At 74.9% G+C, this 112,087-nt stretch carries 109 protein-coding genes, 1 tRNA gene and 2 pseudogenes (2 of these 112 only partly in view); 65 read left to right on the top strand and 47 right to left on the bottom strand.

Annotation, left to right across the window (positions count from 1 at the left end):
- Positions 1 to 902: the 5' portion of an aminoglycoside phosphotransferase family protein gene (locus OOK41_RS28240; protein WP_266267317.1), read on the bottom strand. 7 nt of this gene lie to the left of the window's left edge; only the first 902 of its 909 coding nucleotides appear in the window; its start codon is at positions 900 to 902; the stop codon falls past the left edge of the window.
- 2 nt (positions 903 to 904) lie between these two features.
- On the bottom strand, positions 905 to 2,371 hold the full coding sequence (locus OOK41_RS28235; protein WP_117666897.1) for a helix-turn-helix domain-containing protein: 1,467 nt from the start codon (positions 2,369 to 2,371) through the stop codon (positions 905 to 907).
- 419 nt (positions 2,372 to 2,790) lie between these two features.
- Between OOK41_RS28235 and OOK41_RS28230 the strand changes: the two genes are divergently transcribed.
- From OOK41_RS28230 to OOK41_RS28220, 3 genes are all read left to right on the top strand, one after another.
- The gene (locus OOK41_RS28230) at positions 2,791 to 3,141 is read left to right on the top strand and encodes a hypothetical protein (RefSeq protein WP_266267316.1); all 351 of its coding nucleotides are present in this window, start codon (positions 2,791 to 2,793) and stop codon (positions 3,139 to 3,141) included.
- Positions 3,138 to 4,223 (top strand): FAD-binding oxidoreductase, encoded by a 1,086-nt coding sequence (locus OOK41_RS28225; protein ID WP_266267315.1) that lies wholly within the window; start codon positions 3,138 to 3,140, stop codon positions 4,221 to 4,223. Before OOK41_RS28230 ends, OOK41_RS28225 begins: the two co-directional genes overlap by 4 nt.
- A gap of 153 nt (positions 4,224 to 4,376) precedes the next feature.
- Entirely contained in the window at positions 4,377 to 5,222 is an 846-nt protein-coding gene (locus tag OOK41_RS28220) for an SAM-dependent methyltransferase (RefSeq protein WP_266267314.1), read from the top strand.
- Between the two features lie 71 nt (positions 5,223 to 5,293).
- Here OOK41_RS28220 and OOK41_RS28215 read toward each other — a convergent pair whose 3' ends face one another.
- The 3 genes from OOK41_RS28215 to OOK41_RS28205 all read right to left on the bottom strand — a co-directional run bounded on the left by OOK41_RS28215 (position 5,294) and on the right by OOK41_RS28205 (position 8,586).
- The gene (locus tag OOK41_RS28215) at positions 5,294 to 6,598 is read right to left on the bottom strand and encodes a hypothetical protein (protein ID WP_266267313.1); all 1,305 of its coding nucleotides are present in this window, start codon (positions 6,596 to 6,598) and stop codon (positions 5,294 to 5,296) included.
- 312 nt (positions 6,599 to 6,910) lie between these two features.
- Positions 6,911 to 7,591, bottom strand: a complete 681-nt coding sequence (locus OOK41_RS28210) for an SMI1/KNR4 family protein (RefSeq protein WP_266267312.1) — start codon at positions 7,589 to 7,591, stop codon at positions 6,911 to 6,913.
- A gap of 143 nt (positions 7,592 to 7,734) precedes the next feature.
- Positions 7,735 to 8,586, bottom strand: coding sequence for an aldo/keto reductase (locus tag OOK41_RS28205; RefSeq protein ID WP_266267311.1), 852 nt, complete (start codon positions 8,584 to 8,586; stop codon positions 7,735 to 7,737).
- Between the two features lie 40 nt (positions 8,587 to 8,626).
- Here OOK41_RS28205 and OOK41_RS28200 point away from each other — a divergent pair, with 40 nt between their 5' ends.
- Positions 8,627 to 9,097, top strand: a complete 471-nt coding sequence (locus OOK41_RS28200; RefSeq protein WP_266267310.1) for a hypothetical protein — start codon at positions 8,627 to 8,629, stop codon at positions 9,095 to 9,097.
- Here the strand turns inward: OOK41_RS28200 and OOK41_RS28195 are convergent.
- Entirely contained in the window at positions 9,057 to 10,256 is a 1,200-nt protein-coding gene (locus OOK41_RS28195; RefSeq protein WP_266267309.1) for an endonuclease, read from the bottom strand. The genes OOK41_RS28200 and OOK41_RS28195 overlap by 41 nt on opposite strands.
- Positions 10,257 to 10,520: 264 nt before the next feature.
- Here OOK41_RS28195 and OOK41_RS28190 point away from each other — a divergent pair, with 264 nt between their 5' ends.
- From OOK41_RS28190 to OOK41_RS28170, 5 genes are all read left to right on the top strand, one after another.
- Positions 10,521 to 12,152 carry an AAA family ATPase gene (locus tag OOK41_RS28190; RefSeq protein ID WP_266267308.1) on the top strand — a complete coding sequence of 544 codons (1,632 nt, stop codon included), beginning with the start codon at positions 10,521 to 10,523 and terminating at the stop codon, positions 12,150 to 12,152.
- Between the two features lie 43 nt (positions 12,153 to 12,195).
- A complete protein-coding gene (locus OOK41_RS28185; RefSeq protein WP_117665948.1) occupies positions 12,196 to 12,651 on the top strand; it encodes a hypothetical protein in 456 nt (151 codons plus the stop codon).
- Positions 12,648 to 12,854, top strand: coding sequence for a DUF2997 domain-containing protein (locus OOK41_RS28180; protein WP_117665950.1), 207 nt, complete (start codon positions 12,648 to 12,650; stop codon positions 12,852 to 12,854). The genes OOK41_RS28185 and OOK41_RS28180 overlap by 4 nt, the downstream gene beginning before the upstream one ends.
- Positions 12,855 to 12,981: 127 nt before the next feature.
- Positions 12,982 to 13,872, top strand: a complete 891-nt coding sequence (locus OOK41_RS28175) for a helix-hairpin-helix domain-containing protein (RefSeq protein ID WP_266267307.1) — start codon at positions 12,982 to 12,984, stop codon at positions 13,870 to 13,872.
- A gap of 10 nt (positions 13,873 to 13,882) precedes the next feature.
- A complete protein-coding gene (locus OOK41_RS28170; RefSeq protein WP_266267306.1) occupies positions 13,883 to 14,545 on the top strand; it encodes a 4Fe-4S single cluster domain-containing protein in 663 nt (220 codons plus the stop codon).
- 2 nt (positions 14,546 to 14,547) lie between these two features.
- Here OOK41_RS28170 and OOK41_RS28165 read toward each other — a convergent pair whose 3' ends face one another.
- The 3 genes from OOK41_RS28165 to OOK41_RS28155 are packed head-to-tail and all read right to left on the bottom strand — an operon-like array spanning position 14,548 to position 16,951.
- Complete coding sequence (locus OOK41_RS28165) at positions 14,548 to 15,246, bottom strand: hypothetical protein (protein ID WP_266267305.1); 699 nt, start codon at positions 15,244 to 15,246, stop codon at positions 14,548 to 14,550.
- 2 nt (positions 15,247 to 15,248) lie between these two features.
- Positions 15,249 to 16,043, bottom strand: coding sequence for an ABC transporter permease (locus OOK41_RS28160; protein WP_266267304.1), 795 nt, complete (start codon positions 16,041 to 16,043; stop codon positions 15,249 to 15,251).
- Entirely contained in the window at positions 16,040 to 16,951 is a 912-nt protein-coding gene (locus OOK41_RS28155) for an ATP-binding cassette domain-containing protein (RefSeq protein WP_266267303.1), read from the bottom strand. Before OOK41_RS28155 ends, OOK41_RS28160 begins: the two co-directional genes overlap by 4 nt.
- Positions 16,952 to 17,082: 131 nt before the next feature.
- On the opposite strand from OOK41_RS28155, the gene OOK41_RS28150 reads away from it, so the two are divergent.
- Together OOK41_RS28150 and OOK41_RS28145 are read left to right on the top strand one after the other, a co-directional pair.
- Complete coding sequence (locus OOK41_RS28150) at positions 17,083 to 18,447, top strand: sensor histidine kinase (protein ID WP_266267302.1); 1,365 nt, start codon at positions 17,083 to 17,085, stop codon at positions 18,445 to 18,447.
- Positions 18,444 to 19,157 (top strand): response regulator transcription factor, encoded by a 714-nt coding sequence (locus tag OOK41_RS28145; protein ID WP_266267301.1) that lies wholly within the window; start codon positions 18,444 to 18,446, stop codon positions 19,155 to 19,157. The genes OOK41_RS28150 and OOK41_RS28145 overlap by 4 nt, the downstream gene beginning before the upstream one ends.
- A 179-nt stretch (positions 19,158 to 19,336) precedes the next feature.
- Here OOK41_RS28145 and OOK41_RS28140 read toward each other — a convergent pair whose 3' ends face one another.
- Positions 19,337 to 20,125 (bottom strand): D-Ala-D-Ala carboxypeptidase family metallohydrolase, encoded by a 789-nt coding sequence (locus tag OOK41_RS28140; protein WP_117665962.1) that lies wholly within the window; start codon positions 20,123 to 20,125, stop codon positions 19,337 to 19,339.
- Positions 20,126 to 20,440: 315 nt separating this feature from the next.
- Here OOK41_RS28140 and OOK41_RS28135 point away from each other — a divergent pair, with 315 nt between their 5' ends.
- Positions 20,441 to 21,103: a hypothetical protein gene (locus tag OOK41_RS28135; protein ID WP_117665964.1), complete on the top strand. Its 663-nt coding sequence runs from the start codon at positions 20,441 to 20,443 to the stop codon at positions 21,101 to 21,103.
- A complete protein-coding gene (locus tag OOK41_RS28130) occupies positions 21,103 to 21,567 on the top strand; it encodes a PPOX class F420-dependent oxidoreductase (RefSeq protein WP_117665966.1) in 465 nt (154 codons plus the stop codon). Before OOK41_RS28135 ends, OOK41_RS28130 begins: the two co-directional genes overlap by 1 nt.
- 24 nt (positions 21,568 to 21,591) lie before the next feature.
- Here OOK41_RS28130 and OOK41_RS28125 read toward each other — a convergent pair whose 3' ends face one another.
- Entirely contained in the window at positions 21,592 to 22,233 is a 642-nt protein-coding gene (locus OOK41_RS28125) for an NAD(P)-dependent oxidoreductase (RefSeq protein ID WP_266267300.1), read from the bottom strand.
- A gap of 742 nt (positions 22,234 to 22,975) precedes the next feature.
- Here OOK41_RS28125 and OOK41_RS28120 point away from each other — a divergent pair.
- Complete coding sequence (locus tag OOK41_RS28120) at positions 22,976 to 24,034, top strand: hypothetical protein (RefSeq protein WP_128763518.1); 1,059 nt, start codon at positions 22,976 to 22,978, stop codon at positions 24,032 to 24,034.
- Between the two features lie 41 nt (positions 24,035 to 24,075).
- Here the strand turns inward: OOK41_RS28120 and OOK41_RS28115 are convergent, their stop codons facing one another.
- The gene (locus tag OOK41_RS28115) at positions 24,076 to 25,308 is read right to left on the bottom strand and encodes a serine hydrolase (protein ID WP_117665973.1); all 1,233 of its coding nucleotides are present in this window, start codon (positions 25,306 to 25,308) and stop codon (positions 24,076 to 24,078) included.
- 65 nt (positions 25,309 to 25,373) lie between these two features.
- Between OOK41_RS28115 and OOK41_RS28110 the strand changes: the two genes are divergently transcribed.
- Both OOK41_RS28110 and OOK41_RS28105 read left to right on the top strand, forming a co-directional pair.
- Positions 25,374 to 25,967, top strand: coding sequence for a pentapeptide repeat-containing protein (locus tag OOK41_RS28110; RefSeq protein ID WP_117665975.1), 594 nt, complete (start codon positions 25,374 to 25,376; stop codon positions 25,965 to 25,967).
- Between the two features lie 156 nt (positions 25,968 to 26,123).
- A complete protein-coding gene (locus OOK41_RS28105; RefSeq protein ID WP_207892616.1) occupies positions 26,124 to 26,453 on the top strand; it encodes a hypothetical protein in 330 nt (109 codons plus the stop codon).
- 77 nt (positions 26,454 to 26,530) lie between these two features.
- Here OOK41_RS28105 and OOK41_RS28100 read toward each other — a convergent pair whose 3' ends face one another.
- Positions 26,531 to 26,722, bottom strand: a complete 192-nt coding sequence (locus OOK41_RS28100) for a hypothetical protein (RefSeq protein WP_117665976.1) — start codon at positions 26,720 to 26,722, stop codon at positions 26,531 to 26,533.
- Positions 26,723 to 27,192: 470 nt separating this feature from the next.
- On the opposite strand from OOK41_RS28100, the gene OOK41_RS28095 reads away from it, so the two are divergent.
- Positions 27,193 to 27,474, top strand: a complete 282-nt coding sequence (locus tag OOK41_RS28095) for an adhesin (RefSeq protein ID WP_117665978.1) — start codon at positions 27,193 to 27,195, stop codon at positions 27,472 to 27,474.
- A 94-nt stretch (positions 27,475 to 27,568) separates the two neighbouring features.
- Here OOK41_RS28095 and OOK41_RS28090 read toward each other — a convergent pair whose 3' ends face one another.
- Positions 27,569 to 28,717, bottom strand: a complete 1,149-nt coding sequence (locus tag OOK41_RS28090; RefSeq protein WP_266267297.1) for a hypothetical protein — start codon at positions 28,715 to 28,717, stop codon at positions 27,569 to 27,571.
- 86 nt (positions 28,718 to 28,803) lie between these two features.
- On the opposite strand from OOK41_RS28090, the gene OOK41_RS28085 reads away from it, so the two are divergent.
- The 3 genes from OOK41_RS28085 to OOK41_RS28075 all read left to right on the top strand — a co-directional run bounded on the left by OOK41_RS28085 (position 28,804) and on the right by OOK41_RS28075 (position 32,235).
- On the top strand, positions 28,804 to 29,697 hold the full coding sequence (locus tag OOK41_RS28085) for a sulfotransferase domain-containing protein (RefSeq protein ID WP_117665982.1): 894 nt from the start codon (positions 28,804 to 28,806) through the stop codon (positions 29,695 to 29,697).
- 287 nt (positions 29,698 to 29,984) lie between these two features.
- Positions 29,985 to 30,377: a cupin domain-containing protein gene (locus OOK41_RS28080; protein WP_117666907.1), complete on the top strand. Its 393-nt coding sequence runs from the start codon at positions 29,985 to 29,987 to the stop codon at positions 30,375 to 30,377.
- Between the two features lie 73 nt (positions 30,378 to 30,450).
- Positions 30,451 to 32,235, top strand: coding sequence for a glycoside hydrolase family 15 protein (locus OOK41_RS28075; RefSeq protein ID WP_266267295.1), 1,785 nt, complete (start codon positions 30,451 to 30,453; stop codon positions 32,233 to 32,235).
- Between the two features lie 64 nt (positions 32,236 to 32,299).
- Here OOK41_RS28075 and OOK41_RS28070 read toward each other — a convergent pair whose 3' ends face one another.
- On the bottom strand, positions 32,300 to 33,490 hold the full coding sequence (locus OOK41_RS28070; RefSeq protein WP_117665986.1) for a threonine synthase: 1,191 nt from the start codon (positions 33,488 to 33,490) through the stop codon (positions 32,300 to 32,302).
- 85 nt (positions 33,491 to 33,575) lie between these two features.
- On the bottom strand, positions 33,576 to 34,622 hold the full coding sequence (locus OOK41_RS28065) for a DNA polymerase ligase N-terminal domain-containing protein (RefSeq protein ID WP_266267293.1): 1,047 nt from the start codon (positions 34,620 to 34,622) through the stop codon (positions 33,576 to 33,578).
- Between the two features lie 180 nt (positions 34,623 to 34,802).
- Here OOK41_RS28065 and OOK41_RS28060 point away from each other — a divergent pair, with 180 nt between their 5' ends.
- The 3 genes from OOK41_RS28060 (at position 34,803) to ctaD (ending at position 38,914) form a co-directional block, all read left to right on the top strand.
- Positions 34,803 to 35,588 (top strand): aldo/keto reductase, encoded by a 786-nt coding sequence (locus tag OOK41_RS28060; protein ID WP_266267292.1) that lies wholly within the window; start codon positions 34,803 to 34,805, stop codon positions 35,586 to 35,588.
- A 321-nt stretch (positions 35,589 to 35,909) separates the two neighbouring features.
- The gene (locus OOK41_RS28055) at positions 35,910 to 37,016 is read left to right on the top strand and encodes an FAD-dependent monooxygenase (protein ID WP_266267291.1); all 1,107 of its coding nucleotides are present in this window, start codon (positions 35,910 to 35,912) and stop codon (positions 37,014 to 37,016) included.
- 140 nt (positions 37,017 to 37,156) lie between these two features.
- Positions 37,157 to 38,914 carry a cytochrome c oxidase subunit I gene (ctaD, locus tag OOK41_RS28050; RefSeq protein WP_117665992.1) on the top strand — a complete coding sequence of 586 codons (1,758 nt, stop codon included), beginning with the start codon at positions 37,157 to 37,159 and terminating at the stop codon, positions 38,912 to 38,914.
- A gap of 90 nt (positions 38,915 to 39,004) precedes the next feature.
- Here the strand turns inward: ctaD and OOK41_RS28045 are convergent, their stop codons facing one another.
- The 4 genes from OOK41_RS28045 to OOK41_RS28030 form a co-directional block, all read right to left on the bottom strand.
- A complete protein-coding gene (locus OOK41_RS28045; RefSeq protein WP_266267289.1) occupies positions 39,005 to 40,291 on the bottom strand; it encodes an MFS transporter in 1,287 nt (428 codons plus the stop codon).
- Positions 40,292 to 40,356: 65 nt separating this feature from the next.
- Complete coding sequence (locus OOK41_RS28040; protein ID WP_117665994.1) at positions 40,357 to 40,938, bottom strand: isochorismatase family protein; 582 nt, start codon at positions 40,936 to 40,938, stop codon at positions 40,357 to 40,359.
- Between the two features lie 46 nt (positions 40,939 to 40,984).
- Positions 40,985 to 42,271, bottom strand: coding sequence for a nicotinate phosphoribosyltransferase (locus tag OOK41_RS28035; RefSeq protein WP_117665996.1), 1,287 nt, complete (start codon positions 42,269 to 42,271; stop codon positions 40,985 to 40,987).
- Positions 42,272 to 42,287: 16 nt separating this feature from the next.
- On the bottom strand, positions 42,288 to 44,963 hold the full coding sequence (locus tag OOK41_RS28030; protein WP_266267286.1) for a LuxR C-terminal-related transcriptional regulator: 2,676 nt from the start codon (positions 44,961 to 44,963) through the stop codon (positions 42,288 to 42,290).
- A 298-nt stretch (positions 44,964 to 45,261) separates the two neighbouring features.
- On the opposite strand from OOK41_RS28030, the gene OOK41_RS28025 reads away from it, so the two are divergent.
- From OOK41_RS28025 to OOK41_RS27980, 10 genes are all read left to right on the top strand, one after another.
- On the top strand, positions 45,262 to 46,878 hold the full coding sequence (locus OOK41_RS28025) for a hypothetical protein (protein ID WP_266267285.1): 1,617 nt from the start codon (positions 45,262 to 45,264) through the stop codon (positions 46,876 to 46,878).
- Between the two features lie 148 nt (positions 46,879 to 47,026).
- On the top strand, positions 47,027 to 47,317 hold the full coding sequence (clpS, locus tag OOK41_RS28020) for an ATP-dependent Clp protease adapter ClpS (protein WP_117666000.1): 291 nt from the start codon (positions 47,027 to 47,029) through the stop codon (positions 47,315 to 47,317).
- A 2-nt stretch (positions 47,318 to 47,319) separates the two neighbouring features.
- Positions 47,320 to 47,814, top strand: coding sequence for a DUF2017 domain-containing protein (locus OOK41_RS28015; RefSeq protein WP_207892632.1), 495 nt, complete (start codon positions 47,320 to 47,322; stop codon positions 47,812 to 47,814).
- A gap of 53 nt (positions 47,815 to 47,867) precedes the next feature.
- Positions 47,868 to 48,356 (top strand): M67 family metallopeptidase, encoded by a 489-nt coding sequence (locus OOK41_RS28010; RefSeq protein ID WP_266267284.1) that lies wholly within the window; start codon positions 47,868 to 47,870, stop codon positions 48,354 to 48,356.
- 73 nt (positions 48,357 to 48,429) lie between these two features.
- Positions 48,430 to 48,774, top strand: a complete 345-nt coding sequence (locus OOK41_RS28005; protein WP_266267283.1) for a MoaD/ThiS family protein — start codon at positions 48,430 to 48,432, stop codon at positions 48,772 to 48,774.
- A gap of 12 nt (positions 48,775 to 48,786) precedes the next feature.
- Positions 48,787 to 49,752, top strand: a complete 966-nt coding sequence (locus OOK41_RS28000) for a PLP-dependent cysteine synthase family protein (RefSeq protein WP_117666004.1) — start codon at positions 48,787 to 48,789, stop codon at positions 49,750 to 49,752.
- 233 nt (positions 49,753 to 49,985) lie between these two features.
- On the top strand, positions 49,986 to 50,732 hold the full coding sequence (locus OOK41_RS27995) for an MBL fold metallo-hydrolase (RefSeq protein ID WP_117666006.1): 747 nt from the start codon (positions 49,986 to 49,988) through the stop codon (positions 50,730 to 50,732).
- Positions 50,733 to 50,810: 78 nt separating this feature from the next.
- On the top strand, positions 50,811 to 51,536 hold the full coding sequence (rph, locus tag OOK41_RS27990; protein WP_117666008.1) for a ribonuclease PH: 726 nt from the start codon (positions 50,811 to 50,813) through the stop codon (positions 51,534 to 51,536).
- Entirely contained in the window at positions 51,533 to 52,150 is a 618-nt protein-coding gene (rdgB, locus tag OOK41_RS27985; protein ID WP_117666009.1) for an RdgB/HAM1 family non-canonical purine NTP pyrophosphatase, read from the top strand. Before rph ends, rdgB begins: the two co-directional genes overlap by 4 nt.
- Before the next feature lie 30 nt (positions 52,151 to 52,180).
- On the top strand, positions 52,181 to 53,101 hold the full coding sequence (locus tag OOK41_RS27980) for an AEC family transporter (protein ID WP_266267282.1): 921 nt from the start codon (positions 52,181 to 52,183) through the stop codon (positions 53,099 to 53,101).
- Between the two features lie 43 nt (positions 53,102 to 53,144).
- On the opposite strand, the gene hutH is transcribed toward OOK41_RS27980, so the two are convergent.
- From hutH to OOK41_RS27950, 6 genes are all read right to left on the bottom strand, one after another.
- Positions 53,145 to 54,683 carry a histidine ammonia-lyase gene (gene hutH / locus OOK41_RS27975; protein ID WP_266267281.1) on the bottom strand — a complete coding sequence of 513 codons (1,539 nt, stop codon included), beginning with the start codon at positions 54,681 to 54,683 and terminating at the stop codon, positions 53,145 to 53,147.
- On the bottom strand, positions 54,671 to 55,873 hold the full coding sequence (hutI, locus tag OOK41_RS27970; protein ID WP_266267280.1) for an imidazolonepropionase: 1,203 nt from the start codon (positions 55,871 to 55,873) through the stop codon (positions 54,671 to 54,673). The genes hutH and hutI overlap by 13 nt, the downstream gene beginning before the upstream one ends.
- Positions 55,870 to 57,225, bottom strand: coding sequence for a formimidoylglutamate deiminase (locus tag OOK41_RS27965; protein WP_266267279.1), 1,356 nt, complete (start codon positions 57,223 to 57,225; stop codon positions 55,870 to 55,872). Before OOK41_RS27965 ends, hutI begins: the two co-directional genes overlap by 4 nt.
- Positions 57,226 to 57,493: 268 nt before the next feature.
- The gene (locus OOK41_RS27960) at positions 57,494 to 58,684 is read right to left on the bottom strand and encodes an allantoate amidohydrolase (protein WP_117666913.1); all 1,191 of its coding nucleotides are present in this window, start codon (positions 58,682 to 58,684) and stop codon (positions 57,494 to 57,496) included.
- A gap of 44 nt (positions 58,685 to 58,728) precedes the next feature.
- Positions 58,729 to 60,384, bottom strand: coding sequence for a urocanate hydratase (gene hutU, locus OOK41_RS27955; RefSeq protein WP_266267277.1), 1,656 nt, complete (start codon positions 60,382 to 60,384; stop codon positions 58,729 to 58,731).
- A gap of 13 nt (positions 60,385 to 60,397) precedes the next feature.
- Entirely contained in the window at positions 60,398 to 61,252 is an 855-nt protein-coding gene (locus tag OOK41_RS27950; protein ID WP_117666020.1) for a MurR/RpiR family transcriptional regulator, read from the bottom strand.
- 106 nt (positions 61,253 to 61,358) lie between these two features.
- On the opposite strand from OOK41_RS27950, the gene OOK41_RS27945 reads away from it, so the two are divergent.
- The 6 genes from OOK41_RS27945 (at position 61,359) to OOK41_RS27920 (ending at position 68,932) form a co-directional block, all read left to right on the top strand.
- Positions 61,359 to 62,630 (top strand): hypothetical protein, encoded by a 1,272-nt coding sequence (locus OOK41_RS27945; protein ID WP_266267274.1) that lies wholly within the window; start codon positions 61,359 to 61,361, stop codon positions 62,628 to 62,630.
- Positions 62,631 to 62,787: 157 nt separating this feature from the next.
- On the top strand, positions 62,788 to 63,930 hold the full coding sequence (locus tag OOK41_RS27940; RefSeq protein WP_266267273.1) for a glycosyltransferase: 1,143 nt from the start codon (positions 62,788 to 62,790) through the stop codon (positions 63,928 to 63,930).
- A complete protein-coding gene (locus tag OOK41_RS27935; RefSeq protein ID WP_266267272.1) occupies positions 63,917 to 65,032 on the top strand; it encodes a glycosyltransferase in 1,116 nt (371 codons plus the stop codon). Before OOK41_RS27940 ends, OOK41_RS27935 begins: the two co-directional genes overlap by 14 nt.
- A gap of 5 nt (positions 65,033 to 65,037) precedes the next feature.
- Positions 65,038 to 66,210 carry a glycosyltransferase family 4 protein gene (locus tag OOK41_RS27930; RefSeq protein ID WP_266267271.1) on the top strand — a complete coding sequence of 391 codons (1,173 nt, stop codon included), beginning with the start codon at positions 65,038 to 65,040 and terminating at the stop codon, positions 66,208 to 66,210.
- Complete coding sequence (locus OOK41_RS27925) at positions 66,207 to 67,694, top strand: hypothetical protein (RefSeq protein WP_266267270.1); 1,488 nt, start codon at positions 66,207 to 66,209, stop codon at positions 67,692 to 67,694. Before OOK41_RS27930 ends, OOK41_RS27925 begins: the two co-directional genes overlap by 4 nt.
- 2 nt (positions 67,695 to 67,696) lie before the next feature.
- Positions 67,697 to 68,932 (top strand): hypothetical protein, encoded by a 1,236-nt coding sequence (locus OOK41_RS27920; RefSeq protein ID WP_117666031.1) that lies wholly within the window; start codon positions 67,697 to 67,699, stop codon positions 68,930 to 68,932.
- Between the two features lie 39 nt (positions 68,933 to 68,971).
- Here OOK41_RS27920 and OOK41_RS27915 read toward each other — a convergent pair whose 3' ends face one another.
- The 3 genes from OOK41_RS27915 to OOK41_RS27905 all read right to left on the bottom strand — a co-directional run bounded on the left by OOK41_RS27915 (position 68,972) and on the right by OOK41_RS27905 (position 73,200).
- Positions 68,972 to 70,357, bottom strand: a complete 1,386-nt coding sequence (locus tag OOK41_RS27915; protein WP_266267268.1) for a glycosyl hydrolase family 28-related protein — start codon at positions 70,355 to 70,357, stop codon at positions 68,972 to 68,974.
- Between the two features lie 98 nt (positions 70,358 to 70,455).
- Positions 70,456 to 71,760: a sugar transferase gene (locus tag OOK41_RS27910; protein ID WP_323136271.1), complete on the bottom strand. Its 1,305-nt coding sequence runs from the start codon at positions 71,758 to 71,760 to the stop codon at positions 70,456 to 70,458.
- A gap of 360 nt (positions 71,761 to 72,120) precedes the next feature.
- Positions 72,121 to 73,200 carry an LCP family protein gene (locus OOK41_RS27905; RefSeq protein ID WP_266267266.1) on the bottom strand — a complete coding sequence of 360 codons (1,080 nt, stop codon included), beginning with the start codon at positions 73,198 to 73,200 and terminating at the stop codon, positions 72,121 to 72,123.
- Positions 73,201 to 73,320: 120 nt separating this feature from the next.
- Here OOK41_RS27905 and OOK41_RS27900 point away from each other — a divergent pair, with 120 nt between their 5' ends.
- Together OOK41_RS27900 and OOK41_RS27895 are read left to right on the top strand one after the other, a co-directional pair.
- Positions 73,321 to 74,154: a class I SAM-dependent methyltransferase gene (locus OOK41_RS27900; RefSeq protein ID WP_266267265.1), complete on the top strand. Its 834-nt coding sequence runs from the start codon at positions 73,321 to 73,323 to the stop codon at positions 74,152 to 74,154.
- On the top strand, positions 74,151 to 74,966 hold the full coding sequence (locus OOK41_RS27895; protein WP_266267263.1) for an MOSC domain-containing protein: 816 nt from the start codon (positions 74,151 to 74,153) through the stop codon (positions 74,964 to 74,966). Before OOK41_RS27900 ends, OOK41_RS27895 begins: the two co-directional genes overlap by 4 nt.
- A gap of 280 nt (positions 74,967 to 75,246) precedes the next feature.
- Here the strand turns inward: OOK41_RS27895 and OOK41_RS27890 are convergent, their stop codons facing one another.
- The 3 genes from OOK41_RS27890 to bcp form a co-directional block, all read right to left on the bottom strand.
- Entirely contained in the window at positions 75,247 to 75,777 is a 531-nt protein-coding gene (locus OOK41_RS27890) for a GNAT family N-acetyltransferase (protein WP_266267261.1), read from the bottom strand.
- A 102-nt stretch (positions 75,778 to 75,879) separates the two neighbouring features.
- A tRNA-Leu gene (locus tag OOK41_RS27885) sits at positions 75,880 to 75,963 on the bottom strand.
- 921 nt (positions 75,964 to 76,884) lie between these two features.
- Positions 76,885 to 77,361, bottom strand: a complete 477-nt coding sequence (bcp, locus tag OOK41_RS27880) for a thioredoxin-dependent thiol peroxidase (RefSeq protein ID WP_266267259.1) — start codon at positions 77,359 to 77,361, stop codon at positions 76,885 to 76,887.
- Between the two features lie 163 nt (positions 77,362 to 77,524).
- Here bcp and OOK41_RS27875 point away from each other — a divergent pair, with 163 nt between their 5' ends.
- From OOK41_RS27875 to OOK41_RS27860, 4 genes are read left to right on the top strand one after another with little or no spacing between them, the layout of a single operon-like run.
- The gene (locus OOK41_RS27875) at positions 77,525 to 78,244 is read left to right on the top strand and encodes an energy-coupling factor ABC transporter permease (protein ID WP_266267257.1); all 720 of its coding nucleotides are present in this window, start codon (positions 77,525 to 77,527) and stop codon (positions 78,242 to 78,244) included.
- Complete coding sequence (locus OOK41_RS27870) at positions 78,241 to 78,702, top strand: PDGLE domain-containing protein (RefSeq protein WP_243639204.1); 462 nt, start codon at positions 78,241 to 78,243, stop codon at positions 78,700 to 78,702. Before OOK41_RS27875 ends, OOK41_RS27870 begins: the two co-directional genes overlap by 4 nt.
- A gap of 12 nt (positions 78,703 to 78,714) precedes the next feature.
- On the top strand, positions 78,715 to 79,485 hold the full coding sequence (gene cbiQ, locus OOK41_RS27865; RefSeq protein WP_266267254.1) for a cobalt ECF transporter T component CbiQ: 771 nt from the start codon (positions 78,715 to 78,717) through the stop codon (positions 79,483 to 79,485).
- Positions 79,482 to 80,255 carry an energy-coupling factor ABC transporter ATP-binding protein gene (locus tag OOK41_RS27860; RefSeq protein WP_117666050.1) on the top strand — a complete coding sequence of 258 codons (774 nt, stop codon included), beginning with the start codon at positions 79,482 to 79,484 and terminating at the stop codon, positions 80,253 to 80,255. Before cbiQ ends, OOK41_RS27860 begins: the two co-directional genes overlap by 4 nt.
- Before the next feature lie 56 nt (positions 80,256 to 80,311).
- Here OOK41_RS27860 and OOK41_RS27855 read toward each other — a convergent pair whose 3' ends face one another.
- The 4 genes from OOK41_RS27855 to OOK41_RS27840 are packed head-to-tail and all read right to left on the bottom strand — an operon-like array spanning position 80,312 to position 83,189.
- Positions 80,312 to 81,427, bottom strand: a complete 1,116-nt coding sequence (locus tag OOK41_RS27855; RefSeq protein ID WP_266267252.1) for a hypothetical protein — start codon at positions 81,425 to 81,427, stop codon at positions 80,312 to 80,314.
- A complete protein-coding gene (locus OOK41_RS27850; protein ID WP_117666054.1) occupies positions 81,424 to 82,140 on the bottom strand; it encodes a thioredoxin domain-containing protein in 717 nt (238 codons plus the stop codon). The genes OOK41_RS27855 and OOK41_RS27850 overlap by 4 nt, the downstream gene beginning before the upstream one ends.
- Positions 82,133 to 82,654: a MauE/DoxX family redox-associated membrane protein gene (locus OOK41_RS27845; RefSeq protein ID WP_266267251.1), complete on the bottom strand. Its 522-nt coding sequence runs from the start codon at positions 82,652 to 82,654 to the stop codon at positions 82,133 to 82,135. The genes OOK41_RS27850 and OOK41_RS27845 overlap by 8 nt, the downstream gene beginning before the upstream one ends.
- A gap of 31 nt (positions 82,655 to 82,685) precedes the next feature.
- On the bottom strand, positions 82,686 to 83,189 hold the full coding sequence (locus OOK41_RS27840; RefSeq protein ID WP_117666917.1) for a sigma-70 family RNA polymerase sigma factor: 504 nt from the start codon (positions 83,187 to 83,189) through the stop codon (positions 82,686 to 82,688).
- 448 nt (positions 83,190 to 83,637) lie between these two features.
- Here OOK41_RS27840 and OOK41_RS27835 point away from each other — a divergent pair, with 448 nt between their 5' ends.
- From OOK41_RS27835 to OOK41_RS27825, 3 genes are all read left to right on the top strand, one after another.
- Positions 83,638 to 85,305 (top strand): copper resistance CopC/CopD family protein, encoded by a 1,668-nt coding sequence (locus OOK41_RS27835; RefSeq protein WP_117666058.1) that lies wholly within the window; start codon positions 83,638 to 83,640, stop codon positions 85,303 to 85,305.
- A 15-nt stretch (positions 85,306 to 85,320) separates the two neighbouring features.
- Entirely contained in the window at positions 85,321 to 86,061 is a 741-nt protein-coding gene (locus OOK41_RS27830) for a YcnI family protein (protein ID WP_117666060.1), read from the top strand.
- Positions 86,062 to 86,214: 153 nt separating this feature from the next.
- Complete coding sequence (locus tag OOK41_RS27825) at positions 86,215 to 86,814, top strand: hypothetical protein (RefSeq protein WP_117666062.1); 600 nt, start codon at positions 86,215 to 86,217, stop codon at positions 86,812 to 86,814.
- Between the two features lie 112 nt (positions 86,815 to 86,926).
- Here the strand turns inward: OOK41_RS27825 and OOK41_RS27820 are convergent, their stop codons facing one another.
- On the bottom strand, positions 86,927 to 88,216 hold the full coding sequence (locus tag OOK41_RS27820) for a glycosyltransferase family 87 protein (protein WP_117666064.1): 1,290 nt from the start codon (positions 88,214 to 88,216) through the stop codon (positions 86,927 to 86,929).
- A 67-nt stretch (positions 88,217 to 88,283) separates the two neighbouring features.
- Here OOK41_RS27820 and orn point away from each other — a divergent pair, with 67 nt between their 5' ends.
- Positions 88,284 to 88,880, top strand: coding sequence for an oligoribonuclease (orn, locus tag OOK41_RS27815; RefSeq protein WP_117666066.1), 597 nt, complete (start codon positions 88,284 to 88,286; stop codon positions 88,878 to 88,880).
- A gap of 17 nt (positions 88,881 to 88,897) precedes the next feature.
- Here orn and OOK41_RS27810 read toward each other — a convergent pair whose 3' ends face one another.
- On the bottom strand, positions 88,898 to 89,095 hold the full coding sequence (locus OOK41_RS27810) for a DNA repair protein (RefSeq protein ID WP_117666919.1): 198 nt from the start codon (positions 89,093 to 89,095) through the stop codon (positions 88,898 to 88,900).
- Between the two features lie 148 nt (positions 89,096 to 89,243).
- Here OOK41_RS27810 and OOK41_RS27805 point away from each other — a divergent pair, with 148 nt between their 5' ends.
- Complete coding sequence (locus OOK41_RS27805; RefSeq protein WP_266267247.1) at positions 89,244 to 90,323, top strand: NAD(P)-dependent oxidoreductase; 1,080 nt, start codon at positions 89,244 to 89,246, stop codon at positions 90,321 to 90,323.
- Here OOK41_RS27805 and OOK41_RS27800 read toward each other — a convergent pair.
- Complete coding sequence (locus tag OOK41_RS27800; RefSeq protein ID WP_266267246.1) at positions 90,295 to 91,716, bottom strand: hypothetical protein; 1,422 nt, start codon at positions 91,714 to 91,716, stop codon at positions 90,295 to 90,297. The genes OOK41_RS27805 and OOK41_RS27800 overlap by 29 nt on opposite strands.
- A gap of 147 nt (positions 91,717 to 91,863) precedes the next feature.
- On the opposite strand from OOK41_RS27800, the pseudogene OOK41_RS27795 reads away from it, so the two are divergent.
- The 5 genes and pseudogenes from OOK41_RS27795 to OOK41_RS27775 all read left to right on the top strand — a co-directional run.
- Positions 91,864 to 92,414 (top strand): annotated as a pseudogene (locus OOK41_RS27795) (glycosyltransferase); the annotation flags it as partial.
- A 65-nt stretch (positions 92,415 to 92,479) separates the two neighbouring features.
- Positions 92,480 to 93,091 (top strand): annotated as a pseudogene (locus OOK41_RS27790) (DUF2064 domain-containing protein); the annotation flags it as partial.
- A 260-nt stretch (positions 93,092 to 93,351) separates the two neighbouring features.
- A complete protein-coding gene (locus OOK41_RS27785) occupies positions 93,352 to 94,086 on the top strand; it encodes a methyltransferase domain-containing protein (RefSeq protein ID WP_266268024.1) in 735 nt (244 codons plus the stop codon).
- 92 nt (positions 94,087 to 94,178) lie between these two features.
- Entirely contained in the window at positions 94,179 to 94,715 is a 537-nt protein-coding gene (locus OOK41_RS27780; RefSeq protein WP_266267242.1) for a DUF4396 domain-containing protein, read from the top strand.
- Positions 94,716 to 95,058: 343 nt separating this feature from the next.
- A complete protein-coding gene (locus tag OOK41_RS27775) occupies positions 95,059 to 95,721 on the top strand; it encodes a GNAT family N-acetyltransferase (protein WP_266267241.1) in 663 nt (220 codons plus the stop codon).
- Positions 95,722 to 96,080: 359 nt separating this feature from the next.
- On the opposite strand, the gene OOK41_RS27770 is transcribed toward OOK41_RS27775, so the two are convergent.
- Positions 96,081 to 97,532, bottom strand: a complete 1,452-nt coding sequence (locus tag OOK41_RS27770) for a glycoside hydrolase family 3 N-terminal domain-containing protein (RefSeq protein ID WP_266267239.1) — start codon at positions 97,530 to 97,532, stop codon at positions 96,081 to 96,083.
- Between the two features lie 177 nt (positions 97,533 to 97,709).
- Here OOK41_RS27770 and OOK41_RS27765 point away from each other — a divergent pair, with 177 nt between their 5' ends.
- The gene (locus OOK41_RS27765) at positions 97,710 to 98,879 is read left to right on the top strand and encodes an ROK family transcriptional regulator (RefSeq protein WP_117666082.1); all 1,170 of its coding nucleotides are present in this window, start codon (positions 97,710 to 97,712) and stop codon (positions 98,877 to 98,879) included.
- A 77-nt stretch (positions 98,880 to 98,956) separates the two neighbouring features.
- Here the strand turns inward: OOK41_RS27765 and OOK41_RS27760 are convergent, their stop codons facing one another.
- Together OOK41_RS27760 and OOK41_RS27755 are read right to left on the bottom strand one after the other, a co-directional pair.
- Positions 98,957 to 99,964, bottom strand: coding sequence for an ABC transporter permease (locus OOK41_RS27760; RefSeq protein WP_266267237.1), 1,008 nt, complete (start codon positions 99,962 to 99,964; stop codon positions 98,957 to 98,959).
- The gene (locus tag OOK41_RS27755; protein ID WP_266267235.1) at positions 99,961 to 100,986 is read right to left on the bottom strand and encodes an ABC transporter ATP-binding protein; all 1,026 of its coding nucleotides are present in this window, start codon (positions 100,984 to 100,986) and stop codon (positions 99,961 to 99,963) included. The genes OOK41_RS27760 and OOK41_RS27755 overlap by 4 nt, the downstream gene beginning before the upstream one ends.
- 128 nt (positions 100,987 to 101,114) lie before the next feature.
- Here OOK41_RS27755 and OOK41_RS27750 point away from each other — a divergent pair, with 128 nt between their 5' ends.
- Together OOK41_RS27750 and OOK41_RS27745 are read left to right on the top strand one after the other, a co-directional pair.
- Positions 101,115 to 101,957, top strand: coding sequence for an ABC transporter ATP-binding protein (locus OOK41_RS27750; RefSeq protein WP_266267234.1), 843 nt, complete (start codon positions 101,115 to 101,117; stop codon positions 101,955 to 101,957).
- Between the two features lie 19 nt (positions 101,958 to 101,976).
- Entirely contained in the window at positions 101,977 to 102,876 is a 900-nt protein-coding gene (locus OOK41_RS27745; RefSeq protein WP_266267233.1) for a ribokinase, read from the top strand.
- Between the two features lie 76 nt (positions 102,877 to 102,952).
- On the opposite strand, the gene OOK41_RS27740 is transcribed toward OOK41_RS27745, so the two are convergent.
- Together OOK41_RS27740 and OOK41_RS27735 are read right to left on the bottom strand one after the other, a co-directional pair.
- The gene (locus tag OOK41_RS27740) at positions 102,953 to 103,435 is read right to left on the bottom strand and encodes a DUF6232 family protein (RefSeq protein ID WP_117666093.1); all 483 of its coding nucleotides are present in this window, start codon (positions 103,433 to 103,435) and stop codon (positions 102,953 to 102,955) included.
- Positions 103,436 to 103,842: 407 nt separating this feature from the next.
- A complete protein-coding gene (locus tag OOK41_RS27735) occupies positions 103,843 to 104,379 on the bottom strand; it encodes a DUF6232 family protein (protein WP_266267232.1) in 537 nt (178 codons plus the stop codon).
- A 97-nt stretch (positions 104,380 to 104,476) separates the two neighbouring features.
- Here OOK41_RS27735 and OOK41_RS27730 point away from each other — a divergent pair, with 97 nt between their 5' ends.
- The 4 genes from OOK41_RS27730 to OOK41_RS27715 all read left to right on the top strand — a co-directional run bounded on the left by OOK41_RS27730 (position 104,477) and on the right by OOK41_RS27715 (position 108,879).
- Positions 104,477 to 105,250, top strand: a complete 774-nt coding sequence (locus OOK41_RS27730; RefSeq protein ID WP_117666097.1) for an enoyl-CoA hydratase-related protein — start codon at positions 104,477 to 104,479, stop codon at positions 105,248 to 105,250.
- Between the two features lie 70 nt (positions 105,251 to 105,320).
- Positions 105,321 to 106,943 carry an acetolactate synthase gene (locus tag OOK41_RS27725; protein WP_266267231.1) on the top strand — a complete coding sequence of 541 codons (1,623 nt, stop codon included), beginning with the start codon at positions 105,321 to 105,323 and terminating at the stop codon, positions 106,941 to 106,943.
- Between the two features lie 149 nt (positions 106,944 to 107,092).
- Positions 107,093 to 108,067 carry an ATP-binding cassette domain-containing protein gene (locus OOK41_RS27720; RefSeq protein ID WP_117666101.1) on the top strand — a complete coding sequence of 325 codons (975 nt, stop codon included), beginning with the start codon at positions 107,093 to 107,095 and terminating at the stop codon, positions 108,065 to 108,067.
- Complete coding sequence (locus OOK41_RS27715) at positions 108,064 to 108,879, top strand: ABC transporter permease (RefSeq protein ID WP_117666103.1); 816 nt, start codon at positions 108,064 to 108,066, stop codon at positions 108,877 to 108,879. The genes OOK41_RS27720 and OOK41_RS27715 overlap by 4 nt, the downstream gene beginning before the upstream one ends.
- A gap of 33 nt (positions 108,880 to 108,912) precedes the next feature.
- Here OOK41_RS27715 and OOK41_RS27710 read toward each other — a convergent pair whose 3' ends face one another.
- Genes OOK41_RS27710 through OOK41_RS27700 form a run of 3 tightly spaced genes read right to left on the bottom strand, consistent with a single transcriptional unit; the run spans position 108,913 to position 110,043 of the window.
- Entirely contained in the window at positions 108,913 to 109,326 is a 414-nt protein-coding gene (locus OOK41_RS27710; protein WP_266267230.1) for a PLD nuclease N-terminal domain-containing protein, read from the bottom strand.
- A gap of 28 nt (positions 109,327 to 109,354) precedes the next feature.
- On the bottom strand, positions 109,355 to 109,654 hold the full coding sequence (locus OOK41_RS27705) for a DUF202 domain-containing protein (RefSeq protein ID WP_266267229.1): 300 nt from the start codon (positions 109,652 to 109,654) through the stop codon (positions 109,355 to 109,357).
- Entirely contained in the window at positions 109,651 to 110,043 is a 393-nt protein-coding gene (locus tag OOK41_RS27700) for a YidH family protein (RefSeq protein WP_266267228.1), read from the bottom strand. The genes OOK41_RS27705 and OOK41_RS27700 overlap by 4 nt, the downstream gene beginning before the upstream one ends.
- Before the next feature lie 41 nt (positions 110,044 to 110,084).
- Between OOK41_RS27700 and OOK41_RS27695 the strand changes: the two genes are divergently transcribed.
- From OOK41_RS27695 to OOK41_RS27685, 3 genes are all read left to right on the top strand, one after another.
- Positions 110,085 to 110,882: a GNAT family N-acetyltransferase gene (locus OOK41_RS27695; RefSeq protein WP_266267227.1), complete on the top strand. Its 798-nt coding sequence runs from the start codon at positions 110,085 to 110,087 to the stop codon at positions 110,880 to 110,882.
- A 2-nt stretch (positions 110,883 to 110,884) separates the two neighbouring features.
- Positions 110,885 to 111,292 (top strand): hypothetical protein, encoded by a 408-nt coding sequence (locus OOK41_RS27690; RefSeq protein WP_117666923.1) that lies wholly within the window; start codon positions 110,885 to 110,887, stop codon positions 111,290 to 111,292.
- Between the two features lie 234 nt (positions 111,293 to 111,526).
- Positions 111,527 to 112,087: the 5' portion of an electron transfer flavoprotein subunit beta/FixA family protein gene (locus OOK41_RS27685; protein WP_117666113.1), read on the top strand. It continues 219 nt past the right edge of the window; 561 of the gene's 780 nt are visible here — the first part of the coding sequence; its start codon is at positions 111,527 to 111,529; its stop codon lies off the right edge, out of view.

Raw genomic sequence — 112,087 nt, 5'->3', positions numbered from 1 at the left:
ATCAGGTTGGCGAACGGCGTCCAGCGCGCCTGGTGGTTGCCCTCTATCACGGAACGAAGCCTGGTGGTGAACTCCCGGACGATGCTGGCGGAACTCGCCAGCAGCGGAACGGCTGCAACGATCATCTTCAGCTCGCGGGCCTCCCGCAACAGGGGCCAGCGCGGGTCGGTGGTGACGTCGTATCCATAGGTGTCCGCCAGCGACCGATAGGAGCCGACCCCACCGAACCGGGCTTCGCCGACAGCAACTGCTACCAGGTCAACCTGCCGAGGCCCTACGCATGTCGCGTCGAAGTCGCACAGCACAACCCGGCCTGACGGCTCGCGGAGCAGGTTGCCGACATGGGCGTCCCCGTGGATCAGTTGTCCCTCCGTGTCCCGGCGCAGCGCTGCCAGCCGAGGTTCCAGCCGGTCGCACCAGTCCACCAGGAAGTCGCGAGCGTGATCGTCGAGTCCTTCGGCATCGTCCAGCCTCCGGCGCGCGTCGCCAATTGGATCCCACATGGGCAGAGGAAACGGCGGAACGCCAGGCGTGTGGAACTCCCGTAGGGCTCGACCGAGGTCTTCGGCTGTCGGTGCCGGCAAGGTCGGCGGGACGTACTTCCAGACGGAGGCCAGCAGGCGGCCGACCTGCACTGGCTGCTCGACATCCGCCGCCAGCTGGATGGCCGGCGCGTCGACGTGAGCGAACCACTGCGCGAGCCGGACAACCTTGTTCACCCGGTCGTAGAGCTGGTGGGTGCGGGCGATTCGGATCACGATCGCGGCGCTGGGCAGCGCGAAGACAGCGTTGTTGGTCAGGCGCAGCAGTTGCGCATCCCTGGTGGGCACTCCCAGACCGGCGGCAACCTGGTGCATGGCCGCTGTCATTGCCTTCTCGGTGAACCGCCCTGTTTCAGCCATGCTCAGCCTGCTGTTGGGTGGATCGTCGCCAGGCTCAGGCTGTGCTCGAACTCAGCGACCTCAGGTACCTTGCGGTGCCGCGCCAGATCGCGTCGCAGGTTGCCGACCCGGTCGATCACCCGCCTTGAACTCATGGATCGGGCCTGGTTCAGGACGCGCGTGCCGACCGTCAGCGCCTGCTCGGGCTGATCGGCGAGGAACAGCGCGCTACACAGGCCGACCTCGTTGAGCAGCGTGCTGCGAACGTTCGCCGGACCGAATGCGGCAATGGCGCTTTCCACCCAGCGCACCGCCTCAGGGGCGTGCGTCTCGTCCCGGCGCGCCAGGTCTCGGTAGACGCGGCCGTACTGGGCGAGCAACTCGCCACGATCGTAGAAACTCATCCACTCCGGTTCGCGGCCACCGTCGATGCGGTCGAACTCGTCGCTGGCCTTGCCGAGCGTGGTCACCGCCTCCCGGTGAGCACCGAGCGCGGCGAGCGACGCGGCCTCCGCGCCCAGGAGCAGAGCTTTGACCGCTGGTGTGGCCTGCACCCCGACGTGGGCGCGGGCAAGCTGCAACGTCGCGAGCGCGTCCCGGTTGTGGCGGAGATGCTGTAGCTGCTTGGCCTGGGAATAGCGGATCATCGCGGCCAGAGGTGCATCGTCCGCAGCGAGTGCGGCTCGTTCGGCTGCGACGAAATGACGGTGGGCGTCGCTGTGCTTGCCCGCGTCGAGAGCCGTCCAACCGGCCAACTGCCGAGCTGCCGCCACCGACGCAACGAGGCTGGAGGTCAACGCCTGCGTGTGCGACCAGTCGAGCATGCCGTACACCGACTCCGCGAAATGAGCCACCTCCCGGTACAGCAGGCCGCCTCCGCTCTCGTAGTCCACTGACCGGTACAGCTCCAGAACCGCGTTGAGGCGAGCGACATCCCTGGCGCCGATGCGACGCGGTTGGGTGACGCCCGTCGTCGCAATCAGCCCGGCCCCCGCAGCCACGGCTGCGATACCGGCCAGCAACGCCCGTCGGCCTCCGTGGGGCGGCTCCGAGGAAGGCTGGTCCTGAGCAGGCGCAGACAGCAGACCTCTACTTACCCTGCCGTTCGTCTCGGGAAGCGCGAACCACAGGTGCTCGCCGGGGATGCGGAGTACCTGCGCCCAGTGGGTGAGGCGGTCAAGGTGGACGATCGGAGAGCCGTTCTCGACCCGGCTGAGCTGTGCCTGGGTGATGCCCAGCCAGCCGGCGACCGCGCTCTGTGGCAGTGGGTTCCGCCCGTGGTACGGGTGGCAGCGGAATGCCCGGATCACCCGCCCGAGGTGCCGCTCCGCCAGCGCCCGCCGTACCGGCTCGTGTTCCCAGAAGTTGGCCGGCACAATCGGTGGCCGGCTCAGTCGGTCGCGCTCGGCGGCCTGGCACGGGGTGCACCGGCCACTGTCGTTGTCGCGGGCCAGCCGGCCACCACACCGGGGGCAGTTCGCGTGTGTCACGGGAAACCTCGCCATTCGCGGGTGGCTCCGTCCGTAGCGCCTCGTCGAGCCTATCCATTCAAATCCGCTCCGTGGAGGGCCGGTATACGTACCGCGCATACCGGCGAGGGCCCTTGCTGGCATCGTGCCGCTGCTGACCCCCTCAGGCATCGCGTCGGTGAGGGACCTTTGCGCCACTGCTCCTGAGTAGTCAGGGGAATACGCACCGAACATGTCGGTGAGTTGATCGCCGTCATGGCACGTCCGGCCACGCCCGGCAGGCTGCTTCACATGGCCCGGGGCGGGTGCCGGCTCCGGGGATGCGTCTTCCCCCGATGTGTCCCCGCCCCCGCCCGCCCCGGTGCCACTTCACCCATCAACCGGGCCCGTCCTCTACCGAACCCGTCGACGAGGGCCCTTCCAAAGCAGGGAGCGTGAGCGTGGCGTACTCGGACGAGGTCGTGCGGGAGGCCGTGTGGCGGTGGTTGCGGCTGGTGGCGGCGGACGCGGAGCTGGAGCCGTACCTGGTCGGGGTCGATCTGGGCCGGTTCGCCGACCACCTGGCGGCGACCCTCGGCGCGGCGCTCGACGGGCGCGCGGCGGCGGAGGTTTGGCCGGGGCTCGGGCTGGGGGAGGAGCAGCACCGGCGGCTGGTCGACTACCTCGCCGGGGTGCTCTGGGCGCTCGACATGCCGCAGGCCGCGATCGCCGCCGCCCGCGCCGCCTTCGCCGGGGAGGCACGCCCAACCGGGGCCGCCGGGAAGGCACATCCAACCGGAGCCGGCCGGTGAGGGGCGTCGACCTCGCCGCCACCTGGGCGGTCACCGTCGCCGGCATCGACCGGGCCGCCGACCACTTCTGGTGCGCCCTCGCCGACCGGATGCCCACCCTCCTGCCCGAGCGGGACGCGCCCCTGTTCCTCGCCGCCCTCGGCCGGCTCGCCACCGGCGACGACGACCGCGCCGGCCGTGCCGCGCTGCTGACCGTTCTCGGTCGGGCCTGGCGCGACTGTCACCTCGGCCCGCACCACCAGGCGCTGGTCGGCGACGCGCTGGTCGCCACCGTCGCCCGGCATACCCGTCCACGGTGGACGTCAGCGTTGGCCGCCGGCTGGGACAGCGCCGCCCGCCGCGCGCTGACCGCCGTCCGGCAGGCCGCCGAACGGGTGGGCGACGGCCATGCCTGGTGGCCGGTCGAGGTGCTCGACCACGACCGGCCTGCCGAGGGCGTCGCCATCCTCACCGTACGTCCCTGGCGGCGGCTGCCGTTCCGCCCCGGCCAGGCGGTGCCGGTCAGCGTGCCCGGTCTGCCCGGCCGCTGGCGCTGGTACTCGCCCGCCAACGCGCCCCGCGCCGACGGCACCATCGAGCTGCACGTCCGCGCCGCCGGTGCCGTCTCCCGCGTCCTCGTCGAGCGGGTACGCCCCGGCGGGCGGCTCTGCCTCGGCCCGCCCCGGGGCGCCGGCCTCACCCTCGCCCCCGACTCGTCCGCCGACCTGCTTCTCGCCGCCGGCGGCACCGGGCTCGCCCCGCTGCGCGCCCTGGTCGAACAGGTCGCCGCCGCGCCGGCCGGCCGGCGGGTGACCCTGGTCAGCGGCGTCCGTGCCTTCGCCGACCTGTACGACCCGGTCAGCCTCGACAAGCTCCAGGTCGCCCACGACTGGCTGACCGTCGTGCCCGCGTTCTCCCACGACGCGTACGCCGAGGCCGCCGAGCGGGGCGACGCCCTCGCCGTCGCCCTCCGGCACCATCGGCCCGGCCAGCACGTCTACGCCTGCGGTCCGCCCGCGATGATGGTCGGCGCGCGGCTGCGGCTGCTCGCCGCCGGGGTGCCCGCCGCCCACATCCACCTGCCCGACGGCTGCGAGCGCTGACCGCACCCACCCTCGCCGCGGGAGACACGCAGCGATGACCGGCGGGTCAGCGGCCCGGCGGTCGGACGCATACGCTGTGCGGGGGCGCCGGCCGATCGGGAAACCTCCGGCTGACCGGGGCCTTTCCTGGCCGTACGAACGATGAGGATTCCCGTGGGTTCCGCAACCCCTCAGGACGACCACACCGCTCGGCTCTCCGACCGATTCGACACCAGCGTGCCCCACCCCGCCCGGCGCTACAACTACTGGCTCGGCGGCAAGGACAACTTCGCCGTGGACCGGCAGTCCGGCGACCAGATAGCGGCCGTGTACCCGGCGATCCGCACCCTGGCCCGGGAGAACCGGGCGTTCCTCCAGCGGGCGGTGCGGTACCTGGCCGCCGAGGCCGGGATCCGGCAGTTCCTCGACATCGGCACCGGCATCCCGAGCGCCGACAACACCCACGAGGTGGCCCAGGCCGTGGCCCCCGAGTCACGGGTCCTGTACGTCGACAACGACCCGATGGTGCTGGTCCACGCCCGGGCGTTGCTGACCAGTTCCCCCACGGGCGCGACGGCGTACCTCGACGCCGACCTGCGCGACCCGGACCGGATCCTGGCCGCCGACGAGCTGCGCCGCACGCTGGACCTGTCCCGGCCGGTGGCGCTGGTGCTGGTCGCGGTGGCGCACTTCCTGACCGACGCCGAGCGGCCGTACGACGTGGTGGCCCGGCTGGTCGAGGCGCTGCCGTCGGGCAGCTACCTGGCGCTGAGTCACGTCACCGTCGACTTCATCCCCGCCGAGATCGTCGCGCGGATGAACGTCGAGCTGGCGGCGGGCCGGATCGAACAGGACGCCGTCCCCCGGTCCCGAGCGGAGATCGCCCGGTTCTTCGCCGGCCTGGACCTGGTCGAGCCGGGCATCGTCCCGGTGACGCGGTGGCGGGCCGAGGTGCCCGAGTCCGAACGCCCGCCGCTGGCCGAGGCGTCGATCTACGGCGCGGTCGCCCGCAAGCCCTGACCGCCGGTGAGCAGGTGCCCCTGCCGTGCCCGGAACGCGTCGGCAGGGGCCCCGCTCCCGCGCGAGACCGCTCAGCGGGTGCGCTTGACCGGGCGGAGGAGCTGCGTGCGGAAGATGTCGAAGCGGGCGTTGGTGTCGCCGGAGACCAGGTCGGTGCCCTGCGAGTCGTACGCGACGAAGCTGCCGTCGGCCGAGATGTCGGAGTGCTCGCCGCCGCCGTCGGTGCCGTGGCGGGGCACCGCGACGAGGATGTTGGCCCGGCTCAGCCGGTCGAACCGGAACACCTGCAACTGCCACGGGGTGTCGTAGCCGGTGAGGTTCTTCGCGTTCGACCAGAAGGTGACGTAGCGGCCGTCGGCGTTGATCCGGGGAGACAGAGCGGTGCCGTTGCCGGGCACTCCGGCCGGCGTCGCGGACACCGGGATGATGACGCCGCTGGCCGCCTCCCAGAGGAACACGTCGGTGGTGTCGTTGGCGTCGCCGGGAACGAGGTTGGTGGCGGTCGAGGTGAACGACACGTACCTGCCGTCGCCACTGACCTCGGCGCTGGTGGAGCCGCCCGACGCCGGGCCACCGGCCTGCGGGGCGGAGACCAGCCGGGTCGTGCCGAGCTGCCGGTCGTACAGGAAGACGTTGCCCGCCTCGGCGACCGGCTGCGCCACGATGTCCTTCGCGGTGGACTGGTAGCTGATCCAGCGGCCGTCGTCGCTGATCGACGGGTTGATCGAGTCGGCCGAGAACGGCGCGACGCCCGCCGGGGTGCGGGACACCAGCGAGGTGGTGCCGGTGCTGCGGTCGTGGACGTACACGTCGGTGTTCATGTTGGTGTCCTGCGGGACCACATTGGCGATCGCCGAGAACGTGACGTACCGGCCGTCGCCGCTGATGTCCAGGGAGTCCCAGCCGAAGCTGGCCTGGGAGATCCGGGTGACCTTCTTCGTCTCCCGCTCCCAGACGAACACGTGCCCGCTGAAGATGTCGGCGGGATCGGTGGTCAGGGCGGCCGAGGAGTTGAAGGCCACGAACCGGCCGTCCCGGCTGATCCGGGCCAGTTCCGAGGACCCGGACACGGGCACGCCGGCCGGCCCGGCGCTGACCAGCTCCGTGGTGCCGGTCAGCGTGTCGTGCAGGAAGATGTCCCTGAAGTAGTTGGTATCACCGGGCACCAGGTTGTCGGCCGACGAGCTGAACGCGACGTACCGGCCGTCGCCGCTGATGGACGGCTGGTGCGAGTCGCCGGCGGCCTCGGTGCCGTCGGTGGCGACCGACACCCGGACGGTCAGCCCGGCGGCGGAGGCGGCGGTGACCGGTACCAGCGCCGCCGCGACACCGAGCGCGGTCGCGCCGGCGATGCGGGCGCGCAGAGATGTGTACAAAAGGTCCTCCCCCGTCAGGTCCCCGGCCGTCGTCGCATGATCCGGCGAGGGACGTGTACGGCGCAAGGTAGCAGCGACGCAGCCCTCGGTGGGGTCCGAGACATCGGGTTCTGGATCCAGAAGTGACCCAGTCCCACCACCGGCCGGCCCCGCCGGAGCGGATGTGCCCGCTCCGGACGGGTGACCACTGTGGCCTCGGCGTCCGCGTCGCGGGCTCGTGCTCCCACGTGGTCACCGACGCCCGCTGACCGGCTGCCGGTCGACCGCCGCGCGCCGGTACGCCAGCGGGCGACCGCCTGACCGGCCGTCCGGTCAGGGGCGGGCCGCCCCCGCGACGCGCTCCGTGGCCCGGTCCAGCCAGCGGCGGTACCACCCGGCGAAGCCCAGCGGCGTGCCGTCGTCGGCGAGCAGCGGCCTCAGCCCGCTCTCCTCGGCGGTGCCGTCGGCCCACATCGTGCCCCGCGCCGGACCGGTGACCACCAGGGCGTCCCGCAGGGCGCAACCCTTGTGACACAGGTACAGCAGGCCGCCGAAGTGCGCCTCGTTGTACATGATCGCGTCGTGCCGCTCCCACCAGGTCTCCTCGGCCGCGTCGTACTCCTGCGCCGAGGCGAAGTCGTCCTCGTCGGGATGCTCGGGCAGATCGTCCGCCTGGTTGAACGCCTCGGTGTGCGGGAACGGCCGGACCAGGGAGTCCGGGCTCGTCATGTCCGCGCCGTCGCCCTCCCACGCCCACCGGCCGTCGACCCGGCGCGGCGGGAACAGACCGTACGCCGGGCCCGCGCCGCCCCGGCCGGCCTGGAGCAGGAACGACCGGTACTCCGCCGGCAGCTCCACCCGGAACTGGCCCTCCAACTCGGCCAGCTCCGCCGGGGTCAGTGGCGGCTCCAGCTCCCAGCCGTGCTCGCCCGCCCCGAACACCTCGTCGGCCTCCGGCGCGGCGGCCAGCCGGTCGAGCGTCTGCCGTACGTCAGACCAGTCGTGTCCCGTCACGCCCGGGACCGTACCGGCACCCCCCGACGGTCCGCGCCTCCGGGCCGCCCGCGCCGCAGCTCCAGCCGGCGGTGCTCCCACGCCGCAGTCCGGTGCCGCTACCGGGCAGGACGCCGTACGCGCCGCTGCCGGAGCCCGCCCGGTCAGGCGGGGACGTAGTCGAAGGTGTCGGGGTTCGGGCCCTGCCGGCCGGCCTCGCCCCTGTCCAGGCTGCCGATCCGGTCCATCGTCACGTCGTCCAGCTCGAAGTCGAAGATCCGGAAGTTCTCCTCGATCCGGCTCGGGGTGGTCGACTTGGGGAAGACGATGTCGCCGCGCTGCACGTGCCAGCGCAGCACCACCTGGGCCACGGTCCGCCCGAGCTGCCCGGCGATGTCGATCAGGGTCGGATCGTGGAGCACCTTGCCCTGCGCGATCGGCGACCACGCCTCGGTGAGGATGTTGTGCGCCCTGCCGTACGCGCGCACCTCCTCGTTGGCGAAGTACGGGTGCGCCTCGATCTGGTTCACCGCCGGCACCACGTCCGCCTCGGCGGCGAGCCGCTCCAGGTGCGGCACCTGGAAGTTCGACACCCCGACGGAGCGGGCCCGGCCGTCGCGCTGGAACTCCTCCAGCACCTTCCAGGTGGAGACGAAGTCGCCGTCGTAGCGGGTGGGTAGCGGCCAGTGGATCAGGAACAGGTCGAGGTAGTCCATCCTCAGCGCCGCCAGCGTGGAGTCGAACGCCCGGCGGGCGTCGTCGGGGCGGTGGAAGCCGTTGTTCAGCTTGCTGGTCACGAAGACCTCGCCGCGGGAGAGGCCGGAGGCGCGGACCGCCTGGCCCACCTCGGCCTCGTTGCCGTACATCTCGGCGGTGTCGATGTGCCGGTAGCCGATCTTGAGGGCTCGGCCGACCGCCTCGGCGGTGTCCTTCGGCTCGATCTGGAACACCCCGAAGCCGAGCTGCGGGATGGTGTTGCCGTCATTGAGTGAGATGTCGGGAGTCGTGTTCGCCATTGCCTCCACGTACCCGCCCGCCGCCGCTTAGTCACCGCGGGTGGGGGTGATCTGCGCCGGCGTCGGCCGTCGTCCGGAGTTCACCGAACGTTGGCCGTCCGGTTGGTCCACCGGTGCTACCAACGACCCCGATCCGCCGGAATGTGAGAGTCCGACCGGGGGGATCAGGCGCGAGATCAACGAGGCGGCGATCGGCCAGCTCGTCGGCGCCATCGCGGTGCTGGAACTGGTCCGCGACGTGGCGGCGCGGGACGCGAACTCGATCACCGTGCTGCCCGGCGCGCCCGACGAGCGGGACCGGCGGGAGCGGCTGTCGTTGGTCACCGAGTTCGTCCAGGCGCTGGAGGTGCGGATCAACGAGTTCCAGCAGCGGCTCAGCCGTACCGTGGTGGAGTTGGTCACCCGGGCGACGGAGCCGGTGGCGTGGGCGGGTCGCCGGCGCGGGTGTGCTCCCGCGCCGGCGGCGCCGGTCAGCCCCAGATCGCGGTGGCCCACTCCGGGTGGTCGATGAACGGGTTGCGGTTGCCCTGCCAGCGGTCGTAGATGACCTGGTTGCGGCGCTTCTCGAAGGCGTCCGGCGGGTCGAGCTGGTTCCAGGAGAGCAGCACCGACAGCTTGCCCAGGTACGGCGCGCTGCCGTTGGACACGGAGTTGTTCATCTCCAGGTTCGGCCAGCCGTCGTCGCCCTCGTACCGGACGGCCATGTACATGATCATGCGGGCCACGTCGCCCTTGACCGCGTTGCGCGGCTCGAACGAGTCGGCGTCGGTGTAGCAGCCGGGGGCCTCGGACACGGAGCTGCCGCCGTTGTCGAAGTCCTTGTTGCCGCGCGACGAGTTGACCGAGACGTCCTCGGGGCGCAGGTGGTGCACGTCGGTGCCGGGCCCGGTGGCGGTGCCGAAGTCGCCGTGCGACTTGGCCCAGACGTGCTCCCGGTTCCAGTCGTTGACCCCGCCGCCGTTGGTGGTCTTGCTCTGTGAGCGGCCGGTGTAGAGCAGCAGCACGTTGTTGGCGTTCGCCGGGTCCTGGTCGGTGTCCTTCAACGCCTCCCACACCTGGTCGTAGCTGAGCTTCGTCTGCGTCTTGATGATCGCGTGCAGCGAGTTGCGCAGCGCGGCGCCGGTCTTGCCGACCGCGCTGGCGTAGTAGGTCGGGTCGTACGGGCCGGGGCCGCCGGTCGGGCTGGGCGTCGGGACGGGCGACGAGGTCGGCGTCGGGCTCGGGGTGGTGCCGCCGCCGAGGCTCATCGCGGTCGGGCTCTTCAGCCCGCCGTGGCTGAAGTACGCGGTCAGCGCCCCGGTCGCGGTGACCTGCCTGCCCCGCAGGCCCGGGTTGGTCAGCAGCCCGAAGCTGCTCCGGTACGCGGCGGTCACCTGGACGTAGAGCATCCTGCTCGTGCTGGTCTCGGCGGCGGTGTCGGCGATGGCGATCGCCGTGTCCGCCGTGTAGCCGGACGTGATCACCGTGGACGTCGCGGTCGGCTGGCCGATGACGTACCCGGTGACGGTGGCCGTGCGGCCGTCCTGGGCGGCCAGCGCCTGGGCCACGGTCAGCGAGGCCGCCGCCGACGCGGAGGTGCTCGCCACGGCGGGTGTCACCAGCGCCACGGCCAGTGCGAACGCCGTGATCAGCCGCCCGGATCGCGAGCGGGTGATGCTCTTTGTATTCATGGTCAACGATGTTAACGGCGGTAGCGTGGACACCGGGAGAGCACCGGGGAACTTTACGGGGGTGAATCCGCCGATCGGGGTTCGAAACAGCACCGGCCAGGGGCGCAGGGCCGTCGCCGCCGGCTAGACGGCCACCGCCCCGCCGGCCAGCACCAGCCCGAACAGGAACTCCGGGTTCCGGCCCGGTCGGGCACCGGCCCGTCCGCCGGCCGGGCCGGTGCTAGAGTCTGCGCGGCTCAGCGACGCTTCGGGGGTGGATCGGCGATGGTGGGGGCCTTCCGCGACACCCTGTCCCAATTGCTCAAGGCCCGCGTGCCGGTGCTCCAGGTCTGCTCGTACGAGGAGCAGCGGGTGCTCGGCGAGATCGCCGCCGTGGCCCACGACGTCGCCCGGGTCCGGACCCCGCGCGGGGTCTGGACCTGGTCGGCGACCCGTGGCCTGGTGTCGCCCGACGGCAACCGGCGGCAGGGCACCACCGACCCGGTCGCCGCCCTCGACGCGGCCTGGCGGATCGACGAGCCGGCCCTGGTCGTCCTCGCCGACCTGCACCCCGCGCTCGGCGCCGGCAACCGGCCCGCCGACCCGGGGGTGGTCCGCCGGCTGCGGGAACTGGCCGTGGCCTACCGCAGCGGCCCGGTGCCGCGCACCCTGGTCCTGCTGTCCCCGGTGCCGGACCTCCCGGTCGAGCTGGCCAAGGACGTCACGGTCGTCGACTTCCCGCTGCCCACCGAGCCGGAGGTCCGCGCGGTGCTGGACGGGATCATCGCCGCCAACACGGTGACCGGCCGGATCCGCATCGACCTGGACGAGCGGGGCCGGGAACGGCTTGCCAAGGCGGCCCTCGGGCTGACCCTGCACGAGGCGGAGAACGCGTTCGCCCGGGCCATGGTGGACGACGGGGTGCTCGACGCCAGCGACCTGCGGCTGGTGCACGAGGAGAAGCGGCAGGTCGTCCGGCGCAGCGGGCTGCTGGAGTTCCTCGACGACCCGGTGGCGCTCGCCGACGTCGGCGGGCTGGAGAACCTCAAGCGCTGGCTGGCCAAGCGGGACGGCGCCTGGCTCGCCGAGGCCGCCGCGTACGGGCTGCCCGCCCCGCGTGGCGTGCTGATCACCGGCGTCCCCGGCTGCGGCAAGTCGCTGACCGCGAAGGCGGTCGCCGCCGCCTGGGGGCTGCCGCTGCTGCGGCTGGACATCGGCAAGGTCTTCGCCGGGCTGGTCGGCTCCAGCGAGCAGAACATGCGCGAGGCGATCCGGGTCGCCGAGGCGACCGCGCCCTGCGTGCTCTGGCTCGACGAGATCGAGAAGGGCTTCGCCGGCGGCACGGGCGGCGACTCGGGCACCTCCGCCCGGGTCTTCGGCTCGTTCCTGACCTGGATGCAGGAGAAGACCCGGCCGGTCTTCGTCATCGCCACCGCCAACGACTTCGCCGCCCTGCCGCCGGAGCTGCTGCGCAAGGGACGCTTCGACGAGATCTTCTTCGTCGACCTGCCGACCCGGGCCGAACGCGCCTCGATCTGGAGCCTGCACGTCGCCCGCCGGCTGCGGCACCCGGCCGTGGCCGGGGAGCTGACCGTCGACCCGGGACTGCTGACCGAGCTGGCCGGGCTCAGCGACGGCTACTCCGGCGCGGAGATCGAGCAGGCCGTCGTCGCCGGGCTCGTCGACGCGTACGCCGAGCGCCGGCCGCTGCGCCGCGACGACCTGTTGCGCGCACTGGTCAACATGGTTCCGTTGAGCGTCACCCAGGCCGAGCGGATCACCGCCGTGCGGAGCTGGGCGGAACACCGGGCGGTCGCCGCGACCGCCGCCGAGGACTGGGACCTCGACCCCCGTCCGGCGGGCGGCCCGGGGCTGCCGGGCGGCGGCGGGCACGGGGGCCGGGCGGTGGAGTTCTGATGCCCGTCCCCGCCATCACCACCACGACGACAGGAGAGCGCCGGTGAGCATCTCGCTGATACTCGTACCCCTTGCGGTGGCCACCGTGGCCGCCGCGCACGCCGCCACCGCCGACCGCGACGGCGAGGGCCGGGTGGTCTGCCAGGTCCAGACCCGGATGCGCGACGAGACACTGCTCGCCGCCGCGCTGCGGGACACCGGCGCGGTGGTGGCCGCCGCCACCGACGAGATCACCGCCGACTGGGCCGGGGTACGGGCCGGCTTCCGCCGCGGCCCGGACGGCATCTGGACCGCGCACCTGACCGGCGAGGTCGACGAGGAACGGGCGGTGGAGATCGTCCGGTCGGTCGACGCCGCGTACGGGCGGCAGGTGCAGGGCGCGGTGCTGGAGCGGCTGCGGGCCCAGGCTCCGGCCGCCGGGCTGCGCCTGGAGTCGGAGCAGGTCACCGAGGACGCCTCGGTCCGACTGGTCTTCGCCGTGCAGGAGCGCGACCGGTGACCGGGCGCGTCGTCGTCACCGTGAACCCGGACGGCTCGGTCAGCGCCGAGACCCAGGGCCTGCTCGGCGAGAGCTGCCTCGACTACGTGGCCGTGCTGGAGGACCTGCTCGACGCGCGGACGGTGCGTAGCGCGTACACGGCCGACCGCGACCGGGTGGCCACCGTCGTCGCCGACGAGCAGCACGATGTCGACCGCGCCTGACGGTTGGCCGCCCGCGTCGGGCCCGGCGGCGTACCCGCCACCCAGCCCCCCCGGGTACCCACCCCCGCCCGGCCCGAAGGGGTGGCCGCCGTCACCCGGCCCGCCCGGCTGGGCGGTCGCGCCGCCGGTGCGCTCGCCCGGGGTCAGCGTCTGGTGGCGGCTGCGGCACAGCTGGTGGGTGCTGTTGCCGATCCTCGGGTTCAGCTGCCTCGGCGGGCTCGGCTTCCTCTACGTCGGCATCCGGGCCCGTCGGCCGGCGTGGTGGATCTCCGGCATCGGCTACCTGCTCGCCGGCTGGGGCGGCTTCATCGGGGTCGGCGCCACGGACAAGGAGAGCGCCGCCAGCGACTGGTCCATCGGCGTGTGGTTCGCGGCCTGGGTCGCCTGCGTCGTGCACGCCCTCGTGGCCAACGTGTCCTGGTTGCAGTGGCGGGCCGGCCACCGTCCCTGGTATGCCCAGCCCGCGCCGGGCTGGCCCGGGTCCGCGTACCCGCCGGGGATGCTCGCCCCGCCGCCCGGCCCGCCGGTGGACGGCGGGTTCGGCGGCTCCGTCTCCGGCCCGCCCGTCGTCGGGCAGCAGGGCGGGTACTGGGCCGCCGGCGCAGCCGCGACTCCGGTCTCGCCCGGCCCGGTCCCGCCCGGCCCGGCGCCGGCTGCGCCGCTGCCCATGGTCGACCCGGCCGCCGCGCCGCTGGGCTTCGGCACGCCGGTCTTCGGCCCGCCCACCAGCCATCCGGTCGCGGTGGGGGCGCCGGCCGCCGCGCCGTCGCCGGTGGACGTCAACGCCGCCGGGGCGGAGCAGCTCGCCGCGCTGACGGGCTTCGACGCCGCCCGTACCGGGCGGGTGCTCGCCGCCCGGGAGGCCCGCCGGGGGTTCGGCAGCGTCGCCGAGTTCGCCGCCGCCGCCGAGCTGGCCCCGCACGAGTACGCCCGCCTGCGCGACCTGCTGATCTGCGTGCCGCCCGCCGGCCCGCCCGCCCACCCGGGAACGCCCAGTGGACGCGTACTCGATTTCTGAGACCGGCCCGGTGCGGAGCTCCGCCGCCGGGCCGGACCGGGTGGCGCTGGCCCGGTTCCTCGCGTCGACCCGGGCCGAGGGGCCCGGCGAGCGGACCGCACTGTGGGTGCAGGGCTGCGCGATCCGCTGCCCGGGCTGCTTCAACCCCCAGCTCTGGGGCTTCCGGGGCGGGGAACTCGTCGCACCGGCCGAGCTGGTCGAGCGGGTCCTCGCCGCCGGCACCGAGGGGGTGACCCTGCTCGGCGGGGAGCCCTTCGACCAGGCCGGCGCGCTGGCCGAGGTGGCCGCCGGGGTGCGGCGGGCCGGCCGGTCGGTGATGACCTTCACCGGCTACACCCGCGACGGCCTGCGCCGCGCCGTCGACAGCGGACGCGAGGACGTGGCCGCCCTGCTGGCCGAGACCGACCTGCTGGTCGCCGGGCCGTTCCGGGCCGACCTGGTCGACACCGACCGGCCCTGGGTGGGCTCCACCAACCAGGAGTTCGTGCTGCTCAACGACCGCTTCCCGGGGCTGCTCGACGACCTGCCCCGTACCCCGGACCGGGTCGAGGTGACCGTCGACGCCGCCGGTCGGGTCTCGGTCAACGGCTGGGCCGAGGTCGACGCGCTCGACGAGCTGCTGGCCTCGGTGGGCCGCCCCCAGCGCCGGTCGGCCAGCGCCGAGCGCCGGTAGCCTCACCCCGGGTCCGCCCGGCGGGTCGGCCGCCAGTACTGCCGCTTCTCCTCGTCGCGCACCGCCACCCCGAGGCGGGCCAGCTCGCGCCGCAGGTCGTCGGCCTCGGCGCGCCGGCCCCGGTCCACCGCCCGCTGTCGCGCCCGCAGCAGGGCGTCGGCACCCACCGGCAGCCCCGGCAGCCCGTCCACCCACCGCCGGTACGCGTCCCGGTGCGGGTCCGCGTCGGCCCACGGCCAGCCGTGCGCCCGGAAGGCCGCGGCCAGCCGCCCGGCGCTCAGGTCGCCGCGCTCCCGGGCCAACTCCTCCTCCGCGTCACCGAGCAGGACGAGGTCCCGCCGGTCGACGAACACCACCCGCACGGCCCGGCGGGACACCTCCCGCTCCCGTCCGTCGTGGCGCAGCCGGACCCGGTCCGCGTACACCTCGACCAGCAGCCGCTCCCGGGTGCCGATCCCGGCCACGACCAGCCCGGCCAGCGCGCCGAGCGCCAGCGCCCCGATCGTGGCCCGGGGCTCGGGCAGCCTGGCCAGCAGCTCGAACCAGCCCTGCGCGGGCGCCCACGGCAGTCCCGCGACCGGGCCCGCGACGGCGGTCAGCAGCCATCCGGCGCCGGCCCCGAGCAGCGGGAAGCCGCCCCACATCACCGCCAGCTCGCCGACCCCGCCGTCGATCCGCGTCGGCACGTCGCCGGCCCGCACGGTCAGGACACCTCCCGGCGCAGCGTCCGGACCAGCCCGGCCGCCAGCGGCAGCACCGTCCAGACCAGCACCGACACGGCCATCCGCCCCCACTGGCCGGCCGTCACGTCGGGGCCGAACAGCGGCTCCATGGTGACGCTGGTGTCCAGCCAGCGGGCCGGGCCGCGCAGCGCGACGATCATGCCGGCCAGCACCGCCCAGACCGTCGGCAGCAGCAGGTAGGTGACCACGGCCAGCGGGGTGTTCAGCAGCAGCAGGCCGAACGCCGCGCCCATCAGCACGCCGAGCACCTGGAGCACCACCGCGTGCAGCAACTGGGATGCCTCGAACGACCAGTCGCCCGACCCGCCGGTCGCCCGGGCGGCCAGCGTGCCGAGCGTGGCGACGGCGAGGGTGACCAGCACCGACGCCAACGCGGCCAGCACCACCGCGGCGAGCTTCGCGACGATCACCCGCTCCCGGCGGGGCACCAGCGCGTACGTGGTCAGCGCGGTGCGCTGGGACCACTCCCCGGTGATCGACAGGATGCCCAACACCGGCAGGAGCAGGCCGGCGGGAAGGAGCTGCGGGACGAAGAAGGCGGTGAACGTCTGCTCGTCGTCGGCCAGCACCCAGAGCTGCACCACGGCGATCGCCACGGAGATCAGGCCGATGCCGACCAGCAGCCACCGTCCCGCCCGGGTGTCGGCGAGCTTGCGCAGCTCGACGACGGTCAACCGGAGCAGCGACGGTCCGCGTACCCCCGGGTGCCGCGGCGGGACGACGGCGGGTTCGGTGGGGACGGTGCTGGTGGTCATGCCGTGGTCTCCTTCGTCGACGTGCCTCCGGTGAGGGTGAGGAAGAGCTGCTCCAGACCCCCGCCACCGGCGGGGCGCAGCTCGGTGAGGGCGACTCCCGAGTCCGCCGCGGCCTGCCCGACCGTGCCGGGCTCGGCCGTGACCAGCAGGCCGCCGCCGGACGGGCCGGCCGGGCCGGCCGTGGCCGTGAGCCCCGCGACGGTCAGCGCCCGCCGCAGGGCCGCCTCGTCCCGGGCCCGGACCACCGTTCCGGCGTCGGCCAGCAACTCGTCCGTGCCCCCGGCAGCGACCACCCGACCACCCCCGATCACCACCAGTCGGTCGGCCACCGCCTCCACCTCCCTGAGCAGGTGGGAGGAGAGCAGCACGGTGCCGCCCCGGTCGGCGAAGTCGCGCAGCAGGCCGCGCATCCAGAAGATGCCCTCCGGGTCCAGGCCGTTGGCCGGCTCGTCCAGGATCAGCACCCGGGGATCGCCCAGCAGCGCGTGCGCCAGGCCGAGCCGCTGCCGCATCCCCAACGAGTACGCCCCGACGCGGCGCCGCGCGGCGGTCACCCCCAGCCCGACCAGGTCGAGCTTCACCTCGACCTCTCGGCGGGGCACCCCCATGGTCGCGGCGGCCAGCGCCAGGACCTCCCGCCCGGTCCGCCCGGAGTGCTGCGCGGAGGCGTCCAGCAGCACCCCGACGTCCCGGCCCGGGTTCGCCAGCCGCCGGTACGGCACCCCGCAGACGGTGGCGGTGCCCGCGGTCGGCGGGGTCAGCCCGCAGATCATCCGCATCGTGGTGGACTTGCCGGCACCGTTCGGGCCGAGGAAGCCGGTGACGCTGCCCGGCGCGCAGGTGAAGCTGACATCGTCGACGGCGGCGCGTCCTCCGTACCGCTTCGTCAGGTGCTCGACTTCGATCATGCGTCGAGCCTGCCCGCGCCACCCGGCTGGGCGCTGCGGTCGGCGGTCGACAGCCCCGTCGACCTCCGGCCACGACCGGCGTCGACTTTGGTAGCTGTCGCCGGGGCCGCGACCCTCCCTAGCATGGAACGGTGACCAGCGCCGCCGTACCGGACTACCCGTGGCTGCTGCCGGGCGCCCTGACCGACGCGGCGTCGCCGGGGGCGCGGCCCCGGCGGACCACCCGCGACTGGCTGGTGGACGCCCACTGGTTCCTGTTCGCCCTCGGCTGGGCCGTCGTCGCCGCCTGGGACGCCGCCCAGCCCGACCCGCAGATGGCCGGGCCGCTGCCGTACGAGTGGTTGCAGGGCGTCGACAGCGTGCTCGGGGTGCTGGCCTGCGGGGCGCTGTGGTTCCGCCGCCGCTGGCCGCTCGGCCTGGCGGTGGTCACCCTGCCGCTCGGGCTGTTCTCGGTGACCGCCGCGATCGCCCTGTTGGTGATCATGTTCACGGTCGTGGTGCACCGGCCGTTCCGGCAGGCCGCGCTGGTGATCGGCGCGCAGACGCTGACCACCGTCTGCTACGCCGCCATCCGCCCCGACGCCGGAATGGGCTTCTGGGGCGAGCTGATCTGGGGGCTCGTCTTCGTCGGGTCGGTGCTGGCCTGGGGGATGTTCGTCCGGGCCCGCAGGCAGCTCATCCTGTCCCTGCGCGACCGGGCCGACCGGGCCGAGGCGGAGCAGCAACTGCGGGTGGCGCAGGCCCGGCAGTTGGAGCGCACCCGGATCGCCCGGGAGATGCACGACGTGCTGGCCCACCGGATCTCGCTGCTCAGCCTGCACGCCGGGGCGCTGGAATTCCGGCCGGACGCCCCGCCGGAGGAGATCGCCCGGGCGGCCGGCGTGATCCGGGAGAGCGCCCACGCAGCCCTCCAGGACCTGCGCGAGGTGATCGGCGTGCTCCGCGCCGACGACTCGCCCCCGCCCGGCCCGGCGTCGCCCGGTCCGCTGCCCGCCGGGTCGGCCCGTCCCGGCTCCGCCGCGGCCCGCTCCGCAGCCGCGTCCCCCGGGGCGGCCCGGCCGGCGTCGATGCCGGAGCCGGCCCTGGTGGAGCGGCCACAGCCGACCCTGGCCGACGTCCCGGAGCTGGTCGCCGAGTCCCGGGCCGCCGGGATGCGGGTGGAGGTGGTCGACACCGTCGAGGCGGCCGGGACCGTGCCCACCGCGCTCGGGCGCGGCGCGTACCGGATCGTCCAGGAGGGGCTGACCAACGCCCGCAAGCACGCCTCGGGCGCGTCCGTCACCGTCCGGCTGTCCGGGGCGCCCGGCGAGGGGCTGACCGTCGAGGTCCGCAACCGCTGGCCGGTGGGGGCCGGGTCGGCACCCGTCATCCCCGGCACCGGCACCGGCCTGGTCGGCGTCGCCGAGCGGGTCAGCCTGGCCGGCGGGCGCCTGGAACACGGGCGGGACGAGTCCGGCGACTTCCGGCTGACCGCCTGGCTACCCTGGCCGGCATGACTGGGCAGGAGCACGGGCCGGATGCCGGGGCCGGAGCGGGGGAACCGGAGCCGGTGCGGGTGCTGATCGTGGACGACGACGCCCTGGTCCGGGCCGGCCTGTCGATGATCTTCGGCGGTGTGCCGGACCTGCGGGTGGTCGGCGAGGCCGCCGACGGCGACCAGGTGCCGGCCGCCGTCGCCGCCTGCTCGCCCGACGTGGTGCTGATGGACATCCGGATGCCCCGGGTGGACGGGCTCGCCGCCACCGAGGCGCTGCGCGCCCTGCCCCGCCCGCCCGAGGTCCTCGTCCTGACCACCTTCGACGCCGACGACCAGGTGCTGCGGGCGTTGCGCGCCGGGGCGGCCGGGTTCCTGCTCAAGGACACCCCGCCCGCCGAGATCGTCCGGGCGGTGCGCCGCGTCGCCGGTGGGGAGGCCACCCTCTCCCCGACGGTCACCCGGCAACTGATCCGGCACGTCACCGCGTCCGGGCCGGCCGGCGTCGACCCCCGCCGGGACCGGGCGCTGCGGTTGCTGGCCGGGCTCAGCGAGCGGGAGCGGGAGGTCGCGGTCGCGCTCGGTCAGGGCAGTACCAACGCCGAGATCTCCGCCGAGCTGTTCATGAGCGTGGCGACGGTCAAGGCGTACGTCTCCCGCCTGCTCGCCAAGCTCGACCTGAACAACCGGGTCCAGGTCGCCATCCTGGTCCACGACGCCGGCCTCGTCTGACTGCCCCCGCGCCGGCCCTCGTGCGCCCTCGCCGAGTGCTTGATCAACCCCGTGTCATTGACGACGCCCCCTCACCCACCCGGGACACCGCGATATCCGTGACACGGAGTCGATCAAGACTCGTCAGACCCGGATTGAACTCCGGCCGGACCGGCGGTGTCCCGCCTGGCGGGCCCCGGTCAGTCGTTGCCGGCGCCGATCCCGCAGTCCGGCGCGGACCAGACGGTCGTGTTCGACGTCTGGTCGCTGTTGTTCTCCCGACGCGAGTCCACGTGGACGTGGTCGTCGTGGTCCGGGTACCCGGGGCCGTAGATGCCGCTGAAGCCGTGGTCGCGGGCCGCGCGGGCGGCCTCGCACAACGACGAGTCGCGGGGGACGAGGTCGGCGGCGGTGCCGTAGAGGTGCTGGCTGTCCGCCGCGCCACCGACCTGCTGGTTGCACTCCTTGCTGCGGAAGCCGCTGGTGACGCGCACCGGCTTGTCCCCCAGGTCGCGCCGCAGCGCCTCCAGCTTCCACATGGTGCGCAGCGCGTTGGCCTTGGTCTTCGCCGCCGACAGCGGGCCCCCGCTCCAGCCGCCCCGGCCGCAGCCGTCGTCCAGCTCGCTGTAGCTGAAGTGGCGCGGCGTGCAGTCGTCGTCCTGGAGCGCGTACAGCTTGGTGTACGTCTGCGGCCCGGCGACCCCGTCGGCCGTCAGCCCGTACGCCGACTGGAAGCGCTTGACCGCGGCGGCGGTCTTCGGGCCGTACCGGCCGTCGTTCTCCACGATGTCCCGGTTGCCGGCCCACCCGGCGACCCGGATCTGGAGCTGGCGGACGTCGTCGCCGGAGCGCCCCTGGTACAGGTTGCGTTTCCAGGTGTAGCAGCCGTCGGCGTGGGCCGCCGGGGCGGCCACCACCGTGGCGACCGCGACGCCCGGCAACGCCAGGGCGAACGCGACCACGGCCCGTTTCAGAGTTTCGGCACGCACGGAAGTCCTCCCGTAAGGAGAGCGAATGGGGTGAGCCGGGTCCGTCGACCGGGACGTCCCGTCCGTTCCACCCTCGCATCGTGGCGTCCTTCTGGCAGGAAATAACCGGAATTGTTCTCACTTTGGCCCATGGTGGAGGATCTGCTGAGGAAGGAGCCGAATTGCGGGCACCCCACTGCATGCCGACGATGCATGGAAGGGCCGAAACGGTACGCGGGGCGCGGCGTGACGGAAACGTGATTCGGATCCGACGGAGGGTGACCGGCGGGGCGCGGGCGGCCGGCGGTAACGTCACCGGGGTCGGGGGAGGTGGCTGTGGCGCGCGGTGGCGTGTTCTGTGTCGAGGGGCAGTGGCACCGCGACCTCAACGAGCGTGGATCGGTCCTGCCGACCCTCGAACTGCTCGAACGGCTCGGGAAGCTCCGGTTCATCCACAAGGACGCGGCCACCCGGGACGAGCTCTTCTACTTCCTCGACCGCTGGCTGCTCAAGCAGTACGCCGACTACCGGGTGGGCTTCTTCGCCATGCACGGCGAGCCGAGCCGGCTCTGCCTCACCGACTGGGACTCCGTCGACCTCGCCGACGTGGCCGAGCGGATCGCCGGCCGGTGCGACGGCCGGCGGCTCTACTTCGGCAGCTGCTCGGTGCTGCGGGCGTCCGACGCCGCGCTGCGCGACTTCCTCGACGTCACCGGCGCCGCGTTGATCTGCGGTTTCACCCGCGAGGTCGACTGGGTGGAGTCGGCCGCGTTCGAGACCGTGCTGCTCGACGTGCTCGCCAACGGGCATCGGCACAACGCCGCCGAGCTGCGGATGGGCTCCGCCCACTGGGCGCCCCTGGCGGCGTACCTGGGCTTCCGGGTGATCTACGCGAACGGCCGGGCGTGGCGACCCACCGTACGGCCCCGGGTGCCGGCCCAGCCAACGGGACGGACCACCGCCCGGCCCCGCTCGGCGGGTACTGGTAGAAACGAGTGATGGCACGCAGCGTCGCGAGCAACACCCGGGTCGACCGGGCCGCCCTGATCGAGTTCCTCCGTCCCCGGCACCGGATCGTGCTGATGACCACCCGGTCCGACGGTCGGCCCCAGTCCTCCCCGGTCTCCGGCGGGGTGGACGCCGAGGGCCGCCTGGTCATCTCCACCTACCCCGAGCGGGCGAAGGTGGCGAACATCCGGCGGGACGCCCGCGTCTGCGCCTGCGTGCTCTCCGACGACTGGAACGGCCCCTGGGTGCAGGTCGACGGCACGGCCGAGGTGCTGGACTTGCCCGAGGCGCTGGAGCCGCTGGTGGAGTACTTCCGCAGCATCTCCGGCGAGCACCCGGACTGGGACGAGTACCGCGCGGCGATGGTCAGGCAGGGCAAGTCGCTGATCCGGGTCACGGTCGACGGCTGGGGCCCCATCGCCACCGGCGGCTTCCCGGCCCGCCTCGCCGACTGACCCGCCGGCTCGGTACCCGGTGGCTCAGTACCCGGCGGTGAAGCGCATGTTCTCGAAGCGCGGGTGCTCGATCTCGTCCACGACGGCGACGGCCAGGTCCTCGTAGCTCAGCACCGCGCGGCCCCGCTCGTCGGTGACCGGCTCGTCCGTGCCGGTCCGGTAGTGGCCCGTGCGCTCGCCGGGGTGGAACTCCAGCGGCGGTGGGGAGAGGTACGTCCAGGTCACCCCGTCGGCCGAGGACCGGTACCAGGCCAGGGCGTCGGCCTGGCCCAGCGCGGAGTCCCGGTACTCCTCGGGGAAGTCCGGCTCCTCCAGGAACGGGACGCCCCTCGGCGTGAGCAGGGTCGCCCCGCCGCCGACGTGGATCACCCGGGGCGGGTTCGGCAGGTCCCGCAGCACCGTGATCAGGTTCTCCGCCACGTCCCGCCACAGCGCCCGCTCCCCGCCGCCGACCGCCACCACGAACGCGTCCGCGCCCGGGGCCAGCCCGCGTACGCTGCGCGCCGAGGTGGCGTCGCCGGTGACCAGGTTGACCCCGGCCGGCAGGTAGCTGGTCGCCTCCGGCCGGCGCACCGCCGCGGTCACCCGGTGACCCCGGTTCACCGCCTCGGCGGTGATCCGCGAGCCCGCCGTGCCGCCGGCCCCGAACACCACGATGTCGCTCATCGCCTGACCGCCTCCCGCGCCGCACCCGTCGGCGCGGCCGTCGTCGTCCGTTCCCAGGCTAGGGAGCGGAGCGCCCCCGGCGGTGCCGTTCCCGCGATCCCGGTGGCGGACGGCCGCCGTAAAACCGGGGGTCGAGCTTGCCTAGTGCCGCGTCTTTGAACGTTGATCGTGTAATCCGTCGGTTCTGAGGCAGGGTCTTTACGTAGTCGATTGAGGTATATCTGACCTGGGCGTACGCGATGCCGTGGCCTGGCTGGAGGGTGGCGCGGGGCGGGGCCATTGCCTGGTCGTGGGTGCGGTCCCCGGCCGGCGGGGAACGGTGACCCAGGCGGAACTGTGGGTGGCGGCGGTCGATGACGTGGGCGGCGGTGCCTATGGAGCTGAGTCGTTCACGTCATCACCGTCGGTCGGGCCACCACCGTTCGCGGTTACCCACCGCCCCGTCGGGTCGTGGCTGGCGGCGGGTGTGGCTGATGTCGTATTCGACTCAGCTCCATAGGCACCGGAAGGCAAGGCTGTGTGTGTGGGGCGGTGGCCGGTGAGTAGAAGGATCCGGTAAAGCGCTGCGGTGGGCGATCGTGGCGCTGTTCTCGTCGAGGTCGGCCACGTCACGGAACTGACCACCGGATTCGCCACCGAATCCAAGATCCGGCACCCGGATTACCCGTTCAAGGCTGCATGACGGGGCACTAGATCGACTATGGTCAGCGCTCCAGTGTCCACGTCACGCATGGGGGAACAGATGGCTCTCCGTCCCGCCGCCCGTCGGCTGCTCGCCCTGACGGCACCCGCCGTGCTCGCCCTGACGGCGGTCGCCCCGGCGCTGCCGGCCCAGGCCAATCCCGCCGGCGACCCCGCCCCGTCGCTCACCACCGGCCCGGTGGACAAGGACCTCGACGGCGACGGCGTTCCTGACCTGGTCACCGTCGGCGGCACCGCCGGCCTCGGCTCCGGCGTCTGGTCCGCCAAGGGCCGCGTCTCGGCGAGCACCGGCGTCGGCACCGGCCGGGTGCACACCCCGGCAACCAACATCGGCCTGCTGGGCAACGGGGTCACCGGCAACTATTCGCCGGCCGACTTCGACGGCGCCCAGGTCCTCACCGGCCGCTTCACCGGCGGCACCGAGCAGGACTTCCTTGTCTACTACCCGGGCGGCGTCAACCTCGGCGGGGCCGGCATCATCCGGGGTGCCGGGGACGGCACCATGCTCAACCCCAACCTCAGCGGGAACCAGTTCAGCATCGACTCGGCCCAGCTCGTCGACGCGTACGGCAACAGCCCTCTCCAGGTCGCCAACGCGTACGACGCCGTCGGCACCGGCGACGGGTACCCGGACCTGATCGGCATCTCCGGCGACGCCGTCAACGGCTACCGGCTGATCTACCACCCCACCATCCCGATGCCGGGCGGGTACCTGTTCAAGGTCGCACTGCCCGACACCACGCCGACCGGTGGGACGGACTGGCAGAACTGGAGCATCGCCAGCACCGAACTGTCCTCCGGGGTGGCGATCTTCCTGCGCAACGCCACGACCGGTGCCCTCTACCTCTGGACCGGCGTCACCGTGGTCGACAACGGCGACGGCACCGGGTCCCTGAGCCGCACCCAGTACCACGTCGCCGCGAACTGGAACACCGGCGTCGCGCTAAGCACCCTCTGGGCAGCCGACGTCAACGCCGACGGGGTGCCGGACCTGTGGGCCGTCCGGCCGGACGGCCGAGCGCGGGCGTACCTCGTCTCGGGGTTGTCCGCGACCGGGACCGCGACGGTGGTGTCCACCCTCCCGCAGCGGCTGGTCTGACGGGCCGGCCGGGCCGCCTGCCGCAGGTGGCCCGACCGGGCTCAGTCGACGAGGGCGGAGTAGACGAGCTGGCGCAGCTGCGACCGCAGCGGGTAGGTGCTCGACGGCAGGAGCTGGGTGAACAGCAGCGCGGTGACCTCCTCCACCGGATCCACCCAGAACGCGGTGCTGGCCATCCCGCCCCAGTAGTACTCGCCGACGCTGCTCGGCACCCGGGCCGGAACCGGGTCCTGCACCACGGCGAAGCCGAGGCCGAACCCGATGCCCTCCAGCACCGTCTCGGCGAACCCGGACGGGGCGAACGAGGCCAGGTCCCGGCCGCCGGGCAGGTGGTTGCGGGTCATGAAGCGCACCGTCCGGGGCCCGAGCAGGCGTACGCCGTCCAGCTCGCCGCCGCGCAGCAGTAGCTGGGTGAACCGGTGGTAGTCGGCGGCCGTCGATACCAGCCCGCCGCCGCCGGACAGCCACGCCGGCTCGGTCAGCGCGGCCCGGCCGATCGAGTCGGCGCGGAACGCCTGGCCGGTCGCCGGGTTCGGGGCGTACAGGGCGGCCAGCCGCTTGGCGTCCGGCTCGTCGACCCACCAGCGGGTGTCGGTCATGCCGAGCGGGCGCAGGATCCGGTCGGCGAGGAAGTGGTCCAGCCGCCGGCCGGAGACCACCTCGACGAGCCGGCCGAGCACGTCGGTGGAGACCCCGTAGTTCCAGCTAGTGCCCGGCTGGAAGAGCAGCGGCAGCCGGGCCAGCGTCCGCGTGGCGGCGGTCAGGTCGGCCCCGGCGGGCGCGGTGAGGTCGAAGCCGGCGGCCCGGTACAGGCCGTCGACCACGGAGACCTGGGCGAAGCCGTACGTCAGCCCGGCGGTGTGGGTGAGCAGGTGCCAGATCCGGATCGGCTCGGCCGCCGGCACCGTGTACGGCCTGGTCACCGGGCCCTTGTCGTAGACCCGGGCGTCGGCGAACTCCGGCAGCCAGCGGCTGACCGGGTCGGTCAGTTCGAACCGGCCCTCCTCCCACAGCATCATCGCCGCGACGGAGGTGATCGGCTTGGTCATCGAGTAGATGCGCCAGAGGGTGTCCGGCTCGACCGGGGCGCCCGCCTCCCGGTCGCGCAGGCCGTAGGTCGAGGAGTGGGCGATCTCGCCCCGGCGGGTCACGACGATCTGCCAACCGGCGAGTCGCCCGTCGTCGACGTACCTGCCGAAGTGTTCGTCGATCCGCGCCAGCCGGGCGGGATCGAAACCGAGGCGGTCGGGGTCGGTGCTGCGTGCCACGCTCACCCGCCGAACCTACTAGCCGGTACGGGGAGTGCGGAAGACGCCGGCTTGCCCACTAGGCTGACCAGGTGCTGGAGCCGACCGAGGACGCCACCTTCCGCCACGACGACTGGTACGGCGAGGAACTGGTCGACCGGCACTTCGTGCGTTGCGAGTTCTTCCACGTGGACCTGACCGAGGCGGTCAGCCGCGGCGCCGTCTTCACCGGGTGCACCTTCGGCAACGTGGCGTTCAACGCCTCCCGGCACACCGACTCGGCCTTCACCCGCTGCGTGTTCAAACGGTGCAACCTCTTCGACGCCGAGTTCACCGGCTGCAAGCTGGTCGGCAGCAGCTTCGAGGAGTGCGACCTGCGTCCGCTGCGGGTCGACGGCGGGGACTGGTCGTTCGTGGCCCTGCCGGGGGCCGACCTGCGCGGGGCGCGCCTGACCGACGTGCGGATGCGCGAGGTGGACCTGACCGGCGCCGACCTGACCGGAGCCACGGTCACCGGCGTCGACCTGTCCGGGGCCCAGCTGCACGGCTCCCGCCTGTCCCGCGCCGACCTGCGCGGCAGCGACCTGTCCGCGCTCGACCCGACCGTGGTGGAGCGGGCCGACGCGCTGATCGACGCCGAGCAGGCGCTGGTGCTGGCCCGGGCGCTCGGCTTCCAGCTCGGCTGACCCCGGTCGGTCCTGAGGCGGTCCCGGCCCCACCCAGCCCGGCAGCCGGCCCGCCCGGCCGGGGTCCCGGGGGACAGTTTGTCCGTCGCGCCGCCGCGCAGCGGTCGTACGTTTCCTGCTGTCCCGGTCCGTCCATCCTCTGTGGAGGCTTCACCGATGAGCAGCACCGCCACCCGTACCGTCCGTCCCGCGATCCCCCTCGGCGCCGAGGAGTCGGGGGAGACGCTCCGGGAGATCCCGCTGCCGCCGTACGTCACGGGGGAGGACGCCCAGTTCGCGGTGCGGGCGGTGGTGGTGCACGCGCCCCGGCGCTGGTCGGGCGGGACGGTCTGCCGCAACGACGCGAGCCCGCACCCGTGCCGGCTGCACCGCTGGGGCCGGCGGGTGCTCACACTGCGCGGCCTGCGGTCCGCCGAGATCGACGCGCTGATCGAGCGGGGCGACCCCACCGTGACGGTCCGGCCGCCCGACCGTCCCGGTGCCTGAGGGCGTGGCGGCGGGTTCGCCGCCACGCCCCCGTGGCCCGGGCCCCTTCCTCCGCACCCGGAAGGGGCCCGGGCGGGTCAACAGGTGATCGGCTTCACCCGGGAGCACTCCCGGCCCTCGGGGGTCCGCGGCGGGTCGGGTGCGGCGGGCGGTGCCAGCCGCGCCGCCCCCGCGGGGGCGGGCGCCTCGGCGGTGGGGGCGCCGGCCCTGGCCGCGCCGGCGACCAGCGCCGCCAGCGCGAGTGCCCGGGGGAGGAGGCGACGACGCATGCGCTGATGCTGCCATGCAGGTTTCTGTCGGGAAACCCCATCGGGCGAAGGTTGTTGCCGAATCGGGGGAGGTCAGGGGTTCGCCGGCCGGACATCTCCGGGCGTGGAACCGGTCGTTTTCTCCGGCTCGGCCCGGTGGCGCGGGTCGCGGCGCACGGTCAGCGCCACGCCGGAGAAGACCAGCAGCAGGGTGCCGATGAACTTGTGCCGCGTACCGCCTAGCGTCGTCCATGGGTCAGCCTAGGCGACATCTGGGCAGCTCGGAGGCGGTTTGGATGCGCCGGTCGGTCGATGTCGTTCTATTTGACGGATGCCCCGTCAGGAGGCAACGTAGGCAGAGAGGGGCGGGTGACCTGCCCCGTTTCGTGCGGCGACGGGCCTTTCGTCGCCCAGCTCCCCCGCGCGCTCGTCCGCGGGCTGAGTCCGGTCTGTGCCGACCGCGATCCGAAAGCACCCACGAGGAGTTGACCATGCTGACCATGACCGACAACGCCGTGCTCGTGATCCGCGACCTCACCGTGCAGGAGGACGTCGCCCAGGACGGCGGCCTGCGCATCGCCGCCGACGCCGACGCCGGCTCGCTCACCATCGAGCTGGTGCCCGAGCCGGCGCAGGGCGACCAGGTGGTGGACAACCAGGGAGCCCGGATCTTCCTCGACTCCGACGCCGCCGAGCTGCTCAGCGACACCTCGGTCGACGCCAGCGTCGACGACGAGGGGATCGTCCAGTTCGGCTTCACCGACAAGGGGTAGCCGGTCGGCTTTCACCGACAGGGGGTAGCCGGTCGGCTTTCACCGACAGGGGGTAGCCGGTCGGCTTTCGCCGTATTGGAGTGGCTGCGGCGGCTCAGCCGGCCCGTCCGGCCTCGCCGTTCCGGCGCGGTCGGGCGGGGCGGCCCCGCTCCGGCCCGCCGCGCCACCCGCCGCCCGACCACGCGCGGTCCTCCCCGCCGGGCCGCGCCCCGGGTCGCCAGTCGTCCGCCGGCCGCGCCCCGTCGGAGCGGCCCAGGTCGAACAGCACCCGCGCGAGGTGGTGCGAGGTGCTCCAGGCCGCCCAGTTCGTCGTGGACCCGGCCCCGGCCATGCCCCGGGACCGGCGCAGGATCTCGTGGTCGCCCCAGGAGAAGGTCGCCCCGTCCGCCGGCCAGTGCTGCGCCGACACCAGCGTCCGGCACAGGTCCGCCACCCGCTCGTCGCCCCGGCCGCCCCGGCGCGACCAGCGGTACACCCACCACGCGCCGTCGGTCGTGTAGCGGACGGTGGGCAGCCGGTCCCCGGCGGCGTCCGCCCCGGGCACCGCGCAGTCGACCCCGTAGTCGCCGTACCCGACGCCGAGGTCGGCCAGCCGCCGCCAGAGCAGCCAGTCCCAGCGGTCCAGGCGGACCGGCTCGTCGGTGGGGAGCCGGGACAGCGTCGGCGGCACCCCGCCGGCCACCACGGTCACCGTCTGCCAGGCGTGCCGCCGCGCCCAGTCCACCAGCCGGCGGACCCGCGGCTCCGCCGACCGGACGTCGGCCGGGCAGCAGACGTCCCCGGCGTCGACGAGGAGTTCGCACTGCTCCGGGACCAGCCGGGCGAGCCGCCAGATCCGCTCCACCGCGGCCGTCGTCGCGTCCGGGCCCGACCGGTCGAGGCCGGCCCGCAGCCGCACCACCAGCCGCCCGGCGTACGCGCGGGCAGCCACGCCGTGCGCCGCCAGTCGCGCGTCGCTCTCCGCGAGCCCGGCCACCGGCACCAGCGGTACGCCCCACCGGACCAGCTCGCCGCCCACCCCGTCGGGCAGCGCGGACACGTCGACCGCTGGCAGCAGCCCCGGCGGCAGCCGGGTGAGGCTGTCCGGAAGGGAATGGTCCATCGTGGACACGTCGAGCACCGGGGCGAGCAGGGCGGCCGTGGCACCGTCGAGGTGTCGGAGCGCCTCCAGCGTGCCCCGTCGACCGGTGAGGACGGGGCGGTAGACCGGCTCCGCCGCCCGGCCCCGGTGGGCGGGCACCATAGTTCAATGTAGCGACACATCGGCGCCCGTCACAGGGTCTCCGGCAAATGCCGGCGCGCGGACGCGCCGATCGCTACCATCCTCGGATGCCCGGCACCCCCATCCGCTACCGCTCGCCGGACGAGGACAGCGCCCGGTGGCGCGGTTTCCCCTTTCGCGACGGCGACATCGTCATCAGCACCCGGTCCAAGAGCGGCACCACCTGGATGCAGATGATCTGTGCCCTGCTGGTGTTCGGCACGCCCGACCTGCCGGCGCCGCTGCCGGAGCTGTCGCCCTGGCTGGACTGGCTGGTGGAGCCCCGAGACGAGGTGTACGCCCGGCTCGCCGCCCAGCCGCACCGCCGGTTCGTCAAGACCCACACCCCGCTCGACGGGATCCCGCTGGACGACCGGGCGCACTACGTCGTGGTGGCCCGGCACCCGCTGGACATGGCGGTCTCCCTCTGGCACCAGAGCGGCAACCTCGACCGGGAGCGGCTGGCCGAGCTGACCGGGCAACCGGCGCCGCAGGGCCCACCCGCCCCGCGTACCCCGCTGGTGGAGGCGCTGGGGCGCTGGGTGGACCGGGAGGTCGACCCGCGCGAGGAGATGGACTCCCTCCAGGGGGTGCTGTGGCACCTCGGCGACGCCTGGGCCCGCCGGCACCGGCCCAACGTGACCCTGGTGCACTACGACGACCTGATGGCCGACCTGGACGGGCAGATGCGTGCGCTGGCCGGCCGGTTCGGCATCGAGGTGCCCGCGCCGCGCTGGCCGGAACTGGTCGAGGCCGCCACCTTCGACCGGATGCGCCAGCGGGCCGACCGACTCGTCCCCGACCCGGCGGGCGTGTTGCGGGACCGGTCGGCCTTCTTCCGGCGCGGCCGTTCCGGGCAGGGCCGGGAGCTGCTGGACGCGGCGACGCTGGCCCGGTACCAGGCCCGGACCGCCGCCCTTGCCCCGCCGGACCTGCTCGCCTGGCTGCACCGCGACGGCTGACCCGTCCCGGTGGCGGCGCCCGGGGACCGGTCGGGTGTCGCGGAGTCCGGACACGGGCGCACGGCGCCGCCGCGACCCGGGGGTCGTAACGTCGCCGCGCTCCGGCCGTCTCCCACCACCGCAGCCGTACGGCGGTACGTCGGCGGGGACCTGGCTCGACCGGCCCGGTTGCGCCGGCCGATGCTCTCGATGCCCGGTCCGGGCGGGTCCAAACCTCGGATCAGTGGGGATTTCCACCATCTGCCGTTCCCGGCGTGACGGGGGTCGTCACCGGGTATGTGGCCGGCATGGAGCATTTCACTATCGCGACCGTCGCCGAGAAGAGCCCGGACTTCCGGCGGGTGCTGTGGACCGGCGAGCACACCCAGTTGGTGATCATGACCATTCCGCCGGGCGGCGAGATCGGCGAGGAGGTCCACGAGGGCACCGACCAGATCCTGACCTTCGTCAGCGGCACCGGCGAGGCCCGGGTCGCCGGTGAGAAGAAGGAGGTCGCCCAGGGCGACCTGGTGGTCGTGCCGGCCGGGACGCAGCACAACTTCGTCAACACCGGCCCCAATCCGCTGGTCCTCTACACCGTCTACGGCCCCCCTGAGCACGCCGACCAGGCCGTGCACCGGACCAAGGAGGAGGCCGACGCGGCGGAGGCGGCCGGCGAGGACGAGCCACCGACCTCCTGACCGGCCCGGCCGGCGCGGGGCTGCGCGGCGCCCCCGCCGGCCTGATCCGGGCGGGCACGGGTACCCGGGGCGGGTGGACCAGCCGCCGATCTCCGACTACGGGTTCCTCTCCGACTGCCGCTCCGGCGCGCTGGTCAGCCGGGACGGCTCGGTGGACTGGTGGTGCCCGGACCGGTTCGACGGCGCCTCGGTCTTCGCCCGGCTGCTGGACTCGCGGGGCGGGTACTGGCGGCTTGCGCCGCTCGCGCCGGCCCGGGTGGAGCGGGCGTACCGGCCGGACACGCTGGTGCTGCGCACGGTCCACCACACGCCCTCCGGCAGCGTCGCGGTCACCGACGCCCTCTCCGCCGAGCTCGGCGTGCGCGGCCACGAGATGGGGATGAACTCCCCGGCCGTGCTGCTGCGGGTGGTCGAGGGGCTCACCGGCCGGGTCCGGATGGGCCTGGAGTTCGTTCCGCGCCCCGAGTACGGCCTGCTCACCCCGTACCTGCACGAGCAGGACGACGGCGGCGTGCTGGCCACCGCCGGGCCGGTCGCACTGGCGCTGCGCGGCACCGGACCGGCCCTGCGCGCCGACCGGGACCGGGTCCGGCAGGAGTTCGAGGTCGCCGCCGGCCAGCGCGTCGGCTTCGACCTGGCGTACGCGCCGGTCTACCGGGGCCGGCTGGCCCGGCTGGACCCGGTCGCCGCGCTCGCCGAGACGGTGCGGGCCTGGGAGGGGTTCCGGGCCACGCACCACTACGACGGCGGGTACGCCCCGCAGGTGCGGCACGGCGCGACCGTGCTCACCGGCCTGACGTACGCCCGCAGCGGTGCGGTCGCCGCGGCCCTGACCACGTCGTTGCCGGAGCGGATCGGCGGCGACCGCAACTACGACTACCGCTTCTCCTGGCTGCGCGACTTCTCGATGACCATGCGCGCCCTCTGGGTGGCCGCCTGCCCGACCGAGGCGTCCCGGCTCTTCGACTGGGCGGCCCGCTCGATCGGCCGGGTCGGCGACGCGCCGGTGCCCGTGCTGTTCGGGCTGGAGGGGGAGCGGGACCTCACCGAGCACGACTGCGCCCACCTGCGCGGGTACGCCGGCAGCCGGCCGGTCCGGATCGGCAACGACGCCTGGCGGCAGCGCCAGCTCGACGTGCCGGGCGAGGTCATCTCGGCGGTCTGGCGGCTGCACGACCAGCTCGGCGAGACGTTCACGGAAGAGCTGCGGGAGATGGTGGTGGGGCTCGCCGAGCAGGTCGCCGCGACCTGGCGGCTGCCCGACCGGGGGATGTGGGAGACCCGGGACACCGACCGGCACTACCTGTCGTCCAAGGTGCTCTGCTGGGCGGCGCTGGACCAGGCGGTCATGCTGGCCCCGCAGCTCGGCGACGGGGCCGATCCCCGCCGCTGGGCGGCGATCCGGGACGAGATCCGCGCGACCGTGCTGCGCGAGGGCTGGAACGACCGGGTCGGCGCGTACACCGGGGCCTTCGGCTCGACGGAGCTGGACGCCTCGGCCCTCTTCCTGCCAGTGGTGCACTTCCTGGAGGCGTCCGACCCGCGGATGCGCGCCACCATCGCCACGGTCGAACGGGAGCTGGGCACCGACGACGGGCTGGTGCGGCGCTGGAACAGCGACCCGGCCGGCTTCCTGCTCTGCTCGTTCTGGCTGGTGGAGTGCCTGGTGATGGCCGGCGAGCAGGAGCGGGCCCGGCGGCTGTTCGAGCGGGTCCTCGGGCACGCCAACGACGTGGGGCTGTTCGCCGAGCAGATCGACCCGCGCACGGGGGCCCAGCAGGGCAACTTCCCGCAGGCGCTGTCGCACATCGGGCTGATCAACGCCGCCTGGCGGCTCACCGACCCCGCGACGGCCTGAGCCCCCGGCGCCGGGCCGGCCACGGCACGGGCCGGCACGGGCCGGTCCGTCGTCCTGGGGTCGGTCAGGCCACCACCGGCACCGCCGAGACGTCCACCGTCTCCGGGTACTTCAGGCCGGCGCCGGTGTTGAGCACCACCACCCGCTCGCCGGCCCGGATCCACCCGCCGGCCCGCAGGTGCCGGGCGGCGGTCAGGCAGGCCGCCCCCTCCGGGCACAGCAGCAGTCCCTCGTCGGTGCCGAAGTCCCGCAGGTCGGCCAGGATTTCCGCGTCGTCGACCGCGATCGCGGTCCCGGCGCTGGACCGCAGCGCGGCCAGGATCAGTTCGTCGCCGAGCGGGGCCGGCACGGTGATGCCGAACGCCACGGTGCGCGCGTCCGCCCACGGCTCGGCCCGGGCGGCCCCGGCGGCGAAGGCCCGGACGATCGGCGCGCAGCCGGTCGACTGCACCGCGACCAGCCGGGGCAGCTTGTCGTCGATCCAGCCCAGCTCGCGCAGCTCGTGCATCGCCTTGTGGATGCCGATCAGCCCCACCCCGCCGCCGGTCGGGTAGACGATCACGTCGGGCACCTGCCAGCCGAGCTGCTCGACGATCTCGTACCCCATGGTCTTCTTGCCCTCTAGCCGGTAGGGCTCGCGCAGCGTGCCGGCGTCGAAGACCGCGCCGCCGGACTCGGCCACCAGTTTGGCCACGTGCCGGCCGGCGTCGCCGATCAGCCCGTCGACCAGGCGCAGGTCGCCCCCGGCGGCCAGCACCTCGCGCCGGCAGATGGTCGGCGCGTCCAGCGGCATGGCGATGGTCGCGCCGAGCCCGGCCCGGGCGGCGTACGTGGCCCAGGCCGCGCCCGCGTTGCCGTTGGTCGGCATGGCGATCCGGGTGACGCCCAGCTCCCGGGCCCGGCTCACCCCGACCGCCGCCCCCCGCGCCTTGAACGACCCCGTCGGAATCAGCCCCTCGTCCTTGACGACCAGGTCCGGGATGCCGATCCGGGCGCCGTACGACGGGACGCGCAGCAGGGGCGTCCAGCCCTCGCCCAGCGTGGTGACGTGCCGGGGGTCGGCCACCGGGAGCAGCTCGCGATAGCGCCACAGGTCGGCCGGGCGCAGCGTGAACCGTTCCGGGGTGACCGCGTCGGCCACCGCCGCGAGGTCGTACCGGGCCAGCAGGGGCGAGCCGCACTCGCACAGGTTCTGCAACTCGCTCGCCGGGTACGCCCGCCCGCAGCGCGGGCACTCAAGGTGGGTCAGGTACACGATGCTCCTCGCGTCTCGGCTTCCAGCTCGGCCCCGGCTCGCGGTCCCGCCTACCCGTCCCGCCTCCCGGTGTCGGCTCGCGGTCTCAGTCCACGTCGATGCTCAGCCAGCGCCGGCTGCGCCGCCCCGGTTCGTACGGCGAGTCCAGCCGCTTCGCCACCACGCCGGGCAGCCCCTGATCACCGGCGGCCCGCAGGGCGTCCGCGCCGACGCCGGGGAACCACGGCGGGGTCTGCCAGTGCGCGCCGGCCAGAGCCAGGCCGTCGAGCAGCTCCCGGCGCCGCGCGTACGGCAGGTCGGTGCTCGGCGCGCCCTCCAGCCAGAGCAGGTCGAACAGCAGGTACTGCCCGGCCGGGTCGGACCGCCTGCCGCCCGCCGGCCGGGCCGGGCGGACCCGCCCGCGCCGGTCGATGTCGACCAGCGCGCCGTCCAGGACCGCCTCCGCAGGCGCCAGCTCCTCGGCCAGCTCCCGCAGCCACGGGTACGCCCCGGTGACGTCCTCGCCGGAGCCGGCGAGCAGCCGCAGCCGGCCGCCGGAGACGTACGCCACCGCCCGCACGCCGTCCCAGCGCGGCTCGTACCCCCACTCGGCGGCGTCCCGGGGCAGCCGCGCGGCCCGGGTCGGGCGCATCGGCGCGACCAGCTCGGGCATGCTGGTCCAGCCCGGCGGGGCCGGGTCGGTGCGGCGGACCATCCAGTCCCGGCCGCCGGTGGCGAACAGCACGTACCGCCCGGCGGTCCGCTTTCCGTCGAGCACCACGACCACCTCGTCGGCGCGCCACTTCTCGCACCGGTACGTCCCGGTGTCGTGGATGATCATCTTGCCGCCGCCGTACTCGCCGGCCGGGATCTCGCCGTGGAAGTCCAGGTACTCCATCGGGTGGTCCTCGGTGTGCACGGCCAGGTGGTTGCGGCCCGGCTCCCGGGGCAGGCCGCGCGGCACCGCCCAGGAGGCGAGCACCCCCTCGTGCTCCAGCCGCAGGTCCCAGTGCAGCCGGCGGGCGTGGTGCTGCTGGATCACGAACCGGGCCCGCCGCCCGCCGCCGCCCCGGCGCGGGGGCCGCTCGGGCACCGGCTCCGGGGTCCGCTTCGCGTCCCGCCGGCGGCGGTACTCGTCCAGGCGGTCGGCCATCCCCGCATTCTCCGCCGTGCCGGCCCGCCCCGCAGCCCGCCGCCGCGCCGTCGTCGGTTTCCCCGGGCGGCCCCGGTGGCCCTGGCCGTCCGTTGCCGCCCGTCGTTGGCCGCCCGCCGCCGCCCGTCGGGGCGGGCCCCGGTGGGCATGGCCGGCGGGATCGGGGGTAGAACAGCCGTCATGGACAGCCTCGACCAGCCCACCGTCCTGCTCCCCGGCGACGTGCGGATGCCGTTGCTCGGCTTCGGCACCTGGCAGGCCACCGGCCAGGCGGGGTACGACGCGGTGCTCGCCGCCCTCGACGCCGGTTACCGGCACATCGACACTGCCACCATGTACGGCAACGAGGAGGAGGTGGGCCGGGCGGTCCGGGAGAGCGGGCTGCGCCGGGAGGACATCTTCATCACCACCAAGCTGCCGCCGGACCGGGTGGGCCGGGAGCGGGAGACGATCGAGGCCAGCCTCCGCGCGCTCGGCACCGACCACGTCGACCTCTGGCTGGTCCACTGGCCGCCGCCCTCTCCGGGCGACAGCATCCCGGTCTGGCGCGAGCTGCTCGCGGCCCGGGACGAGAACCTGACCCGGGCGGTCGGGGTGAGCAACTACGGCACCGCCGACATCGACGAGCTGATCCAGGCCACGGAGGAGAATCCGGCGGTCAACCAGATCCGGTGGAGCCCGTCGCTGTACGACCGGCAGCGGCACCTGGAGCACCGGGACCGGGGCGTGGTGCTGGAGGGGTACAGCCCGTTCAAGGCCAGCGACCTGTCGGACCCGGTGCTGACCCGGATCGCCGCCGCGCACGGCGTGTCGCCGGCCCAGGTGGTGCTGCGCTGGCACGTCGACCACGAGATCGTGGTGATCCCGAAGTCGGTCACCCCGGAGCGGATCCGCGCCAACGCCGACATCTGGGGCTTCTCGCTGACCGCCGAGGAGATGCGCGACATCGACGCCCTGGGTGGCTGAGCGGTCGGGAGAGGGGCAGCGGGACATCGGAGTGGCCGGCTAGCCGACGGGAGCGCTCCCATATCTGCGGACACATTCACATGCCTGAAACCTTCGCGCAACCGGGGACCCGCTCGTTTTTGCCCCGGTCCGCATTCATCGGCGTGAATCACGCCCCGGGGGTTGCCTGGCCGGCCGGGCATCCGGCCCTCCTCCGGTGATCGACGTCGCCCCGTCGAGGGGTGGCCCGCCCCGGACGAACGGCCCTGGCGTGCGTCGATCGCACCGAGTAGTGTCTTGCCTCCAACGCGTGCCGCACCCCCTCCGGAGGCGTACACCACGATGGGTGGCTCCCCCCTGCGCATTCTCGTCGTCGGTGCGGGCATCGCCGGACTGGCCGTGGCTCGGGCGCTGCGGATGGCGGGTTTCCGGCCCGACGTCACCGAGAAGCTGCCCCCGTCGGAACTCGTCGACACCGGCCTCTACCTGACCGGCAACGCGGCGCGGGCGCTGCGCCGGCTGGACCTCGACGGCCCGGTACGCCCGCTCGGGCAGGTCGTCCACCGGCAGCGCTTCCTCGACGCCTCCGGCGCCCCGCTGTGCGAGGTCGACCTGGACAACCTCTGGGCCGACGTCGGCGAGTGCCGCGCGCTGCCCTGGTCCGAGCTGTACCGGGTGCTGCTCACCGGGGCCGGCGGCGCGGTCCGGCACGGGGCCGAGGTGCGCGGGATCGAGCTGCTGCCCGCGGCCGTCGGCGTCACCTTCGCCGACGGCACCGCCGCCGAGTACGACCTGGTGGTCGGCGCGGACGGCCCCCGCTCGGCGGTGCGTTCCCTGGCCGCGCTGGGCGGGCCGTCCCGGCCGGCCGGCCAGGTGGTCTACCGGGCCGTCGTCCGGGGCGGCCCCCGGATCGACGAGTGGACCGCGCTGCTCGGCCAGCGGGCCGGCTTCCTCGTCGTGCCGCTGGGCGCCGGGCGGCTCTACTGCTATGCAGACGAGGCGGGCACGGTGCCGCCGGCCGATCCGTCGGCCCGGCTCCGCGAGCTGTTCGGCGGGTACGGCGGGCCGGTGCCGGAGGTGCTGGAGGTGCTGGAACGGGTGCACGTCGGCACCACCGAGGAGGTCGAGCTGGGGCGCTGGTCCCGGGGGCGGGTGCTGCTCGTCGGCGACGCCGCTCACGCCACCGCCCCGACCCTGTCCCAGGGGGCGGCCATGGCGCTGGAGGACGCCGTGGTGCTCGCCGACTCGCTGACGTCGGCCGACACCGTCGAGGCAGCCCTGGTGGCGTACGAGAGTCGCCGCCGTCCGCGTACCCGGTGGGTGCGGGACCGGACCCGGGACCGCAACCGGACGCGCGACGTGCCGCCGGCGCTGCGCGACCCGCTGCTGCGCGGGCGCGGCGGGCGGATCTTCGGCGAGCACTACCGGTTGTTGGTCGGCCCGCTGTGAGGGTTCGGCCGCGGCGGCGGCAATCGTAGCCGGCCACCCCACGCGGCACCCCCACCTGCCGGGGACTATCCTCCTTGCGGATGACGGCTCGCAGATCACCACGCGTGCCGAGCGGGACAACCCAGAACCGGAGGCCACTCGTGACCACCGTCGCACCCAAGCCGGTCGTGACCCGGCCCTGGCCGGTCCGAGAGCCGGTCAAGGGGTCGGCATTCGCGCGGCTGCTGCGCACCACGGACGCGAAGCAGATCGGGATCATGTACATGGTCACCGCGTTCGCGTTCTTCATGATCGGCGGCCTGATGGCGCTGATCATGCGGGCCGAGCTGGCCCGCCCCGGGCTGCAGTTCCTGTCGCCCGAGCAGTACAACCAGCTGTTCACCATGCACGGCACGATCATGCTGCTGTTCTTCGCGACGCCGATCGTGTTCGCCTTCGCGAACTACGTGGTGCCGCTGCAGATCGGCGCCCCGGACGTGTCGTTCCCCCGGCTGAACGCCTTCGCCTACTGGCTCTACCTGTTCGGCGGCACGATGGCGACCGCCGGTTTCGTCACCCCGGGCGGCGCCGCCGACTTCGGCTGGACGGCGTACACCCCGCTGAGCACGGCCGAGCACTCGCCGGGCGTCGGCGCCAACATGTGGGTCGTCGGCCTGGCCGTCTCCGGTCTGGGCACGATCCTCGGCGCGGTGAACCTGATCACCACGATCCTGACCCTGCGCGCCCCCGGCATGACCATGTTCCGGATGCCGATCTTCACCTGGAACATGCTGGTCACCAGCCTGCTGGCGATCCTGATCTTCCCGCTGCTGGCCGCCGCGCTGTTCGCGCTCGCCGCGGACCGGCTGCTCGGCGCGCACGTGTACGACCCCGCCACCGGCGGGCCGATGCTGTGGCAGCACCTCTTCTGGTTCTTCGGCCACCCTGAGGTGTACATCATCGCGTTGCCGTTCTTCGGCATCATCTCCGAGATCATTCCGGTCTTCTCCCGCAAGCCGATCTTCGGCTACAAGGGCCTGGTCGCCGCGACCATCGCCATCGCCGCCCTGTCGATGAGCGTGTGGGCGCACCACATGTTCGCCACCGGCCAGGTGCTGCTGCCGTTCTTCAGCTTCCTGAGCTACCTGATCGCCGTTCCGACCGGGATGAAGTTCTTCAACTGGATCGGCACCATGTGGCGGGGCCAGATCACCTTCGAGACGCCGATGCTGTTCTCCATCGGCTTCCTGGTGACCTTCCTCTTCGGTGGCCTCACCGGCGTGCTGCTGGCCAGCCCGCCGCTGGACTTCCACCTGCACGACTCGTACTTCGTGGTGGCGCACTTCCACTACGTGCTCTTCGGCACCATCGTGTTCGCCGTGTTCGCCGGGATCTACTTCTGGTTCCCGAAGATGTTCGGCCGGATGCTCGACGAGCGGCTGGGCAAGATCCACTTCTGGCTGACGATGATCGGCTTCCACACCACGTTCCTGGTGCAGCACTGGGTGGGCAACGAGGGCATGCCACGTCGGTACGCCGACTACCTGCCCACCGACGGCTTCACCACGCTGAACATGATCTCCACGATCGGCGCGTTCATCACCGGTATCTCGACCCTGCCGTTCATCTGGAACTGCTGGAAGTCGTACAAGACCGGCCCGGTGGTCGAGGTCGACGACCCGTGGGGTCACGGCAACTCGCTGGAGTGGGCGACCAGCTCGCCGCCCCCGCTGCGCAACTTCGACCGGATGCCGCGGATCCGCTCCGAGCGCCCGGCGTTCGACGCGAAGTTCCCGGAGCTGGCCGCCGGCCAGAGCCTGGCCGGACCGCCCGAGGGCGGCGCCAAGCTGCTGACCAGCGAGGCCAACGGGGGCGCCAGCTACCAGGAGGACACCGCCGGGAACCTCGACCAGCGCTGACCCACACCGCACCGTACGACGGGCGCCGCACCCCATCGGGGTACGGCGCCCGTCGCTTGGCGCGACCCGCCGTCCCGGCCGGGTGGGGCGTCACGGCTTGCCGGATGTCGCGGCTTCCGGGGCGGGAGTGGGCGCGACGTGCGGGACATGAAGTTGATCAGGCCGGGCCAGCTCGGCGCCCAGGCCCGGGGCGGCCGGGGCCGGGGCGGGGGTGCGCCGGTGGCGCAGCTCGGCGGGGAGCACGGCGGCGGCGACCAGCAGGCCGATCGCGCCGGTCACCACGAACCCCCACCAGGGCGCGGAGGCGTCGATCACCGCACCGGCCAGCGGGGCGCCCAGCGCGATGCCCACGGTCACCGCGGAGCCGTGCAGGCCCATCGCCTCACCGCGCACGCCGGCCGGGACCAGCCGGCTGACCGCGTCGGCGGTGGCGGCGAGGGCCGGCGCGCAGAGCATGCCGGCCGGGACCAGCGCCAGGCTGAGCAGCCACCAGTGCCCGCCGCCCAGCCCGACCGGGAGGGTGCAGAGGCTGAGCGCGGCCACCAGCGCCAGCGGGGACACCTGCCGGCTGACCGCGCCGTACGCGAAGCCGCCGACCAGCGAGGCGACCGCCCACGCGGCGAGCACCGCGCCCGTCCAGCCGACCTCGCCGCCGGCGCGCAGCACGGCGACCACCGCGACGTCGGTGCCGCCCAGCACCAGCGTGGCGGCGAGGCTGGCCACCAGCACGGCGACCAGCCGGGCCGTCAGCCACTCCCGGCGGGGCACCCGGCGATGCTCGCGGGGCGGCTCGTCGGCGGCGCGGGTGGGCGGGTTCAGCAGCCAGAGGGCGGTGCCGGCGGCGACGATGCCGGCGCCGACCGCGTACAGGGTGAACCGGGCGGACACGGCGGTGGACAGCGCCACGGCGAGGGCCGGGCCGACCATGAACGACAGCTCCACCGACATCGAGTCCAGCGCGTACGCCGGGCGACGCCGCTGCGGCGGCACCAGCGCCGCGATCGACTGCCGGATCACCGAGAAGATGGGCAGGGCGAGCAGCCCGGCGACGAACGCGGCCGGCAGCAGCACCGGATAGGGCAGCGCCGGCGCGGTGGACCAGAAGATGCCCTCGGCGACGGTGGTCAGGGCGAGCACCGGGCGCAGGCCGTGCCGGTCCACCAGCCGGCCGAGCAGCGGGCCGCCCAGCGCCGCGCCCACGGTGGTGGCCGCCCCGACCAGGCCGGCCGCGCCGTACCCCCGGCCGAGGTCGAACACCACGTAGAAGGTGACGGTCACCCCGGTCGCGGTGAGCGGGACGCGGGCGAGCACCGACACCAGCAGCAACGTCCGGAGACCCGGCAGGGCGAGCACCTGCCGGTAAGGCTTCATGTTCATGACGGTCCGTACCTCCGGGCGTCATCCTCGACCCCGGGTGCGACACCCGCCAGCGGTTTACCGCCTCAGGCGGCCCGGATCACCGGCTGTCCGTGCATGGCCACCCCGGCGCCGTCGAACGCGCGCAGCGCGACGTCCAGCGTCTCCGGCGCCACGGCGGCGGTCAGGTCGAGCAGCACGGTGGTGGCGAACCCCTCCCGGGCGGCGTCCAGCGCGGTGGCCCGGACGCAGTGGTCGGTGGCGATGCCGACCAGGTCGACCCGGTCCACCCCCCGGGCGCGCAGCCAGTCGGCCAGGCACTCGCCGTCGTCGGCGTGCCCCTCGAAGCCGGAGTACGCCGCCGCGTGCTCGCCCTTGTGGAAGATCGCCTCGACCCGGTCGGTGGTCAGCTCCGGGTGGAACTCCGAGCCGGCGGTGCCGACGACGCAGTGCACCGGCCAGGAGTCGACGTAGTCCGGCGGGTCGCCGAAGTGCGCGCCCGGGTCCACGTGGTAGTCCTTCGTCGCCACCACGTGGTCCCAGCGGTCGGGCTCGGCGGCGAGCAGCCGGGAGATCCCGGCGGCGACGCCCGCCCCGCCGGCCACCGCGAGGGACCCGCCCTCGCAGAAGTCGTTCTGCACGTCGACGATGATCAGCGCGTTGGCCATGTCAGGGGTGCTCCTTCGCGGTGCGGGTGAGCCGGCGGGCGGCGGGTCAGCCGGCGGGGACGACGGTCACCGGGATCGCCGGGTCGCCGGCGGAGAGCTTCAGGCCCTCCCACGGGATCGAGATCAGGCACTGTCGCAGGTGCTCCCGGGACTCGTCCAGCGTCGGCAGGTCGACCGGCTCGCCGCCGGCCACGTACGACTGCTGGAGCAGCCGGTCGTGCGGCTGCCGGTCGGGCACGCCCTGCGGGACGACGACCTCCTCGGTCGCGGTGCCGGTCGGCTTGTGTCGGCGGACGGCCACCTTCCGGCCGCCGATGGTGGCCTTGTGCTCCGAGCGCTTCACCACCGGCCGCCCCGCCACCTCGACCAGCTTGTAGACCAGGCAGGCGGTGGGCGCACCGGAGCCGGTGACCACGGCCGTGCCCGCGCCGTACATGTCGACCGGCTCGGCGGCGAGCGTGGCGATGGCGTACTCGTCGAGGTCGCCGGAGACGATGATCTTCGTCTCGGTGGCGCCGAGGGAGTCGAGCAGTTCGCGGGACTGCTGGGCGATCACCGTCAGGTCGCCGGAGTCGATCCGGACCGCGCGCAGCTCCGGCCCCGCGACCTCGATCGCGTTGCGGATGCCCTGGCTGATGTCGTACGTGTCGACCAGCAGCGTGGTGTCCTTGCCCAGCGTGGCGACCTGCGAGGCGAACGCCGCCCGCTCGTCGCCGTGCAGCAGGGTGAACGCGTGCGCGGCGGTGCCGGCGGTGGGGATGCCATACCGCTCGCCGGCGGCCAGGTTCGAGGTGAACCGGAACCCGGCCAGGTACGCGGCCCGCGCCGCGGCGACCGCCGCCTCCTCGTGGGCCCGCCGGGCGCCCATCTCGATCACCGCCCGGCCCCGGGCCGCGGTGACCATCCGGGCGGCCGCCGCGGCCACCGCGCAGTCGTGGTTGAGCACCGACAGCACCAGCGTCTCCAGCACCACGCACTCGGCGAAGCCCCCGGAGACGGTGAGGATGGGGGAGCCGGGAAAGAACAGCTCGCCCTCGGCGTACCCGTCGATGTCGCCGGTGAAGTGGTAACCGGCCAGCCACTCGGCGGCGGCGGCGTCGACCACCCCGGCGCGGCGCAGGAAGTCGACCTCGTCGGCCGAGAAGCGGAAGTCGCGGATCAGGTCGATCAGCCGGGCGGTGCCGGCGACCACACCGTACCGGCGCCCGGTGGGCAGCCGGCGGCTGAAGACCTCGAAGACGCACGGGCGGTCGGCGGTGCCGTCGCGCAGGGCGGCGCTGACCATCGTCAGCTCGTAGTGGTCGGTCAGCAGCGCGGGGCGAAAGGTGCTCACCTGCCCAGCCTAGAGTTCACCGCGCCGGGTCGCCCTCCTGGCCCGGGAACGACCGCAGCGCGACGCGCAGCTCGGCCCGCCCGGTCACCCCGAGCTTGCTGTAGACGTGTTGCAGGTGGTTGTCCACGGTCCGGCTGGACAGGAAGAGCCGCTCGGCGATGGCGCGGCTGGTCGCGCCCTGCGCGGCGAGCCGGGCGACCTCCCACTCCCGGTCGCTGAGGGCGGGCTGCCCGACCCGCAGCGCCGGGGTGTCGATCTGGTCACACCGGCCGAGCAGCTCGCCGAGGCGCTCGTGGGCGGCGGCGGCCGAGCTGGACCGGCGCAGCCGCAGCAGGCGCGCCGCCGCCGCGGTGGCCTCGGCGGCGTACACCCGCAGGTCCAGCTCGGCGAAGCCGGCGGCCACCGCGAGCAGTTCCTCGGCCGCGCCGTCGGCGGCGGCCCGGGCGTACCGGGCCAGCAGCGGCGGCAGCGGGCCGTCGACCCGCTCGGACAGTTCGGCCAGCCGCTGGGCCACCGTCCGGCGGCTGCCGTCGCCACAGGTCGGCCCGACCGGGGCGGTGGCCTGGTCCAGCCGGACCAGGTCGTGCAGGACGAGCACCTCGTGCCCGGCGAACCCGTCGTCGCGGAGCCGGTCGGCCAGGGCGGCGAGGTGCTTGGCGGCGCCGGCCGGGTCGCCGCCGGCGGCGAGCACCGCGCCGCGGGCCTGCTCCAGCCACGGGTAGAGCACCGTCATCCCGGGGGCGTGGGTGCGGTCCGCCTCGGCCATCGCCTCGGCGGCGTGCGCGGCGTCGCCCCGCAGCGCCGCCGCCTGGGCCCGTTCGGCGTGCGCCAGGCCCGCGTACACCCGGCTGGTGGCCAGCACCGCGCACGCGCCGAGGCTCGTCGTCAGCGCCGTGCCACTGTGGCCGCGCAGCCGCGCCGCGTACGCCTGGAGGATGGCCAGGTAGCCGGTGCCGAGCCGGAAGTCGCCCGCCCCGGCGAGGTCGGCGAACTCGTCGGCGACGATCGCGTCGATGCCGGCCAGGTCGCCGGCGAGCGCGAGCCGGGTGCCCCGGGCCAGTTCCAGCGCGAGTTGCAGGTACGGCATGTCGCCGCGCCAGCGGGCCACCTCGGCCTGCACCTGGTTGATCGCCGCGCCGCTGCGGGTCAGCTGCCCCTGGGCGGCCTGGAGGTGGGCCAGGGTGCACCGGGCGAGCTCGCGGGCGGCCACCCCGGCGGCCGGGCGGTCCAGCACCGCCCGGGCCAGCCGCACCGCCGGGCCGGTGTCCAGCCGGTGCAGCCGCATGATCGCCTCGAAGGCGTTCACCCGGGCCTGGTCGGCGGCGTCGGGCAGCTCCGCGCCCCGCGCCGCGATCTCGTCCACGGTGGACTCCCGGCTGAGCCCCCAGTAGCTGACCATCCCCCGCACGGTGAGCCAGCGGCTGCGCCGCCCCGGCCCCGCCGCGTCGCCGGCGACCGCGTCGAGCGTCACGATCGCCTCCTCCGGCCGGTCGGCGAACATCAGGAGGGTGGCCAGCAGCTCCGCGGCGTCGAAGCCCCCGTCGGCCTCCAGCGCCGCCCGGGCCAGCCGGGTCGCCAGCGGCACGTCGTACCGGGTGAACGCCTGGGCGGCGGCGCCCAGCAGCAGCGCCGGGTCCTGCGCGGTGCCGGAGTCCAGCCGCCACACCGCCACCCGCAGCAGGTCGTCGCGTCGCCGGGTGCCCATTGCCTCCACCAGCTCGGCCAGCCGGGCCTGCAACCGTCGGGTCCGGCTGACCGGGCAGCGCCGCCGCATCACCTCGCCGTAGAGCGGGTGCGCCAGCCGGACGTCTGTGCGGCGGTCGTTGCGCTCCACCGTGATCAGGCCACGCTCCTCGGCGGTCTCCACGTCGGCCGGCTCCACCGCCTGTCCGAGCAGGTGCAGGCCGAGCGGCTCGCCGAAGGCGACCAGCTCCAGCACCGCCCGGACCCCGGGGGTGAGCTGCCCGATCCGGGTGTCGATCAGCTCGGTGAGGCTGGGCGCCAGCGTCAGCCCGCCGGTCCACCGCCACATCCCGTACGTGCGGGTCAGCTCGCCGGGCGGGGCGGCAATGACCAGCTCGCGCAGGAGCAGCGCGTTGCCGCCGGAGAGCCGCCACAGCCGGTCGGCGGAGCATGGGTCGACCGGACCCCCGAGGATGGCGGCGAGCAGGTCGGTGGTGTCCGCCAGCCCGAGCGGGGCCAGCTCCACGTGGTCGACCAGACCGTCGGTCCACAGTGCCCGGATGGGCAGCGGGAGCTGCTCACCGTCGCGCAGCGTCCCGATCACGGTGGCGTTCTCCGCCCGGCCGATCAGGTGCACCAGCGCGGCCGACGGCGGGTCGAGCAGGTGGGCGTCGTCGACCGCCAGCACGATGTGCCGCCCGGCGGCCTGCTGCTGCAACTGCGCCACCGCCCAGCGCAGCACGCCCGCCGGGGAGAGCCCCGGCGGCTGTTCGGCCGGGAGCACCTGGATCAGCCCGCCGAACGGCAGCGCCGCCGTGGTGGCGCTGGCCGAGACCGACCAGACGGCGTACCCGTCGGTGGGGACGCCGGCCAGCGCCTCGCGCAGCAGCCGGCTCTTGCCGACCCCGGCGGACCCGCTGTAGAAGAGCCCGCGCCCGTCGGCGCCGGTCGCCGCGGCCAGCAGCCGGTCGAGTTCATCCCTGCGGCCGACGAACTCCCATCGACTCATCGGGGCAGCATATCGACCGAAGCCGGTACGCGTGCACGCCGTGACGCTCCGAAGTTGAGTAATCCGTCAATCAACGCTGAGTATCCGCATCGTCTGATTCACGTTTCCGCCGGTCGTACTCTTCCCGCATCCGGAGGTGTCCCCGCCGGACGATTCACGCGGCCGGATCCGAGCTCGGCCGCCCTGACCGGGAGGCCGCCTGATGCAGCCGGGTCCGCTCCCCTCGGCCGACGTGTCCGACGAGCGTCGCAGTCCGGCCGGCCCGCCGCGGTGCGGCCCGACGCCCACCCGGCTCGGGGTGACCGAACCCCGGCCGGACGACCCGCTCGCCGTGGTCGCCGCCGGTCCGGCCGGCGCGGCCCGGCGCGACGTGCTCGCCGCCCTGCTGGGGGTGGCCCCGGGGACGCTCGCCGTGCCGCCCGGGAGCTGGCTGCGAGTCGGCCACGCCCGGGTGCCGACCCGCGCCGCCTACGTGCCCGGCTACCGCCAGCCCCACGCGTACGCGCCGGACCAGTCGGCGGCGGGCCCGGCGCTGGCCCGCCCGCCGCGCCGGGTCGAGCTGACCGTCGCCGAGCCGCTGCTGCGGCACTTCACCGTGGTCGACACGCCGGACACCGACACGCTGGGCGTCGCCGGCGGGCGGGTGCTGCTCGACGCCGTCGGCCGGGCCGGGGCGCTGCTGTTCGTGATCGCGGCCGACCAGGCGTTCACCGCCGCCGAGCTGCACCTGCTGGCCGAGGCCGCCCACGCCGCGGTCGAGGTCTTCTTCGTGGTGACGCCCGGGGTGTCGGGCTGGGCCCCGCCCCCGGTCGAGCCGCCGGGCGCCGGCTCGGGCCGACCGGACGGGCCCCGGGCGCGGGGACGGGCGCCGCGCAGCCGCCGGGACCCGGCGCGGACGGACGGCACGGGGGCTTCCGTCCCGACGGGTCCCAGCGGCCGGGCGGGCCGGCCGCCGACGCGGTCCGCGCAGCCGGGCGGGCCGGTCGATCCGTGGCCCGCCCGGTCGCCGGCCGAGCCGGGCCTGGTCGACGCGGCGAACCCGGTCGAGGTGGTGCTGGCCGCGCACCGCGCCGTGCTGCTCGCCGCCGTGCCGGCCCTGGCCGCGGCCCCCTGGTACCCGGCCCGACCGGACGACGTCGGCGGGCTGCGGCGGGCGCTGGTGGGCTGGGCCGCCGACGAGGGGCTGCGCCGGGCCAGCGCCCAGCCGCCGGTGCTGCCCGGGGCGCACGGCCGGGTCCCGGTGTCGCCCGACGCGGACGCGACCGGGTGGGCCGAGCGGTTGGACCGGCAGGCCCGCTCCTGCGCCCAGCGGATCCGCCAGCACCTCGCCCTGGAGCTGGCCAACACCCACCTGCGGGTGGTGCAGGAGATCGTCTTCGGGGTCGGCTGTGCCGGCCTGCCGCAGCTACTCGACCGCGAGCTGGAGGCGCTCTCCCTGCTCGCCACCGTCCAGTGCGACGCGGCCGTGCGGGCCCTGCTCGACGACGCCGCCGGTCGGGTCCTGGGCGACCCGGTGCCCGAGGGGGTCCGGCGACGGATCGGCAACGCCGTCCGCTGGGGGCTCGCCGACCATCCGGCCGGCCGGGGCCTCGACCGGGTGCTGTTGGTCACCAGCACCGCCGGGGTGGCCGAGCTGGCCGGCGCCGGCGCCGTGGACGCGGTCTCCGGGTATCCGGCCGGGCAGCGCGTCGAGGTGCTCCCGCCGGTCGCCGTGGCGCTTGCCGGCGGCTGCTGGCAGCACTGGCGCAGCCCCGGCAACGAGGACCCGGGCGGTGCCCGGTCCTGGGCGCAGCGGGCGCTGCGCGAGGTCGAGCTGGAGCTGACCCGGGACGTCTCCCGACGCTTCGAGGCCGTCCGCCGCTCGCTCGGCGCGGTGCTCTCCGATGCGATCGACCACGGCATCCTGCTCGCCTGACGCCGGTCCCGACCGGCTGGTGGGGCCCCGACGGGGTCCTGCCGGGCCGGCCCGCGCGCCGGTCGCCGGGGCGGCTCCGGCCGGTGATCCGGGCCCGTCCGGCGTTCCGGTTCATCGGTTCGCCGCAACCGGTGGCACGATGGGGGGCATGGCGGCTCCGCAGGTTGCACCGGTCGAGACGCCGGACACCGAAGAGGTGCCGGCTTCGGACCGGCCGTGGGTGACGATCGTGTGGGACGACCCGGTGAACCTGATGTCGTACGTGACCTGGGTCCTACAGAAGTTGTTCGGGTACAGCCGGGAGAAGGCCGAGAAGCTCATGCTGGACGTGCACCACAAGGGTCGGGCGGTGGTCTCCAGCGGCGCCCGGGAACGGATGGAGCACGACGCGGCACAGCTGCACGCGTACGGGCTGTGGGCCACGGTGGAGCGGTCGTGAGCATGTTCCGCCGTCGGGGCGACCGGTACGTCGCCACCCTCGCCGTCGACGAGGTCCGGGTGCTGCGCAAGGTGGCCTCCGAGGTGGTGGGGCTGCTCACCGACGGCTTCGACCACTCCGACCCGGTGGTGGGCCGGCTCTTCCCCGAGGTCTACCCGGACGACTCGGCCGGGACGGCGGAGTTCCGCCGGTACACCGAGGGCGACCTCAAGACGGGCAAGATCGACCAGGCCGGGGCGATCCTCGCCGCGCTGCCGGACTCCGCCGGCGGCGAGGTCCGGCTCGACGCCGAGGCGGCCGAGGCGTGGCTGCGGGCGCTCAACGACGCCCGCCTGGCGATGGGCGTCCGGCTGGAGGTCAAGGACGGCACGGACCTCGGCGCGGAGCTGGACGAGGCGGTCGCCGCCGATCCGTCGTCGAGCCGGGTGTTCCAACTGTCGGTCTACGCCTACCTCGGCTACCTCCAGGAGTCGCTGCTCAACGCCATGATCGACTGATGGTGACCGTCGCCACCTTCGGGTGGGCAGGCGGAGGCGCTAGGCTGGACGACGTGCTGAGCATCGACCGGTCGATCATCGACGCGATCGTCGCCCACGTGCGTCGGGACCACCCGGACGAGGCGTGCGGCGTGGTCGCCGGCCCCGTCGGCAGCGACACCCCGACCCGGCACATCCCGATGGAGAACGCGGCCCGCTCCATGACGTTCTACGAGTTCGACTCGATGGAGCACCTGCGGGTGTGGCGGGAGCTGGACGACCGCGACGAGGAGCCGATCGTCATCTACCACTCGCACACCGCGACCGAGGCGTACCCGTCGCGTACGGACGTCTCCTTCGCCGGCGAGCCGGGGGCGCACTACCTGCTCGTCTCCACCCGGGAGCCCGACGCCGAGGAGATCCGCTCCTACCGGATCGTCGACGGCGCGGTGACCGAGGAGCCGGTCCGGATCGTGGACGCCGCCGTGGACCCGAACGCCGTCCAGTCCTACATGTTCGGGCAGAGCCCGGCGACGGTCGACTACGAGTGTTCCGACCGCTGACCCCAGCGGCACCGCGACACTCCGCCCTTCCCGTCACCGAGCAACCGCACACCCGGACAAGGAGCACGACACCATGGCCATCGAGGTTCGCATCCCCACCATCCTGCGCAGCTACACCGGCGGCGCGAAGGTCGTCGAGGGCACCGGCGACACGCTCGCCGACCTGCTCGCCGACCTGGACTCCCGGCACGCCGGCCTGCGCGGCCGGCTGGTCACCGACGCCGGCGTGCTGCACCGGTTCGTCAACGTCTACGTCAACGACGAGGACGTCCGCTTCCTCGGCGCGCTCGACGCCAAGCTCAACGACGGCGACAGCATCACGATCCTGCCGGCCGTGGCCGGCGGCGCGTTCGGCTTCGCCGCCGCGGCGGCGATCGCCTCGCACACGGTAGCCACGCGCGCCGCCGCCGCCCGCTGAGGCGGGGCGGCGATGGCGCGGTACGACAGCCTGCTGGACGCCTGCGGCGGCACGCCCCTGGTCGGGCTGCCCCGGCTCTCGCCGGCGGTGCCCGAGGGGGCGCCGCCGGTGCGGCTCTGGGCCAAGCTGGAGGACCGGAACCCGACCGGCAGCATCAAGGACCGGGCGGCCCTGTTCATGGTCCGCCGGGCCGAGTCCGACGGCCGGCTCCGCCCGGGCGACACCATCCTGGAGCCGACCAGCGGCAACACCGGTATCTCGCTGGCCATGGTGGCCAAGCTGCAGGGGTACCGGCTGGTCTGCGTGATGCCGGAGAACGTCTCGACCGAGCGGGTCCAGCTACTCCGGATGTACGGCGCGGAGATCATCTTCTCGCCGGCCGCCGGCGGCTCCAACCAGGCCGTCGCCACGGCCAAGCAGATCGCCGCCGAGCACCCCGACTGGGTGATGCTCTACCAGTACGGCAACGAGGCGAACGCCCGGGCGCACTACGAGACCACGGGCCCGGAGCTGCTTCAGGACCTGCCCACGATCACCCACTTCGTGGCCGGGCTCGGCACCACCGGCACCCTCATGGGCACCGGGCGCTACCTGCGCGAGAAGGTCGAGGGCATCCAGGTCGTGGCCGCCGAGCCCCGCTACGGGGAACTGGTCTACGGGCTGCGCAACATCGACGAGGGGTACGTCCCGGAGCTCTACGACGCCACCGTGCTGTCCCGGCGGTTCTCCGTCGGCACCCGGGACGCCGTGCTGCGCACCCGGCAGCTCGTGGAGGTGGAGGGGATCTTCGCCGGCTTCTCCACCGGGGCAATCCTGCACGCCGCCCTCGCGGTGGCACACGAGGCGGTCCGGGACGGCCGCCGGGCCGACGTCGCGTTCGTGGTCTGCGACGGCGGCTGGAAGTACCTCAGCACCGGCGCGTACGGCGGCACCCTCGCCGACGCCGAGGAGGCCCTGGAGGGGCAGCTCTGGGCCTGAGGGCGAGCCTGACGGCGTGGACGGGCCGAGACCGGTTGACCGGTCCGGCCCGTCCGTCGTCGCCGGGGCGCCGGAGGGCCGCGGGTGTCACGTTGGTGACAACTTCCAGTAGATGATTCTTGCCCCGGTGTGCGCCAGCGTAGGCTGCGCAGCGTGTCGTACGCGGCGGTGAAGATCATGGGCCGGATGGCGGCCGACGTGACGACTACGGTTCGTGACAGCGAGACGACCTCATGCGACTGACCGTCCTCGGCTGTGCGGGGAGCTTCCCCGGTCCCGACTCCCCGTGCTCGGCCTATCTGGTCGAGGCCGACGGTTTCCGGCTCCTGGTCGACTTCGGCTCCGGCGCGCTGTCCACCCTCCAGCGTTACGCCGGGCTGCACGCCCCGGACGCCATCCTCCTCACCCACCTGCACTGCGACCACATGCTCGACGCCGTCTCGTACGTGGTGGTGCGCCGGTACGCCCCGGACGGCCCCTGCCCGGCCCTGCCGGTGTACGCCCCGTCCGGCGCGCCGGACCGGCTGGCGCTGGCCTACGGGCAGGAGGACAGCACCGTCGAGGACGTCTACCAGTTCTACGGCCTCCAGCCCGGCACGTTCCCGATCGGCCCGTTCAGCGTCACCGTCGACCGGATGAACCACCCCGTCGAGACGTACGGGGTGCGGCTGGAGCACGACGGTCGGGTGCTCTGCTACTCCTCCGACACCGCGCCGTGCGAGGCGCTGCTGCGGCTGGCCCAGGACGCCGACGTCTTTCTCTGCGAGGCCAGCTACGTCGACGGGGTGGACAACCCGCCGGACCTGCACCTGACCGGCCGGGAGGCCGGCGAGGCGGCCACCAAGGCGGGGGTGGGCCGGCTGCTGCTGACCCACCTGGTCGCCGCGTGGGGCAGCGAGGCGCTCACCGTCGAGGCGGCCGGCGCCGCGTACGACGGGCCACTGGAAGTGGTCCGCTCCGGCGCCTGCTACGACGTCTGACCGACCGCGGCCGGCGGCGGGCGCGGACAGCGGTGGACCCCGGGGCGGTTCGATCACCGCACCGCATAGGGTGCAGGCATGGCGCGACCTGACGGGCGGCGGCCCGACCAACTCCGACCGGTGACCCTGACCCGGGGCTGGAGCACCCACCCGGAGGGCTCCGTGCTCGTCGAGTTCGGCGCGACCCGGGTGCTCTGCACGGCCAGCGTCACCGAGGGGGTGCCCCGCTGGCGCAAGGGCTCCGGCCTCGGCTGGGTGACCGCCGAGTACGCGATGCTGCCCCGGGCCACGAACACCCGCTCGGACCGGGAGAGCGTCAAGGGCCGCGTCGGCGGGCGGACCCACGAGATCTCCCGGCTGATCGGCCGCAGCCTGCGGGCCGGCATCGACCTCAAGGCGCTCGGCGAGAACTCGGTGGTGCTGGACTGCGACGTCCTCCAGGCCGACGGCGGCACCCGCACCGCGGCGATCACCGGCGCGTACGTGGCGCTGCACGACGCGGTGAGCTGGCTGGCCGACCGTAAGGCGCTGGCCGGGAAGCCGGAGAAGGTGATGCACCGCTCCGTCGCGGCGGTCAGCGTCGGCGTCATCGCGGGCGAGGCCCGGCTGGACCTCTGCTACACCGAGGACGTGGCGGCCGAGGTCGACATGAACGTGGTCTGCACCGGCACCGGCGAGTTCGTCGAGGTGCAGGGGACGGGGGAGTCCGGGGTGTTCGCCCGCGACCAGCTCGACGCCCTGCTCGACCTGGCCGTCGCCGGCTGCGCGGAACTGGCCGAGGCCCAGCGGAAGGCTCTCTCATGAACAAGGTGCTGCTCGCCACCCGTAACCGCAAGAAGCTGATCGAGCTCCAGCGGATCCTCGACGGCGCGCTCGGCGCGCACCGGGTCGCCCTGCTCGGCCTCGACGACGTCGAGGAGTACCCGGAGCTGCCGGAGACCGGCCTGACCTTTGGCGAGAACGCGCTGATCAAGGCGCGGGAGGGCTGCCGGCGCACCGGCCTGCCCACCATCGCCGACGACTCCGGCCTCGCCGTCGACGCCCTCAACGGCATGCCGGGGGTGTTCAGCGCCCGCTGGGCCGGCCGGCACGGCGACGACCGGGCCAACCTCCAGCTCGTGCTGGACCAGATCGCCGACCTGCCCGACGAGCACCGTGGCGCGTCGTTCGTCTGCACCGTGGCGCTGGTGCTGCCCGGCGGCAAGGAGCACCTGGTCGACGGCCGACAGGCCGGCCGGCTGCTGCGCGCGCCGCGCGGCGCGGGCGGCTTCGGGTACGACCCGATCTTCCTCGGCGACGGCCAGGACCGCACCAACGCGGAGCTGACCCCGCCCGAGAAGGACGCGATCAGCCACCGGGGCAAGGCGCTGCGCGAGCTGGCCAAGCTGATCGCCAAGGTGCTGCCGCCCGCAGCCTGACGGCGGGCGGCGGACCGGCCGGGGAGGGTCGTGCCGGGTGTCCTGACGGGGTTCACCGTCATCGCCGCCGTCATCGGCGTCGGCTACCTGCTGGGCCGTCTCGGCGTGCTGGGGCGGGAGGCGACGGTGGTGCTCTCCCGGGTGGCGTTCTTCGTGGCGACCCCGGCGCTGCTGTTCGGGACCGTCGCCCGGGCCGACCTCCGGACGGTCGTCTCGTCGGCCCTCGTGGTCACGGTGGTGGCCACCACCGTCGTGGCGGCGGTGTTCGTGCTCGTCGCGCGGCTGGTGTGGCGGCGACCGGCGGCGGAGACCACCATCGGAGCCCTGGCGTCCTCCTACGTGAACGCGGCGAACATCGGCATCCCGGTCGCCGTCTACGTCCTCGGCGACGCCTCGTTCATCGCGCCCGTCCTGATGTTCCAGCTGGTGGTGATGGCGCCGATCGCCTTCGCGGTGCTGGACACGGCGACCCGGGGGCGACGTTCCCTGGCCGGGGCGGTGGCCCAGCCGCTGGCCAACCCGATCACCGTGGCCTGCGTCCTGGGCCTGGCCGTCAACCTGACCGGCTGGTTCCCGCCGGAGCCGGTCCTGCGCCCGGTCGAGCTGGTGGCGGCGATGGCCGTGCCCGCCGCGCTGCTCGCGTACGGGCTGTCGCTGCACGACGCGCCCCGGCCCGGCTCGGGGGACACCCGGCGGGACGTGTGGCTCGCCGTCGCGCTGAAGGCGGTGGTCCAGCCGACGGTCGCGTACCTCGTCGCGCGGTTCGCCCTGGGCCTGCCGGACCCGGTGGTGCTGGCCTGCACGGTCACCGCCGCGCTGCCGACCGCGCAGAACGTCTTCGTCCACGCGGTCCGCTACGACCGGGGCGTCGTCCTGGCCCGGGACGCGGTGCTGCTGTCGACCGTGGCGGCGGTGCCGGTGCTGATCGGGGTGGCGGTGCTCGGGAGCTGAGCCCCGGGCCGGCCGGCCGCCCGGCCCCGCCACCCCCGCGCGGTCATCCGAGCGGGCCGACCTCCCGCTCGATCGCCGCCCGCAGCTCCGGCCCGGCCAGCACGGCCCGGGCCGCCTCCATCAGCGGGGCGAGGAAGACGTCCGGCCCCGGCTCCCCGGCCGCCTCGCCGAGCGCGGCCAGCGCCGCCCGGCCGGCCGGCGACGGCGTCAGCGGGGCCCGTAGCTGGAGCCCGCGCACGGCGGCCAGCAGCTCCACCGCGAGCAGGCTGGTCAGGTTGTCCAGCACGATGCGCAGCTTCTTCGTCGCCGCCCAGCCCATCGAGACGTGGTCCTCCTGCATCCCGCTGGTGGGCAGCGAGTCCACCGAGGCGGGGGCGGCCAGCCGGCGGTTCTCCGCGACGATCCCGGCGGCGGTGTACTGGGCGATCATCAGCCCGGAGTTGACCCCGGCGTCGGGGGAGAGGAACGCCGGCAGCTCCCGGGACCGGGTCACGTCGAGCAGCCGGTCCACCCGCCGCTCGGCGATCGCCCCCACCTCGGCGGCGGCGATGGCCAGGAAGTCGGCGGCGAAGCCGAGCGGGGCACCGTGGAAGTTCCCGGTCGACTCGACCCGGCCGTCCGGCAGCACCACCGGGTTGTCCACCACGGACACCAGCTCCCGGTCGGCCACGGTCCGGACGAAGTCCAGGGTGTCCCGGGCCGCGCCGGCGACCTGCGGCGCGCAGCGCATCGAGTACGCGTCCTGCACGGCGTGCGCCAGGTCGTCGCGGTGCGAGTCCATCACCGCCGAGTGCTGGAGCAGCCGGTGGATGTTCGCCGCCGACACCGACTGGCCGGGGTGCGGGCGGATGGCGTGCAGCTCCGGCAGGAACGGCCGCTCCGAGCCGAGCATCGCCTCGATGGCCAGGGCGGCCGTCACGTCGGCCATGGCGAGCAGGTGCGCTGCGTCGTTGATGGCCAGCAGCAGCATGCCGAGCATGCCGTCGGTGCCGTTGATCAGCGCCAGCCCCTCCTTGGCGGCCAGCTCCACCGGGGTCAGCTCGGCCCCGCGCAGCGCGTCGGCGGCGTCGATCCGCTCGCCGGCCGGGCCGAGCACCCAGCCCTCGCCGAGCAGCACCAGCGCGCAGTGCGCCAGCGGGGCCAGGTCGCCGGACGCGCCGAGCGAACCGTGCTCCGGCACCCACGGGGTGACGTCGTGGTTGAGCAGGTCGACCAGGGCCTCGGCGACCAGCGGGCGGACCCCGGAGCGGCCCAGCGCCAGCGAGCGGACCCGCAGCAGCATCATCGCCCGGACCACCTCGCGCGGCATCGGCGCGCCCACCCCGGCGGCGTGCGAGCGGATCAGCGCGTGCTGGAGCTCCGCGCGCCGCTCCGGCGCGACGAAGGTGTTCGCGAGGGCCCCGAAGCCGGTGGAGACCCCGTACACGGGCCGGCCGGCGGCCTCGATCCGGTCCACGATGGACCGGCTGGTCGCCATCGCGTCCACGGTGGCCGGATCGAGGGCGACCCGGGCGCTGCCGCGGGCCACGGCGAGCACGTCGGCGGGGGAGATCCCGGTGGGCTGGACGGTCACGATCGACATTGCGGCACTCCGTTGTGCAGAACCTGGCGGATCAGTGGGACACCGGGCCGGTAGGCCAGGTGCAGGTGCGACGGCGCGTCGAGGATGGTCAGGTCGGCCCGGGCGCCGGGCCGCAGCACCCCGACATCGGTGCGGCGCAGCGCCCGCGCGCCCCCGGCGGTCGCGGCCCAGACCGCCTCCGCCGGGGTCATCCGCATCTCGCGGACGGCGAGCGCCACGCAGAACGGCATCGACGAGGTGTACGACGACCCGGGGTTGCAGTCCGTGGCCAGCGCCACGGTGACGCCGGCGTCGAGCAGCCGGCGCGCGTCCGGGTACGGCGAGCGGGTGGAGAACTCCGCCCCGGGCAGCAGCGTCGCGACGGTGGTCGTCCCCGACCCGTCGGCTGCGGTCGAGCCCGCGAGGGCGGCCACGTCCGCGTCGTCGAGGTGGGTGCAGTGGTCGACGCTGGCCGCCCCCAGCTCCACCCCGAGCCGTACGCCCGGCCCGGGGCCGAGCTGGTTGGCGTGCAGCCGCACCCCGAGCCCGGCCGCCTGCCCGACGGTGAGGATGGCCCGGGCATGGTCGGCGTCGAACGCGCCCCGCTCGCAGAACACGTCCACCCAGCGGGCGTACGGGGCGGCGGCGGCGAGCATCGGCCCGCACACCAGCCCCACGTAGTCGTCGGGGCGGTCGGCGTACTCGGCGGGGACGACGTGCGCGCCGAGGAACGTCGTCTCGTCGCTCACCTCGGCGGCGATCCGCAGCGACCGGGCCTCGTCGGCGACGGTCAGCCCGTACCCGCTCTTGATCTCGATCGTGGTGGTGCCCTGCCGCATCGCCTCGCCGACCAGCCGGCGCACGGTGGCCCGCAGCGTGTCGTCGGAGGCCGCCCGGGTCGCGCCGACCGTGGTCCGGATGCCCCCGCCGGTGTACGGCTGGCCGGCCATCCGGGCGGCGAACTCGGCGGCCCGGTCCCCGGCGAACACCAGATGGGCGTGGCTGTCCACGAACCCCGGCAGCGCCGCCGCCCCCTCGGCGTCGATCCGCCGGTCAGCGGCGGGGGCGTACCGGGCGGGGCCGATCCAGGCGATCCGCCCCTCCTCGACCAGCAGAGCCGCGTCGCGGCGCAGTCCGAGCGGGCTGCCGTCGCCGGTGCCGGCGACGTTGGTCACCAGCTCACCGATGTTGTCGACCAGCAGGCTGCTCACCGGGTCACCGCCTCGATCGCCGTACGCAGCTCGCGCGGCACGTCCACGCTCAGGTGCCGCCCGTCGGCGACCACCTGCCGGCCGTCCACGACGACCGAGGCGACGTCGGCGGCGGTCGCCGCGAAGAACGCCCCCACCGGCGGCACCCCGGCCGTGCGGGCGCTGTCCAGCCGCACGGTGACCAGGTCGGCGCGGTCGCCGACGGCGATCCGGCCGGCGTCGCGCCAGCCGAGCGCGGCGTGCCCGGCGGCGGTCGCCGCGACCAGCAGCTCCGCCGGGGTGAAGTGGCCGCGGCGGCGGGTGCGCAGCCGCTCGTCCAGCTCCACCGCGCGGGCCTCCTCGAACAGGTCGACCACGGCGTGGCTGTCGCTGCCCAGGCTCAGCGCGACGCCCGCCTCGGCCAGCCGGCGGGCCGGCCCGATCCCGTCGGCGAGGTCCCGTTCGGTGGTGGGGCAGAGGCAGACCCCGGTGCCGGTGTCGCCGAGCAGCGTCACGTCGGCGCTGGTGGGGTGGGTGGCGTGCACGGCGACGGTGCCCGGGCCGAGCACCCCGTGGTCGGCCAGCAGCCGGGCCGGCGTGCGGCCGTGCGCGGCCCGGCAGGCGTCGTTCTCGGCGGGCTGCTCGGACAGGTGCACGTGCAGCGGCGCCCCGCGCCGGTCGGCCCAGCCGGCCACGGTGGCGAGCTGCTGTGCCGGCACCGCGCGGACCGAGTGCACCGCCGCCCCGAGCAGCGCGTGGGCCCTGCCCGCGGTGAACGCCGAGGCCCGGTCGGCCCAGCGCTGCGCGTCGCCGTCGCCGAACCGCCGCTGCGGCCCGGCCAGCGGCTCGCCGTCCACCGTGGCGGTCAGGTAGCAGGTGTCGAGCAGGGTGAGCCGGATCCCGGCCTGCGCGGCGGCCTCGACCAGCGCCGCTCCCATCGCGTTCGGGTCGGCGTACGGCGTGCCGTCGGGGCCGTGGTGCAGGTAGTGGAACTCACCGACGCAGGTGACGCCGGACAGCGCCATCTCGGCGTACGCGGCCCGGGCCAGGGCCAGGTAGCTGTCCGGGTCGAGCCGGGCGGCCACGTCGTACATGGCGGTCCGCCAGCTCCAGAAGTCGCCCCGGGCGTGGGTGCGCCCGCGTAGCGCCCGGTGGAACGCGTGCGAGTGGGCGTTGGCCAGCCCGGGCAGGGTCAGCCCGGGCAGCCGGGTGGCATCGCCGAGCACCTCCACCCCGGCGGTGGGCGTGCCCGTGCCGCCGAGCGGGGTGACGGTCGTGATCCGGCCGTCCTCGGCCTCGATCAGCACGTCGGCGGTGGGCTCGGCCCGGTCGGGCAGCCACGCGTACTCGGCGAGCCAGCGGGTCCCGGTCATCTCTTCCACCCCCTTTGGAGCTGAGTCGTTCGTGACATCGGTGCCGTCCGCGATGTCGGCGGGCCGGGACGGCGGGGGAGCGCAGGCGACGTCGGCCGGTCGCGGTGCCGCCGATCCGTTCGTGACATCAGCTCCAAAGGGCCCGCCGGGGCATGCCGGCCCCGGGCCGGACAGGTCGAGCCGGGCGAAGGCGGCGTAGAGCCCCGGCGCCGGCCACCCCCGACCCACCCGCTCACCCGCCTGCTCACCCGCCTGCTCCTCCGCATGCTCATCCGCACGTCAGCTCTTCGAGGACCCGGGCCAGGGCGGTCACCCCGGCGGCGCAGTCGGCGTCGGTGGCCGCCTCGGCGGGGGAGTGCGACACCCCGGTCGGGTTGCGCACGAACAGCATCGCGGTGGGCAGGTGCCCGGCCAGCACCCCGGCGTCGTGACCCGCCCCGGTGGGCAGCACCGGTGCGCCCAGCAGCGCCGCCAGCCGCCCGCCGAGGCCGCCGTCGAAGGCGACCAGCGGGGTCGCCGACTCCTCGGTGAGGGTGACCTCGGTGCCGTCCCGGCCGGCCCGCTCGGCGGCCCTGGCGCGCACCGCGTCGACCAGGCCGGTCAGCGTGTCCGGCTCGGCCGCGCGGGCGTCCAGCCAGCCGGTCACCCTCGACGGGATCGCGTTGGTGGCGTTCGGCTCGACCCGGACCCGGCCGACCGTGGCGTGCGCGCCGCGCAGCCGGGCCTCCTTGTTCGCCGCGAGCACGGTGAACGCGTACGTGAGCATGGGGTCGCGGCGATCGGCCATCCGGGTCGTACCGGCGTGGTTGCCCTCGCCGTGGAAGTCGAAGCGCCAGCGACCGTGTGGCCAGATGGCGCTGGCGACCGCGACCGGCGCGTCCCGCTCGACCAGCGCGCGGCCCTGCTCGACGTGCAGCTCCACGAAGCACGAGAACCCGCCCAGCAGGTCGGGGCGGGCGCCCGCGGGCCGGTCGCCCAGCGCCTCGGCCAGGCTCACCCCGTCGGCGTCGCGCAGCCGGGCCGCACGGCCGGGGTCGAGCGCGCCGGTGAGCAGCCGGGACCCCAGACACGGTACGCCGAACCGGGCCCCCTCCTCCTCGGCGAAGGCGGCCACGACGAGGGGGCGGGCCGGGGTGGCCCCGGCGGCGCGCAGCTCGTCGACGGCGAGGAACGCGCTGACGATGCCGAGCGGCCCGTCGTACGCGCCGCCGTGCGGCACCGAGTCGAAGTGGCTGCCGGTCAGCACGGCGTCCCCGGCGTCCGGGTCGCCCCAGCGGGCGAAGAGGTTGCCGTTGCCGTCGGCGGTGACCGGCATGCCCCGGCGGGCGGCCTGCGCCCGGAACCAGTCGCGCAGCGCCAGCTCCGGCTCCGTGAACGCGTACCGCAGGTAGCCGCCGCTGCCCGGGTCCCGGCCGACCGGGGCGATGGAGTCCCAGAGCGCCCGGAACCGGCCGGCCAGGTCTGCGAGGTCTGCGTGCTCCGCGTGGCCTGCGTGGCCCGCCGTCACGCCGGGCCCTCCGCCATCGGCACCCGCACGCCGGTGTGGTCGGCGACCTCGCGGGCGGCGTCGTAGCCGGCGTCGACGTGCCGGATCACGCCCATCGCCGGGTCGTTGGTCAGCACCCGTTCGATCTTCTGCCCGGCGAGCGTGGTGCCGTCGGCGACGCAGACCTGGCCGGCGTGGATGGACCGGCCGATGCCGACCCCGCCGCCGTGGTGGATGGACACCCAGGACGCCCCGCTGGCGGTGTTGACCAGCGCGTTGAGCAGCGGCCAGTCGGCGATCGCGTCGGAGCCGTCGGCCATCGCCTCGGTCTCCCGGTAGGGGCTGGCCACGCTGCCGCAGTCCAGGTGGTCCCGGCCGATGACGACCGGCGCGCTCAGCTCGCCGGAGGCGACCATCTCGTTGAACCGTACCCCCGCCCTGTCCCGCTCGCCGTAGCCGAGCCAGCAGATCCGGGCCGGCAGGCCCTGGAAGGCGACCCGCTCGCCGGCCAGCCGGATCCACCGGGCGAGGGACTCGTTCTCCGGGAACAGGTCGAGGATGGCCCGGTCGGTCGCGGCGATGTCGGCCGGGTCGCCGGAGAGCGCCGCCCAGCGGAACGGGCCCTTCCCCTCGCAGAACAGCGGCCGGATGTACGCCGGCACGAAACCGGGGAAGTCGAACGCCCGCTCGTACCCGCCGAGGCGCGCCTCGCCCCGGATCGAGTTGCCGTAGTCGAACACCTCGGCCCCGGCGTCGAGGAAGCCGACCATCGCCTCGACGTGCCTGGCCATCGACGCCCGGGCCCGGTCGGTGAACTCGGCCGGCTTCGCCTTCGCGTAGTCCCGGGCGTCGGCCAGCTCCACCCCCTCCGGCAGGTACGAAAGCGGGTCGTGGGCGCTGGTCTGGTCGGTGACGATGTCGATCGGCACGCCCCGGCGCAGCAGCTCGGGGAAGACGGTGGCGGCGTTGCCCACCACGCCGACGCTGAGCGCCCGACGGTCCCGCTTCGCGGCGAGCGCCCGCTCCACCGCGTCGTCGAGGGAGTCGGCCACCTCGTCGAGGTAGCGGTCGTGCACCCGGCGGTCCAACCGGGTGCGGTCCACGTCGACGATGAGGCACGCGCCGCCGTTCATGGTCACCGCGAGGGGCTGTGCCCCGCCCATCCCGCCGCAGCCGGCGGTCAGCGTCAGCGTCCCGGCCAGGCTTCCACCGAATCGTTTCGCGGCGACGGCGGCGAACGTCTCGTACGTGCCCTGGAGGATGCCCTGGGTGCCGATGTAGATCCACGACCCGGCGGTCATCTGCCCGTACATGGTCAGGCCGAGCTGCTCCAGGCGGCGGAACTCCGGCCAGGTGGCCCAGTCGCCGACCAGGTTGGAGTTGGCCAGCAGCACCCGGGGCGCCCACTCGTGGGTGCGCAGCACGCCGACCGGCCGGCCGGACTGCACCAGCATCGTCTCGTCGTCCCGCAGGTCGGTCAGCGTGCGCACCAGCGCGTGGTACGACGGCCAGTCCCGCGCGGCCTTCCCGGTGCCGCCGTAGACGACCAGGTCGTCCGGCCGCTCGGCCACCTCGGGGTCGAGGTTGTTCATCAGCATCCGCAGGGCGGCCTCCTGCGGCCACCCCCGGGCGGTCAGCGTGGCGCCTCGGGCGGCGCGGACGGGCTCGGGCATCTCGGGTCTCCTCTCAGCCGAGGAACAACTGGCGACGGGCGGCGGAGGACTCGAACGCCTCCAGCCGGCGCTGCGTCTCGGCGGGCGCGGCGTCGCAGATGGCCTGGAGCACCACCATCGCCAGGGTCATCGGGGCGGTGTGCAGGTCGAACACGAGGTCGGTGCCGACGGCGGCGGCGAGCACCACCTCGGCGTGCTCGCCTGCCGGGCTGACCGGCGAGTCGGTGATGGCCACCACGGTCAGCCCGGCGGCCTGCGCCTCGCGCAGCGCGTCCAGGGTCTCCCGGGGATAGCGGGGCAGCACGAACGCCAGCAGGGCGCTCGCCCCGGCCTCGGCGGCCTGCTCCAGGCGGTCGGTGAGCAGGCTGCCGCCGTCGTCGAGCACCCGCACGTCCGGGTGCACCTTGGCCGCGAAGTACGCGAAGTACGCGGCCAGCGGCGCGGCGGCCCGCAGCCCGAGCACCGGCAGCGGGCGGCTCGCGGCCAGCAGCCTGCCAGTCTCGGCGATCCGGTCCCGGTCTGCGAGCTGCCCGGCCAGCCGCTCCAGGCTGCCCAGCTCGGCCCGGACGGCGCGTTGCAGCTCGTTGCCGCCACCGGAGGCCCCGCCCGGGGCCGCGCCGACCAGCTCGCGCAGCCGGCGGCGCAGCGCCGGGTACCCGTCGTGGCCGAGCGCCACGGCGAACCGGGTCACCGACGGCTGGCTGACCCCGGCCAGCTCGGCCACCTCGGCCGCGGAGAGGTACGCCGCGGCGGCGGCGTGCTGCACCAGGCTGTGCGCGATCCGGCGCTGCGTCGGGGTGAGCCGGACGCCCCGGAACAGGTCGGCCACCCGGTCGGCGGATGCCGCGCTGGTGCCTGGCTCATTCATGCGGCGACTCTATGCATGAAAACTTTCAGAGGCAACCCGTGAGCACCGTCGTTGTCGCGCTGTCTCTGTACTATCCGCACGGCGGGTGAGCAGAGGAGTGGGGCACATGCAGCCGGACGGTCCGTACAGGTTCACCGAGGTGATGGGGGCTTGCCAGGTCGGCCGGGCCTGGTCCGCGCTGGATGGTCAGGGGCGGCCCGCGCTCGTGGTGGTGCTGGACGGCGCAGCGGCGGCGGACCAGCGCTGGCGGGAGGCCTTCGCGAACGCGGTGAACGCGCTCGCCCAGGCGGCCGACGGCCACCGCTACCTCGCCGCCGATTTCTACGCCGCCCACCCCTGGGCGGCCTACCCGCCGGAGGAGTCCGGCGTGCCGCACCGGCTGTTCCAGACCCTCGGCATGGACTACCGGCCGGTGGCGGGCGGCACGCCACCCCCGCCGGCCCCGGTCCAGCCGGTTTCGGCGGCGCCGCAGCCGGTTTCGGCCTCGCCGCAGCCGGTTTCGGCCTCGCCGCAGCCGGTTTCGGCCTCGCCGCTGCCCACGTCGGCGCCGCCCCAGCCGGTGTCGGTGCCCCCGCAGCCGACGTCGGGCCCGCCCCAGTTGCCCTGGGTGCCCCAGCCGTGGGCGGTGACGCCGCAGCCGGTCTCCGGCGCGCCGCTCTCACCGGCCGCCGAGCCGACGCCCGGCAGCTCCCCGCCGTACGACACGTTCTCCGCGCCCGGCCGGCGTATCACGCCGGTGGAGCCGCCCCGGCGCAGCCGTACCGGTCTCTGGGTCGCGATGGTGGTGCTGGCGGCGGTCGTCGCGGGCGGCGCCGGGGTGTTCGTCGGCACCACCCTCGGCGACGACGGGGCCGCTCCCGGCCCGGCCCCCTCGGCCAGCCCCACCCTGGCGCCGTTCGAGGCGAACCAGTTCTCCCTCAACAAGGCCAAGTTCGAGGGCGACCTCGCGCCGCTGGCCGAGCCCTGGCTGTCCCGGATGGGTGGCTGCGCGGCCGACACCGAGGTCGGCGGGCCGAAGCGGCCGGCGGACGAGAAGCGGCACGTGTTCTGCCGCTACGGCGGGCTGTCCCTGCACTTCGGCCTCTACGACGTCAGGTCCACCAAGGATGCCGCGCGGGCCTACCGGCAGCAGCTCAACCTGGCCGGCGGCTCCCTCGCCCCCGGCCTGCGCGAGGCCACCCGGACCACCGGCGGCGTCAGCGGGGCCGCCGGCAGCTACGTCGAGTACGCCTTCAAGGGTGACGACGGCCGGACGATCTGCGGGGTGTGGTGGGACCGCGACGACGGGCTCGGGGCGCTCTACCTGGAGACCCTCTGCGAGGCCGGCGTCGGCGGGAACTGGGACGCGCTGCGGGACCTGTGGCGGCGCACCAGCTGACGGCCGTCGCGGGAGTTGACAACGGTTGCGGCGGCGTCATTAATGGACACGGCCGTCGGGGGACCGGTGTGACACCGCCCGTCCAGGCGGATCCGTGGGCGCCCGCTCCGAGGTGGCGCCCCGTGTCCCTGGGGAGCATCGGGTTGGGCGACAAGTCATGACGGCGGTCGAGAACGCCGGCCCCGTGCCGGCCCCGAGCGTCGGCCCGCCGCTGTTGGCCGGGCGCTCCGTCGCGCTCGTCCACGAGTGGTTCAGCGCGGCCGGCGGCTCCGAGAACGTCTTCCTGGCCATCGCCGACCTGATCCCGCACGCCGACCGGTTCGTGCTCTGGGCCGAGTCCGCCGTCCCCCGGGACCGGCTGCGCCTGCGGGAGTCCTGGCTGGCCCGGACGCCGCTGCGCCGCAGCAAGGCCCTCGCGCTGCCGTTCCTGCCGCTGGCCTGGCGGGCCGCCCGTCCCGCCGGGTACGACGTGGTGATCTCCTCCAGCCACGCCTTCGCCCACACGGCCCGGTTCGGTCCGCCCGAGCGGACGCGGCACCTGAGCTACGTCCACTCGCCCGCCCGGTACGTCTGGAGCCCCGACTTCGACGGGCGCGGCGCGGGGCGGCTGCTGAGCGGGCCACGACGGGCCCTGCAGGCGGTGGACGTCCGGCTCAGTCGACACGTGCACGCCTACGCCGCGAACTCCCGTGAGGTCCAGGCCCGCATCCGCCGGTACTGGGGGCGCGACGCGGTGGTCATCCACCCACCCGTCGACGTCGACTTCTTCGCCGCCCCGCCGGCCGCCGAGCGGAACCAGAACCGCGAGTACCTGCTCGGGGTCGGGCGGTGGATCCCGTACAAGAACTTCGACCTGATGATCGCGACGGCAGCCGAGGCGGGCCTGCCGCTCGTCCTCGCCGGGGGTGGCCCGGAGGAGGCCCGCCTGCGCCGGCTGGCCGCGCGGGTGCACGTCCCGGTGACGTTCGAGTCGCGGCCCGGCCGGGAGCGGCTCCGGGAGCTGTACTGGGGTGCCCGAGCCCTGCTGTTCCCCGCGCACGAGGACTTCGGCATCATCCCGGTCGAGGCCCAGGCGTGCGGCACCCCGGTCGTCGGGCTGCGCGCAGGTGGGCTGCTGGAGACCGTCGTGGAGGGCGAGACGGGGTTCCTCGTCGCGTCGCGGGATCCGACCCGCCACGCCGCAGCGCTGCGGCGGCTCGACGGGCTCGACCCCGACCGGGCCCGCCGACACGCGGTCGGGTTCGGGCGGGACAGCTTCGCGGCCCGGATGGCCGAGTGGGTCGCGCATGAGTCCGGCTGAGCGGGTCGGCACGACCGTCGTCGAGTGCAGCGGCGTCGGGGACGGCGGGATCACCCGGGTGCTCACCGAGGTCGTCCGGCACTGGCCCGGCCCGCAGCGGCTCCGGGTCGTCGCCGCGCCACCCGACTGGGTCGTCCCCCCGACCGACCCGGCCGTCCAGGTCGAGGTGGTCAGCCGGCAGCCGGCCGACCGGGCCCGGGCGATCGCGTCCGCGGCCACCGCCCTGCGCGGCGTCACGGGCCGCGTCGACCGGGGCGCCGCCCCCGCCACCAGGGTGCTGTCGCTGAGCCCGTCGCTCGCCGTGCGGGGCAGCCGGCTGCCCGTCACCACGGTCGTGCACGACCTCGCGTTCCGGCTCTGGCCGCACGGGCTGTCGGGCGCCGTCCGGCAGTACCGGCGGATCAGCTACGGCACCGCGATCGGCCGGTCCGCGCGGCTGCTCTGCGTCAGCGCCCGCACCCGGCACGACCTCCTCGGCCTGTACGGCGTCCGCGACGACCGCACTGCGGTCTGGCACCCGGGCAGCAGCCTCGGCACCGCCCCCGGCCCGTTGCCCGCCCCGCTGGCCGCGCGGGTCGCTGGCGGCGGGCGCTACCTGGCGGTGACCGGGCACGCCGCGCACAAGGGCGTCGAGATCGCCGTCGACGCCCTGCCCGACCTGCCCGGGTACGTGCTCGCGGTGCTCACCGGCGGGCAGCGGGTGCCGGAGTTCGAGGCCGCCGTCGCCCGCTGCGCCGCGACGGAGCGGGTGCTGTTCCTGGACCGGCTCCCCGAGGACGGGTACGCCGCCACGATCGCCGGCGCCGCCGCGTTCCTGATGCCCAGCCACTTCGAGGGCTACGGGCTGCCGGCGGCCGAGGCGCTGCGGCTCGGCACGCCGGTCGTCGTCTCCCCCGATCCGGCCCTGCACGAGGCCACCGGCGGGCGGGCGGCCCGGATGACGAGCTGGACGCCGCGCGCCCTCGTCGACGCCGTGACCGAGGCGACGACCGCGCCCAGGCCGCCGGTGGGGGAGTGCGGCCGGTCCTGGCGTACCGCGACAGCCCACCTCGCCGACCTGCTCGCCGGGGTACCGGCGGACGCCCGCCCGGCCGGGCGGTGACAGCCGTGCGGATCGCCATGGTGCACTCCGGCTTCGCCGTCCGGGGCGGCGCGGAGCGGTACGTCCGGGACCTGTCCCGGGCGCTCGCCGACCGCGGCCACGAGGTCCGCGTCTACAGCCGGACGCCCGACGGGGAGCACCCGGAGGACCGGCCGGTCGGCGAGCGGCTCTCGGCCCGCCTGACCCGGCTCGCCCCCCGGCTGGCCAAGCTCTTCACCCACCTGGGCGACCTGGTCGACCCGACCGGACTGGGCCCGGACGACCTGCGCGACTTCGACCCCGACGTGGTGCACCTGCACAACTGGCAGGGGCTCGGCGTCCGGCCGGTGGCGCGGCTGTCGCGGCGGTGGCCCACCTGCCACTCCGTGCACGACCACGCCGTCCGCGACCCCAACAACGCCCTGGGCAACCTGGGCCGTTCGGCCGCCCTGGACGCGCTGCTGCGGCTGCGGTCCCGGTGGGTGCTGCGGCAACTCGGGCGTTGCACCCTGCTGTTCCCCTCCGAACGCACCCGCCAGCGGGTCCTGGCCGGCGCCCCGGGGGCGCGGCCGGCCACCCGGCTCCTGCCGCTGGCCGTGCCGCTGCCGCCCGGGCCGCGCGACCGGCCACCCGGCGACCGCCGCGTCTTCCTCTACCTCGGTGCCCTGGACCGGCACAAGGGCGTGGACCTGTTGCTCGACGCCTGGGCGGACGCCGTTGACGCGGTCGGCGGCACGCTGCTCGTCGGCGGCGACGGCCCGCTGCGCGCCGAGGTCGAGCGGGCGGCCGAGCGGTCCCGCTCCGTGCGGTACCTCGGCTACCTCGACGCCGAGGGCAAGCGAGCGGCGTTCCTGCGGGCTGGCTGGCTCGTCTTCCCCAGCCAGTGCGCCGAGACGTTCGGCCTGGTCTGCGCGGAGGCGCTGACGGCGGCGCGACCCATCATCGCCAGTGACACGGCCCGGCCGCCGATGGCCGAGGAGACCTCGGTCCTGGTCTTCCGCACCCGGGACGAGCTGGCAGAACTGCTGCGCCGCGCCGCCCGGACACCCGACGACGAGTACGCGGCGATGTCCGCGTCGGCCGGCGCGGACGGGGCGCGCCTCGACTGGGACCGGCACGTCGACGCCGTCGTCGAGACCTACCGGACGGTCGGCGTCCGTGCCGGTGCCGACCAGCGACCCGAGGTGAGCCGCCAATGAGCCCCGACACCGGACGCCGGCCCGCCGCGACGGCATCCGGAACGGCGCCGGTCCGCCGCCGGCCGCCCACCCCCTGGCTGATCGGCGGCGGGCTGCTCCTGCTGGCCGTCGCCGGCTGCGCGCTGGCCGGCGTCTCCCCGGTGGCGCCCCTCTTCCTGGCCGGCCTCGGCGTCGTCGCGGTCCGCCCGGTGCCCGGCCTGGTGTACGTGCTGATCGTGCTCAACGCCCCGCTGGGGCTCTGGATGACCGGCGTCCAGGGGCTCGTCGGCGACGCGTTCGGGGGCCGCGAGTACGTGCTCAGCGTCTCCGCCACCGCGGTGGTCGGCGTCCTCTTCGCGCGCACCGCGCTGCGCGGCCGGTGGACCCGGACCCGGCTCCTCGCCGGCGCGGCGGTGCTGCTGGTCGTGGCGGTGTGGAGCCTGATCGGCGTCGCCCACCACGGGGTGGCCCAGACCCTCGTCGGCGTCCGGCTGACCCTGGTCCCGCTGCTGCTGCTCGTGGTGCTCGCCGCGTTGGCCCGGCCCCAGGTGCGCACGGTGCTGACCGCCCTGTCCTGGCTGCTGGTGGCCAACGCCGTGGCGGCGGTCGGGGAGTTGGCGGTCGGTCCGGCCCGGCTGGTGCGCTGGGGCTTCGAGGAGGACCGGGCGGTCCGCTACATCGGCGACACCTTCCGGGTGCCCGGCCTCACCGAGTTCAACGGCGAGCTGGGCATCCTGGCCGGCGCGTACCTGCTCGGCTACGTGACCCTGTGGCTGCTCCGGCGCGCCCGGCGTGCCCCGTGGCCCTGGCACGCCGGAGGGCTCGCCGCCGTTGCCTGCCTGGCCCTGAGCACCAGCCGGTCGGGGGCGCTGCTGGTGGTGGCGGGGGTGCTCGCGGCCGTGCTGCTCGACCGCTCCGGCGGGGCCGCCGGGCGCCGCCGCGCGCGGCTGGTGGGCCTGGGCGTGGTCGTCTGCGTGGCCGTGGGCTTCGCGGCCGTCGGCGCCACCGGCGCCCGCAGCCTCTTCGAACGGTTCGACGTCTGGGCCGGGCTGCTCGGCGGCGACCTGCCGCCCTGGGGGCGCGGGATCGGCGGGGTCGGCGCGGCCACCACGTCCCGGGTGACGACCGGCCCGCAGGTCTTCGTCGACAACTACTTCGTCAGCGTCGGCCTCCAGTACGGCCTGTGGGCGATGGTCGTCCTGGTCGCCGGCATCGGGTACGGACTGGTGCGGCTGTGGCGGCGCACCGCCGACCACCCGGCGTCCGTGCTGCACGTCGCGGTGCTGGCCGGCCTGGCCGCCGCGTTCCTGGTGATCGAGGCGTGGGAGTACCCGGGCGCGATGATGTGCCTGGCCGCGTTCGTGGCGTACGGCCTGCGCCTGGACGACCCGCCCTCGCCCGCCCCCTGGCCCGCCTCGTGGCCCGTCGCCTGGCTCGCCCCCGACCCCGCCCCCGGCACCTCCGGCGCTCCCGACACCTCTGGCACCGACGCGCGGCGGGCCTGAGCGTGCGACCGCTGCTCGCCGTCGGGGCGCGGCTACAGGGCTCGCAGTTGTCGGTGCAGGCGCTCACCCGGCTGTGCAGCGTCTACGTCTTCCTGCTGGCGTCCTGGGCGGACACCGACCGGCTGCCGGCGGTGGCGTTGCAGGGCGCGCTGCTCGCCGTCCCGTACACGCTGCTGGAGGCCCTGGTCGGCCGGCCCCTCTCCGCCGGCCTGGTCCCGGCGGACTGGCACGTGGAGAGCTGGGCGGGCCGAGTCGCCGCCGCGACACTCGCGCCGGTCGCCGTGCTGGGCTACCTGTGCGCCACGGTGGCGCTGCCGGACACCGGCGCCGCCGACCGGTTGTTCCTGCTCGCCCCGGTGCTCCTGCAACTGCCGCTGGAGGCGTTCTTCTGGGCCACCGCGGGCACCCGCACGCCCCGCCGGGCGAACCTCGTCCCGCAGTTGACCGCGGTCGGGACCCTGCTCGGCGGCGCCGTGTTCGTCGCCCTCGACCTGCGGGTCGACGTCGTCGCGGTGCCCGCCCAGGTGGCCGTCCTGGCCTGGGTGCTGCTGCGCCGCCCCGCCGCCGCGCCCACGGCGGTCCGCCCCGGCCTGCGGCGCGGGTTGGGGGTGGGCTCGGTGTACTGCGTCGCCGCGGCCGTCGACCTGTCGTACACCGTCACGCTGCCCTCGGTGGCCGGCGCCGTGGCGGGACCGGCAGCCGTCGTCGTCCTGCGGGCGATGGACCTGGTCTTCGGCCCGTTCCACGTCGTGCTGTCGGCCAGTGTCCGGGAGGATGTCGTCGCCGGCCGGCGTGGCCGTTGGCGGACCGGCACCCGGGCGTTGACCGTGGCGGCGTTGGTGGCGGTGTCGGCGGTGGTGCTCGCCAGCGGGCCGCTGCGGGCCCTCGTCGCCCCCGACCTGGCCACCGTCGGCGTCGGGGTGATCGCCCTGTACTGCGGCTACAAGGCGCTGCTCACGGCGGCGACCTGGCTGTCCACCCGGCACATGGTCTGGGCGGCGCCGCGCCGCTACCTCGTCTCAGCCGTCGGGTCGCGGGTCCTCGCGTTCGGCGGGCTCGCGGCGTCGGCCCTCTGGGTCACCGGGGTCGCCGGCCTGGTCGGTCAGTTGCTGGTCGCCGAGGCGGTGGTGGTCTGCTGGTTCCTCGCCCGGATGCGGCCGTGGACCGCCGACGAGCCCGTCGCGGAACCGGCCCGGGACCGGGCCGCGGTGCCGACCGGGGGCGGTGCCGGGCCCTGACCCGCCACCCGGCCCGGCCGCCGGCTCCTGACCCGGGGATCAGGGCTCGGTCGCGAGCACCTGCACCGCGCCGCTGGGGAACAGCGCGCACAACTGCGTGCGACCGCCGACGTCCCGCGCGAAGACGCGCACCGAGCCGTCGCCCGGGCGGCCGGGCTCGGCCTCGGCGCGCAGGTCGAACGCGGGCCGCACCACGAGGTTCTTGTCCGGGTGCCCGAGGCCCTGGGTGATCTCGACCAGCGTGGTCGGCGCCGGCGTGCCGATCCAGCCGCGGCCGGTGCCGGGGATGCGCCGGCCGTCGGCGTCCACGGCACCCGGCTGGGACAGGCTCACCCGGACGCTGGACAGCCCCCGCTCCGCGCCGAAGTCCACGGCCGCCGTGCCGCAGTTCACCACCTTGCTGTCCACCAGGCAGCCGGAGGGCTCCTCGGGCTGGACGCCGGGCACGAACTGGATCCCGATCTCCGGGTGCGGGTCGGTGTGGTTGTAACCCAGCACCAGCCCGCCGATCCAGCGGATGTCGTTGCGGGAGATCCGGACGCCGACCCCGCCGTTGAGGTCGGCGTAGCAGTTGGAGCAGCTGATCCCGGTGGCGGCCAGGTCGAACGAGACGTTCTGCTTGATCCCCCAGGCATGGCAGTTGACCATCGACGTGCCCATCGAGTCGCCGGCCAGCCGGAACCCGCTCGCCCCGTTCTCGAACGTCAGGCAGTTGATGAACATCGAGTCGTGCGGGCCGTGGAAGTTGATCCCGTGCCCGTCGTTGCCGTGCGTGCGCACCGCCGACAGCCGGGCCTCCATCTGGTGCGAGGGCGCCGGCAGCGCCCCGGCCGGCCCCCACTCGCTGACGATGCCGTCGTTGCGGCAGTTGAAGACGATGACCTCGGAGAGCTCGTAACCGTAGCCGTAGACGCGCAGCCCGTACCCGGCGGAGGGGTTCTGCTCCTTGTTGCCGTCCAGGGTGAGATCACGCACGCTGAACAGCGTGATCCCCTGGTCGGACCGGGTGCCGGCAAGTCGGGAGAACCCGTCGGACTCGACGATGGCCGAGTTCGCCCCGGCCCGCAGCCGCAGGACGGTCGCGTCGCCGCCCGAGCCGCGCAGGTGCACCCGGGAGCGGAGGGTCAGCCGCCCGGTGAGGTACGTCCCGGGCGGGAAGAAGACGATGCCCCCGGCCCGGCCCGCGGCGTCGATGGCCCGTTGCAGGGGCGCCGTGTCGTCGCTGCGCCCGTCGCCCCGCGCGCCGTGCTCACGGACGTCGACCACGCCCTGGCCGCCGGAGCCGTCCGACGACCAGGGGCCCATCGCGGCGACGCCCACCGCCGCGGTGCCCAGGCCGGCGGCGACGGCCCCGCCGCGCAGCAGCGCGCTGCGCCGGCTGACGCCCGATGTCCCCGACGGGCCGTCGAGGTCTCCGTGGGCCATCTGGTCCCCTCCCGTGAACCGGCCTGGTCAACGATCTGGACCGGCCCGGACCGATGATCCCACGACCCGGCCGGGCAGAGGACGGGCGGCACCGGCCGTCAGTGCCGGCCGCCGCGGAACAACTCCGCCACCGTCCGGAGGATCACCTTGATGTCCAGCCACAGTGACCAGTTCTCGATGTAGTAGTTGTCGAAGCGCGCCCGGTCGGAGATCGGAGTGTCCCCGCGCAGGCCGCTCACCTGCGCCAGCCCGGTCAACCCGACCGGGACCCGGTGGCGCATCGCGTACTGCGGGTACTGCGCCGAGAACTGCTCGACGAAGTGTGGCCGTTCGGGGCGCGGCCCGACCACGCTCATGTCGCCCCGGAGGATGTTCCACAGCTGGGGCAGCTCGTCCAGGGACGTCCGGCGGAGGAACCGGCCGACCGGGCCGACCCGCCGGTCGTGCGCGATCGACCAGGTGGTGCGCGACTCGTGCTCGTCGACCGGGCGCATGGAGCGGAACTTGACGACCCGGAAGAGCCGCCCGTGCCGGCCCACCCGCTCCTGGAGGAAGAAGATCCCGCGCCGGTCCTCCAGGTACGTGGCGAGGGCGCAGAGCATCAGGACGGGGCTCAGCACCACCAGCGCGACCGCGGCGATCACCACGTCGGAGGCCCGCTTGACCGCCCACTTCGGACCCGAGAACGTGGTGTCACCGACCTTGACGATCGGGATGGCCCCGATGTGGTCCGGGTTCCCGTCGTGGGTGCGGGACCCCCACAGCCGGGGCACCGCCCACAGGTCGCACCCGGCGCTGGCCGGGCGGCGGAGCAGCTCCATCAGGGCCGGCTCCGGGCAGGACGGGTCGGCGATGATCAGCACCTCGCACTCGACCAGCTCGACCAGCCGCTCCAGGTCGTCCAGCGTGCCGATCACCGGCAGCCGGCCCGGCGAGCGCGCCCCCGTGGCGTCGACGCAGCCGACGAAGCGCAGGCCGTACCGCGGGTAGCGGCGCAGCGTCCGGGCCAGCTCGGCGGCGACCGGCCCGCTGCCGATGACGAGCGCGTTGTGCTCGACCCAGCGGCGCCTGCGGGCCAGGTCGGCGAGGGTCCGGGTGACCGCCCGGCTGACGATGACCAGGGCGGCGCAGACCCCCACCCCGCGCATGAAGCCGGCGGCGTCGTCCGCCGGGTCGTGCCGCACCGCCGCGATGATGGCGACGATCGCCCCGCAGGCCAGCAGCCGCCCGGTGAGGCTGGGCAGCTCGTCCAGGAGGCTGGTGTGCCGGCGGGCCCGGTAGAGCCCGCCCACCGCGAAGACGGTCACCGTCAGGGCGGCCATGACCAGGGTGCCGCGCCAGAACCGCGTGGTCAGCAGCAGCGGAGCCAGGAGCGCGGCCAGGTCGGCCGGGGCGGTGATCATCCACGCCCGCAGCCCCCGGGTGCGTCGCGACGCCCGCGATCCCGCGTACGGCAGCACCGCAGTGGTGTCGAGGCCCGGCCGGGCCGGGGCGGCCTCCGCCGGTGGGGACGCGCCCGCCCGGTCGCCCTGCGGCGGGGGCTCGGCGTCGGTGCTCTCGTCGTCGGCGGGCGGCACCCCGGCCGGCCGCGGCCCCCCGCCGGCGTGGGCGGCGACCGCGACGTCCCGGCTCACCGTGGGTTGGCTGGACATGGTTGCGTGACCTCCCCCGTCACGGCCACGGCGGCGACGGGATCCACCAGGCCGAAGGCAGGATACGGCCGGCCCCCGCCGGTCGCCATACCCGGACGGGCCATCCGGTCGCTACGACCCGGCCTTGAGGATGTCCGGCACCGAGTCCCGGCGGACCGCGTCGAAGAAGGACCGGGCCCTGGCGCTGTCGGCGAACACCACGCTCTCGCTGCCGACCCGGCCGGTGCCCCGGGTCGGGCAGGTGAAGAACCCGAGGTTGCCGCTGCGCAGGTGCCGGGTCTCCGTGGCCAGGTCCACCAGGGACAGTGACCTGTCGACGGCGACCGCGTCGGTGGTGGCCCGCACGAACGCGTTGAGCCGGGCCGGGTTCGTCAGCAGCCCGCCCGAGGCGGCCTTGTCCAGGATGGCCCTGATGACCTGTTGCTGGTGGCGGATGCGGGCGAAGTCGCCGTCGGGGAACGCGTAGCGCTCCCGCGCGTAGTCCAGCGCGGCGGCGCCGTCGAGGGTCTGCCGGCCCTGCGCGAACGTGCGCCGGCTGTCCGGGTTGAGCGAGTGGGTCGAGGTGAAGCCGCGCTCGATGTCGACCTCGATGCCGTCCAGCGCGTCGACGATCTCCTTGAAGCCGGCGAAGTCGACCATCGCCACGTGGTCGATCCGCACCCCGGTGAACTTCTCCACCGTCTGCACCATCAGCGGCACCCCGCCCCAGGCGAACGCGGCGTTGATCTTCGTCTCCCGGCCGCCGTGCCGGCCGTCCTTCGAGCGGGGGACCGGCACCCAGGTGTCCCGGGGAATCGAGATCAACTGAGCGCTCGACCGGTCCTTCGGCAGGTGGGCCAGGATGATCGTGTCGGTCCGCGAGCCGGAGCTGTTCTCCGGGTCCCGGGAGTCGCTGCCCAGGACCATGATGTTCAGCGCACCCCGGACCACGGGCTCGGGCCGGGCCTCCTCCGGCACGTCGGTGAACGCGTCCACCCGGTCGATGCCCTGCTCGACCGACCGCAGCCACAGCACGCCGGCGACCGTGCCGCCCGCGCCGAGCAGCGCCACCACCAGCACGGTCACGAGCGCGATCCGCCGCCACCGGCGGCGCTTCGCCGGCCGCGCTGCCGGCTGTGCGCCGGCACCCGCCCGCGTCGACCCGACCGGGACTTCCTCGGCCGGCTCCGCGACCTGCTGGGGACGAGACATGGCGGCGATGCTACTGATTCGGCGCGCCGCCCACGTGCCCGGACCGGCCCCGGCGACGGCCGCGGGGTGAATCGAAACTTTCATCACCTCGCGTTCTCCTGGACCTGGTAGAACCCTCCCGTGGACGCGACGAAGCTGCGCCGGGCCATCGCCCGTACCCGACTCGCCCCGGTCGCCGCCTTCCCCAAGCGGTTCGCCCGGGTGGCCCGGCACGACGCCAAGGTGCTGCGCGCCTCCGCCCGATGGCTGGTCACCTCGCGGGAGCACCACAACTACACGTACGAGCTGACCAGGCTGAGCCGGCAGCACCTGGCCTGGTTCGTCAGCGTCGCGTGCGACGTGCCGGTGGCCCGGGTCCGGGGCTGGTTCGCCGAGATCGAGGGCGACGAGGAACTGCGCCGGCACATCGAGCGGGCCACCGCCGAGGCGTCCCGCCGAGGCCTGGCCGACCGGCAGGTCCGCTACGCCCGCCGGATCGGCTGGTACGCCATGGTCCGCGCCACCCGCCCCGCGCACGTGGTGGAGACCGGCGTCGACAAGGGACTGGGTAGCTGCGTGCTGGCCGCCGCCCTGCTGCGCAACGCCGCCGAGGGGCACCCCGGCCGGCTCACCTCGCTGGACATCAACCCCGAGGCCGGCTACCTGGCCCGCACCGCGCCCTGGTCGGCGGTGGTCGACCTGGTCGTCGGCGACTCCATCGCCTCGATCGAGGCCCTCGACCGGCCCGTCGACCTCTTCCTGCACGACAGCGACCACAGCCGGGCACACGAGAAGCGCGAGTTCGACGCGGTCGAGCCGAAGCTCGCCCCCGGCGCACTGCTGCTCACCGACAACGTCACCACCACCAACGTCCTCGCCGAACACGCCGAACGCACCGACCGGCGCTTCCTCGCGTACCGGGAGACCCCGGCCCGGCACTGGTACCCGGGCGACGGGATCGGGGTCGCCTGGTGAGGCTCGCGGCCGCGCACACGTACCCGGTCAAGGGCTGCCACCGGCTGGACCACGACGGCGCCCGGGTGGAACCGTGGGGCCTGGCCGGCGACCGGCGCTGGCTGGTGGTCGACGCCGACGGCGTCGGCATCACCCAGCGGGAGACCACCGCGCTGGTCGGGCTGCGGGCCGTGCCCCGTGACGACGGCCTGGTGCTGCGCGCCGCCGGCCGCCCCGACCTGGACGTCGCCGAGCCGACCGGCGCGCCGCCGCTGCCCGTGCGGGTGTTCCGCAACCGGCTGCCGGTCCCCGCGCTCCCCGCCGGGCGGGCCGCCGACGACTGGCTCGGCACCCTGCTCGGCCGCCCGGTCCGCCTGGTCCACCTGGCCCGGCCCACCCGGCACCTGGCACCCGGCGACCGCGCCCACGACACCGGCGATCGGGTCAGCTTCGCCGACGAGTACCCCCTGTTGCTGGCCGCCACGGCGTCCCTCGACGCGCTCAACGCCTGGCTCGCCGGGGCCGGCGAGGAGCCCGTGCCGATGAGCCGGTTCCGGCCCAACCTGGTCGTCACCGGCATCCCCGCCTGGGCCGAGGACGACTGGGCCGGCCGGCGGCTGCGGATCGGCTCCGCCCGGTTCCGCGCCGCCGGGTCCTGCGGTCGCTGCGTGGTCACCACCACCGATCAGGAGACCGGGGCGCGCGGAAAGGAGCCGCTGCGAACCCTTGGGCGGCACCGCAACATCGGCGGAAAGCTGCTGTTCGGCCTGCACCTCGTCCCCGACGGGCCGGGCGTGGTGCGCGTCGGCGACCCGGTACGGGTGGCGGACTGACCGGCCCACCGGCACCGATCCGCCGGCCGGGCGCGTCCTCAGCTCTGGCTCAGTCGACTTGTCCCCGGGGGCGAGGTCCGGCAGCATCGACCGGCGTGACCGACGGCACCGCTCCCACGGACGCCCCGACGCCGCCCCGGACGGCGTCGCGCTCCCCGGTGGGGCCGGGCCCGCTGGCTGGCCCCCGGGAGGGGGCGGAGGCCGTGGACGCGGCAGCCGCCCGTTCGCCGACGCCCCGACGCGGGGCTGCGGCGGGCACTGAGACCGGGCCAGCGTCGGGTCAGGCGGCCGGGGCCGCCAGGTCGAGCCACATGAGGACCTCGTCCCGGTCGTCGCCCGGGGCGACCCGCAGCGCGCCCGGCAGTCGGCCCACCTCCCGGTACCCGAGCCGCACGTAGAACCGCTCCAACCCCAGCCCGCCCCGCACCGTGACGTGTAGCGCCTCCCGGCCCATCTTCCGGCCGAGCCGCTCCGCCTCCCGCATCAGCGCCGCACCGTACCCCCGGCCCTGGGTGTCGGGGTGCACCATCACCCGTTTCAACACGCACCAGTGCGCCTTCAGGCAGAACCGGTTGTCGGTGAAGACCAGCACGGCGACCGGGCGCGTGCCGTCGTACCCGACGAGCAGCCGGTCCGGGCCGTCGGCGACATCGGCGAACATCGCCTCCGCGACGGGACGAACGTCGGCGGCGGTGACCGGCGCGACGAAGCCGACCGCGCCGCCGGCGTTGGTGACGTCGACCCAGAGGGAGACGAGCTGCTCCCGCAGCTCGGGGGTCAGGGCGGGGGCCAGGACGAAACGCAGACTCACGCCGCCATCCTGCCGCCGGTCGGCCCGGCCGGCCCGCGATCGTGATGCGCCCGACACCCGGGCGGCGCGGGTGTCGTTCCGTGCCCCTGGTCAGGCATTCGGTGCGGGAGAGGGGACTCGAACCCCCACGTCCTCACGGACACAGGAACCTAAATCCTGCGCGTCTGCCAATTCCGCCACTCCCGCCGACGCGGAAAGTCTAAGGCGTCGGGCCGTCGCCGTGTTGAGCGCTGCCGCCCGCAGGATGGTGGAGACCGTTCCATGGCCGACTTCGCAGCCGCCCTCGGGCAGTTCTCGCAGCAGGCGCGCGAGCTTCTTGGGCCCGAGGCTGGGGTTGGCCAGCGCGTGGCGAACAACCGTCTCCCGGACCGCTGCTGCCCGCCACCGTCGCCCGCCCTGCCGCGGGGACACCGAGCCCTGTTCCTCCAGGCGCCGTCTGAGTCGGTGCAGGTGGCCCGGGTCGCAGCCGATTCGATGTGCCGCCTCTCGTGCGCTCAGGCGTCGGCGGTCGACGAGGCGGAACAGCTCGACCAGTTCCTCCGTCGTTACCGCCCCCGTGGTGGCTGGCTCGTCCGACTTGTCAGGGGACGCCGCGTCCGGTGGATCCACCCCGTACCGGCGGCGGTTCCGGCCGGCGTAGGTGGGGGTCTGACTGTGGCAGTTGGGGCAGAGGAGACGGAGGTTCTCGCGCCGGCAGTCCCAGAAGCGGCCGTTTCTGTGATCGACCTGGAGCGTGAGAGGGCGGCCGTTCCAGCGCGGCCCGACACCACAGTCGGCGCACACCAGGGGAATCCCGGTCGTCGTCAGGGCCCGTCGCAGGACGTCGGGATGCGCCCTACGCCGGGTCGGATCCCGCAGCACGAGCAGTTCCGCCGACGACCGTGCCCGCGACGGCCGGCGGGAGCCGGTGCGCCGGAAGTGGGACGTGTCGATTCCGTGTGCATCGATCCGACGCCTCAGATGCGCGTGGGAGCCGCCGTTCTGGGCCAGCCCCAGGTGCCTCAGGACGTCCGCGATGCTGTGCGAGACCGCGACCACGTCCCGCAGCAGCACCTCGGAGTATTTGTAACGGACCACATGCGGATCGTAGTGGCCGGGTGTGACAGCTCAGTCGAGGCCGAGGTCGCGGCGCAGCTTGGCGACGTGGCCGGTGGCCTTGACGTTGTAGAGCGCCCGCTCGATCTTCCCGTCCGGGTCGATGACGAAGGTGGAGCGGATCACCCCGGTCACGGTCCGGCCGTAGGATTGCTTCTCGCCGTACGCGCCGTACGCGGTGAGCACCGCCTTGTCGGCGTCGGCGACCAGCGGGAAGGTGATGGCGTCCCGCTCGCGGAACTTGGCCAGCTTCTCCGGCTTGTCGGGGGAGATGCCGACCACCTCGTAGCCGGCCGCCTGGAGCGAGGCGAGCGAGTCGCGGAAGTCACACGCCTGCTTGGTGCAGCCGGGCGTCATCGCGGCGGGGTAGGCGTACAGGATCACCTTCCGGCCGTGCAGGTCGGCCAGCGAGAGGGTGTCGCCGGTGTCGGTCGGCAGGGTGAACTCGGGCGCGGGGTCACCGGGGTTGAGGCGGGCGGGCGCGGTCATGGCGGAAACCCTACCGCCGCCGGGGCGCGAGCCGGCGGGGACGACGCGCCAGGCATCGTGTTCAACCTCATCCCTTGTTGCAAGGTCTTGGCAACAGTAGTGCAGCGGAAATAGGCTGAGCCCGTCGGCGTTGGACCCGCCCCGCCGCGCCCCGGGAGGTCGAGTGGAAACCCTGGCGATGCACATCTCGAACGGGATCGTCAACGGTCCCGTCGCCGCGGTCTTCGCCGCCTTCGCCCTGGCGGTGCTGACCCTGTGCGTGCTGCGCGGCCGGCGTGACCTGGACGACCGGCTCGCCCCGATGGCCGGCCTGGTCGCCGCGTTCATCTTCGCCGTCCAGATGCTCAACTTCCCGATCTTCACCGCCGGGGTGAGCGGTCACCTGCTCGGCGGCGCGCTCGCCGCGCTGCTGGTCGGCCCGTGGGTCGGCGCGCTCTGTGTGGCGGTCGTGCTGGTCGTGCAGGCGCTGGTGTTCGGGGACGGCGGGGTGGCCATGCTCGGGCTGAACATCACCAACATGGCCGTCCTCGGCACCGCCGTCGGGTACCTGCTGATCGCCCTGCTGCTGCGGGTGCTGCCCCGCACGCCGGCCGGGCTCGCCGTGACCGCCTTCGTCTCCGCGCTGGTCAGCGTGGTGGTCGCGTCCCAGGGCTTCGTGCTCCAGTACTGGCTGGGCGGCACCACCGACCTGGGCGGCAACCTGGCCGGCCTGGCCGGCACCATGGCCGGCGCCCACCTGCTGATCGGAATCGGCGAGGGCCTGATCACCGCGACCACCGTGGTCACCGTCGCGAAGGTCCGCCCCGATCTCGTGTACGCGCTGCGTGCCCTGAAGCCGGCCGCGCCGGCTCCCGTCGTCCCGGTCGCCGGAGGTGCCCGATGAGCAAGCGTCCCTGGGGCTTCGTCGTCGGCGGCCTGCTGGTCGCCCTGCTGCTGGCCGGCGTCGTCAGCAACTACGCCTCGTCGCACCCGGACGGGCTGGACTCGTCGCTGCTCAAGGGCTGCACGGTCGACGCCGAGGGCGAGATCACCGGCGGCACCTGCCCGGCCCAGCAGACGCGGGACCACGAGCTGGCCGACAGCCCGCTGGCCGACTACGGCGTCCGGGGCCTGGACAACGACTTCCTCTCCACCGGCCTCTCCGGCGTCCTCGGGGTGCTGCTCACCTTTGCCGTCGGCGGTGGCGTGTTCTGGCTGCTGCGCCGCCGGGGCCCGCGGCCGGGCGCCGGCCACGTCGCCGGACCGGCCGGCGGCGACGGGGCGGTGGGCGACCGGGCCGGCGGCGACCCGGCCGGCGGCGGGCACGGCGACGACGCCTCGCGCGTGGCGAACAGCCGGTAGGCGGGGACGGCGATGGGGGCCGGTCATGCCCACGTGCTCTACCGGGAGTCGACCTCGCCGGTGCACCGCCTGCCGCCCGAGGTGAAGATCGCCGCGATGGTGTTGTTCACCCTCGCGGTGGTGGCCACCCCGCGCGCGGCGTTCTGGGCCTTCGGCGGGTACGCCCTGCTGGTCGCGGTCGTGGCCGCGCTGGCCCGGGTGGGGCCGGGCTGGCTGCTCAGCCGGGCGGCGATCGAGCTGCCGTTCGTGCTGTTCGCGTTCGCGCTGCCGTTCCTCGGGGCGGGCGAGCGGGTCGACGTGGCGGGGCTGAGCCTCTCCGTCGACGGGCTGCTCGGCGGCTGGAACATCATCGCCAAGGGCACCCTCGGCGTACTGGCGTCGCTGCTGCTCGCGGCGACCACGACGACCCGGGACCTGATCGTCGGCCTAGACCGGCTGCGCTGCCCGCAGATCCTCACCCAGATCGCCACCTTCATGCTGCGCTACCTGGACGTGCTGGTCGGCGAGGCCCGCCGGATGCGGGTGGCCCGGGTCTCCCGGGGCGACGACCCGCGCTTCCTGTGGCAGCTACGCGGCTTCGCCGCCGGCGTCGGGGCGCTGTTCCTGCGCGCGTTCGAGCGCGGCGAGCGGGTCTACCTGGCGATGGTGTCGCGCGGCTACTCCGGCCGGATGCCGGCGGTCTGGCAGGGCGCCGGCGCGGCGACCGCCGGGCAGTGGCTGGTCGGGGCGGCGGTGCCGCTGGTCGCGGCCACCATCGCCGCGACCGCCGTCGCCCTGACATGATCGGGTACGTGCAGAACCAGGCTCCGGTCTCCCTCGACGTGCGCGGCGTGCGGTACGCCTACCCGGACGGGCACGTCGCCCTGCACGGGGTGGACCTGGCCGTGCCGCGCGGCGAGCGGGTGGCGCTGCTCGGCCCGAACGGCGCCGGCAAGACCACCCTGGTGCTGCACCTCAACGGCATCCTCACCGCCACCGAGGGCACGGTGCGCGTCGGCGGGCTGACCGTCAGCCGGGACCGGGGCACCCTCGCGGAGATCCGCCGCCGGGTGGGCATCGTCTTCCAGGACCCGGACGACCAGCTCTTCCTGCCCACCGTCGCCGAGGACGTGGCGTTCGGCCCGGCCAACCTGGGGCTGCGCGGTGCGGAGCTGGCGGCCCGGGTGGACGAGGCGCTGGCGGCGGTGGGGATGGGCGAGCACCGGGACCGTGCCCCGCACCACCTGTCGTTCGGCCAGCGCCGCCGGGTGGCGGTGGCGACCGTGCTGGCCATGCGCCCGGAGATCCTGGTGCTCGACGAGCCGTCGTCGAACCTCGACCCGGCGGCACGGCGGGAGCTGGCGGAGATCCTGCGCAGCCTGTCGGTGACGCTGCTGATGGTTACCCACGACCTGCCGTACGCGCTGGAGCTGTGCGACCGCTCGGTCATCCTCGACGAGGGCCGCATCGTCGCCGACGCCCCCACCCGCACCCTCCTGGCGAACCAGGAGTTGCTGTCGACCCACCGCCTGGAACTCCCCTACGGCTTCACCCCCCACACCCCCCACCCCTGACCGGGGCTGCCCTCCCGGCGCCGATCAAGGAGCCGTGGTGCCCGGTAGCTGGGGTTCTAGGACGGTTTGTTCCCCAGCGCGACTCCATGATCGACGTCGGAGGTGGTCGGGGTGGGGCGGGTCGCGGCGGCGCGGAGGCGGAGGACGCCCGCGGCGGTGGCACCGGCACCGGCGGCCAGGACCAGGGTGACCAGGAGGCGGGCCAGGCCACCGGACCAGGGGGCCGGGGGTACCGAGCGGTCGAGGACGCCGAGGTTGGTGACGCCGACGAACAGGGCCAGGCAGGCCCCGGCCAGCGCCAGCGCGAAGTCGGCGGCGGGGCGACGGGCCAGCGCGTACCCGCCCGCCGCGAGCGCCCCCAGGCCGGTGAGCAGCGCCCAGACCTGCCCGGTGAGCAGGCCGGCCAGCACCGCACCGACCCCGGACGCCCCGGCGTCCAGCTCCCGGCCGACGGTGAGCCCGATCGCGGCCACCCCGCCGACGGCCAGCGCCGCGCCGACCCCGGCCAGCGCCCGCACCCCCGCCGCGGTGCCGGCGGCCAGCAGCCCGGCGGCGCCCAGCGCCAGGAAGCCGAGCGTGGCCGCCACCCACCAGGGGTACGGGTCCGGCGGCGGCACCCAGTCGAGGGTGCCCCGGATCTCCACGGGCTCGGTGCCGTCGCGCAACGGCACCGCCCAGTCCAGGACCCGCTGCTCCCGGGCCGGGGCGGCGCGCACCTGCGCGGGCGGGTCGGGCTCCTGCCACCGGATGCGCCGGTCGTGCCAGCGGGCGGCCGTCCCGTCGTCGATCCGCCGCCAGTCCGGGGCGGCGGCCGGGTCGGCCTTGGCGGGCAGGGTGGCGTCCCCCGACAGGGTCCGGTTCAGGTACGTCGCCGGGGAGCGGGTGTTCTCGAACACACCGTCCGGCCCGACCCGCAGGTACGGCTCCCCGGAGTAGCCGACCACCTCGACCGGCCGCCCGGTGCGGTTGACCAGTTCCAGCCGGGCCCCCGCGTCGACCACCCGGACGGTCAGCCCTGGGCGGGCCGGGGTGACCCCGGTCACCCCGGCCCGGTAGTCGGTGCCGTCCGGGGCCTCCCCGCCGTGCGCGGCGGCCGGCGTGGCGGTGCCGAGGACGGCGACCAGCGCGGCGGCCACGACCAGCCCGAACCGGCGCGGCGGTACGGGGGTCACTTGCCGGCCGCCGCCACCGCCGCCGTGATGCCCTCGGGGCTGCGGTCGGAGAGCTCCTTGCCGTTGACCTTGATCGTCGGCGTGCCGGTGATCCCGGCCTTGCTCGCGTCCTCGGTGACGTGCTCGGTCCACGCCCGGTACGTGCCGTCGGAGACGCAGGAGGAGAAGTCGTCCCTGTCCAGCCCGACGCCGGCGCCGATGTCGACCAGTTCGTCGTTGCTCAGCCCGGCGCCGCCCTCCGGTGGCTGCCGGTCGAACAGCGCGGCGGCGAACTCCCGGAACTTGCCGCCCTTGGCCGCGCAGCCGGAGGCGGCCGAGGACCGGGTGGAGTACTCGGTGGTCGAGAACCGGTTGAGGTAGGCCACCGGGTGGAAGACGACCCGGGCCTTGCCCTCGTTGACCAACTGTTCGATCGTCGCGCCGCTGGTCTGCTGGAACTGCTTGCAGGCCGGGCAGAGGAAGTCCTCGTACAGGTCGATGGTGGCCGGCCCGGTCCCGTACGCGACGCCGGTGCCGTTCTCGGTCGCGCCGGGCGGGGCGGTGAAGGTGCTGGAGCGCTGGCTGGACCAGACGGCCCAGCCGATCCCGCCGGCGATCACCAGCACGGCGACCGCCGCCACCGAGGTCCAGAGGGTCCGCCGTCGGCGGCGCTCCCGGGCCAGTTGCTGCCGGACCACCCGGGCGGCGTCCCGCTGCCCCTTGCGACTACTCATCCTCGTCCTCCACGGATGCGCCCGCGAGCCAGCCGTCCACGGAGACGGGGGTGCGGGGCCAAATCAACAGGAATCCGGCCAGCGCCAGGAATCCCAGGTCCCGGAGGATCTCCGGGAGGTAGCTCGGGGTCTGCCCGGCGGCGAGCTGCCCGCCGCTGCCGAAGCAGCCGCAGTCGATGGCCAGGCCGCGGGACCAGGCCGAGACGATGCCGGCGACGAAGACCACCAGCAGCGCGGCCGACACCCCGGCGGCCAGCCGGGTGGCCAGCCCCACCAGCAGCAGCAGTCCCAGGGCCAGCTCGACGAAGGGCAGCGCCGCGCCGACCACCGTCGCGGCGTCGTACGGCAGCACCTGGTACGCGTTGACGGCGCGCCCGGAGGCGGCCAGGTCGCTGACCTTGGCCCCGCCGGCGACCAGCCAGACGGTGGCGAGCCCGAGCCGGACGGCGACGCCCAGCCACGGGCGGACGGCGGGCCAGCGGACGGCCCCGGTGCGTCGTACGGTCATGGTCATTGGTCGCCCCGGCTCCGACGGAAGTTCCCGGTCATCCGGCGAGCGCGTCGCCGGCCGCCTCGACCAGGTCGGCGCGGGCCCGGGCCACCCGGGAGCGGATGGTGCCGACGGGCACCCCCTCCACGGTGGCGGCCTCCGCGTACGACAGGCCGAGGAGCTGGGTGAGCACGAACGCCCCGCGCCGTTCGGCGGGCAGCCGGCGGACCAGGTCGGCGGCGCCGAGCTGCCCGGCGGGGTCCGGGTACGGGCGGTCGGTGTGCGCGTGGGTGACCAGCCGCTCGGCGAGCCGCCGCCGGCGGACCACGGTGCGCAGGTGGTCGGCGCAGGCCCGGCGGGCGATGCCGAGCAGCCAGGTCCGGGCGCTGGAGCGCCCCTCGAAGCGGGGCAGCGCCCGGAACGCGCGCAGGTAGGTCTCCTGGGTGAGGTCGTCGGCGCTGTCCCGGTCGACCAGCGCGGCGGCGAACCGCCACACCTCGGCCTGGGTGGCCCGGACGAACGCCGCCTGGGCGACCGGGTCGCCGCCGCGCGCGGCCAGCGCCCAGTCGGTCGCCGCATCCTGAGGGGCCGTCGTCGCGTCCCGGGGGGCGGGCGTCGCCGGGCCCCGGGCACCAGCGCCCGTGGCGTCGGGCGGACCGACGGCGGCAGGGTGGCGGGGTGCGGGGATCACGTCACACCAGGGTACGCGGCACAGCGTGGCCGGGCAGGGTCCTTCGGCCCTTCCATGGCGTGGCCCACTCGGGGAACTTTTCCGGTGCCCGGCCCGACTACCCGCTCATGAACTGCGACGACGTGCGTGCGGCGCTGTCGGCGCGGCTGGACGGCGAGGACCCGCAGGCGCCGTCGGCGGCGCTGGGCGTCGCCGTCGCGGCGGGGCGCGGGTGAGGCCGATGCTCCCGCTGGGTGCCCCCGGGCGCCGGGCCAGGGTCGACGTGGGTGCCGGCCCGGGTCGCCGATCGGCCCCCGCGTCGGCGAGCATGGCCCGCATGACTGCTGCCAATATCCGGCCTCCCCGCCGCCGGCTCGCGCGGGTGGCCGCGCTCGCCGGCCTGCTGGTCACCGTCGTTGCCCTGCTGCTGGCCCCGGCCACCCCCGCGAGCGCCCACGCGGTGCTGGTGAGCAGCAGTCCCGCCGCGTCCGCCGTGGTGCCCAGCGGGCCGGCCGAGGTGGTGCTGACGTTCAGCGAGCCGGTGCGCAAGGTGGCCGGGAAGATCCGGATCATCGCCCCGGACGGCGCGCGGGCCGACCGGGGGGAGCCGTCCTTCGAGGGCGGGGTGGTGACCGTGCCGGTGGACCCGTCCGCCGGGCGGGGCACGTACCTGATCAGCTACCGGGTGATCTCGGCGGACAGCCACCCGGTGTCCGGCGCGTTCACCTACTCGGTGGGCGCGCCGTCGACGCCGCCGACGGACACCGGCTCCGACAACCGGGCCGACCCGGTGGTGGAGAGCGGGGTCAAGGTCGCCAAGTACCTCGGGTACGCGGGGCTGCTGCTGCTGGTCGGCCCGGCGCTGGTGCTCGGCGCGCTGTGGCCGCGCCGGCTCTCCCGCCGGGGGCCGGCCCGGCTGGCCTGGACGGGGTCGGGCCTGCTGACGTTCGCCACGCTCGCCGAGCTGTGGTTGCAGGTGCCGTACACCGCCGGGGGCGGGCTGTTCGACGTGACCGGGGCGGGCCTCGGCGACGTGCTGGGCAGCACGTACGGGATGACGCACCTGGTCCGGCTGGGCCTGCTCGCGGCGGCGGCGTTCCTGCTCCGTCCGCTCTTCGCCGGGCCGGTGGGCCGCACCGACGCGGTGATCCTGGCGGTCCTCGGCGGCGCGGCGCTGCTCACCTGGCCGCTGGCCGGGCACCCGGCCGCCTCACCCGCCCCGGCCGTGTCGGTGGTCGTCGACGCGGTGCACCTGGGCAGCATGGCGGTCTGGCTGGGCGGGCTGGTGATGCTCGGCGGGTTCCTGCTGCGCCGGGCCGACGAGCGGGAGCTGGACGCGATCCTGCCGATCTGGTCGCGCTGGGCCGCGCTGGCCGTCGCGGCGCTGCTGCTCGCCGGCACGGTGCAGGCGTTGATCGAGGTGGCCACCCCGGCCGCCCTGGTCGACACCACGTACGGGCGGCTGGTGCTGGCCAAGATCGTGCTGTTCGCCCTGGTGATCGGCGTGGCCGCGTACTCCCGGGCGCTGGTGCGCCGGCGCACCGCCCCGGGGCGGCCGGCCCCGGTGCGGCGGGCGGTCTGGGCGGAGCTGGCGATCACCGCGGTGGTGCTCGCGGTGACGGCGACCCTGGTGCAGACGCCGCCGGCCCGCACCGCCGGCGCCGACGTGACCGGCACGCAGGCCGGCCTGTTCACCACCACGCTGTCCAGCCCGCTCTACTCCCTCCAGGTCGAGATGGACCCGGCCGAGCGGGGCAACAACTCGCTGCACCTGTACGCGTACACGAAGGACAACCGCCCGCAGCCGGTGGAGGAGTGGACGGCCACGGCCGCGCTGCCGTCGGCCGGGATCGAGCCGATCGAGATTCCGTTGCTGCCGCTGACCGACAACCACGTGACCGGGGAGATCAACCTGCCCGCCGCGGGGGAGTGGCAGCTCCGCTTCACCGTCCGGACCTCGGACGTCGACCAGGCCACGGTGAGTGCCACCGTGAACATCCGCTAGAGAGAGGCAGTTCCCATGCTCCGTCACCGGCGTTCCGCAACCGCGGCCGTCCTCGCCCTCGGCGTCGCCGCCGTGGTGCTCGGCGTGGCCGCGCCCGCCTCGGCGCACGTCTCGGTCAACCCGAAGGAGGCGACCCAGGGCGGCTACGGCCGGTTCGCGTTCCGGGTGCCGAACGAGAGCGACGAGGCGTCGACGACCAAGGTCGAGGTGGTGCTGCCGGAGAACGCGCCGGTCGGTTCGGTGTCCACCATGCCGGTGCCGGGCTGGACGGTGACGATGGAGAAGCGCAAGGTGGACCCGCCGGTGCAGGTGCACGGCAGCGAGGTCACCGAGGCGGTGTCGAAGATCACCTGGACGGCGACCGGCGACGCGGCGGTCAAGCCGGGCCAGTTCCAGGAGTTCCCGGTCTCGATGGGGCCGCTGCCGCAGGTGGACACGATGGTGTTCAAGGCGCTCCAGACGTACTCGGACGGCAACGTGGTGCGCTGGATCGAGGAGCCGACCCCCGGGGCCGAGGAGCCGGCGAAGCCCGCGCCGGTGCTCACCCTGACCGCGGCGGCCCCCTCGGCGGCTCCCTCGGCGGGGGCGTCGACGCCGGCCGTGGCAGCCGCCGGCGCGGACGCCGACGATGACGACTCCGACGGCGGCGCGGGCACCGCGTTCGGGGTGGCGGGGCTGGTCGCCGGGCTGGCCGGCCTGGTCCTGGGCGGCCTCGCGTTCGCCCGTACCCGGCGGGGGCCGGCCGCGAGGTCCTGAGCCGTCCCTCCGTCCGCTGGCCCGCCGGTCCGTACCGGCGGGCCAGTCCCGTTTTCCGCGCCGCCGCACGCCGTTGCTGGTGATATCGGGTGATTGTGCGATTTGCCTCGGTATGGTCGTCCGGGTACCCGGCCACGGAAGGAAACGACACGGATGCGGTTCGCTCGCGCGCTCGTCGGCATGCTGCTGCTCACCATCGGGATCCCGGCGCTGCTGGCCGGCGCCGCGCTCGGCCTCGCCGCCCGGCGGGTCGACCCCGTCGGCGGCCTCGCCGCCCGGATCGGCGCGGTGGACCTCCGGGCGGAACCCGCCGCCGGGTGGCTCCCCGTGGCCGTGTGGGTGCTGATCGTCCTGGGTGGCCTGCTGGTGGTGTCCGCCGTGCTCCTGCTGCGACCGGTGCGCCCCCGCGAGGTGGTCTTCGTGGTCGAGCCCGACCAGGTGCCGGTGCTCGCCGGCCGGCTCGGGGTGACCTCGCTCGACGCGCTCGGTGCCGGCCCCGCCCCGGCCCCGGCGGTCCCCGCCGAACGGCAACTGGTGGCGGTGGGTCCGCCCGCCGGCCGGCCCCGCCCGGCGCTGGGCCCGGCCCCGGCCCGCCGCCCGGCCACCCTGGCCGACCTCGGCCAGCCGTCCCGGCCGGCGCCACTGGCCTGGCCGCCGCTGACCCCGGAGGCCACGGCCCGGCCGGTGCGCATCGAGCCCCGCCGCATCCGCCCGGCCGCGCCCGGTCCGGTCCGCACCCGCCAGCCCTCCTGACCGGTGCCCGGCGAACGGCCCTCCGCGCTGCCGACGCGGAGGGCCGCCTGCACCGGGGGATCGGTGCCACGGGGCATGCCCGAGGTATGGGAAAGGTTAGCCGGTATCGGCGCTACTTGGGAGTTCTGTCCATTTGGTGCGATTTCTTGTCCTGGGTGGCGGTCGGCCTGCCCCGTCGGGCGACCGGCAGGGCCGCCAGCAGCAGCAGGCTCAGCAGCACGTACGTGTTGCGGACCAGGAACTCCCCGGGCGAGTCCGTACGCACCGGGGCCACCCCCCAGTCGTGGAACGAGACCACGCCGTAGATGATCACCGCGCCGGTGAACACGGCCAGCCCGGTCAGCCACCGGCGCCGTCGCGCCCCGCCGGGCGTGGCCGGGTCCACGGCCAGCGCCGCGTCGGCCAGCGCCACCACCGCCGGGACGAACCAGTAGATGTGGTGGGTCCAGGTGATCGGGCTGACCAGCGCGCCGACCAGCCCGCTCAGGGTCAGGCCGGTGAGCGCGTCCCCGGCCGAGGCGGCGCGGGCGGCCCGCCACAGCCCGTACCCGGCGACGAGCAGGGCCAGCGCGAGCCACAGCGCACGGTTCGGCTCGGCCGGCGCGGTGAGCCGGCTGAGCAGCCCGAACAGTGACTGGTTGCCGGTGTAGTCGGTGCGCCCGACCCGGTTGGTCGCCCACAGCTCGTGGGTCCAGAACCGCCACGAGTCGGACGGGGCCACGGCCGCCGCGAGCAGCGTCGCCCCGGCGGCGGTCACCGACGCCACCGCCGCGTCCCGCCAGCGGCGGGTCGCCAGCAGGTAGACGATGAAGATGCCGGGGTAGAGCTTCAGCGCGGTGGCCAGCCCGACGCCCACCCCCGCCCAGCGCCGCCCCTGCGGCACCGCGAAGAGCAGGTCCGCCAGGATCAGCACGACCAGCAGCATGTTGATCTGTCCGAAGGTGATCGTCTCCCGGGTGCTCTCCACCGCGAAGACCAGCAGCACCGCGACGGTGAGCGTGAACGTCCGGGGCAGGCCGTGCCGGGCGATGACGGGGGCGAGCAGCCAGCGGGTGGTCACCACCACGGCGAGCGCGGTCAGGATCGTGAAGACCGCGATCGTGAGGCCCAACGGCAGCAGCGCGAACGGGCGCAGCAGCAACGCGCTCAGCGGCGGGTAGGTGAAGTACAGCTCGCCCTGGACCCGGTCCGGCTGCGCGTAGTCGTAGAGCGGGTGGCCGTCGGCCCACCAGTGCATCGCCCGCATGTAGATCTTCAGGTCGAAGAAGTCGTGCACCAGCCCGGGCAGGTACAACGCCGGGAGAACGGCCGCCAGGGCCAGCGCCGTGACCAGCCGGCGGACCCTGCGGCCGCCCGGCTCGTCGGCGGTGACGGAGGGTGGCGCGATCGGTTCAGCTGGCACGGGGAAACCCTAACGGTCCGATCCGCCGACAGTGCCGAGGCGCGTGGGCGTGGGCTGCGCGTAGGCTGTGCCCGTGGCTGATCTCCTCGTCTGGATCGACTGTGAGATGACCGGGTTGGACCTCGGCAGGGACGCCCTGATCGAGGTCGCCGCGCTCGTCACCGACCCCGACCTCAACGTGCTCGGTGACGGCGTCGACGTGGTGATCCACGCCGACGAGGCGGCGCTGGCGGGGATGCCGGAGATCGTCCGGACCATGCACGGCAAGTCCGGTCTCACCGAGGAGGTCCGGCGCTCGGCCGTGACCCTGGCCGAGGCCGAGGACCTGGTGCTCGACTACGTCACCAGCCACGTCCGGGATCCGCGCACCGCGCCGCTGTGCGGCAACTCGATCGCCACCGACCGGGGCTTCATCACCCGGGACATGCCGCGCCTGGACGCGCACCTGCACTACCGGATGATCGACGTCTCCTCCATCAAGGAGCTGTGCCGGCGCTGGTACCCGCGGGTGTACTTCGGGCAGCCGCAGAAGGGGCTGGCCCACCGGGCGCTGGCCGACATCCGGGAGAGCATCCGCGAGCTGGAGTACTACCGGCGAACCATCTTCGTCCCGCTGCCCGGCCCCGACGTGGACAGCGCCAAGGCCATCGCCGCCGAGCTCTGAGCCCCGTCCGCGTCGGCTCAGCGGGCGGTGAGGCCGCGCCGGGTGGAGACGCCGGCCGGCAGCCGGTTCAGCTCCGCCCAGGACAGCGCGGGCTCCGTGTGGCGCGCGTCGCGCACCTCGCGGTACGCCGGCTGCGTGGGGAACCGCCCACCTCCGGCCCCCCGCCAGTGGCGCTCGGTGTCCTGCTGATACCGGTCATCAGGCAGATTCGGCATGACCATACCGTCCCAGAGAAAGTTGTACATGTATGAAAATAGGTATGACGTTCGATCGATGAGTCCGGTTCCCACCCGGGGAGTCGGTCCGTCACGAGGTTCTTCCGACCCGGCCCGCCCGGGGCCCGGCCGGCCTAGCCTGGTCGGGGTGCGGATCCTGCTCACCGGCGCGGCCGGTTTCATCGGCTCACACGTCGCCGACCTGCTGGTCGCCCACGGGCACCAGGTGGTCGCGCTGGACGCCCTGCTGCCCGAGGCGCACGGCGCGGCGGCGCCGCCCTGGTCGGCCCGGCACGACCTGGTGCGCGGCGACGTGCGCGACCCGGAGCTGTTGGACCGGCTGCTGCCCGGGGTGGACGCCGTCTGCCACCAGGCCGCGATGGTCGGCCACGGCCTCGACCCGTCCGACGCCCCCGCGTACGCCGGGCACAACGACCTCGGCACCGCCGTGCTGCTCGCCGCGCTGCACCGGGCCGGCGTGCGGCGGCTGGTGCTGGCCAGCTCGATGGTGGTCTACGGCGAGGGGCGCTACCACTGCCCGCGGCACGGTGTGGTCCGCCCCGGCCGTCGCCGCGACGCCGACGTCGCCGCCGGCCGGTACGACCCGACCTGCCCCGGGTGCGGCGTCGCCCTCACCCCCGGGCTGGTGCCCGAGGACGCGCCGCTGGAGCCGCGCAGCACGTACGCGGCCACCAAGTTGGCCCAGGAACACCTGGCCGGGGCGTGGGCGGCGCAGACCGGCGGCAGGGTGTGGGCGCTGCGCTACCACAACGTGTACGGCCCCCGGATGCCCCGCGACACCCCGTACGCCGGGGTGGCCTCGATCTTCCGGTCGGCGCTGGCCGGCGGGCGTGCCCCCCGGGTGCTGGAGGACGGCCGGCAGCGCCGCGACTTCGTGCACGTCGCCGACGTGGCCCGGGCCAACCTGCTGGCGCTGAGCACCGAGGCCCCGCAGCCGCTGACCCCGGTCAACGTCTGCTCCGGTGAGCCGCACACCATCGGCGAGCTGGCCCGGGAGCTGGCCGCCGCGATGGCCGGCCCGGAACCGGAGGTGGTCGGCGGCGCGCGGACCGCCGACGTGCGGCACGTGGTGGCCGACCCGTCCCGGGCCGCCGACCTGCTCGGCTACCGGGCCCGGGTCGGCTTCGCCGAGGGGGTGGCCGGGTTCGCCACCGCCGAGCTGCGCGAGCCGGCGACCGTCAGGACACCGTCCAGAGCAGGTGGTTGACCGCCAGCGCGACGGCCGCCTGCCCGGCCAGCCACCACCGCCGGTCGACGGCCGGCAGCCGGGCGGCGGCGACCGGCAGCCAGACCGCGAACGGCAGCCAGATCCGCTCCACCTCGGCCTTGGACAGCCCGGAGGCGTCGGCGGCGAGCACCGCCACGGCGGCGGCCACCGGCAGCCACACCGCCGGGTCGCGCCGGACCGGTGACCCGGTGGCCGGTCCGTCCGCGCGCCGGACGCGGGCGGCGGCCAGGGCGCGGCGCGCGTCCGCCACGGCCGGTCCCACCGCCCGGGCCAGCGCCGGGCCGGCCACCGGGCCGGCGGCCAGCAGCAGGGCGGCCAGGTTCGCCCACACCCAGTAGCCGTACGGGCGGTCCGCGGCCCAGCCCTGGTAGTAGCGCTCGACGACCAGGTGGTACCCGTCCAGCCACCAGAAGCCGGCGGCCACGAAGGCCCCGGTCACGGCGGCGACCCCCGCCCCGGCCAGCGCCAGCGTCCGCCACCGGTCGGCCGGCCGCAGCGTCACCACGGCCAGCGCCAGGACCCCGGCCAGCACCAGCCCGTACGACAGGTGCAGCGCGTATCCGAGCAGCAGGCCGGCCGGCAGCGCCGCCCACCGCCCGGGGCGGGCCAGCAGCGCCAGCCCGGCCGCCACCACGGCGGCGAAGATCCCGTCCGCCGACGCGCCCACCCACACCGCGCCGGGCAGCAGCACCAGCAACGGCAGCGCCGCCCGCGCGGCGGCCTCGGCGCCGAGCGCCCGCAGGGCGACCGGCACCGACACGCTGACCGTTGCCCCGGCCAGCACGCAGGCCAGCGCCGCCCAGGCGCCCCCGCCCAGCCCGATCCGGTCCAGCCCGACGAAGATCAGCAGTGCGCCCGGCGGGTGGGCGGCGGTGTGGGTGGACCACGAGTCGGGGCCGAAGTCGAGGATCCGGCCGGTGAATGCGGCCAGCATCGCCGGCACGTCCCGCACCCCGGGCACCTCGTGCAGGTACTCCGCCTGCACGGTGAGCCGCCGGGTGAGCCCGGCCGTCCAGCCGTCCACCAGCGCCAGGCTCAGCGTCCAGGCCAGGGTGGCGAGGTAGCCGGCGGCCAGCAGCCGGGCCCACGGGGCACGGCGGGCCAGCCCCGGCCCGTACCGGACGACGACGGCGGCGACCAGCAGGGCCGGCCCGGTGCCCCAGCCGACGTGCGGTCGCCAGGTGGCGTACAGCGGGGCGGCGTCGGCGTGCAGGCCGGCGCCGCGCGCGTTGAGCACCGCGCCGACGACGACCGCCGCGCCGAGCAGCGCCGCCTCGACCGCCAGCACGGTCAGGTCGCGGCGCCGGCCGGCGGCCGGGCGGGCGGGGCCGGCCGGCCGGTGGGCGGTCGTCCGGGGCGGGTGGGTGGTCATGGTGAGCGCGAGGCTACGGCCCGTTCGGTGCGTCGGTGGGCCGATCCGTCGGACCGTCGGGGACTCGTAACAATCCGCCGGAGCATAAGGGTTCCGTAACCCCGAAAGTGGCTCTGAGCTGGGGTGCGGCGGCCTACCGTCCGATTCATGGATACCTGGATCGACGTGGTGCTGCCGTGCCTGGACGAGGCCGCGGCCCTGCCGGGCGTGCTCGCCGGGCTGCGGTGCACACCGGGCTGCTGGCCGCCGAGAGCGAGCTGGTCTGCGTCCTCGACGCGGACGGCTCGTTCGACCCGGCCGAGCTGCCCCGGCTCGCCGCCCCGGTGACGCGGGGCCGGGCCGACCTGGTGGCCGGCCGGCGCCGCCCGGTGTCGGTGACCGCCTGGCCGTGGCACGCCCGGGCCGGCAACGCGCTGATCGCCGCCGGGCTGCGCCGCCGGGGCGTACCGGTGCACGACCTGAGCCCGATCAGGGTGACCCGCAGGGCGGCGCTGCTGGAACTGGGCGTCGCGGACCGGGCCTTCGGGTACCCGCTGGAGCTGCTGCTGCGCGCGGCCACCGCCGGCTGGCGGATCGTCGAGCTGGACGTGCCGTACGCCCCGCGCGCCGCCGGCACCCGCTCCAAGGTCTCCGGCTCGGTACGCGGCACCGCCCGCGCCGTGCGGGACATGGCCGCCGTGCTGCGCGCCGGGGTGCGGCCGGCCACCGGCGGCCCGCCGGAGCCCGACCCGGCCGTGGCCGTGGCCCCCGGGGGTGAGGCCCGGTGACCGTGCTGCTGGTGCTCGCAAAGGCCCCGGTGCCCGGCCGGGTGAAGACCCGGCTCTGCCCGCCGGCCGATCCCGCCGGCGCGGCCGAGGTGGCCGCGGCGGCGCTGCTGGACACCCTGGACGCGGTCCGCGCCGTGCCCGACGCCGTCCCCGTGCTGGCCCACGCCGGCCGGCTGGCCGGGGCGGTACGCGCGCCGCAGATCCGGGCCGCGCTGGCTGGCTGGCACCTGCTGCCGCAGCGCGGCGTCGGACTCGACGAGCGCCTCGCCCACGCGCACGCCGACGCCGGGGCGGCGTTCCCCGGCCGCCCGGTCCTCCAGATCGGCATGGACACCCCGCAGCTCGGCCCGGACCTGTTGGCCGCGGCAGCGTCCCGGCTGGTCGGGGCGGACGCCCCGGACGCCCTGCTCGGGCCCGCCACCGACGGCGGCTGGTGGGCGCTGGGCCTGCGCGACGCCGAGGCGGCGGCGGCCCTACGCGGCGTGCCGATGTCGACGCCGGACACCGGACGGCTGACCCGGGCGGCCCTGGTCGGGCGGGGACTGCGGGTCGCCCTGTTGCCCACCCGCTCCGACGTGGACGACTGGGCGACCGCGCTGGCCGTCGCCCGGGAGGCCGCCGAGAGCCGGTTCGCCCGCGCCGTCCGGCGGATCGCCGCCGGCCTGCCCCGGGTCGCCGGTCTGCCCCCGGTCGCCGACCTGTCACCAGTTCCCGGTCCGTCGCCGGCTCTCGGGGGCGGCGACGCGCGAGGGGTGCCCGACGCCGCCGAGTCCGGTGGGGTGGGGTCCGCCGGCGAACCTGGTCCCGCCGCGCCTTCCTCCCGGCGGCGACTCCGGGCGGGAGGTGCCCGGTGACCGGGCCGGCCGTGCTGTTCGGCGGGTTCGAGGAGGCGCTGGCCGAGCCGCCGGAGACCGACGGGTGGTGTCTGGTGACGGACGACGGCGCCCGGGTGCCGCTTTCGGTGCGCCGCTGGCACGGGCGGCCGGAGCCGGCGCTGGCGGCGGTGGTGGAGCACTGCGTCGGCCCCACCATCGACCTCGGCTGCGGACCGGGCCGGCTCGCGGCGGCGCTGACCGCACGCGGCCTGGTCGCCCTCGGTGTGGACGTCTCGGCGGCGGCGGTCCGGCTCGCCCGGGCCCGGGGCGCGGTCGCGCTGCGCCGTGACCTCTTCGGTCCGCTGCCCGGCGAGGGCCGCTGGGCGCACGCGCTGCTGGTCGACGGCAACCTGGGCATCGGCGGCGACCCGGTCCGTCTGCTGCGCCGCTGCGCCGGGCTGGTCCGTCCGGGGGGCAGCGCCCTGGTCGAGTTCGGCCCGCCGGGTTCCGGGCTGTGGCGCGGCGGGGCCCGGCTCACCTTCGGCCCGTCCGGTGGTTCCAGCCCGTCCGGTGGTTCCAGCACGTCCGGTGGGTCCAGGCCATCCGGTGGCACTGGCCCGCCGGCCGGTTCCGGCCTGTCCGATGATGCCAGGGCGGTTGGGCCACCCTTCCGCTGGGCGCGGGCCGGGGTGGAGCTGGCCCGGCCGCTGGCAGTGGCCGCCGGGCTGACGGTCGCGGCCGTGCTGCCGGCCGACGGCCGCTGGTTCGTCGAACTGGTCCGGCCGTGACCGGCCGTGGGCTGACCGACCGGCGCTCCGCTGATGCTGAATAGTGACGGACATCGCTTGGCATATACCCCTAGGGGTATGCGGTCGCCGGCATGGAGAACGCGAATCTCACCCGGCTTGCCGTCGCGGCCACCCTGCACTGCCTCACCGGCTGCGCCATCGGCGAGGTGCTCGGCATGGTCATCGGCACCGCCCTGGGCTGGTCGACCCTGCCGACCGTCCTGCTCGCCGTGGTCCTGGCCTTCCTCTTCGGGTACTCGCTGACCATCCGGCCGGTGCTGCGCTCGGGTGTGCCGCTGCGCCAGGCGGTCGGGGTGGCGCTGGCCGCCGACACGGTGAGCATCCTGGTCATGGAGGTGGTCGACAACGGCGTGGTGCTGGCCGTCCCCGGCGCCATGGAGGCCGGCCTGACCAGTTGGCTGTTCTGGGCCAGCCTGGTCGGGGCGCTGGCCGTGGCCTTCCTGGTCACCGTCCCGGTCAACCGGGCGCTGATCGCCCGGGGACGCGGCCACGCGGCCGTGCACCACTACCACCACGGCCCCGACCACGACCACCACGGCCCCGACCACCACGGCCGCGATTCCCGGACACCTGTCGACCACGCAGGCGTCGACCCCTCCGGCCACTGACCCCCGCCGACCGAACGCCGGCCGACCACTCCGACCATCGCCCGCCGCCCCGCCGCCCCGCCGCCCCGCCGCCCCGCCGCCCCGCCGCCCCGCCGCCCGCCGCCCGCCACCCAGCTCCTTTGGAGCTGATGTCGTGGGTGGATCGGTGCCAGGCAGCCGCGCCCCGCACCCTCCGGCCCCTCCCGGCTCCGGTGATCAAGGAGTTTGCGTCACGGAGGCGTTCCCCGTTGACGTAAACCTCTTGATCAACAGGTCGGGCTGCGCCGGGCGGGGCCGGGCCGGCGTACGGTGATCTTGTTGGGCCGGCGCGGGGTGCGGGCCGGCGGCGCGGAGGGGGTGACCGGTGCTCGACCGGCGGCTGTACCTGCACCTGGTGGCCTGGCTCGGGCAGTGGCCGGCCGGTCCCGGGCTGCACGTGGTCCGCTCGTACCGGCGTGCGCTGCCCGCCTGGGACGGCCGGCTTCGCCCGGCGATCGCGGTCGGCGACGGCCACGGCACGGTGCTCTCGGTGGCGCCCCGGCACGTCCCGGCGGTCCGGGCGCTGTCCGCAGGGTCGCGGCGGCGGCTGTTCGCCGGCCTGCCGGCCACCGTGGACCACCCAGGGTGGGTGTGCCACGAGGACGTGTTCCGGTGGACCCTGGCCCCCGCACCGCTGCCCGACGTGGGGGAGTGGATCGCACCGACCGAGCCGGGCCTGCCCCGCTGGTTGCGGCTGTTCGATCGTGACGTGCTCGTGGTGCGGGACGCCGACGGGCGGTACCTGGCCGGCGCGGCGATCAAGCGGCACGACGCGCACGGCCACGAGTTGGCGGTCGGCACCGTGCCTGCCGCCCGGGGGCGGGGACTGGCCCGCAGGCTGGTCGCCCGGGCCGCCCGGCGGGTGCTCGACGAGGGCGCGGTGCCGACGTACCGGCACGACCCGGCGAACGTCGCGTCGGCGCGGGTCGCGCAGGCCGCCGGTTTCCCGGACCGGGGCTGGCGGTCGTTCGGGGTCTACCCGCCGTGAACCGTTGACCGGGCCGGGCATTGGCCCGCCCTGGCCGTGGGTTCGGCCCGGCCCTGGATCGGCCGGGCTCGGCGCTCCGGACCGGCGCTGACGGCGCGCGGGGCGCACCGGCAGGGCGCGGACCGTGGATCCCGGGCCGGATCCACGGTCCGCAGCCTTCCCCCAGGTCCTTCCGTGGGACGACCGGTGGCTTCGACGGCCGCCGTCCCGCCCATGACGCTACGTATCGAGCATGGGTCGGGCAATAGGTGAACGGCGGGTCGACGGTGTCGTCTAGCGGACTTGACCTGCGGCGCAGCGATCCGGGCGGTTCTCCGGTGTTGGTGACACTGCGTGCGGGTCGTCGGTGCCCCGGCCGGTCAGCCGGCCAGGCCGAGCGCCTCGGCCGCGGCCCGTCCGTTGGCGTGGCTGGCCCCGTACGTGGTGACGAACGCCCGGGCGCCGGCCGGCCGCCACCGGCCCGGCCAGCCCATCTCGACCACGGTCACCGGGTGCGTGGCGGCCAGCGCGTCGACCAGGCCGGCGCCCCCGGGGAGCCGGTGCAGGTGCCGGCCCACCAGCACGATGGGCCGGGCCCCGGCGAGCCCGCGCAGGGACGCCGGGTCGGTCTCGGCGGCCACCACCCGCAGCTCCTCCAGCCCGGCCAGGTGCGGGCCGAGCCCCCACGGCACCCGCCCCTCGGCGATCGTGGACGCCGCGTGCAACTGCACCACCAGCGGCCGGTCCAGCCCGGTGACATCGCCCTCGACGCGGACGGCGCGCCGCGCGGCGGCGTACCCCAGGTTGGCAGGGGTGGGGGTCGGCGCGCTGGCGGCCCGGGTCCAGGCGGCGAGCGCCGCGGCCCGACCGGCGGCATCCTCGACCCGGGCCCGGTCCAGCCGGCCGTCACCGAGCGCGTCGACGATCTCGGCGACCACCCGCTCGACCAGTTCGGCGTCGACCCTGAAACCGATGCAGAGCAGGTCCGCCCCGGCGGCGAGCGCACGGACCGCGGCCGGGCCGATGCCCCCGGCGGCGAGTGCCGCGCCCTTCATCTCCAGCGCGTCGGTGATCACGGTCCCGGTGAAGCCGTACTCACGGCGCAGCAGGTCGACCAGGACCGCCCGGCTGAAGGTGGCGGGGTCGTCCCCGGTCAGCGCGGGTACCCGGATGTGCGCCGTCATGATCGACCGCACCCCGGCCTCGACGACCGCGGCGAACGGCGGCAGGTCCCGCTCGCGGAGGACGGCCGACGGCACGTCCACGGTCGGCAGCTCGTGATGGGAGTCGGCGATCGTCGCGCCGTGGCCGGGGAAGTGCTTGGCGCAGGCGGCGACGCCGGTCGACTGGAGGCCGGCGACGGCGGCGGCCGAGTGCACGGCCACCCGGGCCGGGTCGGCGCCGAACGAGCGGGTGCCGATCACCGGGTTCTCGTCGGCGGTGTTCACGTCCACGGTCGGCGCCAGGTCGACGGTGATCCCGAGCGCGGCCAGCTCGGCCCCGATGGCCGCGTACACCAGCTCGGTCAGCGCCGGGTCGTCGACCGCGCCGAGCGCGGCGTTGCCCGGGTACGGGCTGCCGGTGGCGTGGGCCAGCCGGGTGACGTCGCCACCCTCCTCGTCGATGGCGACCAGCACGTCGGGCCGGGCCGCGCGCAGCGCTGCCGTGCTCGCCGCGACCTGGGCGGTGTCGTGCACGTTCGTGCCGAACAGGGTGTGCCCGGCCAGCCCCTCGCCGACCAGGTCGACTGCCCAGCCCGGCGGGACGGGACCCGGGTACGCGGCGAGCAGGGTGCCCAGCGCGAGTCGGCGCAGTCCTGGATCGGTCCCCACGAGATTGTCCCCTTCCGGTGCCCCGAGGGCACGAACGTCGTGCGGGGCCGCCGGCGGGACCCTGGCGGCTGCCGGGTCGTCCGACCACCCCGTTTCCGGGCGGCCGTTACGCTACGGGCACCCGTCTGCAGGTCGGTTAGTGGTTAGCAAAGTTTACGGAAAACTAGAGGACGTGGCATGAGTGCGACTCGGCTGCCCGGCACCCCCCGCCTGTTACGGGCGCTCAACGATCGTGCGGCGCTGGAGCTGCTCCTCGAACGCGGGCCGCTGACCCGGGCCCGGATCGGCGAGCTGACCGGGCTGTCCAAGGTCACCGCGTCCCAGCTGGTCGAGCGGCTGGAGGGACGCGGGCTGGTCACCCGGGTCGGCGAGCAGGCCGGCGGGCGGGGCCCGAACGCCCAGCTCTACGCCGTCCGGCCCGGCAGCGCGTACGTGGTGGGGGTGGAGGTGGGCGCGGAGCGGGTGGTCGCGGCCTGCGCGGACATCACCGGCGCGGTGAGCGGTCGGGTGGAGCAGTCCACCGGGGACACCGACGACCCGGTTGGCGTGGTGCACAAGGCCGTCGTCCAGGCCGCGAGCAGCGCCGGGGCCGAACTGTCCAGCGTGCGCCGGGTGGTGCTGGGCACCCCCGGTCTGGTCGATCCGGGCACCGGTGACATCACCTTCGCGTTCAACCTGCCGCGCTGGCACCGGGGCCTGCTCGCCGCGCTGCGCGAGGACCTGGACACCCCGGTGGTCTTCGAGAACGACGTCAACCTGGCCGCCGTGGCCGAGGCGCAGTCCGGCGCGGCCCGAGAGCTGAGCGACTTCGTGCTGGTCTGGGTGGGCGCGGGCGTCGGCCTGGCGATCATGCTGGGCGGCCGGCTGCACCACGGCAGCAGCGGCGCGGCCGGCGAGATCGGCTACCTGCCGGTGCCCGGGGCGCCGATCCCGCGCGACGTGTCCCGGCGGGCCAAGCCGGCCTTCCAGCAGCTCGCCGGTGCCGACGCGGTGCTGGCGGTGGCCGGGGAGCACGGCTTCGTCGCCGACGACGCCGCCGGCGCGGTACGCGCGGCGGTCGAGGCCGACGCCGCCCCGGTGCTCGACGAGCTGGCCCGTCGGCTGGCGCTGGGCGTGGCGAGCACCTGCGTGGTGCTCGACCCGCCGCTGGTGGTGCTGGCGGGGGAGGTCGGGCAGGCCGGGGGCACGGCGCTGGCCGAGCGGGTGCAGCGCGAGGTGGCCGCGATAACCCTGGTCCGTCCCCGGGTGGTGCCGACCGGGCTGACCGAGGAGCCGATCCTGAACGGCGCGCTGCGCACCGCCCTCGACGCCGTGCGGGACGAGGTGTTCGGCAGCACCGTGGGCTGACCGCGCGTCCGTCACGCGGAGGAATTCTTCACCATTGCCCGGGGCGCTGCAACAAGTTGCCGCACCCCGGGCGCGGGTCAGATCAGGTCGCGGCGGCGGAACGCGGCGAACGCGGCCATCGTCAGCCCGCCGGTCAGCGCCAGCAGCACCGCCAGCCCGAGCCCCCAGCCGAGCTGGTAGCTGCCGTCGCAGTAGCCGGACACGCCCTGGCACATGGTGGCGTCGGCGAGCCGGGCCTCGCCGGTCAGCCAGGCGTCGAGGTAGGTGGAGAGCATCCAGTCCTCGCCCCGCGGGATGTTCACCACCTCCATGACCACCCGCAGGCCGAGTTCCCACACCACCGCGTACGCGGTCACCGCGCCGAGCGCCGCCGCCGTCCGCCGGCCGAGGGTGGCGATGGCGAAGCCGGCCGTCGCGGCGAACAGCACCAGCACCACCCCGCGCGCCCAGAGCAGCCCCAGCGACGGCCAGAAGTCCCCGTCGGTCACGCCGGGCATCCCGGCGGTCTGCCCCACCAGCCAGAACGCGCCCAGGTACGCCGCCGACGCCAGCACCGACACCACCGTCAGCGCGCCGAGCAGCGTGCCCAGCTTCGCGCCGAACACGGCGATCCGCCGGGGCCGCCAGATCAGCAGGTTGACCACCCCGCCGGTGGACAGGTCCGCCCCGATGTACGAGGCGCCGACCAGGAATCCGAACAGCACCAGGAAGAGGATCAGGAAGTACAGCAGCGGGCGGGCCTGGTTGGCGAAGTTGAACACCCCCTGGAGGTGGTCGGCGGCCACCGGCAGCCGGTCCCGCTGGGCAGAGTCGAACGCCGTGCAGTCGTCCGGGAAGCCGTCCGCCTCCTCCGGCGGCAGGGTGCCCCGCACGGCCGCCAGGCACCGCTGGTACGTGGCCTCCAGGGCCTGCCGCTCCTGGGCCGCCGCCTGCTGGGCCTCGGCGACCTCGGTGGGCGACGGCCGGTGCGAGCCGACCAGGGTGGTCACCGCGGTCACCGCGAACGCCAGCACCAGCAGCGCCAGCATGAGCTGGACGAAGCGGCGCACGGCCAGTCGCTCCAGCTCGGCCCGTACCAGGTTCACGCCCTCGCCCCCCTGGCGTCGTCGACGGTCACGTCGAGGTCGATGAGCCGGCCCTCGCCGGGACCGGCGGGCGCCGGCTCGTAGGCCGGTCCGGGCAGCTCGGGACGCTCCATCCCGTCGTTGGTCAGCTCCAGGAAGACGCTCTCCAGGTCGGGCCGCAGCGGCATCAGCTCGCGGACCCACAGCCCCTGCTCGCCGAGCAGCCGACTGATCTCGCCGGCGTCCGGCACCCCACCGACGACGAGGTGTCCGGGGTGCTCGTCCACCGGCAGCCCGGCCCGGCGCAGCAGCTCCGCCGCCCGCTCCTGCTCGGGCACCCCGACCCGCCACTCGTGCTGGTCGTGGCCGGCCAGCACGCCCTCCACCGGGCCCGCGGCCACCTGCCGTCCCCGGGAGATGATCGTCACGTGGTCGCAGATCAGCTGGATCTCGCCGAGGATGTGGCTGGACAGCAGCACGGTCACCCCGGCGTCGGCCAGGTCCCGCATCAGGTCCCGCATCTCCCGGATGCCCCCCGGGTCCAGCCCGTTCGCCGGCTCGTCCAGGATCAGCAGCTCCGGCTCCTTGAGCAGGGCCGAGGCCACCGCCAGCCGCTGCCGCATGCCCAGCGAGTAGCCCTTGACCTCGTCCTGGCCCCGACCGCGCAGCCCCACCTGCTCCAGCACCTCGTCCACCCGTCGGGTCGGCACCCCGCCGGCCAGGGCGAGCAGCCGCAGCGTGCGGTGCCCGGTGAAGTTGCCGAAGAACTGCGGCGTCTCCACGATCGCGCCGACCCGCCCGGCCACCGCCGCCGACCGGCGCGGCACCTCCTCGCCGAACAGCCGCATCCGGCCCGCGTCGGCCCGGACCAGCCCGAGCAGGGCGCGCAGCGTGGTGGTTTTGCCCGAGCCGTTCGGCCCCAGGAAGCCGTGGATCTCACCCCGCCCCACCAGCAGGTCGAAGCCGTCGACGGCGACCTGGCGGCTGCGGTACGGGCCGCGGAACGTCTTGCGCAGCCCCTCGATCTCGATGACGGCGCTCACCCGAGACGCTCCCAGCGGTATGGCATCTGCGTCCTCCCCCGTGCGGTGACCAACGCCACGGCGCCCCACCCTATGGCGTGGCCGCTGCCCGTGGGGGGCGGCGCGGCGGTGCGTGGTTGGATGGGCGGGTGACTGGTGACCTGATCCCCGGCGCCGTCGGCGTCGCCCCCGCCACCGCCCCCGTGGACGCGGATCTGGTGGTCAGCCTGGACGGTGTGGGCGTACGCCGGTCCGGCACCGCGCTGCTGCGCGACGTGGACTGGCGGGTCGAGCTGGACGAGCGCTGGGTCGTGCTGGGCCCCAACGGGGCCGGCAAGACGACGCTGCTGAGCCTGGCCGCCGGTCGGCTGCACCCGACCACCGGCACGGCGCACGTGCTCGGCGAGCGGATCGGCCGGACCGACGTCAACGAGCTGCGGATGCGGATCGGCCTGTCCACCGCGGCCCTCGCCGAGCGGGTGCCCGCCGAGGAGCGGGTCGCCGACGTGGTGGTCACCGCCGCCTGGTCGGTGGTCGGGCGCTGGCGGGAGAGCTACGACCGCACCGACGAGTCCCGGGCCCACGCCCTGCTCGGCCAGCTCGGCATCGGCCACCTCGCCGACCGGGCGTACGGCACCCTGTCGGAGGGGGAGCGCAAGCGGGTGCAGATCGCCCGGGCGCTGATGACCGATCCCGAGCTGCTGCTGCTGGACGAGCCCGCCGCCGGGCTCGACCTGGGCGGGCGTGAGGACCTGGTGGCCCGGCTGGCCGAGCTGGCGTACGACCCGGACGCTCCGGCCCTGGTCCTGGTCACCCACCACGTGGAGGAGATCCCGCCGGGTTTCACCCACGCCCTGTTGCTGCGCGAGGGCGGCGTGGTGGCCCAGGGGCTACTCACCCACACCCTGACCGCCGACAACCTCTCCAAGACCTTCGGCCTGCCCCTGACGGTCGACCGGGTCGGCGACCGCTGGACGGCCCGCGCCGCCTGAGCCGCGAGGAGTGCCGAGCGTGCAGCAGACCCGGGTGGTCGTGGTGGGCAGCGCCAACATGGACCTGGTCGCCACCGCGCCGGCCCTGCCGCGTCCCGGTGAGACGCTGCTCGGCAGCGACTTCGTGATGGTCCCGGGCGGCAAGGGCGCCAACCAGGCCGTCGCCGCCGTGCGGGCCGGCGCGTCCTGTGCGTTCCTCGGCGCGATCGGCTCCGACGCGTTCGGGGTCACCCTCAAGGCCCGGATCACCGCGGCCGGCGTCGACACCGGTCAGCTCCGGGTCGTGTACGGGGCGTCCGGCGTAGCCCTGGTCATGGTCAGCGCCGACGGCGAGAACGCGATCCTGGTCACCCCGGGGGCGAACGCCGCGTTCACCGGTCTCACCGAGGGCGAGCTGGCCGCCGTGCGTGCGGCGGACGTGCTGGTCGCCCAACTGGAGATCCCGGTCGCGACGGTGACCGAGGCGGCGCTGGCCGCCCGCGCCGCCGGCACCCGGGTGATCCTCAACGCGGCGCCGGCCCGGCGGGTGCCGGACGAGCTGCTCGCCGCCGTCGACCTGCTCGTGGTCAACGAGAACGAGGCGCTGGCGCTGACCGGGCACGGCCGGGACGACCTGGGCGCGCTGCTGGCGCTCGTGCCCCGGGCGGTGCTGACCCTCGGCGGGGACGGCGCCTGGTACGTCGAGCGGGACGCAGAGGCCGTGTACGTGCCGGCGGTGCGGGTCGACGTGGTCGACTCGACGGCCGCCGGGGACGCGTTCACCGCCGCGCTCGCGGTGGCCTGGGGCGAGGGGCGGGACCTGCTGGCCGCGGTGCGCTGGGCGGCGGCGGCCGGCGCGGCCTGCGCGCGGCGGCTGGGCGCGTCCGTGGCGCTGCCCCGGCGAACCGAGATCGACCAGCTCTACGCCCCACCGTCCTGAGCGGCGTCGTCGGTCAGCTTCTCGCCCCGACGGCGGAGCATGCCCAGGCCGGGGATTCCGGCGCCTCGACCTCCGGTCACCGGTGCTCCCCCTGCTGCTCGACGGCGCGCTGCACGGCGCGGTAGATCTGCCCGAACCGCAGCGCGTCGGGCGTGCGCAGCAGCATCACCTCCTGGCCGTGGTGCTGCACCCACAGCTCGTGCACCCGGTTGCCCCGCTCGTAGGACCGGTCCAGCCAGCCGAGCGGCACCTCCAGGAACGGGGTCAGCGCCAGCGCCCCTACCGCGCAGCCGGCGAGGATGATCAGGGCCAGTGTCCAGTTGCCCCGGTCCTGCGCCGACCAGGCGAGCGAGACCACGCAGACCAGTGCCACCAGCGGCGGCAGCGACAGCAGCAGCACCAGCACGCCCCGGCCGACGACCCGGCCCCGCACGGCGAGCGTGGTCCGCCCGCGCGCGTGCCAGACGTACGTGACGTCGGCGATCGGGATGGAGTGGCCGCCCGCCCGGATCGACTCGGAGGTCACCTGCACCGCGTCGTCCCGGTAATAGAGGGTCATCACTAAGGCTAACCGGCCGCCGGGCTTCTCCGCCCGCTGCGGCCTCGATGTCTCCGAAGGTGGACGGTTGGTCGGGGTCCCCTTTGGAGTTGAATCGTCTGCGACATCACGGGCCTGGATTCGCCGGCTCGGGGTCGTCCGCTCGGTCTGGGGCGTCCAGCTAGCTCCGATCCATCGGCGACATCAGCTCCACAGCGACGGGAATGGGGCCGACCGCCGGCCCCCGGTGGGGCTGCGGAGGGCCCAGAGACCTGCGGCCAGGTTGGCCCGGGCGGGGCCGTCGGTCCGATTGGCCCGGGCGGGGCCGTCGGTCCGATTGGCCCGGGCGGGGCCGGCGGTCCGATTGGCCCGGGCGGGGCCGGCGGTCCGGTTGGCCCGGGCGGGGCCGGCGCTCGCGCAGGAGGCGGTCAGCCGGGCCGGCGTCTCGTGGGGGTGCCCGACGAATAGTTGCCCGACGGGCCGGTCGGCTTCTGGGCCGGGTGGGCCGGGGCCGGCCCGGCCTCCACCGCCCGCTGCACGGCCCGGTAGATCTGCCCGAAGCGCAGCGCGTCGCGGGTGCTCAGCAGCAGCACCGGGTGGTCCCCCCACCGGACCCACAGCTCGAGCTGCCGGCTGCCCCGGGCGTACGAGCGGTCCAGGTGCTCGAAGAGAAAGTCGGCGACCGGCCCGACGGCGAGCCCGACCAGCACCGATGCCCCCACGATGGCGATCGTCACGGTCAGCGAGCGGTGCAGCCACAGTGCCAGCGCCACCCCCAGTGCGGCGGCGACGAGCGGCCCAGCGAGCGCGGCGCCGATCGCGCCCCGGCCGGCGAGCACCCGCCAGGACCGGCTGCCCCGCAGGTGCCAGACCATGCTGATCTCGGCCAGCGGGTACGACCGGCCGTCCACCCGGACCGCGGCGGAGGTGACCTGCACCGACCTGTCGTCGAAGTACGTGACCATGGCGGACTCCCGGTGGTGGGGCGGACACCAGACTACGTGGCCCAACGATCCGGGCCGTAAGGTTGGCACGCGACTTCGACGAGGAAGTGAGGGCAGCGTGAGCGAGTTCGTGCGGCTGGAGACCAGGGACGGCATCGGCACCATCCGGCTGGACCGGCCGCCGATGAACGCGCTGAACAAGCAGGTCCAGGAGGAGTTGCGCGCCGCCGCGGCCGAGGCCGCCGGCGACCCCGGGGTCCGCGCCGTCATCGTGTACGGCGGGGAGAAGGTCTTCGCCGCCGGCGCGGACATCAAGGAGATGGCCGACATGTCCTACGTGGACATGGCGGAGCGGGCCGCGGGCCTGTCCAGCGCGCTCGGCGAGTTCGCCCGGATCCCCAAGCCGGTGGTCGCCGCGATCACCGGGTACGCCCTCGGCGGTGGCTGCGAGCTGGCCCTGGCCTGCGACTGGCGGGTGGTGGCCGAGGACGCCAAGCTCGGCCAGCCGGAGATCAAGCTCGGCATCATCCCCGGCGCGGGCGGCACCCAGCGGCTCGCCCGGCTCGTCGGGCCGGCGCGGGCCAAGGACCTGATCATGTCGGGCCGGATGGTGGACGCCCAGGAGGCGCTGCGGATCGGCCTGGCCGACCGGGTGGTCCCGGCCGCCGAGGTGTACACCGCCGCCGTCGAGCTGGTGAAGCCGTACCTGACCGGGCCGGTGCAGGCGCTGCGCGCGGCGAAGCTCGCGGTCGACGGCGGCCTGGACATGGACCTCACCTCCGGCCTGGCCTGGGAGAGTCAGCTCTTCGCGGCGCTGTTCGCCACCGACGACCGCAGCGAGGGGATGGCCGCGTTCGTGGCGAAGCGCAAGCCGGACTTCACCGGCCGCTGACCCGAGGGCGGTTCACATTCCGTCTACCGGCCAGTAGCGTGTGACTCCGGCCATGGACGAGGGAGCGGCGATGACGGAGCGGGTCGAAGGTCACGGCGGGGAGTTGGCGCTCGCGGCGCTGCGCGCGCACGGCGTACGGGAGATGTTCACCCTCTCCGGCGGGCACGTCTTCCCGCTCTACGACGCGGCCCACAAGTCCGGATTCCCGCTCTACGACGTCCGGCACGAGCAGTCGGCGGTCTTCGCGGCGGAGGCGGTGGCCAAGCTCAACCGCCGCCCCGGCCTCGCCGTGCTCACCGCCGGCCCCGGCGTCACCAACGGCGTCTCGGGGCTGACCAGCGCGTTCTTCAACGCCTCGCCGGTGCTGGTGCTCGGGGGCCGGGCCCCGCAGTTCCGCTGGGGCTCCGGCAGCCTCCAGGAGATGGACCACCTGCCCCTGGTCGCCCCGGTCACCAAGCACGCCGCGACGGTGTTCAGCGCCGACGACATCCCGGGTGCGGTCAGCGCGGCGCTGACCACCGCGCTCACCCCGCACCGGGGCCCGGTCTTCCTGGACTTCCCCCTCGAAGCGGTGTTCTCCGTCGGCGACGCCGAGCTGCCCGAGGTCGCCCCGCCCGCGCCGGTCGAGGCCGACCCGGCGGAGGTGGCGCGGGCCGCCGGGCTGATCGCCGCCGCCCGCCGTCCGGTGATCATCGCCGGCTCCGACGTGTACGCCGGGGACGCCGTCGACGCCCTGCGGGCCGCCGCCGAGGCGTTGCAGGTGCCCGTCTTCACCAACGGCATGGGCCGGGGCGCCCTGCCGCCGAGCCACCCGCTCGCCTTCGCCAAGGCCCGCCGGGTCGCCCTGCGCAACGCCGACGTGGTGGTCGTGGTCGGCACCCCGCTGGACTTCCGGCTGGCCTTCGGCGACTTCGGCGACGCGCAGGTGGTGCACGTGGTGGACGCGCCCAGCCAGCGCGCCACCCACGTCCAGCCGGCCGCCTCGCCCGCCGGCGACCTGCGGCTGGTCCTCACCGCGTTCGCCGACCACCCCGGCGACCGGGCCGACCACGCCGACTGGGTCGCCGAGCTGCGGGTCGCCGAGGACGCCGCGAAGGCCCGCGACGCCGAGGAGATGGCCGCCGAGACCGACCCGATCCGCCCGGCCCGGGTCTACGGCGAGCTGCGCCGGGTCCTCGCCCCGGACGCCATCACCATCGGCGACGGCGGCGACTTCGTCTCGTACGCGGGGAAGTACCTGGAGCCGGCCCAGCCCGGCACCTGGCTTGACCCCGGTCCGTACGGCTGCCTCGGCACCGGCATGGGCTACGCCATGGGGGCCCGGGTCAGCCACCCGGACCGGCAGGTCTGCGTGCTGATGGGCGACGGCGCGGCCGGGTTCTCGCTGATGGACGTGGAGTCGCTGGTCCGCCAGCAGCTTCCGGTGGTGATCGTGGTCGGCAACAACGGCATCTGGGGCCTGGAGAAGCACCCGATGCGCGCCATGTACGGCTACGACGTCGCCGCCGACCTCCAGCCCGGACTGCGCTACGACAGGGTGGTCGAGGCCCTCGGCGGCGCGGGGGAGACGGTCGAGAAGGCCGGCGACCTCGCCCCCGCCCTGGAGCGGGCCTTCGCCTCCGGCGTGCCGTACCTGGTCAACGTGCTCACCGACCCGGCCGACGCCTACCCTCGCTCCTCGAACCTGGCCTGACCGGCGCTGTTCAGCCCCGGCGGATCTGCCGGGGGGATAAATCAGCGGAATCTCAGCGCCCGTCGTCGTAACGTCAGCCGCGGCTCGGCCGTTTGTCAGTGCCGTCGGCCATGGTGGCGTGACCAGCGAAAGACGACGGGAGCTTTTCCATGACGTACGCGATCCGGGCGGAGGGTCTGGTGCGGCGCTTCGGCGCCACCACGGCCCTTGCCGGAGTCGACCTCGCGGTCCCCACCGGGACCGTGTTCGGGCTGCTGGGGCCGAACGGCGCCGGGAAGACCACCACCGTGCGGGTGCTGGCCACCCTGCTCGCCGCCGACGAGGGCCACGCCTCCGTCGGCGGGTACGACGTCCGCCGTGACGCCCACCGGGTCCGTCAGCTCATCGGCCTCACCGGCCAGTACGCCTCGGTCGACGAGGCCCTCACCGGCACCGAGAACCTGCTGCTGATCGGGCGGCTGCTCGGGCAGAGCCGGGCCGACGCCCGGGCCCGGGCCCGCGAGCTGCTGGCCCGGTTCCAGCTCACCGACGCCGCCGACCGGGCAGCGAAGACCTACTCCGGCGGGATGCGCCGCCGCCTGGACCTGGCCGCCAGCCTGGTCGGCCGGCCGCAGGTGCTCTTCCTCGACGAGCCGACCACCGGGCTGGACCCGCGCAGCCGCAACGAGCTGTGGGACACGGTCCGCGACCTGGTCACCGACGGGGTGACCGTGCTGCTGACCACGCAGTACCTGGAGGAGGCCGACCAGTTGGCCAGCGAGATCGCCGTGGTCGACCACGGCCGGGTGATCGCCCAGGGCACCCCGGAGGAGTTGAAGGCCAAGACCGGCGGCCAGGTGCTCACGGTCCGCCCGGCGGACCCGGCCGACCTGGCGACCGTGGTGGCCATCGCCGGCGAGGTCGCCGCCGCCACCCCCGAGGTCGCCCACACCACCGTCACCGTCCCCGTGAACGACACCGGGGTGCTGCCCGCCGTGGTCCGCCGCCTCGACGCCGCCGAGGTCGCAGTGGCCGAGCTGGCCCTGCGCGGCTCCAGCCTCGACGAGGTCTTCCTCTCCCTCACCGGCCACCGCGCCGAGTCCGACGCCCCCACCGGGGCCGACCTGGAAAGGACGCCGGCATGAGCGCCGCCACCGTCACCGCCGACACCCCGCTGGCCCCGGCCCGCCGGCTCGGCGTCGCCGCCGGGCTGCGGCACACCCTCACCCTGGCCTGGCGCAGCCTGGTGCAGATCAAGCACAACCCGATGGAGCTGCTCGACCTGAGCATCCAGCCGGTGATGTTCGTGCTGCTGTTCACGTACGTCTTCGGCACCGCGATCTCCGGCTCGCCGGGGGAGTACCTGACGTTCGCGCTGCCCGGCATCATCGTGCAGAACGCCCTGTTCGCCACCATGACCACCGGGTTCGGGCTGAACACCGACCTCACCAAGGGCGTGTTCGACCGGCTGCGCGCCCTGCCGATCGCCCGCTGGTCCCCGCTGGCCGGGCGGATCCTCGCCGACACGGTCAAGCAGGCATGGTCGGTCTCCCTGCTGATCGGGGTCGGCGCGGTCCTCGGCTTCCGGCTGGGCAACGGGCTGCTCGGGTTGCTCGGGGCGTTCGTCCTGCTGCTCGGCTTCTCGCTGGCCGCCGCGTGGATCTCCGTCCTGGTCGGGGTGCTGGTCAGCGAGCCGGACAAGGTGCAGATCTTCGGCTTCATGGTGATCTTCCCGCTCACCTTCACCAGCAACGTCTTCGTCCCGACGGACCGGATGCCGGGCTGGCTCCAGCACTGGGTCGAGGTCAACCCGGTGACCATCCTGGCCGACGCCCTGCGCGGCATGCTGGTCGGCGGCCCGGTGGCCGGCCCGGCCGCCCTGTCGATGCTCTGGGCCGTCGCCCTCGCCGCCGTCTTCGCGCCGCTGGCGGTCCGGGCGCTCAGGCGCCGAGTGTAGGCCGGGGCACCCGCCCCGGCGGAGGGCGCCGCGTCAGGCCCCCGGCCGGTCGTCCTCCCGGGGCGGGTCGCCCTCCTTGCGGCGCAGGTCGTCCTCGCGCCGGCGCAGGTCCTCCTCCCAGCGGCGGAACAGCTCCCGGTCCTGCTCGCGGGAGCGCTCGGCGAGGGAGCTGAGGAACTCCGGGTCGTCGTCCGGGGCGACGGGCCGGCGGCGCTCGGCGGGAGGGCGGCCGAGCGGCCCGGCCCCCCGGGGGCGCCCAGCGGCGGGCTCCCGGCCCGCGACGAACCAGGCGATCGAGCCGACCAGCGGGAAGATCAGGATGACCAGCACCCAGGCGATCCGGGGCAGGCCGCGGACCTGGCCCTCCTCGGCGGAGAGACAGCTGATCAGCGCGCAGACCGCGAGGACGATCTGGACCAGGAAGAGTAGGACGTACAGCCGGGCCATCCACCCATCATGGCGCACCCGCGCCCGATCACCACAGCCCGCGTACCGCCAGCAGCACCCCCAGCGTGGCCTGCCCGACGGCGGCGAGGGCGACCACGGGCATGGTCCGCGACGTGCCGTGCACCGGTCCCGAGCCGACGGCCCGCCTCCAGCAGAGGGCCAGCGTCGCCGCCCAGCCGGCGATCGCCACGCCGGCCAGCACCGCCCCGGCCGCGTCCCCGGTGAGGGCCAACCGGACGGTCAGCACGGTGACCACGGTGAGCGCGAGCAGGGTGCGCCGCCAGGCCAGCCGGGTCCGTTCGGGTTGCAGCCCCGGGTCCCCGGTCACCGGCCGCCGACCGCCCGGGCGAGCACGGCCACCACCAGCAGCAGCGCGCCCAGCCCCACGGCGAGGGCGAGGACGGCGGGGAAGCGGGACGCCGGCAGTTCCTCGCCGAGCCGGATGGCCCGCTCGGTGCGGGCCCAGTGGTCCACGGCCCGCACCGCCACCGTCCCGCCGAGCAGCAACAGCGCGACGGCGATCGCCTCGCGCAGGTGCGCCAGCGGCAGCGGCGGCAGGAACTGGGCGGCGGCCAGCCCGCCGGCGACCAGCGCCAGCCCGGTGCGCAGCCAGGCCAGGAACGTCCGCTCGTTGGCCAGGGAGAACCGGTAGTCGGGCCTGCTGCCCACCGACCTCAACTCCCGCGGGTCGAACCACCGCCGCACCGTCTCCCACACGAAGCCGATTATCCGCTGTGCCCCGGGCTTAGCCTGGACCGGTGACGGATCTTGACGTGATGACGCTGCGCGAGGCGTACGACAACCAGCTGAGGGCCTCGGTGCCGGACCCGCTGCCGGCCGGGGTGACCGTGGAGCGGGACGGGCCGCTGGTCCGCATCCTCGGCCTGGACCACGGGGGTTTCCTCAGCTACCGGGACCTGGGCGGCCTGACCGGGGCGGCGCTGGACGAGCTGATCGCCCGGCAGGTGGAGGTCTTCCGGACCCGGGGCGAGCCGGTGGAGTGGAAGCTGCACGGCCACGACGAGCCGGCCGACCTGCCCGACCGGCTGCGGGCCGCCGGGTTCGTCCCGGAGGAGCGGGAAACCGTCGTGATCGGCCCGGTCGCGCCGCTGGCCGCCGCCCTCCCGGTGGTCCCCGAGGGGATACGCCTGCGCGAGGTGACCGCCCGCGCCGACCTGGACCGGATCGTGGTCATGGAGGAGGAGGTCTGGGGCGGCGGCCGGGGCCACCTCGCCGACGGGCTGGAGCGGGAGATCGCCACCGACCCGCAGTCGATCACGGTGGTGGTCGCCGAGGCGGGGGAGACCGTGGTCAGCGCCGGCTGGGTGCGCTACGTCCCCGGCACCGGCTTCGCCACGCTCTGGGGCGGCTCGACGCTTCAGGGTTGGCGCCGCCGGGGCGTCTACCGGGCGCTGGTCAGTCACCGGGCGCGGCTGGCCGCCCAGCGGGGCCGCACCCTGCTCCAGGTGGACGCCTCCGACGACAGCCGGCCGATCCTGGAGCGGCTCGGCCTCGTCCCGGTCACCACCACCACGCCCTACATCTACACTCCGTGACCATGGAGCAGCGACTGACGGACGACGAGCGACTCACCCTGAAGACCGGCGCGTTCGGCGCGGTCTTCCTGGTCTCGAACGCCGATCCGGGCATGCTCGCGTTGCTGCGGGAGAGCTTCGCCGCGTCCGGGGCGATGGCGCAGGCGAGCGGCCCGGTGAAGGAGGCGCTCACCACCGGCCCGCTGCCGACGTTGCCCCGGGACTCGGCCCTGGAGGTCGAGTCGGTGGTGCTGCCGGCGCTCGGTCGGGCGGTGCAGATCCTGCGGGAGAAGTCCCCGGGGGACGTGGCCGGCTACCAGGCGCTGGTGCTCGCCGCCGCCGACCGGGTGGCCCGGGCGCACCGGGGCGTGGTGCCGGCCGAGACGGCGGCGATCGACAAGATCAGGGCAGCACTGGCCGAACCGGCCTGACCTGCGCCGTGCCCGGCCCCGCCGGGCCGCGGGCCGGTGCGCCGACCCGGGTCCGTGGCGTGCGGTGAGCTGTGTCACTCCGAGGTTCCCGAGAGTCTATGCTACTTGTGGGTAACATTGCTCGTGGGCAATTGCACAGCAGCCTGCGGTTGACCGGGCGTCAACGGACGCGCGAGGCTGCGCCCGAGACCGGGTGAGCATGGCAACACCAACAGGAGGGGTCGTCGAAGCGCGATGAACATCGTCGTACTCGTCAAGCAGGTGCCCGATTCGGGCGCGGACCGCAACCTGCGTTCTGACGACAACACCGTCGACCGCGGTTCGGCGAACAACGTCATCAACGAGATGGACGAGTACGCCATCGAGGAGGCGTTGAAGATCAAGGAGGCGCACGGCGGTGAGGTCACCATCCTGACCATGGGTCCGGACCGGGCGACCGAGTCGATCCGCAAGGCGCTGTCCATGGGGCCGGACAAGGCGGTGCACGTCGTCGACGACGCCCTGCACGGTTCCTGTGCCGTGGCCACCTCGAAGGTGCTCGCCGCGGCGCTCGGTCGGCTGGGCGCCGACCTGGTGATCTGTGGGGCCGAGTCGACCGACGGCCGGGTGCAGGTGATGCCGCACATGATCGCGGAGCGCCTCGGCGTCGCCGCGCTGACCGGCGCGCGCAAGCTCACCGTCGACGGCTCGACCCTGACCGTCGAGCGGCAGACCGAGGAGGGCTACGAGGTGGTCGCCGCCTCGACCCCGGCCGTGGTCTCCGTGTGGGACACCATCAACGAGCCGCGCTACCCG

It is taken from the genome of Micromonospora sp. NBC_01655 (assembly GCF_026339755.1).
Classification (GTDB): Bacteria; Actinomycetota; Actinomycetes; order Mycobacteriales; family Micromonosporaceae; genus Micromonospora.
Note: the sequence above shows the minus strand (reverse complement) of the source record. Positions and strands in the feature narration are given on the sequence as shown.

Coding starts and splice junctions, on each gene's coding strand:
- rdgB (WP_117666009.1), top strand. CDS start 51,533: ATGAACAAGGTGCTGCTCGCCACCCGTAACCGCAAGAAGCTGATCGAG.
- OOK41_RS27835 (WP_117666058.1), top strand. CDS start 83,638: ATGACTGCTGCCAATATCCGGCCTCCCCGCCGCCGGCTCGCGCGGGTG.
- OOK41_RS27740 (WP_117666093.1), bottom strand. CDS start 103,435: ATGACCCTCTATTACCGGGACGACGCGGTGCAGGTGACCTCCGAGTCG.
- OOK41_RS28090 (WP_266267297.1), bottom strand. CDS start 28,717: ATGGTGCCCGCCCACCGGGGCCGGGCGGCGGAGCCGGTCTACCGCCCC.
- OOK41_RS27995 (WP_117666006.1), top strand. CDS start 49,986: ATGCGACTGACCGTCCTCGGCTGTGCGGGGAGCTTCCCCGGTCCCGAC.
- OOK41_RS28095 (WP_117665978.1), top strand. CDS start 27,193: ATGCTGACCATGACCGACAACGCCGTGCTCGTGATCCGCGACCTCACC.
- hutU (WP_266267277.1), bottom strand. CDS start 60,384: ATGCCCGAGCCCGTCCGCGCCGCCCGAGGCGCCACGCTGACCGCCCGG.
- OOK41_RS27720 (WP_117666101.1), top strand. CDS start 107,093: ATGACGTACGCGATCCGGGCGGAGGGTCTGGTGCGGCGCTTCGGCGCC.
- OOK41_RS27935 (WP_266267272.1), top strand. CDS start 63,917: ATGAGTCCGGCTGAGCGGGTCGGCACGACCGTCGTCGAGTGCAGCGGC.
- OOK41_RS27870 (WP_243639204.1), top strand. CDS start 78,241: ATGAGCAAGCGTCCCTGGGGCTTCGTCGTCGGCGGCCTGCTGGTCGCC.
- OOK41_RS28030 (WP_266267286.1), bottom strand. CDS start 44,963: ATGAGTCGATGGGAGTTCGTCGGCCGCAGGGATGAACTCGACCGGCTG.
- OOK41_RS27850 (WP_117666054.1), bottom strand. CDS start 82,140: ATGAGTAGTCGCAAGGGGCAGCGGGACGCCGCCCGGGTGGTCCGGCAG.
- OOK41_RS28065 (WP_266267293.1), bottom strand. CDS start 34,622: ATGGCCGACCGCCTGGACGAGTACCGCCGCCGGCGGGACGCGAAGCGG.
- OOK41_RS27965 (WP_266267279.1), bottom strand. CDS start 57,225: ATGACCGGGACCCGCTGGCTCGCCGAGTACGCGTGGCTGCCCGACCGG.
- OOK41_RS28205 (WP_266267311.1), bottom strand. CDS start 8,586: ATGGCGAACACGACTCCCGACATCTCACTCAATGACGGCAACACCATC.
- OOK41_RS28040 (WP_117665994.1), bottom strand. CDS start 40,938: ATGGCCAACGCGCTGATCATCGTCGACGTGCAGAACGACTTCTGCGAG.
- OOK41_RS27845 (WP_266267251.1), bottom strand. CDS start 82,654: ATGACCATGACCGTACGACGCACCGGGGCCGTCCGCTGGCCCGCCGTC.
- OOK41_RS28145 (WP_266267301.1), top strand. CDS start 18,444: ATGACTGGGCAGGAGCACGGGCCGGATGCCGGGGCCGGAGCGGGGGAA.
- OOK41_RS28080 (WP_117666907.1), top strand. CDS start 29,985: ATGGAGCATTTCACTATCGCGACCGTCGCCGAGAAGAGCCCGGACTTC.
- OOK41_RS27825 (WP_117666062.1), top strand. CDS start 86,215: ATGCGGTTCGCTCGCGCGCTCGTCGGCATGCTGCTGCTCACCATCGGG.
- OOK41_RS28155 (WP_266267303.1), bottom strand. CDS start 16,951: ATGATCGAAGTCGAGCACCTGACGAAGCGGTACGGAGGACGCGCCGCC.
- OOK41_RS27940 (WP_266267273.1), top strand. CDS start 62,788: ATGACGGCGGTCGAGAACGCCGGCCCCGTGCCGGCCCCGAGCGTCGGC.
- OOK41_RS28000 (WP_117666004.1), top strand. CDS start 48,787: ATGGCGCGGTACGACAGCCTGCTGGACGCCTGCGGCGGCACGCCCCTG.
- cbiQ (WP_266267254.1), top strand. CDS start 78,715: ATGGGGGCCGGTCATGCCCACGTGCTCTACCGGGAGTCGACCTCGCCG.
- OOK41_RS28130 (WP_117665966.1), top strand. CDS start 21,103: ATGGCACGCAGCGTCGCGAGCAACACCCGGGTCGACCGGGCCGCCCTG.
- OOK41_RS27830 (WP_117666060.1), top strand. CDS start 85,321: ATGCTCCGTCACCGGCGTTCCGCAACCGCGGCCGTCCTCGCCCTCGGC.
- OOK41_RS28100 (WP_117665976.1), bottom strand. CDS start 26,722: ATGCGTCGTCGCCTCCTCCCCCGGGCACTCGCGCTGGCGGCGCTGGTC.
- OOK41_RS28005 (WP_266267283.1), top strand. CDS start 48,430: ATGGCCATCGAGGTTCGCATCCCCACCATCCTGCGCAGCTACACCGGC.
- OOK41_RS27910 (WP_323136271.1), bottom strand. CDS start 71,760: ATGATCACCGCCCCGGCCGACCTGGCCGCGCTCCTGGCTCCGCTGCTG.
- clpS (WP_117666000.1), top strand. CDS start 47,027: ATGGCGGCTCCGCAGGTTGCACCGGTCGAGACGCCGGACACCGAAGAG.
- OOK41_RS27780 (WP_266267242.1), top strand. CDS start 94,179: ATGGAGAACGCGAATCTCACCCGGCTTGCCGTCGCGGCCACCCTGCAC.
- OOK41_RS27925 (WP_266267270.1), top strand. CDS start 66,207: ATGAGCCCCGACACCGGACGCCGGCCCGCCGCGACGGCATCCGGAACG.
- OOK41_RS27765 (WP_117666082.1), top strand. CDS start 97,710: ATGAGTGCGACTCGGCTGCCCGGCACCCCCCGCCTGTTACGGGCGCTC.
- OOK41_RS27800 (WP_266267246.1), bottom strand. CDS start 91,716: ATGACCACCCACCCGCCCCGGACGACCGCCCACCGGCCGGCCGGCCCC.
- OOK41_RS27905 (WP_266267266.1), bottom strand. CDS start 73,200: ATGTCTCGTCCCCAGCAGGTCGCGGAGCCGGCCGAGGAAGTCCCGGTC.
- OOK41_RS28060 (WP_266267292.1), top strand. CDS start 34,803: ATGGACAGCCTCGACCAGCCCACCGTCCTGCTCCCCGGCGACGTGCGG.
- OOK41_RS28045 (WP_266267289.1), bottom strand. CDS start 40,291: ATGAACATGAAGCCTTACCGGCAGGTGCTCGCCCTGCCGGGTCTCCGG.
- bcp (WP_266267259.1), bottom strand. CDS start 77,361: ATGACCGCGCCCGCCCGCCTCAACCCCGGTGACCCCGCGCCCGAGTTC.
- OOK41_RS27710 (WP_266267230.1), bottom strand. CDS start 109,326: ATGGCCCGGCTGTACGTCCTACTCTTCCTGGTCCAGATCGTCCTCGCG.
- OOK41_RS27735 (WP_266267232.1), bottom strand. CDS start 104,379: ATGGTCACGTACTTCGACGACAGGTCGGTGCAGGTCACCTCCGCCGCG.
- OOK41_RS27810 (WP_117666919.1), bottom strand. CDS start 89,095: ATGCCGAATCTGCCTGATGACCGGTATCAGCAGGACACCGAGCGCCAC.
- OOK41_RS28055 (WP_266267291.1), top strand. CDS start 35,910: ATGGGTGGCTCCCCCCTGCGCATTCTCGTCGTCGGTGCGGGCATCGCC.
- OOK41_RS27725 (WP_266267231.1), top strand. CDS start 105,321: ATGACGGAGCGGGTCGAAGGTCACGGCGGGGAGTTGGCGCTCGCGGCG.
- OOK41_RS28085 (WP_117665982.1), top strand. CDS start 28,804: ATGCCCGGCACCCCCATCCGCTACCGCTCGCCGGACGAGGACAGCGCC.
- OOK41_RS27915 (WP_266267268.1), bottom strand. CDS start 70,357: ATGGCCCACGGAGACCTCGACGGCCCGTCGGGGACATCGGGCGTCAGC.
- OOK41_RS28105 (WP_207892616.1), top strand. CDS start 26,124: ATGAGCAGCACCGCCACCCGTACCGTCCGTCCCGCGATCCCCCTCGGC.
- OOK41_RS28195 (WP_266267309.1), bottom strand. CDS start 10,256: ATGAATACAAAGAGCATCACCCGCTCGCGATCCGGGCGGCTGATCACG.
- OOK41_RS27860 (WP_117666050.1), top strand. CDS start 79,482: ATGATCGGGTACGTGCAGAACCAGGCTCCGGTCTCCCTCGACGTGCGC.
- OOK41_RS28160 (WP_266267304.1), bottom strand. CDS start 16,043: ATGACCACCAGCACCGTCCCCACCGAACCCGCCGTCGTCCCGCCGCGG.
- OOK41_RS28125 (WP_266267300.1), bottom strand. CDS start 22,233: ATGAGCGACATCGTGGTGTTCGGGGCCGGCGGCACGGCGGGCTCGCGG.
- OOK41_RS28120 (WP_128763518.1), top strand. CDS start 22,976: ATGGCTCTCCGTCCCGCCGCCCGTCGGCTGCTCGCCCTGACGGCACCC.
- OOK41_RS27715 (WP_117666103.1), top strand. CDS start 108,064: ATGAGCGCCGCCACCGTCACCGCCGACACCCCGCTGGCCCCGGCCCGC.
- OOK41_RS28015 (WP_207892632.1), top strand. CDS start 47,320: ATGTTCCGCCGTCGGGGCGACCGGTACGTCGCCACCCTCGCCGTCGAC.
- OOK41_RS27690 (WP_117666923.1), top strand. CDS start 110,885: ATGGAGCAGCGACTGACGGACGACGAGCGACTCACCCTGAAGACCGGC.
- OOK41_RS28190 (WP_266267308.1), top strand. CDS start 10,521: ATGGTGGGGGCCTTCCGCGACACCCTGTCCCAATTGCTCAAGGCCCGC.
- OOK41_RS27945 (WP_266267274.1), top strand. CDS start 61,359: ATGCAGCCGGACGGTCCGTACAGGTTCACCGAGGTGATGGGGGCTTGC.
- hutH (WP_266267281.1), bottom strand. CDS start 54,683: ATGTCGATCGTGACCGTCCAGCCCACCGGGATCTCCCCCGCCGACGTG.
- rph (WP_117666008.1), top strand. CDS start 50,811: ATGGCGCGACCTGACGGGCGGCGGCCCGACCAACTCCGACCGGTGACC.
- OOK41_RS27950 (WP_117666020.1), bottom strand. CDS start 61,252: ATGAATGAGCCAGGCACCAGCGCGGCATCCGCCGACCGGGTGGCCGAC.